The sequence below is a fragment of the Flagellimonas sp. CMM7 genome (assembly GCF_021390195.1).
GTDB lineage: Bacteria > Bacteroidota > Bacteroidia > Flavobacteriales > Flavobacteriaceae > Flagellimonas.
On sequence record NZ_CP090003.1, the window covers coordinates 763,700 to 879,042 of the forward strand.

Below are 115,343 nucleotides of genomic sequence, written 5' to 3' on the forward strand. Positions count from 1 at the left end.
CGCCCACTACTTTGCCCAAACCTTCAGTTAAGCGTTCGTGATAATCCCACCAAGGTTTTTCTGCATAAAAATGCCCTTCCACAGCGAGCTCTCTCCAGTCCTTCATTACATCATCTATAAATTTCTGAGTTCTTTTGGGCTGTAACCCTAAAGAATTCCCTGTAAAATAGATAACATCTTTTCCATTTGCTTGAGGGTAATGAAACTCTTGCCTGTATTTGGAAAGCTTATCTTCAGCATCCAACTGCTGTGCAAACGCAAGGGAATTTTGGAAAGTCATAGTTTTGGTTTGTTTCAAAAATACAATTTGTGGACTTATCTAATCTGTGTAATTCAGTCTAATCGCATTTCTATAAGGTGTTTTTTAAACCCTACTTTTTCATAGGCCTTTATTGCCGGAATATTATCTTCATAAACCGTTAACCTGACTTCCTGATATCCTTTTGATTTTGACCATCTTTTCAATTCTTCTACAATTTTTGCATTGATGCCTTTTCCCCTGTAATCTTCATGGGTGAACATAAAGCCCAAATAGGCATAATATTCATGATCAAGGCAGTGTCTCGCTTTTTTGGGAATGGCGTAGCCAGATGCTATAACTTTTCCTTCCGTTTCAGCCACCAAAACACAAGAATCTTCATCTAGCACTATTTCTTTTAGGTCATAGTAACTGATAGGATCTTCTTTTAAAGTAACATCAAAAGGGCGTTCCGCCTTAATGAGTTCTTGCTCAAAATCCAAAAGAATTGGCAAATCTTCCAAGGTGGCATTTCTTAACTTAAAGCCTGGTGACATCATAATCATCCATTTAATTAAAAAGTGAAATCCTAATGTAGTTCTTTTCTATATTTTTACGAAAATTTAAGCATGCATTTCCTATCACCTTTATTGGAAAATTATATCATGGACAACTCTGAGGCTGAACCTGAAATTCTCACAGAACTGACAAGGGAAACCCATTTAAAAGTGATACAACCCAGAATGATTACAGGACATTTTCAAGGTAGGGTGCTCAGCTTGCTCTCAAAAATTATAGCTCCCAAAAACATTCTTGAAATTGGGACCTACACAGGCTATTCTGCAATCTGTTTAGCTGAAGGACTTCAAAAGACCGGAAAGTTGTATACAATCGAGATAAATGAAGAACTACATGATTTACAGCGTAGGTATTTTGATAAAAGTGGTTATGGAAATCAAATTGTGCAACACACGGGTGACGCTTTGGAGATAATACCAACGCTAGACATTTGTTTTGACCTCATCTTTATTGATGCTCAAAAGGTAAATTATGATGCTTATTTTGAGGCTGTCATAAAAAAAACAAGATCTGGCAGTATCATTCTTTCTGATAACGTTTTATGGTCAGGAAAGGTTATTGAACCGCTCGTTAAATCTGATAAGGCCACTGCTGTTCTGATTGACTACAACCAAAAACTGAAAGATGACCCAAGGGTGGAAACCGTTATTCTTCCCGTGAGGGATGGATTGACCCTGAGTAGGGTAAAATAAAACGATTGTATACTTTATAAAAAAGTATTCCAGAAAAAATACCAACTAAAGCCCCTATAATAATATCTAGAGGATAATGAACGCCAACATATATTCTACTTATTGCAAATAGCAGTGGCCATATAAAAAACAATACCATCCACTTAACCTTTTTTCTAAGGAAAAGAAAAACCAAAACGGTTATGGAAAAAGAACTTGCCGCATGTCCTGAAAAAAAACTGTAATCTGTAGGGCTTTTTAAAACACGAATCAAAGTATTTATTTCTTCTGTATTGTTTGGCCTAAGACGTCCTACCCATGTTTTAGTGAAGTGCGTAACAGTAATGATGAAAAACACCAAGCCAAAAACGGTCATTAGTTTAAAAAATGCCTCTTTCTTCGGAAATTTCAATATAAGAAGCACTATGAACAATAGAAATAAGGGAATCCAGGTGGTAATATTGGTAATGATGGACCAGAAAAAATCAAACTCTTTAGCACCTAACCCGTTGAAGTAAATAAAGGTATCCCTATCCCACTTAAGAAGTTTCTCTAACATGGGTTATTTAGTGCTTCTTTTAACGGCACCAGTAACCTCATCTACATTTTTCTTGACCTCATTAATTTCTTTCCTGATATCTTTTGTGAAATCCGTATCAATACCCTGTTTTTCAGCACTTTTTTGAATTTCGCGCTTTATATCATCTGTGGCATCACGCAATTGTCGCATTCCCTTACCCAGTCCTTTGGCAATTCCCGGGATTTTATCCGCACCAAATACCATCACCACTATAAAGAGGATAAAAAAGATTTCGGCACCGCTTATAAATAGAAAATGCATAGAACAAATATAATGAGAACTTGGTAGTAAAATAAAAAAAAGCCCTGTGAAATCACAGGGCTCTTAACATTCATTTTGAGTTATTACTTGCCTTTGATATTTTCTTTGAACTTATCAAAGTCAGATTTCTCTTCTTTAATTGGCCAAGAATTATTGGCAGTATCAATATCTGCAGTCTCTAATTTTGGGTCAACTATAATACCAACCAATTCTTTTTCTGAAGAAATTACCCTTTTTACTTCGGCATCATTCTTTCTCCAAATTTCGGCGGGGTATGTAACATTTTCCTTGGTTCCATCTGCATAAGTGTATTCAACAATCAATGGCATTGGAATACCTCCTGGTTTGTCAAAAGTAACTTCGTAGAAATATTTAGGCTCTACCACCGCAGCTCTTTCGGCCTCGGTCATGTTGTCCATCATAAATTCTTTCAAGTTTTGAGAAGTTTCTGTTGGTGACTTCCCCTTTAACTCAGGAGAAAAATCTTCACTGTCCTCCTCTGCCAAATATACCAATGGCGGCAAATCAGCTTCCGTTAAATTTCTGTCAGCCATGTATTTTTCCATTTCTTTGGTAGGCTTATCAGAAACATAGTATTTTTTTACACCCTTAACGCCTATATCCACATAATCCGTGGTGTAGAACCAACCTCTCCAATACCAGTCCAAATCTACTGCAGATGCATCTTCCAAGGTTCTGAAGAAATCTTCTGGGGTTGGGTGCTTAAATTTCCAACGTTGTGCATAGGTTTTAAATGCATGGTCGAACAATTCTTTGCCCATAACGGTTTCTCTCAAAATATTTAAAGCTGTAGCCGGTTTTCCATATGCATTTGGCCCAAGTTGATACACATTTTCTGGGTTCGACATAATGGGTGAAATATGGCTTTGATCTCCACTCATATAAGGTACTATTTTAGAAGGCTCCCCTCTACGAGATGGGTAGTTACCATTTGGAGCAATTACATCTGGGTAGTTTTTACCAAACTCTTGCTCTGCTAAATATTGCATAAAAGTATCTAAACCTTCATCCATCCATCCCCACTGACGTTCATCAGAATTTACAATCATAGGGAAGAAGTTGTGACCAACTTCATGAATGATAACGCTGATCATTCCATATTTTGTTCTATCAGAATACGTACCATCTTCATTAGGACGTCCATAGTTCCAGCAAATCATTGGATACTCCATGCCTTGATTTTTTGCATGCACAGAAATCGCTTTGTGATAAGGATAATCAAATGTATGCTTAGAGTACGTTTCTAAAGTTTGTGCAACTGCTTTTGTAGATTGTTCTTCCCAAAGTGGGTTTCCTTCTTTCGGATATAATGAAACAGCCATTACGTCTTTACTGCCAATTTTTACGGCCTGCATGTCCCAAATAAACTTTCGGGAAGTTGCAAAACCATAATCGCGTACATTGGTAGCTTTAAATTTCCAAGTCTTTTTCTTTTCTGAAAAACCTTTTTCAGCTGCTTCTGCCTCTTCTTGCGTTACTATGACCACTGGCTTATCATAAGACTTTTTGGCCATTTCGTATCGTTTCATCATATCTTTTGAGAAGACTTCTTTTCTGTTCTGTAATACTCCTGTGGCATCCAAAACATGATCTGCTGGCACAGTAATGTTCACATTATAGTTGCCAAACGGAAGTGCAAATTCTCCGCTACCCCAAAACTGGTGGTTTTGCCATCCCTCCACATCACTATATACTGCCATACGCGGGAAGAATTGCGCAATTACATAGGCACGATTTCCATCTTTTGGAAAATACTCATAACCTGAACGTCCTCTTCCATTAACATGGTCGTTAATATTGTACCACCACTTAATAGAAAAAGAAATTTGCTCACCGCTCTTTAAAGGTTGAGGAATATTCAGTCGCATCATCGTTTGGTTGATCGTATATGACAATGGTCTGCCATTGGCATCTTTCACATATTCAATATTGAAGCCACCATCAAAAGGCTCACTAACATAAGTATTTGCGAAGTTTCCCGTTGTGTAAGCAAAGTTTACACCATTGCCATTCCTTAATGGGGATTTAGAATCCTTAGCACGAACATTTTGGTCCAATTGCACCCAAAGGAACTCTAGATTATCTGGAGAATTGTTAAAATAGGTAATGGTCTCTTCTCCATATATTTTGGAGTTTTTATCATCCAATTCAATATTCATATCATAATCTGCCCGCTGTTGGTAATAATCAGGGCCAGGAGCTCCTGAAGCAGAACGATATGTGTTTGGAGTAGCAAACTCCTCATACAACTGTTTAAACTTGCTTTGATTGTAATGGCCCGGATCTCGTTCCTCTTTTACTTCACCCTCTTCTTGTGCTATGGCCATAGCACCAAAAAGGAACAACATAGAAGCAAAGTAATACTTGATTTTGTTCATTTTCTTTTTGATTTTAAAACGTTGAAAAATAACTTTTTTTTAACCAACTGTTAAGGATTCGTTATAAGTTTAACATTCCTTTATTATTCTCTTTGATCAGTACAAAACTCTTCTTCTGTCCATTCCATTTTACATGGACAACGTTTTGTTGCTCTTCAAACATATCGGTTAAAATTTCATTTTGGATGGATATTGACTTTAGTTCAGAAAAATTTACATCGGTCAACTCTAAATAACAAAGCACTACATCATTATCATATTTTTTTCCCAAAAAGGAATAATGCGCTATTTCACCATTAAGTTCAATGGCAAATTTTGCCTTAAAGTATTTTTTAATGTATTCATCAGAAACTTTGGCTTCATCCTTAGTAGCCAACTTAGCGTTAATATCGTACCGCTCTTTTAATAGCTCTTCCAAGTCATCAATAAAAATGCGACTGGTAATCTGAAATGAAGCGTTTTTTTCTGAATACACCACATTGGTCACGCTAACATAGAACTTATGCGCTACTGTAAAAGATAAAAACAGAACTGCCATTATTGGCAAAGCCATGTTTCTTATCAATCTTAAATTCATCATATTACAATAGTATTGTTAACCTGTTTTATGTTACACTATTTCTCAAGAAATTCTTTCCACTCTCAACAGTACAAACCACATGCCAATTTATGGATTAATCCAGACTATTGTTTTTTCGATAGTCTCGGCTCTTTAAAACCAAAAAATCCCACAGCTTTAATTTATCCTTTGCATCTACCGTCTTTTGAAACTGTTCATCAACTTCGCAGAAATACATAAAATCCTCAATTTTTTCCGAAGGAATTTTTAAGGTGACCACAAAAAGGGAATCAACATAAAAATCTTGAACTCTTTGTGTTCTTGCATAAGCCTTATCTACTTTGACCCTATTTTTCAGCATTTTTGTCCGTCCAGTAATAGCATTGATGATAGGATCAAGAGGTGGGGTTAAAATCATCCCTACATTAAATTTTCCAAAAGTAGCCTGTTGTAGTTTACGTTGACTTTGTGATGGTATTTTTTGATGGGCATTTGGTAATCCCAACGCCTCCGCACTTACATCTTTTTCCAATTGCAATCCACCCAAATCTTGCCCCAAATCTCCAGAAAGATCATAAGGTTTCACCACTACTTCACTTAGCTCATTTACAAATTCTTCCAGAGGAACTGTTATAAAACTTGTATTGAAAAGCACTTCATTGACCGGTAAAATTTTTCTTTTAAACTGAACAGCGGAAAATACAAGGGTATCATTCAGTTTTATCAAAATGGAAAAGTTTCCATCAATATCGGTAATTACAGCACGTTCGGTGGTAACATTCTGTACAACAACCCCAACAACATCTTTGCCTTTACTATAAACTTTTCCTCTTAATTCCTTTTGTTGGGCGCTAACCGAAAAAGCAACCAAGAACAACAATGAAAAAAGGAGCTTAATCCTCATCCAACTCGGTTAAATATGTTTTACTATGGGTTACCAAAAAATCAATCAACTGAAACTCATTCTCCTTCCGCAGTAAGGTTTGGGATGGTACTTTATCGTCACAGTAAATTAAAAAAGCATCTATTTTATCTTGGGGCAACTTTAAGTCAACCACAAAAAATTCATCTTCATATACTTGGCGTAATACTTCACTAACCTTTAAAGGTGTTTTATCCTCACCATCTTCCTTCTTGGAATTGAACATTGCCTTAAAAATGTTCACAAAATTAATTCCGTCTCGCATTCCACGTACACTGCGCGATTCAGCTACATTTTCCACTTCTGTGCTACGATCAATTTCATATTCAAAACCTTTAAAATTATCATTTTTCACTTCTAGAAATTTCTGCTGATTTTCTGGGGTGATGACCACTTCATCTAATTGCGTCACTTTTTCTGTTACCTCGACCACCAATCTGTTGTTGTTCAAAATTTCTGGTGTAATCGTAACCACCTCCAACTGATAATTCACTGCAGTAAAGACCAGTTGATCCCCTTCTTTCACCAAAATGACGAATTGTCCATCATCATTGGTAATTGTAGCGGTTTCAGAAGTAGAATTAATAACATTTTCATTGGCAACATTACTGCCTCTGTACAGCACCTTGCCTCGCAAAACCTGCCTGTTATCCTGCGCTAGCGCAGCAATTGAGAAAATAAAAGAAAATAAAAGTAGGATAGTGTTTTTCATAAAAAGCCATTTAGCTCAAGTTAAAGAAAACCCTTGAGAAGCATATAAAAAAATAAACGTACTCTAAACTTTTGTTAATTCTATAAAATGGCTTGATTCACAGGCATGTCCGTTCACCATAGAACTACGGTATTTTGACGGTAATAATTAGAATAATCCGATCATAAAGTTAGTTTTGTCAATTACGTTTTGAAAACCCTCAAATATTCAAACACTGTGAAAGCACGTATAACATATTTAGTCATTTGCCTACTAGTGACTGCTTCGCTTAAAGCCCAGATTAAAATTGGTGATAATCCACAGAACTTGGATTCAGCATCAGTTTTGGAGTTGGAAAGTAACTCCCGGGTATTGGTTATTACCAGAATGACAACAATACAAATGGAAAATACATCTCCCTTAAGAGGGGCCGTGGTCTATAATACAGATACACAATGTGTACATTTTTATGATGGAGCTCTTTGGATCAATCTTTGTGATCGACCAGATGAACAAACCTTTAGTACGGATGCCATCGTAAATTTTAGTCCAACCATGATTATTACACCTGACGCCAATGGCACCAACTTTAACTTTGAAGTTGGAGAAATAAGAGGTGAAAATATTGTGGATACCTCTATAAATGGTTCTGTTGACATACAGGAAGGCTCTATTACAGGTCTTCAATTACAGGATGCTACAGTATCCTTTGATAAATTAGCAGATGGAACGGCTACTGGAGAGCTTTTGCAATGGAATGGTGCCGAATGGGTATTAATAGATGAAACTGGCTTAACGGTAACCGAAATTGATGGGGTTGTTGGGAATGAAGTTAGGGACGCTGCAGACGGAACTTTGGTCCGCACAGGTTTAGGAACGGACGCAAATCCTTTTGTATTGGATGTTAGTGTAGGAGGAATAACAAATTTAGAGCTAGGAGCTGATGCGGTTACCACGGATAAAATTTTAAATGGTGAAGTGGATGCAGATGATATTGCGAATGATGCGATAACAAATTTGAAGATGGCGAATGATGCTATCGATACTGATGAAATTGTCGATGATGCCATAACAGCAGATAAAATAGATGTTAGTGTCGCTGGAACGGGGCTCACGCAGAACTTGGCGACCGGGGCCCTAGATGTCGATGTCGCATCCTTGACAGGAGACGGTGACATCATTTCCGCAGACCTGACCGTGACAGGCGGAACAGATGCCGCATTCACCAATGTAAATCTGGAGATAACGGCGGGCGCTGTGGGAAACACAGAGCTAGCTGCGGATGCAGTGACTACGGACAAGATAGCCATTGGAGCGGTGGAATCAACAGACATTGCAGTGGATGCCGTAAATGCAGCTGCAATAAACGTGGATGTAGCGGGAAACGGACTTACACAGAACTTGGCGACCGGGGCCCTAGATGTCGATGTCGCATCCTTGACAGGGGACGGTGACATCACTTCCGCAGACCTGACCGTGACAGGCGGAACAGATGCCGCATTCACCAATGTAAATCTGGAGATAACAGCGGGCGCTGTGGGAAACACAGAGCTAGCTGCGGATGCAGTGACTACGGACAAGATAGCCATTGGAGCGGTGGAATCAACAGACATTGCAGTGGATGCCGTAAATGCAGCTGCAATAAACGTGGATGTAGCGGGAAACGGACTTACACAGAACTTGGCGACCGGGGCCCTAGATGTCGATGTCGCATCCTTGACAGGGGACGGTGACATCACTTCCGCAGACCTGACCGTGACAGGCGGAACAGATGCCGCATTCACCAATGTAAATCTGGAGATAACAGCGGGCGCTGTGGGAAATACAGAGCTAGCTGCGGATGCAGTGACTACGGACAAGATAGCCATTGGAGCGGTGGAATCAACAGACATTGCAGTGGATGCCGTAAATGCAGCTGCAATAAACGTGGATGTAGCGGGAAACGGACTTACACAGAACTTGGCGACCGGGGCCCTAGATGTCGATGTCGCATCCTTGACAGGGGACGGTGACATCACTTCCGCAGACCTGACCGTGACAGGCGGAACAGATGCCGCATTCACCAATGTAAATCTGGAGATAACAGCGGGCGCTGTGGGAAACACAGAGCTAGCTGCGGATGCAGTGACTACGGACAAGATAGCCATTGGAGCGGTGGAATCAACAGACATTGCAGTGGATGCCGTAAATGCAGCTGCAATAAACGTGGATGTAGCGGGAAACGGACTTACACAGAACTTGGCGACCGGGGCCCTAGATGTCGATGTCGCATCCTTGACAGGGGACGGTGACATCACTTCCGCAGACCTGACCGTGACAGGCGGAACAGATGCCGCATTCACCAATGTAAATCTGGAGATAACAGCGGGCGCTGTGGGAAATACAGAGCTAGCTGCGGATGCAGTGACTACGGACAAGATAGCTGATGGTACCATAACCAATGATGATATAAATGCTGCTGCTGCTATTCTGGGAACCAAAATAAACCCCGACTTCGGAGCGCAAGATGTACTTACCAATGGAGATTTTATTGATACTGGGGTTGTAATAGTACCAGACTTCGTATTTGAAAAGTACTATGGAGGCTTTTCAAATCTTAATGTAGATTATAAATTTAGAAGTTTGGAAACTGTAGAAGCTTTTATCAAAGAACATAATCATCTACCGGGAATAAGGTCTGCCTATGAAATCAAAAAATCAAGGGAGTACCGTTTGACAGAATCTTCTTTGAATCACTTGGAGAAAATAGAAGAGTTGTTTCTTCATACAATAGAACAGGAAAAGAAGATTGAAGAACTAAAATCTGACAACGAAAAACTGATAGAAGAAGTTAATTCTCTAAAGGCTGATATAAAACTTATTAAGAATATGCTTTCCGAAAAAGATGAAAATAAGTAGTAACATTCTCTTCTATACAGCACTTTTTCTATTCGCCAGCTTTACCCAGGCTCAAACTGGCCTATATAATAGCGGGAACATTCGTATACACCCAAATGGCAATCTAGGTTTTCACACCAATTTGATTAATGAGGTAACTTTTGATCAAAATCAGGGATTGGCTGGGTTTTATGGAGATAATGTCATTCAAGTTTCCGGGAGCATCTCCCCTACTTTTAATGATATTGAGGTAATGGCTTCCAACAATGTCTTTTTGCAGAATTCAGTCAATGTGCTTAACAATGTAAACTTTGTGGATGGCGATGTTCTTTCTCCGCTCAATGACCAAACAACCTATCTTAATTTTTCCAATAATGGTTTTTTCACGGGTGAAAATGATACCTCCAAAGTAACTGGATTTGCAGCAATTACTAACCGAAGTATTTTTTCTTTTGCTGTAGGTGACCAATTGCAGTTGAGACCTTTACTTTTAGAATCTCAAAATGAAACAGCTCTAGCGGTATGCGCATATTTTTTTGAGAACCCTTCTAACCCATCCTCAATTGTAGAAAGTTATAATGTGGAGGAAAAAGTAAGGGATATTGGTACAGTGACCAATCGGGAATTTTGGATTATACAGAGTGATCAAACAGCGACAGTAACCATTAGTTGGAATGAAAGAAGCGCTTTGAGTCTAATTCCAAATACCACGGCAGACGCAATTATTGTAGTTGGTTGGAGCAAACAAGCAAACCAATGGGTCGTTATTGGTAATTCAGCTTTAAGTGGCGATATTTCTCAGGGGTTTGTTACCTCTCAACCCTTTGTACCCAGTGATTACGAAGCCATCACCTTTGGAACAGTTCCATTACCAACAGATACTTTTGCAGTAAACAACCCTACATTGGGCAACTATTTTTTAAGTCCAAATGGAGACGGTACCAATGAATTTTTAGTACTTGAAGGCATGTCCGAATCTCCAAACAATAGCTTAAGAATATTTAATCGTTTTGGGCAAAAGGTTTTTGAAAAGATAAATTATGTTGATGAATTCACAGGAATTTCAAATACAGGAAGCCTTTTGCTAAGCCAGGATATTGGCCTTCCCGAAGGCGTTTATTATTATCTGGCCACCTTGGATGATTTAGAATTAGAATATCAAGGTTTCCTTTTTCTAAACAGGTGAACTGTAGGAATAATACTTCAAATACATTGTGTTAAATAATTAAAAGCTAGTGTTTTGAGACGTTAACATTCATTTTACAACATTCTTATCTTACTACACAACATTTAGTGGTTCTTCTCTGCTGATGCCCTTATTTTTAGCCAGCTATCAAACAAGTTGCGATGATATTGAGAAGAATTTTACCCTTTTTTGCCCTATTTTTTTCCGTTTTTGTCTTTTCTCAGGTTAAGGTTGGTTCCAATCCAAACGTGATTGACACTTCGTCAATCCTTGAATTGGAAAGCTCCAATAAGGCACTCGTCTTAACAAGATTGACATCAGCACAAATGCAAAGTATTGACCCATTAAATGGTGCTTTGGTATATAATATCGAAACATCATGTGTCCATTATTACAATGGAGTACAATGGGTTAATCTTTGTAATTCTTCTAATACATCAAATCTAACATTTGTCGATAACAACGATGGAACTTTCTCCATTCTTGATGATGGTATAGTAATTTTTACATCCTCAGATTTAACAGGACCTGCAGGACCGCAGGGGTCGTCAGGAACAGACGGAACAGATGGTGCGGACGGCGACTCAGCCTACCAGATAGCGGTGGCCAACGGGTTCACAGGTACCGAGGCGGCATGGCTGACATCACTCGAAGGTGCTGATGGAACTAACGGAACAGATGGTATAGACGGAACGGACGGTGCGGACGGCGACTCAGCTTACCAGATAGCGGTGGCCAACGGGTTCGTAGGTACCGAGGCGGCATGGCTCACATCACTCGAAGGTACAGATGGTGCAGATGGAACCAATGGTATAGACGGTGCGGACGGTGCGGACGGCGACTCAGCCTACCAGATAGCGGTGGCCAATGGGTTCACAGGTACCGAGGCGGCATGGCTGACATCACTCGAAGGTGCTGATGGTGCAGATGGAACTAACGGAACAGATGGAACCAATGGTATAGACGGAACGGACGGTACAGATGGTGCAGATGGTGCGGACGGCGACTCAGCTTACCAGATAGCGGTGGCCAACGGGTTCACAGGTACCGAGGCGGCATGGCTCACATCACTCGAAGGTGCTGATGGTTCAGATGGAACTAACGGAACCAATGGTATAGATGGTATAGACGGAACGGACGGCGACTCCGCCTACCAGATAGCGGTGGCCAACGGGTTCGTAGGTACCGAGGCGGCATGGCTCACATCACTCGAAGGTGCTGATGGAACTAACGGAACCAATGGTATAGACGGAACAAACGGTACAGATGGTGCAGATGGTGCAAACGGGGACTCAGCTTACCAGATAGCGGTGGCCAACGGGTTCGTAGGTACCGAGGCGGCATGGCTCACATCACTCGAAGGTGCCGATGGAACAAACGGAACAGATGGAATCAATGGTATAGACGGAACAAACGGTACAGATGGTGCGGATGGTGCGGACGGCGACTCAGCCTACCAGATAGCGGTGGCCAACGGGTTCACAGGTACCGAGGCGGCATGGCTCACATCACTCGAAGGTGCTGATGGTACCGATGGTGCCGATGGAACAAACGGTACAGATGGTGCAGATGGTGCGGATGGTGCAAACGGGGACTCAGCCTACCAGATAGCGGTGGCCAACGGGTTCGTAGGTACCGAGGCGGCATGGCTGACATCACTCGAAGGTACAGATGGTGCAGATGGTGCGGACGGCGACTCAGCTTACCAGATAGCGGTGGCCAACGGGTTCACAGGTACCGAGGCGGCATGGCTGACATCACTCGAAGGTGCTGATGGTACCGATGGTGCCGATGGAACAAACGGAACAGATGGTATAGACGGAACGGACGGTGCAGACGGTGCGGACGGCGACTCAGCTTACCAGATAGCGGTGGCCAACGGGTTCGTAGGTACCGAGGCGGCATGGCTCACATCACTCGAAGGTGCTGATGGTGCAGATGGTGCGGACGGAACCAACGGAACAGATGGTGCGGATGGTGCGGACGGGGACTCAGCCTACCAGATAGCGGTGGCCAACGGGTTCGTAGGTACCGAGGCGGCATGGCTCACATCACTCGAAGGTGCTGATGGAACTAACGGAACCAATGGTATAGACGGAACAAACGGTACAGATGGTGCAGATGGTGCAAACGGGGACTCAGCTTACCAGATAGCGGTGGCCAACGGGTTCACAGGTACCGAGGCGGCATGGCTCACATCACTCGAAGGTGCTGATGGTACCGATGGTGCCGATGGAACAAACGGAACAGATGGTATAGACGGAACGGACGGTGCGGACGGCGACTCAGCCTACCAGATAGCGGTGGCCAACGGGTTCGTAGGTACCGAGGCGGCATGGCTGACATCACTCGAAGGTGCTGATGGTACCGATGGTGCCGATGGAACAAACGGGACAGATGGTATAGACGGAACAGATGGTATAGACGGAACGGACGGTGCGGACGGTGCGGACGGCGACTCAGCTTACCAGATAGCGGTGGCCAACGGGTTCACAGGTACCGAGGCGGCATGGCTGACATCACTCGAAGGTACCGATGGTACCGATGGTGCTGATGGAACAAACGGAACAGATGGAACAAACGGAACAGATGGTGCAGACGGTGCAGACGGTGCGGACGGCGACTCAGCTTACCAGATAGCGGTGGCCAACGGGTTCACAGGTACCGAGGCGGCATGGCTGACATCACTCGAAGGTACAGATGGTGCAGATGGTGCGGACGGCGACTCAGCTTACCAGATAGCGGTGGCCAACGGGTTCACAGGTACCGAGGCGGCATGGCTGACATCACTCGAAGGTGCTGATGGTACCGATGGTGCCGATGGAACTAACGGAACAGATGGTGCAGACGGTGCGGACGGTGCAGACGGTGCCGATGGAACAAACGGGACAGATGGTATAGACGGAACAGATGGTGCGGATGGTGCGGACGGGGACTCAGCTTACCAGATAGCGGTGGCCAACGGGTTCACAGGTACCGAGGCGGCATGGCTGACATCACTCGAAGGTGCTGATGGTACCGATGGTGCCGATGGAACAAACGGAACAGATGGTATAGACGGAACGGACGGTGCGGACGGTGCGGACGGCGACTCCGCCTACCAGATAGCGGTGGCCAACGGGTTCACAGGTACCGAGGCGGCATGGCTGACATCGCTCGAAGGTGCTGATGGTACCGATGGTGCAGATGGAACAAACGGGACAGATGGTATAGACGGAACAGATGGTATAGACGGAACGGACGGTGCGGACGGTGCGGACGGCGACTCAGCTTACCAGATAGCGGTGGCCAACGGGTTCACAGGTACCGAGGCGGCATGGCTGACATCACTCGAAGGTGCTGATGGTACCGATGGTGCCGATGGAACAAACGGAACAGATGGTATAGACGGAACGGACGGCGACTCAGCTTACCAGATAGCGGTGGCCAACGGGTTCGTAGGTACCGAGGCGGCATGGCTGACATCACTCGAAGGTACAGATGGTGCAGATGGTGCGGACGGCGACTCAGCTTACCAGATAGCGGTGGCCAACGGGTTCACAGGTACCGAGGCGGCATGGCTGACATCACTCGAAGGTGCTGATGGTACCGATGGTGCCGATGGAACAAACGGAACAGATGGTATAGACGGAACGGACGGTGCAGACGGTGCGGACGGCGACTCAGCTTACCAGATAGCGGTGGCCAACGGGTTCACAGGTACCGAGGCGGCATGGCTCACATCACTCGAAGGTGCTGATGGTGCCGATGGAACTAACGGAACAGATGGTGCAGATGGTGCGGACGGAACCAACGGAACAGATGGTGCGGATGGTGCGGACGGGGACTCAGCCTACCAGATAGCGGTGGCCAACGGGTTCGTAGGTACCGAGGCGGCATGGCTCACATCACTCGAAGGTGCTGATGGAACTAACGGAACCAATGGTATAGACGGAACAAACGGTACAGATGGTGCAGATGGTGCAAACGGGGACTCAGCTTACCAGATAGCGGTGGCCAACGGGTTCACAGGTACCGAGGCGGCATGGCTCACATCACTCGAAGGTGCTGATGGTACCGATGGTGCCGATGGAACAAACGGAACAGATGGTATAGACGGAACGGACGGTGCAGACGGTGCGGACGGCGACTCAGCCTACCAGATAGCGGTGGCCAACGGGTTCGTAGGTACCGAGGCGGCATGGCTGACATCACTCGAAGGTGCTGATGGTACCGATGGTGCCGATGGAACAAACGGGACAGATGGTATAGACGGAACAGATGGTGCAGATGGTGCGGACGGCGACTCAGCTTACCAGATAGCGGTGGCCAACGGGTTCACAGGTACCGAGGCGGCATGGCTCACATCACTCGAAGGTACCGATGGTACCGATGGTGCTGATGGAACAAACGGAACAGATGGAACAAACGGAACAGATGGTGCAGACGGTGCAGACGGTGCGGACGGTGCGGACGGCGACTCAGCTTACCAGATAGCGGTGGCCAACGGGTTCGTAGGTACCGAGGCGGCATGGCTGACATCACTCGAAGGTACAGATGGTGCAGATGGTGCGGACGGCGACTCAGCTTACCAGATAGCGGTGGCCAACGGGTTCACAGGTACCGAGGCGGCATGGCTGACATCACTCGAAGGTGCTGATGGTACCGATGGTGCCGATGGAACTAACGGAACAGATGGTGCAGACGGTGCGGACGGTGCAGACGGTGCAGACGGTGCGGACGGCGACTCAGCCTACCAGATAGCGGTGGCCAACGGGTTCACAGGTACCGAGGCGGCATGGCTGACATCACTCGAAGGTGCTGATGGTTCAGATGGAACTAACGGAACCAATGGTATAGATGGTATAGACGGAACGGACGGCGACTCCGCCTACCAGATAGCGGTGGCCAACGGGTTCACAGGTACCGAAGCGGCATGGCTCACATCACTCGAAGGTGCTGATGGTACCGATGGTGCCGATGGAACAGATGGAACCAATGGTGTAGACGGAACGGACGGTGCAGATGGTGCGGACGGTGCGGACGGCGACTCAGCCTACCAGATAGCGGTGGCCAACGGGTTCGTAGGTACCGAAGCGGCATGGCTGACATCACTCGAAGGTGCTGATGGTACCGATGGTGCTGATGGAACTAACGGGACAGATGGTGCGGACGGTGATGGCTTTACGGGAGGGTCATACTCCCCAGCAACCGGAATAGCGACATTCACATCAGATGACGGTCTTGGGTTCTCAACAGGGGACCTTAGGGGTGCCACAGGACCTGCGGGACCAGTAGGGCCTCCACAGACGTTAAGTAAATCTGGGGTTACTATTTCTTTAAGTGACGGAGGTGGGTCCGTAGACGAAACAACAACAACATTAACTCAAAATAATACTACAGGAGTAATTACCTATACTAACGAAGCATCTACTCCTCAAACGGCAAATACAGTCGGGGTTGAAACAAATAATAGCATTACAGTAGCAGCCAATGGAGGTGCTTTTTATGAAAGCCCAATTAAAGCATTTGGTAAAATTGCTTCTAATGGATCAGTGACCAAAGCTACCGCAGGAGTTACGGTCACAAAACTTGGTGGAAATGGCCGTTATCGTGTTAATCTACCGGCTGGATTAGTATCGGATGCAAACTATATCATTCAATTGACTCAACCGGGCAGAGGTGGAGCTGGAAATGATGACCCCGGCATATCTTACAATAACCAGACATCATCAAGCTTTGAGGTCATAGTTGGTGATAACGACAATGGTGGAGGCGATCGATTCCGTTTTAATTCTGAATTCATGTTTACCATTTTAGATTTATAGATAGATATGAGAAAAATAATCGCAATTTTAATTCTAATGGCCAACTTTTCTTATGCTCAAATTGAGGCAGGTTTACTGTTTAGTCTCACTACTGGAAATACTTCCGAAATAAACGCTATTACCGGTATGCAACAAGGACAAATGTTATTCAATACCGATACTCGCGAACTATTTGTTTTCAATGGGAATAATTGGGTAACTACTGCAAATTCTAACTGGCTTTTAACTGGAAATGCGGGAAACGCCGGATCATTCTTAGGTACAACCAATGATATCAGTATGGATATAAGGTCTAATAATATCAGTACTCTTGAGGTTGGAAGACGACAAACTCTAGGGTTAGTTCAAAATTATAATGATTATACGGATGGGAATCAATACCTGACTTATCTTAAAGGAACTAATGGAGTTTCAGCCTTACAATTTCAGGCAGATGCCGCTGCCTTTTATAAGCCTATGTTCTTTACCGATAGCGATGGAAACTTTAGACTTAAAGGGAGTGCAGCAGGCACTGACTTTTTTGAAATTGGATCTAATGGAGTTTCCAATGCTGGGGAATTAGAATTTATCATCGCCGATGATGGTGCTGAACCTTTTCTTTTTAAACGCTTTGATTATAGAGACCAACAACTTAAAGAGCTTTTTAGAATTCAAGGAAGTGCAAATGCACAAAATGCAAAACCCAGAGTAGGCGTAAATACAGGACAGATGGCCAATTCAACCCTTGAGGTTAATGGATCTGTGTCCACTGCAATCGTAAGAATCACGAATAATATTACCCTTACAGAAGATCATCATACTATTATCATGACAGGAGGTTCCCCAAATATAACCTTACCAAATGCAAATAGTTGTCAAGGGAGGGTTTACATTGTTAAGAACTATTCAGGCGGTACCAGGTTCAGTTCAACCTATAGGGCTGATAATGGAGGAACCAGTACTCAAATCCGTAATGGGAGATGCTATACTTTTCAGAGTGACGGTGTAGAGTGGCAACAAATAATGAGAGACTAGGATAGATCTTTAAAAAAGAAAAAATGAGAGTACCCATATTTGTTATTTTATTGTTTTCATTTTTGACCATAGCAGCTCAAACTCCTACAGCGGGTGAATTGATACAGGTACACAACGCCACTTCAATAGAAATGAATTCTATAAATAGCCCTATTGATGGATCTATTATATACAATACAACTACCCGTAGTTTACATTTTTATAGCAACTCCAACTGGGTAGAAGTACCTAATGTGGCCAATACCTACGTTGGTGCCTTTCAAATTACCGGTTTGGGAAATCAAAATATAATCGGACTTCCCTTTGAGCCAAGTAGCATTACATTTTCAGCGCATGCAAATGTTGAAAGTTATAATTTAAACTCTGATAACGCCGTTGGTAACAATAATACTGGAATTGCCAATTCTTTTGGGTCCATGAACGGTTTTGCAAGAAACGATGGCAACACTATTGCGGAACAGGTAATATATGTAGGTGGAAGTGGAAATTCCATCAATGACATTTCAAGATATGCTTCTAACTCGCATTGTATTGGTTTAAGATATGGCAACCAAAACGGAAATAATCTTGGGATTACATCTGCAACAGTTACAAGTTTTAACACAGATGGTTTCACGATTAATACGGACAGTTTTGCCGATGGAATTGTAGTAATATATCAAGCCTTTAGGTAATCTATGAAAAAATCAACCAGATATATACAGTTATTTTTATTGGGAATATTCCTAAATAAGTTCATGGTTTCCAATGCACAAGATGCGATTCATAATTTTGGAAATCTTCAATTTCATACAACTGCCTCTGTTGGATTTCATATTAACTTGATAGATGATGGTGTCTTTGATAAAAATCAAGGACTAACCGGTTTTTATAGCCAAAATCAGTTGAGAGTTTCCGGGACTTCAAGCCCAATTTTTGATGACTTGGAAATTGTTGCAGAAAACGGGTTAATTCTTGAAACTTGGATGGGAGTCACTAACAATCTAAACTTTGTTGTAGGTGATATCATTACTTCAAAAAATGAAAATAACAGTTATCTCAATTTCATAGATACTTCATTTTATGCTGGTTCTGGAAACCTCACTCATATTAACGGATATGCAGGTGCCACAAACAAGGAACTGATTACTTTTCCGGTAGGTGATGGTGACCGGATAAGGCACCTTACATTGACATCTGATGCAATTAACAGTTTGGCCAGATGTGCTTATTTTAATGAAGACCCCAACAATCCCATTTCTTTAACTCAACAATTTAATACCGACAACAAGGAATTTGATGACTTACAAATAAGTGAATTAGAGTTCTGGCGATTAGAAGGTAATCAACCTTCGGTAGTAAACTTAACTTGGGACATTAACAGCAATACAGGATTACTGGCTGAAGATATTGAAAACCTAATGGTTGTTGGTTGGAACAAGACAGAAAATAGGTGGGAAAGATTAGGTAATTCTTCTATTTCTGGAAATATGCAAGTAGGCAGCATTACTTCAGAAACTTTTGTTCCAGACGACTATGAAATAATTACTTTAGGAGGCACCGATGATCTTTTGGAGCCTTTTACCGTTTTAGACTTGGATAATTACTTTTTGACCCCAAATGATGATGGCGTAAATGACTTTTTATTGATAGAAGGTATTGAAAATACTCCCAATAATCTTCTTAACATTTACAACCGCTATGGTGTTCTGGTCTACTCTAAGTTGAACTATTCCAATGAATTCAAGGGTCAATCTAATCGTAATACAGTAATTAGCAGAAGTTCTGGATTATCCGCAGGAATTTATTTTTACACTCTTACAGTAAATGATACTCGAGAAAAATTTCAAGGGTATATGTATATTTCTGATTAAGAATGGTCCGTCCTTAGATTCAGTAAGACTGAAAAATACTTCTTAACTTGTCCCATAAATCAAATCCATTCTATGAAAAGAAGGACTTTCATCAAAAAAACAGCGGTTTCAGGTCTTGCCTGTACTTTTCCACCGGTTTTAACTCTTAATTCCGACCCAGACTATTCTATTCTTGAACTTATGGGCAAAGCTGAAATAGCGCTTTATGGAGAGGGCATTAATTTAAGGGAAGAGGCATATGAGGCTTTTGTGAAAATGAAAAAAGCCGCATATTCAGATGGCTTTGATATTAAAATGGTATCAAGTTTTAGGGATTTTTACAGACAGGAGGGTATTTGGGAACGAAAGTACTTGCGTTACACGGAAGATGATGAAATGCAACCTTTGGAAGCCATTGATAAAATTATAGAATACTCAACAATCCCCGGTACCAGTAGACATCATTGGGGAACCGATATTGATATTATTGATGGATACCCTAAAGTTACGGGAGATGTTCTGGTTCCTGAAAAATTTGAAGAAGGAGGTCCGTTTATGAAGTTTAAGGCATGGCTTGATGAAAACTCGGAAAGTTTTGGATTTTATTTGGTATATACTGACGAACCTAAAAGAAGAGGTTTCAAATACGAGCCTTGGCATTACAGCTATGCCCCCATATCAATCCCTATGTTGACTGCCTTCAGAAAAAAGAATATTCTTAGGCTACTTCAAAATGAAGATTTTGTGGGCTGCGAACATTTTACAACAGGATTTCTAAAGACTTACATTCAAAATAATATTTTAGATATCAATCAAAACCTGTTATAAGCCTTTTTTGTATCTTGAATCTCTAAGAACACTATTACCATGAGAAGAGGAAGTTGGAAAATTCGTATCCTTATCGGCTTAGCTATCGTAGCTTTTGCGTTTATCCAACGCTGCAGCAACAAAGAAGAAAATCCATATACGGGAAGAGTTCAAAATATAAACATGTCGGCCGATCAAGAGATTGCTATTGGTTTGCAAAGCGCTCCAGAAATGGCGCAGCAACATGGTGGGTTGTATCCAGATGAAAGAATGCAGGCTTTGGTAGATGCTGTTGGCAATAAGCTCATTCAAAATAGTATCGCAAGAGAAACACCCTACAAATATGATTTTCATTTATTGGCTGATGATAGGGCCATAAATGCATTTGCATTGCCAGGCGGTCAGTGTTTTATTACCTATGCCCTATTCTCTCAACTTACAGAAGCACAATTGGCCGGAGTACTTGGTCATGAAATTGGCCACGTAATTGGCAGACACTCGGCTGAACGCATTGCCGAAAGTAGTTTTTGGCAAACTTTGGCAACCGGTGCATCAGTTGGTGGTGATATGGGAAGTTTGGTAAGCGGTATTGGCCAGAACACATTATTGAAAAATGGTAGAGGTGATGAACTGGAAAGTGATGAATTGGGTGTGTTGTTCATGATCCAGGCTGGATATGATCCATATGAGATGATTAAGGTCATGGAAATTTTAAAATCTGCTGCTGGCCCCAATAGAGTTCCGGAATTTCAAAGTACCCATCCTGATCCAGAAAACAGGATTGAAAAAATTAAGGAAGCCATTGAAAAATATTCCGGTCGATAGAATCGGTATGTTCATCGATTAAAACTTTCTATTCGCCAGTTTTGACTACCTTTGATTGACCCCAAATCATAAATACCTATCTATAACCTCCTTTGTGCTATCTAACGAGAAGAACACATGGGAACACTATTACATTTCAAAAGTCTTTACACGGAAGCGTTTGATGACTGCAGACCTAGCTTTATTGTCCTTTTGCTAAAAGGATATGCTATATTTTGTGCCATACTGTTATTTATGGCACTATACGCATTTTTATATCGAGCTTTTACAGGGTTTGATTTTTAAAAAACGAGAATCGTTTACTCTTTTACATGAACACTATTAAAGTAGATGAATAAAAAAGCCCATCCTTTGGATGGGCTTTTTGCTGAATGAATAAACTCCTCAATTTATTTCTTCATAGCCAATTTAAGTATTTCCATTGCTTCTACAGCATTTGATAGTTCCGCATATTTTTTCGCAGTATACCCTTTGTCACATCGCTTTTTCACGTTTGCTCCATTAGCAATAAGCAGCTCCAAAATTTCTGTTTGATTATAACGAGCTGCAAAATGGATTGGAGCCATTCCCAGTGATTTTTGATTTACATCCTCTCCCAATTCGATAAGCTTTTTTACTGTTTCAAAATCTCCTTTCACAATTGCTTTGCAAAACGAATTAATCTCAACAGAAACCTCTGTCAAATTTAAATCAACTTCAAAAGTTGATGTTGTTTCATTGGCGCATACGCCTGTAACCGTCAGCATACATGCTGCCGCTACTGTTAGGATTGTTTTTTTCATGATGAATAATTTTTGATTATAGATTTAACTCATATAAAAATAGACTCCGTCAATCCTCAAATGTTACAGCATTAACACTTAAATAACTAAACTTTAACAACACCGTTTTTTTTAACATAAATTATTAACAAATCCGCATGTAGAAAAGCCCAAAAAGACTAGGGCATCCAGCTAAATCATTATATTTTTGAAGCTCAATACAACATCATGAACAAGAAGACAATCCTAATGATATTGGATGGGTGGGGTAAATCTCCCGACCCAAAAATTTCGGCCATAGCTCAAGCAAATACTCCATTTGTAGATTCTTTATATTCCAAATACCCAGATGCAAACCTGCTTACAGACGGAATGAATGTAGGCCTTCCAGAAGGTCAGATGGGTAATAGCGAAGTAGGTCACATGAATTTGGGAGCAGGTAGGATAGTCTATCAAGATCTGGCAAAAATCAATAAAGCCGTAAAAGAGAATACCCTTAAACAAGAGGTGGTTTTAATGGAAGCTTTCAATTATGCCAAGTCTAACAACAAACCTGTACATTTTTTAGGTTTGGTAAGTGATGGTGGGGTACATAGTCATATAGACCACCTAAAGGCTTTAATAAAAGCATGTGATGAAAGTGGGGTGCAAAAATCCTTTGTTCATGCATTTACAGACGGCAGGGATGTAGATCCAAAAAGTGGGAAAGAATTTTTGCAGGATGTGACGGACTATTGCTCAGATAAAAATGCCAAACTTGCAACCGTTATAGGAAGGTATTATGCCATGGACCGAGATAAAAGATGGGAACGAGTTAAATTGGCCTATGATGTATTGGTTAATAATGAAGGAGAAAAGGTTCAGGATGTTTCTAAGGCCATTCAAAAAAGTTATGATGAAGGTATTACCGATGAATTCATTAAGCCATTGGTCTTAACCGATACGTTATCTAAACCTTTAACAAAAATTGAGAATGGAGATGTTATCATTTTCTTCAATTTTAGAACGGATAGAGGAAGGGAACTCACCCAAGCACTAAATCAGCAAGATTTTCATGAACAAAATATGCATAAGTTGGACTTGTACTACGTTACCATGACCAATTATGATGATTCGTTCAAAGATGTTAAAGTTGTATATGATAAAGAAAATCTGAAAGATACGCTAGGAGAAGTTCTAGCCAGAAACGGAAAAAAACAAATACGCATTGCAGAAACAGAGAAGTACCCTCATGTAACCTTCTTCTTCAATGGAGGTAGAGAAGAACCTTTTGATGGAGAAAAGAGAATTCTATGTCCTTCACCTAAAGTGGCTACCTACGATTTGAAGCCAGAAATGAGTGCTTATGAAATTAGGGACGCCATTATACCAGAATTGAAAAAAGGAGAGGCTAGTTTTGTATGCCTCAACTTTGCCAACCCAGATATGGTGGGGCATACGGGGATTATGGAAGCTGCAATTAAAGCCTGTGAAACCGTTGATGAATGCGCCAAAGATGTCATTGCAGCTGGTTTAGAAAATGGTTATTCAACTATTGTGATTGCCGATCATGGAAACTGCGACACTATGGTAAACCCAGATGGAAGTCCCAATACAGCCCATACAACAAATCCTGTTCCGCTTATACTAGTGGACAATGATATTAAAGAAATAAAAGATGGTGTATTAGGTGATATAGCTCCAACTATTTTAAAATTAATTGGAGTTGAAAAACCTTCACTAATGACTCAAGAGTCATTGATATAGGGAAAATTGTCTTGTTTCTTATCAAACCGTAATTAATTGATTTCCTCTTATCTTTGCCCCCATGATAAAGATTAAGACTGCAGAGGAGATTGAACTAATGCGAGAAAGTGCATTGGTGGTTTCCAGAACTTTAGGGATGTTGGCCTCTGAGATTAAACCTGGGGCAAATCCATTACACCTGGACAAGCTGGCTGAAGATTTTATTCGAGAGCAAGGAGCGGAGCCTGGTTTTTTGGGTATGTATGACTTTCCAAATACTTTGAATTGGAGTCCAAATGCACAAGTTGTGCATGGTATTCCAAATAATGAATTGCTCAAAGATGGAGACGTGGTGTCTGTAGACTGCGGAGCATTCAAAAATGGGTTTTATGGTGATCATGCATATACTTTTGAAGTTGGCGAAGTAGCGGAAGACACCAAAAAATTACTCAGAATCACAAAGGAATCCTTATATATGGGAATCCGCGAATTTAAGCTTGGAAATCGTGTTGGAGATGTTGGTTTTGCCATTCAAAATTATTGTGAGAACCATGGTTATGGTATCGTAAGAGAATTGGTAGGTCATGGATTGGGCACTGAACTTCATGAAGACCCCCAAATGCCCAACTATGGCAAACGCGGCCGTGGAAAAAAGTTTGTAGATGGAATGGTGGTAGCCATTGAGCCTATGGTAAATATGGGAACCAGAAGAATAAAACAGCTTAAAGATGGGTGGACCATTTTGACAGCTGATGGGAAACCCAGTGCTCATTTTGAACATGATGTAGCCCTTGTGGGTGGAAAACCCGAACTGCTTTCCACTTTCCAATATATTTATGATGCCCTTGGTATTGTAAACAACGAAGAAGCAGAGTTTAGAAGTAAAAAATTACAACTTTAGACCACACCATCTTGCTTTTGCTAGGATAAAACCAAATGAAACGGCTCTTTAAATTTTTCTTGAACCTTATCCCAAGACCATTACTTATAAAACTAAGTTATTGGGTAAGACCATTAATAGCCTTTTCTCTAAAAGGGAATAATTACACTGATCCTATTGACGGAAAAAGTTTTAGAGCATTTCTACCTTATGGCTATGAAAATCCCAGGGAAAATGTGCTCTCCCCCTCTACCCTATCTTTAGAACGGCACAGATTGCTGTGGCTGTATTTAAAAAATGAAACTGACTTTTTTACCAAAGCAAATAAAGTGCTTCATTTTGCGCCGGAACAAGCTTTTCATAAAAGGTTTAAAAAACTAGGAAACATTGACTATACTACCACTGATTTGAACTCTCCGTTAGCGGAAGTAAAAGCGGATATATGCAATCTTCCTTTTAACGATGATTCTTTTGATGTTATTCTTTGTAATCATGTTTTGGAACACATCCCAGATGATACCAAAGCGATGCAAGAGTTGTTTCGTATTCTGAAACCAGGAGGTTGGGGCATTTTTCAAATTCCGCAGGATTTAAAAAGAGAAGAAACATTTGAAGACGATTCCATAACTGATAGAAAGGAAAGAGCCAAGATTTTTGGTCAATATGACCATGTACGTATCTATGGCAGGGATTACTTTCACAAATTAAGAAGCATTGGCTTTAAAGTTGAAGAAGTGGATTACACTCAAAAATTACCTGAAGAAGAAGTCGAACAATATAGATTGGCAAAAGGCGAAATCATTCCCTTTGTCAGGAAATGATTATTACTTAATCAAGCTTTTAAATCCAGGGGTCATAAACTCAAGCGTTTCTCCACTTTCATCCAAGTAAATGATATAGGCTTCCAGATTGTTTTGATTAGTCAACAAGCTCTTGGAATCCTCCAAATCCATAGCCATAAAGGCTGTTGCGTAGGCATCCGCTTCGGCACAGGAACTTGCTACCACACTAGTTGCCAAAACCTTTGAGTTTTTAGTATATCCAGTTTTGGGATTGATGGTATGGACATACTTTTTTCCTGTTTCTGGGTCTATTCTAAACTTCCTATAATTTCCAGAAGATGCCATGGCCTTATCCTCTAGAACAATTATCTGTTTCAGCTGTCGTCCAACCTCAACTTGGGGGTCGTCTATCCCCACACTCCATTGTTTACCTGAAATCCTATTTTGGCCCTTGGTTATGACCTCACCGCCTAATTCAACCAAATAATTTTCAAGACCCTTAGCATTCAATAAAGCCCCTAAACGGTCAATGGTGTATCCTTTGGCAACAGCATTAAAATCAAAACGTAATTCCGGGTGATTTTTGGTTATGGTACCATCATGATTTAGTTTAACCTTGTCCCAACCAACATACTTCAATAAACTGTCAACTTTAAGGCTGTCCAGTTTTAGCTGTTCTCCTGGACCAAAACCCCAAGCATTTGCCAAGACACCAATAGTTGGGTCAAAATAGCCATTGGAGGCCTCATATACCATACTAGATGTCTTAAAAACCTCTTGGAACATATGATCCACCGTTATAGTTGAATCGCCATTATTAATTTTTGAAATGTCTGAAGTTGGGATATAAGTTGAAAGTGATTGATTGATCACCTGAAAAACAGAATCTATCTCTTGCCGATAGTTCTCTTCTTTGTCTGAAATATAGATAATGGAATAGGTAGTGCCCAATGCATTACCCGCAATTTGATTTTTTATCCATGTATTGGTGTTGCATCCAAAAAGCAATGTAAGTCCAAATGTAAAAAGTATTCGTTGTATCATTTAAATCTCAATTAACCCTTGATAATCAACAATATAATCTTCATTTAAATATACTGGAAGTTCTTGGTCAGATGCGTTGGAAAGCCCAACTCCTGCAAAATAAGTCTTGGCTTCGAACTTATCCGCATGATTTTTAACCTTTCCCATCAATTCATTATCAAAAACTGTTGTGCTTTTCGGGTATTCAACATTCCGTACCACAATAAAATGTAGCATTTTATCTTTGAGGCAAACATACTGGGGGTTCTTTTTTGGTTTGCTGTTGATTCCCATAAATTCAAAACCATCCTCTTCCAATTGTTTTCCAACAATATTCATGGCTAAGTTATGAAGTTCTTGTTCCGTAAGTTGTCTTCGTTCTTCCATAAAAAAACCGACGCTGTCACATCGGTTTGGTTTTATTATTGACCTCTTGACTGCTCTCGAGGTGATATGGTGCCTATTCTACTATCCGCCAAAATCATCGAATCTGATATTCTCATCTGGAATACCAAAATCTTCTCCCATTTTCTGAACTGCTTTGTTCATTAATGGAGGTCCACAGAAATATAGCTCAATATCTTCAGGAGCTTCATGATGATTTAAGTAATTATCTATAACACAGTTATGAATAAAACCTACAAAGCCATCTCCATCAGCATCAATATCTTCTTTCACTTTCCAATTATCCTCTTCCATAGGTTCTGAAAGCGCCATGTAGAATTTAAAGTTTGGAAAATCCTTTTCTAATTGTTTAAAGTGGTCAATGTAGAACAACTCTCGTTTTGAACGACCTCCGTACCAATAGGTAACTTTTCTATTTGTTTTTAAAGTCCTGAACAAGTGATACAAGTGTGAACGCATTGGAGCCATACCGGCACCACCACCTACATACAACATCTCGGCTTCGGATTCATTGATAAAGAACTCCCCAAATGGACCTGAAATGGTAACAGGGTCACCTTCTTTTAATCCAAAAATATAAGAGGAGGCAACACCAGGGTTTACATCCATCCATCCATTTTTGGAGCGATCCCATGGCGGGGTTGCAATACGTACGTTTAACATGATTTCACGACCTTCCGCAGGATATGAGGCCATGGAGTAAGCACGCTCCACCGTTTCTGGATTCTTCATGACAAGTGGCCATAAATTAAATTTATCCCATTCATTCTTGAACTTATCTGGAGTTTCATGTTCTGCAGGGTGCGCTGTAATATCAATATCTGAATACTTTATCTCGCAAGGTGGTATTTCAATCTGAATATATCCACCTGCTTTGTAATTCATATCCTCAGGAATTTCAACAACAAATTCTTTGATAAACGAAGCAACATTATAGTTACGCACCACTTTACCCGCCCATTTTTTAATTCCAAAGACTTCTTCTGGAATCGTAATGTCCATGTCCTGCTTTACCTTAACTTGACAAGCTAAACGCGCGCCATGTTGTAGCTCTTTTCTAGAAAAATGCGGTGTTTCAGTTGGTAATGCCTCACCGCCTCCGGAAAGCACATGGCATTCACACTGAATACAGGTTCCACCACCACCACATGCTGATGGCAAAAACACTTTTTGGTTTCCTAATGTAGAAAGTAAAGTACCACCAGAAGCCACTTCTATTTGCTTCTCTCCGTTAATGGTCAAGGTTACTGGCCCAGAAGGTGAAAGCTTTTCTTTGGTGAAAAGTAACAACGCTACCAAAAGCAATAATAAAACTAGAAATGCAACTACCGTAATTAAAATAGTACCACCTGTACTTGTAGCTAATATCATCTTTATTCGTTTATGACTTCATTATAAGAGACTGCTTTGTCTTCGTCTTCAATCTCTTTTTTAATTTCTTTTTCTTCAATTTTTTCCGCTGTAACTGGTTCTGTTCCCTCAGGTGGTTCATTGTCACCTGTTAGCATTCCACCAAAACTTTGGAACCCAATTCCCATCAAACCAGTAATGATAAATGTAATTCCCAATCCACGAAGTGGAGCTGGTACATTTGAGTATCTTATTTTTTCCCGAATCGCTGCAATGGCCAAAATAGCCAAGAACCATCCAATACCAGAGCTAACCCCATAATTGAACGCCAATCCCAAACTTGGAATCTCTCTTGCCTGCATAAACAGGGAGCCTCCCAAAATAGCACAGTTTACCGCAATCAAAGGCAAGAAAATACCCAAAGAGTTGTATAGTGAGGGAGAGAACTTTTCCACCACAATCTCCACCAATTGTACCATCGTTGCAATGGTAGCGATAAACAGAATAAATGATAGGAAGCTAAGGTTATAATCGGCATACTCCGGGCCTAACCAAACCAATGCCCCATCTCTCAATAAGTATTGATCTAACAACCAGTTTAAAGGTACCGTAACGGCCAAAACAAATATAACGGCAGCTCCTAATCCTACGGCTGTTGCCACTTTCTTTGATACGGCTAAATAGGAACACATTCCCAAAAAGACCGCAAATACCATATTATCTATGAAGATGGACTTAAAAAACAGTTCTAAATGTTCTAACATATTCTCTTATTTATGCTTCTTCTATTAATGCTTTATTTCTTGAACGCTGCACCCAAATGATGATACCCACAACTATCAATGCTGCTGGTGGTATAATCATAAATCCGTTGTTCTCATATCCTGTTGCATATAGCCCAGTCTTCGCTATTGGATCTCCCAATACCGGAATTCCAAATAAGGTCCCTGAACCAAAAAGCTCACGGAAAAATCCAACAATGATCAGTATTACTCCATAGCCAAGTGCATTACCAATGCCATCTAAAAAGGATTTCCATGGACCATTACCTAAAGCAAAGGCCTCAAAACGCCCCATGATAATACAGTTGGTAATAATCAACCCAACAAAAACCGAAAGGGTTTTACTCAACTCATACGCAAATGCCTTTAAAACCTGGTCTACAATAATTACCAAGGTTGCCACAACGATAAGTTGAACGATAATCCTGATTTTTGAAGGAATCACGTTACGCATCAACGAAATGACCACGTTACCTACTCCCAGTACAAAAATTACCGAGATTGCCATTACCAAAGAGGCTTTAAGTTCCGCTGTAATTGCCAATGCTGAACAGATTCCCAAAACCTGAATGGTTATTGGATTGTTATCCGCTAATGGGTCTAAAATTAGATTTGCATCTTTTTTTGAAAGCAATGCCATATTAGTTTGTTCTAATGGTTTCTAAGTAAGGTTTGTAAACCTTTAAGGTTTCTTTTATCATCGCTGAAACTCCATTTCCAGTGATCGTTGCACCTGCAAGTGCATCAACTTCATTATCTTCTTTATCATTGTTCAATGGGTCATTGTTTCCTTTTGCTACACTTACGCCGGCATAACTTTTACCTTCCAACAAAGATTCACCTATAAAATCGTCCATAAAAAAGCGCATTTTAATATTTGCGCCAAGACCGGGGGTTTCCGCTTTATGATCAAAATAAACTCCTTGAACAGTCATATTATCATCAACCGAAATAAAGCCCCAAATGGCATCCCATAATCCTTTACCGTACATTGGCAGGATATATGATTTCTTGCCATCTTTTTCACCAATGAAAATAGGCAACCGTGCTTCACCTCCACTTTTAAAGGCAGCCAACTGCTTCTTCATATCAATCAAAAAGGCTTGGTCATCTTTTTGAACATCACCATCCACAAAAACATATTGTTCTTTAATGTATTTTGAAAACTCACCCTCAACCACATCTGTGGGAATAAAATTTACCCCACTATCTTCGGTATTCTCATTTACACCCATGGCGTAAAGGATATTCTGTTGTTTTTCAAAACGTTCATTTTCCTTGATTCTATCATTTAGGCCAGATGCCAAAAAAGCAAGGACAGAACCTACAATTACAACCATTATGATTGCAAAGATTACGGTATATGAGTTTTTATCTGTGTTAATTCCCATTATTATACTGTTTCCGTTTTTAATGCTTCAGCACCATCTGTAACTTTTGGGTATATGGTAGCCGTCTTTAATCGTTTCATTCTTCTTTTGATATTACCTCTTACCACATAATGGTCAATGGTAGGTGCAAAAACATTCATCAACAAGATTGCCAAGAAAACACCTTCTGGATAACCTGGATTGAAAACTCGAATCATAACGGACATAAATCCAATCAAGAATCCATATATCCATTTACCTCTATTGGTCTGCGACCCTGTAACGGGGTCGGTCGCCATAAAGACGATACCAAAAGCAAGACCTCCCACCAACAAATGTTGCCAGTATTCAAAACTCATTAATCCATAGAACTTACTGTACTCTGGAATCCATTCCGCGGCAACAATACCATTAAAAATCAATCCCATTGCAAGGGATCCAATTACAGCACTTAACATGATTCGCCATGAGGCTATTTTTGAAAAAATCAAAAACAATCCACCCAGTAGAATTAACAAGGTCGATGTTTCCCCTACTGAACCAGGTATAAATCCATAGAACATATCTGAAAGCGAATAAGTAAACTCAGTATTCCCCTGTGCCAAATATCCTAAAACTGTTTCACCAGAAATAGCGTCGGCAGAACCTGCTTGAGTCACTCCTTCTTTGGCCCCATGTACCCAAACTTTATCGCCACTCATCCAAGTAGGATAGGCGAAAAACAAGAACGCACGTATGGTCAAAGCGGGATTCAAGATATTCATTCCTGTTCCCCCAAAAACTTCCTTCCCGATGACAACACCAAAAGCAACAGCAACAGCCAACATCCATAGTGGTGTGTCCACAGGAACAATAAGAGGAACCAACATTCCTGTCACCAGGTATCCTTCTTCTACTTCATGACCTTTTATTACTGCAAACAAGAATTCGATAGCAAGTCCTACTCCATAGGATACAACAACAATTGGTAATATAGTAATTGCACCCAACCAAAAGTTATCCCAGGTAATAAAATGCTCCATCAAAGAAAACTCTGATGGAAAACCATTGATTGCCGAATAATGTTGGTACCCTGCATTAAAGATTCCAAACAAAAGACAAGGAACCAAAGCCATGATTACCGTGTTCATGGTACGCTTTAAATCATCAGCGGAACGAACATGACTACCAGAATGGGTAGTTTCATTGGGCATGTACAAAAATGTATGGATTGCATTAAATGCAGGAGCCATTTTTTTACCCTTGTATTTTTCTTTAATCTGATGTAATTTTTCTTTCATACCCATATTATCCAATTTCTTGATGCAACAAATCCAATCCTTCCCTGATTATTTGTTGGTGCGGTTGTTTAGAAATACAAATGAATTCCGTTAATGAGAAATCTTCCGGCGCAACTTCATACAATCCCAATTGCTCCATCTCGTCCAAGTCTTTCACCATACAAGCTTTGAGTAATTGTAGTGGGTAAATATCCAACGGAAAAACATCTTCGTAACGACCCGTTACCACAAAAGCTCTATGCTCTCCATTGGTGTTCGTGTCCAAATCGTATTTCTTGTTAGGCTGCATCCATGAAAAGGTCAATGCCCTTGTAGATGAGATTTTATTGAAAATTGGCTTATTCCATCCAAAAAACTCATAATCATCACCTTCTGGAATAGCAGTTACTGTATTGTTGTAGAATCCAAGATACCCCTCAGGGTTTGTTTTTGAACCTGTAAGCACATCACCATTAATCAACCTAAATTTATCTTGATTAACTCCACTTCCATATAAAAAGGTAGAAATCTCAGCACCTATTTTAGTAGTGTAGTATTTTGGAGCTTTTACAACAGAACCTGCAAGTGCTATTGTCCTTTCCGCATTAAACTTTCCCGTTAACAATAACTCTCCAATAATCACCAGGTCTTGTGGGGCTAATGTCCAAGCCACTTCTCCTTTATTAATTGGGTCAATTTTATTTATTTGGGTTCCCACCAACCCCGCGGGATGTGGTCCAGATACTTTATGAAGTGTGATTCCGTCCAATTTCTCAAGAGGGGAATTACCTGACCCACCAACCGAAACATGCACTGGACCGGGTGTCAACTTGCCCAAAGCAGAAATTGCAGCTTGCAGCTCCGCTTCTTTACCCTTTAAAACATAATCGGTATCCGCAGCTAAAGGCGCTGTAGTATAACCGGATATGAATATGGCTTTAGGAGTTACCTCAGGATTTGCAATGATATCATAAGGTCGCTGTTTAATAAATGTCCAGCCACCTGATTTTAACAAAAAGTTCTTGACACCCTCTCCATCAGACTTTTCAATATCAAATATTTTATGCGCTATATACTCTTGCTCTTTATCTGCAAGAATTTTCAGCGTTAAAATTTTTCTTCTGGCTCCACGAACAATTTCCACCAATTCTCCGCTTACCGGAGACACAAAGAGCATATCCTCTTTGTTCTTGTTGTAAAAAAGAGGTTCCCCTGCTTTAACTTCGGCCCCCTGTTTTACCAACATTTTTGGTGTTATTCCATGAAAATCATCTAGGTTTAGGGCGTATACGTTACTTAAAACGGCTTTGGAAGTAGTCTGTTCTGCTGCCCCGATAAGGTTGATGTTTAACCCTTTTTTAATCCGGATGTCTTTAGACATATTGTTATAGACCTTTTGTTAAAGAAATATGTCGCAAATTTAACGCATATCGTTGAAAATACATGCTTCAAAAGATGGTGTGTTAATTATTTATATTTATTCTAAATAAAGAAATTGAACCGAGATAATCCACCTTTCATCATGGGCACACTTTTTGTTTACCTTTACCCAAAAAAATAGGCCCTAAATGCGCTTTTTAGTTAAACAAGTATTTTTCTTTTTCATAGTTTCAAATCTTTTTGCACAGGTACAGGAAGAAGTAAATCCTCCGGTCAATATAAAGTCCGTAGTTTTTAAAGGTCCAACAGAGGATCAATTCCCTCTGGTCAAACTTGGGGAATCCATGACTTTGGAGTTTGATGATCTTACCGCAAATGAACAAGACTACTATTATAAAATAATACATTGTGATTACGATTGGACTCCATCACAACTTTTAAAATCCCAATATCTAGTGGGAATAGATAACCAGCGTATTATTGATTATGAAAATAGTTATACCACGCTTCAACCCTACTCCAATTATAAACTGACCATACCCAATGAGAATGTCCGTTTAAAAGTAAGTGGCAACTACGTCATAGAAATCTATAACAGTTATGGTGATTTGCAATTTTCACGTAGATTTTTGGTCTATAGAGATTTGGTGACTGTTGGGGGCACAGTAAAACGCTCCAGGGATTTTAACTTTCTAAATGAAAAACAGGTAGTTCAATTTAATATCAATACTGCCGGGTTTCCCGTGGTCAACCCAAAAAAAGAAGTTAAAGTGGCCATTTTACAAAATCACTTTTGGCCAACGGCGCTGTACAATATAAAGCCCCAATTTACGGTTGGCACCGAACTCGTATATAAATATGACCAAGAAACAAGTTTTTATGGAGGCAATGAGTTCCTAAATTTCGATACAAAAGATTTAAGGTCACCAACCTTTGCCATATCCAAAATTGAGTTCAAGGAATTGTATAATCATTACCTATTTACCAATACCTATAGGTATGACAGACCTTATACCTATTTTCCTGATATAAATGGTGACTTTGTGATACGAACTTTACAAGGTGAAGATGTGTCCAGGGAAGCAGAATATACAGAGGTTCATTTTAGCCTCCCTTATTCAAACGAGATTGGATTGGACAACGTTTACGTTTTTGGAAAATTCAATAACTATGATTTAGGGGAAGAAAACAAAATGATTTTTAATTCGGATACAGGAAAGATGGAACTTACACTTGTAATGAAGCAAGGCTTTTATAATTACAAATACATAGTTGAACGGGAAGATGACACGATTGATCTTAATTATGTAAGCGGAAACTTTCACTTCACCGAAAACAATTATCTCATTCTTGTTTATTACCGTGACTTTGGTGATATGTATGATAGCATTATAGGAATAGGCTCCGTCAATTCTAGAAATATCAGTAATTAATTATCTTTAGCTCCTAATCCTTGAAATGGAATGGAGGATAAAAAACCAACCTTAATAACCAAAGGCCGCTACGAACTTAAGTTTAGGGGAACCAAATGTCTTAATTGTGGTCACCTTCTTGACGTAAGTGATAAATATTGTCCCAATTGCTCCCAAGCCAATAGCACCAAAAAACTAATTCTCAGAGATTTTTGGGATGAGTTTTTCTCAAGTATCATCAATTACGACTCGAAGCTTTTAAAGACGTTATATGCACTCTTGGTTAAGCCCGGAACCATTACCAAAGACTACATTAAAGGAAAACGAATAGCCTACACCAATCCTTTTCGCTTTTTATTGAGCTTGGCATTTCTGTATTTCCTAATGGCCACTTATGATAACAGTCTTTCCAATTTGGACAGTCTTGGCTTAGAAGACAAAATTGAGAAGACAGGCCCCCTTAGTTATGGTTTTAAGACAGCGGATAGCACAGATACCAAAAAACAGACCGATGAAGTACTAGGTCAGTTGGACTCCATAAGAAATTTGGAAAGAATTCCAGGTATTCAAAATTTGGACTCCTTACAAAATTTAATAAATCAAGGTGTAAGAGCAGAAGCAAAAAAAGATTCATTTATGCTTGTAAATCCCCGAAAATACTTTGAAAACCTTCAGAATAAGAATGCTGGAGGACTTGGAGCAAGAATGGAGTTTTTCTTTACTTTTTTACAAAAGGATTCAATAAAAACTTTTGAAGAGGCAAAAGAAAAATATGGAGCCAATGAGTCATGGAGAAACAAAGTTGCCTTTAATGGATCCAAGAGTTCTCTTAAAGCTATTGCACAGCCCGGAACCTACTTAAACAATACGATTGCAAAGCTACCTTTGGTCATTTTCTTCTTTCTTCCGATCTTCACGGTTTTCCTTCGGGTGGCATACATCAGGAAAAAATACACCTACACCGATCATCTTATCTTTAGTTTCCACAACCAGTCATTATTATTTATCTTGCTGATTATTAGCCTTATAATTGATACTATTTTCAATATGGCAAGTGCAGGATTGTTTTTACTGATTTTCGGTTTTTACCTGTACAAGGCCATGAGAAGATTTTACGGGCAAGGAAGGATTAAAACGATTTTAAAATACATCTTTTTAAACACAATGTTCACATTGCTGGCATTATTCGTCATCATTGTGTTGTTTACAGGGAGTGTCTTTACCTATTAATATATGTTTACTCAAATCACAAAAGGAATCAAAGTATCGGTGCAAACCACTTTTGAAGGTACATTTTTCAAAAACTACAAAATGCACTATGCCTTTGGATATACGATTACCATCGAAAACCAAAGTAAGGACGCTGTACAGTTGACTGCTAGACATTGGGATATCTTTGATGCACTTAAAGAAATAGAAACTGTTGACGGTGAAGGCGTAATTGGCAAAAAACCGGTTATCAAACCAGGTAAATCCCATACTTATAGTTCAGGTTGTTTGCTAGCATCCCCTATTGGTGCAATGCGAGGTTATTACCACATGGTCAATTTCGCTTCAACGGAAGAATTTGAAGTAGATATTCCTACTTTCAAATTTGCGGCTCCATTTGCGATAAATTAAAAAAAAGGGTTCTTTATTTTCGTTTATTCAATTACGATATCTTGTAATTATTAATCTGTAAATACTTTTTTCTTTTAGTACCTTTGACGGAATTTTTAACATCTAAAAATCCATCATAATGGGAAAAGGTTTTTTTCAAGTTCCAACGGCTTATAATGAGACTATAAAAAGCTTTGCGCCAGGTACTCCAGAACGCGAAGATGTACTAAAACAATACAACGCATATTACAACGGAAAAGTAGAGGTTCCGCTTTATATTGGAGCAGAGAAAATCAAAACGGGAAATACTAGAACAATGTCTCCCCCACACGAGCATGCTCATGTTGTAGGTGAGTATCATCTTGCAGAAAAAAAACATATTGATCAAGCTATTTCCAATGCATTGGAATCAAGAGAAGCATGGGCCAATTTGACCTGGGAACAACGCGCTGCAATATTCTTAAAAGCTGCAGACCTTATCGCAGGACCTTATCGTGCAAAAATAAATGCCGCTACAATGATGGCGCAGTCCAAGACCATTCACCAAGCAGAAATTGATGCAGCTTGTGAGTTTATAGATTTTCTTCGATTTAATGTGGAATACATGTCGCAAATCTACTCAGAACAACCTGAGTCTGCAGATGGCATTTGGAACCGCGTGGAATATAGACCATTAGAAGGTTTTGTATATGCAATAACTCCTTTCAATTTCACAGCTATTGCTGGAAACCTTCCTGCTAGTGCCGCAATGATGGGTAACGTTGTGGTATGGAAACCAAGTGATAGCCAAGTGTTCTCTGCAAAAGTGATTATCGACGTCTTTAAAGAAGCTGGGCTTCCAGATGGTGTTATCAACGTAGTTTTCGGAGATCCAGTGATGATTACAAATACGATTTTATCCCATGCAGATTTTTCTGGACTGCACTTCACAGGTTCCACTTTTGTATTCAAAGAATTGTGGAAGCAAATTGGAAACAACATCCATACCTATAAAACATATCCTAGAATTGTTGGGGAAACCGGTGGAAAAGATTTTATCGTTGCGCATCCAACCGCAAAACCTGCCCAGGTTGCAACCGCAATTGTCAGGGGAGCTTTTGAATTCCAGGGACAAAAATGTAGCGCTGCTTCCAGGGTATACTTACCAAAGTCTACCGCAAATGAGATACTGGATTTAGTAAAGGCCGATATTGAATCATTCAATAAACCTGGGTCTCCAGCGGATATGAGCAACTTTATTACAGCAGTAATACATGAAGGTTCTTTTGATAAGCTTGCTAAATACATTGACAAAGCCAAAGCTGACAATAATGCTGAAATAATTGCCGGAGGTAACTATGACAAATCTGTAGGTTATTTTATTGAACCTACCGTTATCCTAACCCAGGATCCAAAATACACGACAATGTGTACCGAACTTTTTGGACCAGTTGTTACCATATATGTTTATGACGATGAAGATTGGCAAAAGACATTGGAATTAGTGGATGGAACATCGGAATACGCTTTAACGGGTGCTGTTTTAGCCACTGACCGTTATGCAATTGACGAGGCTACCAAGGCTCTTCAAAATTGTGCGGGCAACTTCTACATTAATGATAAACCAACCGGCGCTGTAGTGGGACAACAACCATTTGGAGGAGCAAGAGCTTCAGGTACCAATGATAAAGCTGGTTCTGCTCAAAACTTATTGCGTTGGGTATCTCCAAGATTAATAAAAGAGACTTTTGTTACACCAGAAGATTATAGATATCCATTTTTGGGGTAAAAAAACCACACACAATGAACGTTTCAGCCTATTTGAATAGAATAAAATACAATAAGGAGGTTGAAATTGACAAACCAACTTTGTTTGGACTTCAAAGGGCACACTTGTTAAGTGTGCCCTTTGAAAATCTAGATATCCATTATAAAAACAAAATTGTTTTGGACATGGATATCATTTTTGAGAAAATTGTTAATCGTAAGAGAGGTGGGTTCTGTTACGAACTTAACAGTCTTTTTTATACGCTTCTAAAGGAGATTGGATTTAATGTAAAAATTATTTCCGCAAGGGTATATTCAGAAAAAGAACAGTACGGTAAAGTGAATGACCACATGGCCATCCTAGCAAACATTGGAACAGAACAATTTCTGGTCGATGTGGGTTTTGGGAAATTCTCATTACAACCTCTTCCATTAAAGTTTAATAAAACCCTCGTTGATGATTACGGAAAGTTTGTTTTTGATAATTATGACAAAGATTATTTGAGGGTGTCCGAACAAAAAAATAATGTTTTAACACCACAGTATATCTTTAGTACAAAACAGCACAAATTATCTGAATTTAAGGATATGTGCGACTATCACCAAACCAGTAGCGAATCACATTTTACCCAAAAAAAGGTGATTTCCATAAGCACTGAAATTGGGCGTGTTACACTGAATAACAGTAAAGTAAAAATTACTAAAGGGTCAAAAACCAAAGAAATTGAATTTAACGAAGACCAATTCGAGACCTATCTTAAAAAATACTTCGATATTATTGTAAAAATTGAAGAACCAAAGTAAACATAGAGCTTTCTTTCTTGTACCACCAGAAGTGCAGCTTCTGGACATGGCAGGTCCGGCCCATCTTTTTTATGAAGCAAATGAGTACGGCGCCCAGATTGAAACTCATTATTTAGGCCTAAACACCTCGAACAAAGAAGTATCAAGTGCTGGGATTTCCCTAGGTAATTTGGAGGGTTTTGAAAACTTTACATTAGGAATTCATGATCTTCTTTTTATTCCAGGTTTGGAATCCCATCTATTTTTTGATGAAAAATTTGTACAACAAAACCAGCAATTTTTTCTGTGGTTACAAAAACAAAATCAAAACAGTGCTAAAATCTGTTCTGTATGTACTGGTGCATACGTCATAGCTTTTGCAGGCCTTTTTGATGGAAAAAATTGCACTACCCATTGGAAATATTTAGAGGAGTTTCAATCAAGGTTTCCGAATACAAAACTGCGTTCAGATAGATTAATCGTTAAAGACGGTAATCTATATTCCAGCGCTGGAGTTTCATCAGGAATAGATTTGGCTTTATTTCTTTTAGAAGAACTCTATGGACCTGTTTTCGCTACAAAAATCGCTAAAGAAGTAGTGATATACCTCCGTAGAACGGAACACGACCCACAACTTAGCGTCTTCCTTCAATACAGGAATCATTTGGACAATCGTATCCATCAAGCTCAGGATACACTAGCACAAAATTTTGATAAAAAACTTAAAATAGAAGAGCTTGCTGAAAATGTTCATATGAGTCCAAGAAACCTAACTCGTCTATTTAAGAAAACCACTGGGATTACCATTGGGCATTATTTGGATAAGCTTCGTGTTGAACGTGCTGTACAATTACTTTCCAGTGGCTCTAAAGTAGAAGCTGTATCTATGGCATGTGGATTTCAAAGCACTAATCAATTAAGAACCCTACTTAAAAAGCACACCTCTTCCCTGCCTTCAGAACTACGTTAGTTATTGTCCCAATGTTGCGCATCGTTGTCCTTCCTAAAACAGACCTGCTACATTAATTTTGAGGAACATCAAAAATCAAAAAAATGAGCAGATTAATAATACCATTGCTATTGCTTTTTGGAATTGCATTTAGTTATCCCCAAAATAGCATCAAAACATCTGAAATATATGTTTGCCCTCCTTGCGGGCTTAAATGTGACAATGATGAACATGACAATCCCGGAATATGTTCATTCTGCAACATGAAACTTATGAAAAAAGAAGATTTAAAGACCATCGCCTTCTATTTGCAGGACAGAGTCGAAGTTCTTGATTTTGCCGGCCCCATGGAGGTATTGTCCTATGCCGGGTTTAACGTTTTCACTGTTTCCGCCACCAAAGAACCAATAAAGTCACAAGGCATTCTTAGTGTTATTCCAGATTATACTATAGAAAATGCTCCCGAAGCGGATATCTTGGCATTTTTTGGAGGTAATGCATCACCAACCTCTAAAAACCCGGAGGTAATGAAATGGATTAAAAAACAAGAAAATGTAGCATATCATTTTTCCGTTTGTACCGGAGCTTTTATTTTGGCCGAAGCAGGCATATTGGATGGAAAAACAGCAACGACATTCCACAGTTCACTGGACAATCTGAAAAACAATTACCCTAAAATAAATGTGCGTAAGAATGTTCGTTTTGTGGACAATGGAAAGGTAATCACAACGGCAGGAATATCCGCCGGAATAGATGGCGCACTGCATTTGGTTGCAAAATTACATGGGTTAAATGCTGCTAAACGTATTGCATACAATATGGAATATGATAATTGGCAACTTGGAGATGGACTAATCCTATCTTCGGACAATCCATATGAAAACAGAATATCCACTGCAGACCTTATTGCTTTTGAAGGGCTTTATGAGTACAAAGATGGCAATCAAATTACATTGAAAATCAATAAAAAAGATGGTGACCTTTACACGGTGATAGATGAACTTGTTTATCCACTTTATCATGAAGAGGATGACATATTCTCAAATATAGGTGACGATCAAATTTTCTTTAAAAGAAATGATGAAAACAAAATTGTAGGGTATTCTTTAGAAAATGATGAAAAGGTCTATAAGAAGCTATAAACAATAACATGGTCTGGTCATCCCATCTTTTAGTTCTTTTTTCCTTTTTGGCATGCTTTGGAATTAAAGCACAAAAAGATACGTTTCGTTGCCCTCCTTGTGCTTCAGATTGTCACCGCACGGATTTTGAAGAATCAGGAAACTGCCCTATTTGTAACATGCCTCTTATAAAAGTAAACCAAACTCTGTTTGAAGGGTATGATAAGAAGGAAGTTATGATTTCAAACGACAGCATTCTATTAAATGCTGCATACTACACCCCTAAAAATAAAAACCGGATTAAAGGTGCAATGATTGTTGTTCATGGGTCAGCTCCCTCTAGGTACGAAGACATGACATACTATACCAAAATAGGGACCAAACTTAACATGGCCGTATTGGCATATGATAAAAGGGGAGTAGGAAAATCAGAAGGGAATTATCAATTCTTCAACGTTGAAGAAAGCGAAAATTGGTTCAATCTACTTGCATCTGATGTTTTGGCTTGTTTGTCATGGATAAAAAAGCAGCCAGAACTTCAAAAAACAAAAATAGGATTGATTGGTGGCAGTCAAGCTGGATGGATAATGCCATTGGCAGCATCAAAAAACAAGAATATTGATTTTATCATCATTGGGGAAGGGGTAGCCGTTTCTGCGGGTGAAGAACATTATTTTAGCCAACTGACAGGTGATGGTGACGAAAGTGTAAACAAACTGTCAATAGCAGAAGCACATTTAAAACTTCAAAAATTTAACGGCACCAAAGGCTTCGACCCTAGGAATATTCTTAAAGGACTAAAAGCAAAAACCTTGTGGATTCTGGGAACTCACGACCCTGTTATTCCTGTAGATGCCACACTTCATGAGCTACAAAGCATGAACAATCCAAATTTCCACGTTCAAATTCTAGAAAACGGAGATCACAACTTTAATAATACACAAACTGGAAAACCTTATAACCTACTTGAATTTATTGAGCCGTGGTTACTTAATAATGATATTCTAAATTAATATTGGCGCTACCTTTTTTCCTTTTCAGGGGAAAATACTTCATCCTTACGTTCAAAAAAGACCTCCATTGGCAAAAATCACATTGACCGTATGTTGGATGGTTTGATGTAAAATATTAAAAATGAACAGCTAACACTTTCAGACGGTATCTTTCAGTCTATCATTCATAAACCGAGAAGCTGTAGTCATAAGATCATCCCTTTATCAGGACAAAGTTTTCAATATATTTCTACACGTAAGACTCATCCCATTGAACACATTTAGTAAAATGTATAAATGAGTTGCTCCAAATATTACTTGATTCTCTTTTATTCTGAATTTCCAAATAAAGGATATATGCAATTATCAAATATTGAAAAACATATAAATGAGCAAGTAAAAAGTGATGTTAAGGAAAATGCTTTGGACTGTTTATATGCAGAGTATCATGAAAATGGCAGAATAAAAATTGAAGGCCAATTTGAAGAGTGTAATACCACGAAAGAGTGTGCCCAGAGCAAAACGCAGCATTATTATAGTGATGAATTAAAAACTGGTTTAGGTAAAAAACATGGTCTGTGGCTAGAATATTATGAAAATGGCATAGTAAAATCCAAACGCAATTACCATTGTGGCTTACAACATGGAAACTCACTTTTATATAGACAAGACAAGAAACTTTTAAGCTCACATTATCATGTATTTGGCAAAGAAATAAGTGTGCACAAGTTTCATAAAGCTGGTAGTCTTGAACTAAGCAAAGCCCATTTTTATAGCTTTAGTGAAGGATTCGCCCATAAATTAAAAATGACTTTGCACTGGGAGTTTTATAAAGATGGATCACTTAAAATCCAAAGAGAAACCCAATTTTTAGGTAACGACAAAGAAAGACAGGCTTTCAAGGAATATTACATCAATGGGGTACTAAAAACAGAGACGAGATTTCTTAACCAAAAAAGAGATGGTGTCCATCGGGAATATCATAAGAATAGTAATCCTAAATACAAAGGAGTTTTTAAAGACGGTAAACCAATTAATCAGCACTATTACCATAACTTAAACGGACAAAGGACATCGACTGAATATTGGTACAATGGCAAACTTCTAGGAATAGAAAAAAACAATGATGTATTTACTTCTCAGTAAGAGAATTTCAAAAAAATTCTTCTTGAAATAGTGTTTACAATAAAAAGTTAAACTCACTTTTCAACATACTGAATAGATGCAATCTGATCATCATCAAACGGCACCAAATTATCCTTTAAACTTCCATAGGAATCACATTGTTTTTCCAAATTACTACAACTGATCGTTGGAAAAACACAATTTTATATGTAAATTTAACGTTAAGCAATAGTAAATTAAATGTAATTAATCAATTCTAACCCATTAATCCATATTGATATGAAACAGCATATATACAAGTGGCGGGAACAATTTGTTGCACTATGGGAGTACACCAAGGACTACTCAAGAAAGTGCAGAATAGTGTACTATAACGTGCGGAATACCTAGGAGAAACTCTTAAACTTTTGTGGTAAATACACTACTTTTTTAGTTTCGAAAAAATCTTCTTTAAAATATTCTTTTAAATCAAAGGTTTCGACTGTTTTATAATCTTTCAATTCCTCTGTCAAATCACCGCCTTTTAAATAGAAAATTCCATTTTTTCTTTCATGAGTCGAGTCTTTTTTAATTTTTCCTTTGGTCCAGTGCACAAAAGTAGGCATGGCCGCAACAGCTCTGCTAACAATAAAATCAAATTGGCCGGTTAAATCCTCCACTCTAGTATGTTTTGCGGTTACGTTTTCCAATTGAAGTCCCTCAACAACTTCCTGTACAACTTTAATTTTCTTTCCAATTGCATCAACTAGAGTAAAATGAGTATTAGGAAATAGAATTGCAAGGGGAATACCAGGAAATCCACCCCCCGTTCCAACATCTAAAACTTTAGAGCCTTCATTAAAACTCTGAATTTTAGCAATTCCAAGGGAATGCAATACATGTCGCAGGTACAGTTCATCGATATCTTTACGAGACACCACATTTATCTTTTGGTTCCAATCTTGATAAAGTGCTTCTAAGCCCTTGAAGTGTTGAATCTGGGTATCAGTGAGTGTCGTAAAATATTTAGAAATTAAATCTGCATTCATACTCAATCTGTTAATTTCGGTAAAATTAATACTTTTAGACACCTTAACATCGTTTTCATATAAAGTTGGGGACTTGAGAAATCAATTTACTTACCTTTGTAAAAATTTAATTTATGGAAAAGGATACCATCCGATTTTCAAGAAAAGATTCAGCACAATTCTTCAGAACACTAAATAAAAGGGTAAACCAATATTTTAGTGAAAATCAAATAAAAAAAACCGGAAATTGGAAACTTCACCTTAAAACCGTTGTGATGTTTGCCGTTTTCTTGACTCCATACTTTTTAATGTTGACATTGAACCTACCATTTTGGGGTTACGTGCTGTTGTCAATCACCATGGGTGTAGGAATGGCTGGTGTGGGAATGAATGTTATGCATGATGGAAACCATGGTGCTTATTCCAATAAGAAATGGGTGAACAAGCTTATGGGTAGCAGTATCTATATTTTAGCTGGTAACGTATACAATTGGCAAGTTCAACATAATGTTTTGCACCATACATACACCAATATACATGAGCATGATGAAGATATGGAAGCAGGACGAATTCTTCGTTTTTCAAAACATGCCGAGTGGCAAAAACACCATAAATTTCAACACTTTTACTCCATTCTTTTATATGGATTATTGACTTTTAATTGGGCAATAACCACAGATTTCCAACAAATGTATCGCTACATGAAAAGAAAATTGTCTTATGGGAAGCTGCCAAATCCAGTAATAAATTGGAGTACATTGGTCATTACAAAGACAATATATATCACTATTTGGATTGTTTTACCGCTACTTCTGGTAGATATTCCATGGTGGCAGATATTGCTTGGTTTCTTTATTATGCATTATGTGGCTGGAGTGATTTTGAGTGTAGTATTTCAGCTGGCCCACATTGTTGATGAGGCAGATACTCCTCTACCTGATGAAAGCGGAACCATGAAAAATACTTGGGCCATTCATCAACTTGCGACAACGGTGAATTTTGGCACCAAAAATAGAATTGTAAATTGGTTTACCGGTGGTCTGAACCATCAGGTTGAACATCATATATTTCCAAATATTAGTCATGTTCATTATACAAAAATCTCCAAAATTGTGAAACAGACGGCCAAGGAGTTTAATTTGCCTTATAACGAGTATAAAACTACTAGAAAAGCTATAATTTCGCACTTCAAACATTTGAAAGAGTTGGGTAAAAATCCAGCACTTCAGTACCAGTAAAATAGCAAAACCAATGAGCAACCAACTTTCTGAAAGAATTAACAATCTAGTTCCTTCAGCAACTCTTGAAATGGCTGCAAAAGCCAGGGAACTTAGAGCATCTGGAAAAGATATTATTGGCCTTAGTTTAGGTGAACCAGATTTTAATACCCCAGACTACATTAAAGAGGCCGCCATACAGGCCGTAAATGATGGGTATAATTCGTACACGCCCGTAGATGGTTATGTAGAATTAAAAGATGCCATAAGCACCAAGTTCAAAAGAGATAATGATATCACTTATGAACGCCCTCAAATTGTTGTTTCTACAGGTGCAAAGCAAGCCCTTTACAATGTAGCTCAAGCTTGTTTAAATAAAGGAGATGAAGTCATCTTGCCTTGCCCATATTGGGTAAGTTACAGTGATATTGTTAAACTTTCTGAGGGAGTTCCCGTGGAAGTTGCCACATCCATAGACAATGACTTTAAAATGACACCGGAACAGTTGGAAGCGGCCATCACACCAAAGACTAAAATGTTGTGGTACAGTTCTCCATGCAACCCAAGTGGCTCAATTTATAGCAAGGAAGAATTAAGAGGTTTGGCCGATGTACTTCAAAAATACCCTGAAATTGTGGTGGTCAGTGATGAAATTTACGAACATATTAATTATGGAGTTACGAATCACGCCTCAATGGCTGCTTTTGATGACATGTATGATCGTACAGTTACAATAAACGGTGTTGCCAAAGCTTTTGCCATGACAGGGTGGCGAATAGGTTATATTGGAGCTCCAACATATATTGCCAGAGCTTGTAACAAATTGCAAGGACAGGTTACAAGCGGTGCCAATTGTATTGCTCAACGTGCCGTGATCACGGCATTGTTAGAATCTCCCAGTCGCGTTCAGTATATGGTGGACGAATTCAAAAACCGAAGGAAACTTATCTTGGAATTATTGAATAATATTGACGGATTTAAATGCAATGAACCAGAAGGAGCTTTTTATGTATATCCTGATGTGACCGCTTTTTTTGGAAAAACATTTAATGGCAAAACCATAAACAACGCATCTGACTTTGCCATGTACCTATTGGAACAAGCCAATGTTGCTACTGTTACCGGAGACGCTTTTGGAAACGGCAATAGCATCCGTATCTCTTATGCTGCAAGTGAAGAAGACATTAGAAAAGCTATTTCTAGGATTGCTGAAGCAGTAAAATAGACTATAAAGTAATTACAAAATAACCGCCCTCAAGGATATGAAATTCTTGAGGGTTTTTTATTTGAAAAGTTTTATCGCACTAGATAAAATCATATAGTATCTTCGAGAGAATAAAACTTTCCAAATGAAGAAACCAATTTTATATTTAACCTCGCTGATCTTTTGCTTAGTTTCTCTTTCTGGTTTTTCTCAAAAGAAACCCAATGTTGTATTGATTTTTCCGGACAATTTGGGCGTTGGTGAAGTTGCCGCTTACGGTGGTGCTCGTGGTGTACCCACCCCAAATATTGACAGAATAGGCGCTGAGGGTATTCGATTGACAAATTTTAATGTAGAATACTCATGCACCCCTTCTCGCATTGCAATACTTACTGGCAGGTATGCCGTTAGGGCAGGCGAAGACTATTACGCAGGCACTACACTATGGGAAGAAACCATTGCCGAGCGTTTAAAGTCTGTTGGATATTCAACTGCACTTTTTGGAAAATGGGATCTTGGAGCCAAAAACTGGCATGGAAAACGCGAACCGACCCACCAAGGTTTTGATGAGTGGTATGGAATTCCTGGTACCACCCATGTTTCCCAATTTCCTTCAATGGAAGGTTTTGACCCTAGTTTACAACCAGCTCCCTACATATGGGAAGGGAACGCAGGAACCGTATCCAAAAAAGTAAAACCTTTTAATCAAAAAACAAGACGTACAATTGACCGCGAAGCGGCAGAACGAAGCATTGCTTTTATAAAGAAGAATGCAGAAAAGGATAAACCGTTCTTTTTGTATTATGCCATGACACAGTTACATTTTCCCGCCTTGCCTCATCCCGATAAGGCTGGCACTACTGGAGCTGGGGATATGGGGGATTCAATGGCCGACGTAGATTATAACGTTGGTTTGATTTTAAATCAATTAAAAGAATTGGGAATCGAAGATAACACCTTGATTATATGGTGCACCGATAATGGGGCAGAAATGAGACGCCCTTGGAGGGGCTCACCCGGTCCGTGGCGTGGATATTATAATTCAGCAATGGAAGGCGGCATTCGAACCCCATGCGTTATTAGATGGCCAGATAGAATTAAGGCAGGGCAGGTTTCCAACGAAATGGTTCATGAAGTTGATTTATTCTCTACCATCATCAATGCCACAGGCAAAGATGAAGCTATACCAAAAGACCGAATCATAGATGGGATAAACCAACTCCCTTTTCTAGAAGGGAAGCAAAGTAAGTCCAACCGTGAAAGCGCCATATTCACACAAAGGTTCGGTCAAATAATGGCCGTCAAATGGCGAGATTGGAAACTATGGTATGTATACAAAACCGAAATGCCCGACCCTGAGCCTGAAAACCAAGTACGATTATTTGACTTAAGAGTGGATCCTAGGGAAGAAATAGATGTCAAAGATTACTATCCTGGAGTTATAGGTATTATGGATAGTATTGTGAAGGAATACGAGGCCTCATTCATTAAACACCCTAGAGTATCTGCGACCGCCAATGCTGTCGACCCCTATTTACCGCCTGAGGCAGGCTCTGGAAGTCCTGTAAAAACATATGAGAGAACAGATAGAACCACACTTGAAGAACGGAGTTCCGCTATGAAAAATCCTGATTTTTCAGGTACTTGGTCAACCACTGTACTTCATAGGGTCTCTGTTATTAATCGGGTAGATGAACCACCGGTACCGTCGCTAGGAAGTGGTTGGGGCGATAAAATATCCATCAAACATGTACCAAATCAATTGGATGTTGAACGTGTGGTCTTTGTTCCAAGGGAAATTCAACAATTAGTTCGTTACCATTTTGCCTTAGATGGTTCAAAGTCTGAAAATAATATACTAATGGGCCGTACCGGAAAACCTATAGTTTCAACCTCTTCTTGGAAAGACGACAGATTGATTATTACCTCTTCTTATCCTTTTCAAGATTCAAAAAGCGGAAAATGGTTAACTAGTAAAGTGACCCAGACCTTATGGCTTCAGCCCGCCAAAGGAACCCCATGGGAATCAACTTTAATTGTTGAAACAACCAGAGAAGGGCTATTGGGTGGTTTATCATCAACCAACCGCACAGTGTACACCAAAGGTTACAGGTAATGAAACAGATTGAACTTTAAGAGGTATTTATAACAACCTTAGGTCTTCTTCCAAAAATAGGGGGTTAATATAATTAACACGGTAAAAAGTTCTAAACGACCTAATAGCATTAAAAATCCGCACCACCATTTACCAGCATCTGGCAGACTATTGTAATTGCTAACAGGATTAAGACTTCCCAATGCAGGACCTACATTACCTAGAGAGGATGCCGAACCGCCAATTGCGGAAACAAAATCAAGGCCTAAAAACCCAAGCACCAAAGAACCTATTATGAAGAATAACATATAAAGCACAAAAAAGGCGATTATGTTGTACACGATATGTTCCGAAACTGTTTTTTCATTATAACGAACGGGAATAATTGCATTGGTGTGCAAGGTACGTTTAAACTCCAGCAGTCCGTTTTTTATAATCAATAAATGCCGCATCACTTTTATTCCACCTGCAGTGGAACCAGCAGACCCTCCCAAGAACATAAGTCCAAAAAAGAAAATAGTTAGAAAAGGAGTCCAACTTGTAAAGTCAGCAGTTACAAAACCTGTTGTTGTAACAATTGCCACAACTTGAAAAAGTGCGTGCCTAAATGCGCTCTCCGCCTTCCCTAAAACCATGGGGTGAAAATCAGATACGGGAACGTTCGCATTAAAATAAACCACTAATGCAGCTACAATTGTAAAGAGGACAATAAAAATTGTGTAGTATTTAAACTCTTCATCTTTTAGTATTCGTTGTACTTTACCCGTAAAAGCGAAATAACTCAATACAAAATTACTTCCTGCCAAAAACATAAATAGAATGGTAATATATTGTATTAGGGGTTGATTGTTCCAATATGCCAAGCTTGCATTTTTGGTTGAAAAACCTCCTGTTGATAGTGTTGCCAAGGAATGGTTCATGGCATCAAAAAAGGACATCCCCGCCAATTTTAATAAAATAGTTTCAGCTACCGTATATCCAAAATAAATTAACCATAAGCGCTTTGCTGTATCTGTTATTCTTGGGTGTAGCTTATCACCTGCTGGTCCGGGTGCTTCCGCTGCAAACAATTGCATCCCCCCTATACCTAAAAGTGGAAGAATAGCTATTGCAAGTACAATGATTCCCATCCCCCCTATCCAATGTGTTAGACTCCGCCAAAAAAGAATTCCTTCTGGCATTGCCTCTATATCATCTATAATGGACGCTCCAGTAGTTGTATAACCGGATATGGTTTCAAAAAAAGCGTTGGTAACTTCTGGTATTGCTCCTGAAAAAAGATAAGGTAGTGTTCCTGAGATAGACATAATTATCCATCCAAAAGTCACTACAATGTATCCTTCCTTTCTTTTTACTTCCTTTTTATGGCCCCTTGTGTAAAACATGGCCATTACACCAAACAACATGGTTACAATGGCTGCAAGCGTAATATCCAACGTAACACCGTCCTTATAAATGCCGCTTACAAATGCAGCTAAAAGCATAAAAGAGCCATTGCAAAGTAGCAATAGTCCCATAATGTGAACAATAATGCGTGTATTAAGTCCCATTACAAGAACAACTTTTCTATTTTAGGAATTGCTTTTGGCAAACAACAGACTACAACACGGTCCCCTTCTAAAATTTTAAAATCTCCTAAAGCAATAATCCCTTTCCCATCTCTAATAACTCCTCCTATACTAGCTTCTCTTGGAAAGTTTAATTCCTTTATTATTTCGCCGTTTACCAACGATGTAGCTTTCACCTCAAACTCTAAAATCTCCGCATTTAAGTTGTTCAAACGTGTTAACGCCAACACTTCTCCCCTTCTTATATACCTAAATATATTATTGGCGGCCAAGAGTTTTTTGTTAATAAGCGTGTCAACCCCTATTGAATGTGATAGCTGAAAATAATCCATGTTCTCCACCAACGCTATGGTCTTTTTAATCTTTTTGGATTTGGCTACCAAACAAGACATAATATTCGTCTCTGAATTTCCAGTAACAGCAATAAATGCATCCATTGACTCTAAACTCTCTTCATCCAATAGCTCAACATTTCTTCCATCGCCATTGATCACCAAGGCATGAGGTAGCTCGTCCGCTATGTCAAATGCTTTTTCTTTGTTCTTTTCAATGAGTTTTACATTGAATTTTTTATTGCACAGATCACGGGCAGTTTTAAAACCAACTTTACTGCCTCCAAGAATCATTACATTTTTTATTTCCTTCTTTTGCATTCCTGTGAGCTTGTAAAGCTCTTCTACTCCTTCAGCAGACGTAATGAAATATACTTGATCTCCTTCTTTGAAAACAGTATCCCCCCTTGGAATAAGGGTATACTGGGTTCCCATACGCTGTAATGCAATGGGCATAAAATGAAGTTCTGGGAAAATTTTAGCGGCCTCCTTGACCATTTTACCAACAAAAGGTGCAGATTTTGGCAAGAAAACCCCAATCATGGTCAGCAATCCCCCTTCAAACTCATAGGTGTCGTTAAAAGCGGATTGGTTCAACAACAATTGTATTTCTGTTGCTGCCAGTTCCTCTGGAGAAATCAATTCATCTACACCAAGCTCATCGAACTTAATAAGCTCCTTATTATCTATGAACTCTGTATTTGATATTCTGGCAATGGTTCTTTTACAACCCAACTGCTTGGCCAAAAGGCAGAGTGTTAAATTGGTTGTTTCTGACGACGTGACTCCAATAACAAGTTTTGAAGTTTCAACCTGTGCATTTCTCAGCACTTCTATTGAAGTGGCATCACCACGAAGGACTCTAATGTCCAAATGATTGTCTGCATACGACAAACTTTCCTTGTCCGTATCAATCAATGTAATTTCTTGTGCTTCATATGACAAAAGTTTTGCCAAATGAAAGCCTACCTCACCTGCTCCCGCAATTATAATCTTCATTGATTAAAATAAGATGTTCTTAATAAATTCAATTTGTAATGGTAAAAAAAGAATATTGACCACAGTCTAAAAGACGAATACCTAACATAATACGGAAAAGTTTTCCTTTGTTGCGAGGCAAAATTACGTAATTATTTTTGTACACCTCTCATATACCTAAGTTGTATATTTGCCAGCAAATTCAGCACATGTCCAAAAAAGTTAAACCTTATAAAGATTCTGACCTTGGAAAAAAGGAACAGGTAAGGCAAATGTTCGATACCATTTCTAAGGATTATGATGGTTTAAACAGGGTTATTTCTTTAGGTATTGATTTAAAATGGCGCAAAAGAGTGGTTAATCTTCTCAAGAAAAAATCTCCAAAAACCATTCTGGATATTGCCACGGGCACTGGAGATTTAGCTATTGCCATGACCAAGACAGGCGCGGAAAAAATTATCGGATTAGATATTTCTCAAGGAATGTTGGAGGTTGGAAAAACCAAGATTACGGATAAAAACCTTCAAGACACCATTCAAATGGTCGTTGGTGATAGTGAAAGTCTTTCTTTTGATGATAACACCTTTGATGCGGTTACCGTAGCTTTTGGAGTACGGAATTTTGAAAACCTGGAAAAAGGGCTTCAAGAAATTCTCAGGGTATTAAAACCAGGAGGAAGTTTGGTCATACTTGAAACATCTGTCCCAACCAAAACACCATTTAAACAGGGCTACAGATTATACACAAAATATATACTCACTGGAATTGGCAAAACCTTCTCCAAGGATCGTTCTGCTTATGATTACTTAAGTGAATCAGCTTCCGTTTTTCCTCATGGTCAAGAATTCAACAATATTTTGGACAAAATTGGGTTTATAGGTATAGAGAACATGCCCCAGACATTTGGGGTGGCATCTATATATGTCGCTACAAAATAATTTGATGAAAAACGTCCTTCTTCTATTTGGCCTGCTGTTAATGGTATGTCCAAATTCATCTGCACAGTTTAGAAAAGACCCTATTCTTAATCTTCAGACCGAAGATTTAAAGTTATTGAACTGGGGATACTATCTAGGATTCAATGTATATGACTTTCAATTTGAATATGAAAACGATATTGGGCAAGACATTTTAGTTGATACCAGCGCAGGTTTCAATGTTGGTCTAATCGGTGAAATGCGAATCAATGAGTTTTTGGATTTACGTTTTGAACCTGGCTTGCTATACACCTCTAGAATTTTAGGCTTTCCTGGTTTTACTTCGGAAAATGACGCTATAAGGGAAGTTAAATCAACATATATTAGATTCCCGTTGTTGGTAAAGGTTAGTGCTAAAAGGTTTGGTAACTGGAAACCCTATATTACCGGCGGAGTATATACCTCAATGAATCTAGGAAGTAAAGAAGATAGTTTAGATGACAACAGTAGTGGTGAATTCCGTATGAAACAGAATGTTTATGGTTATGAACTTGGTTTTGGAATTGATATTTATACTGAATATTTCAAGTTTTCACCATCCATTAGAGGTGTTTTTGCTTTAACGGATGAACTTGTTCCTGATGATGACCCTAATAGTCCCTGGACCGGAAACATTAATGCTATGCGCACACGTGGAATCTTTATCAATTTTACTTTTGAATAGCCTACGCTAGCTAGCCCCTCCTTATTTCATTTAGGAGAATAGCGGTTGCAGTGGCAACATTTAAGCTCTCGGTCGTTTTTGAGCCAAACTGAGGAATAGCTATTTTTTCAGTGACCAAATTCTTGATTTCTTCAGAAATTCCATTGGCCTCATTACCCATAATCATAATTCCCGCTTTAGGTATTTTTTTATGATACACGGTATCACCATTCATAAAAGTTCCAAAAATTGGAAGCGAGGTCTTTTTTAAATAATCCAGTAAATCAGTATAAACAACATTGACCCTTGTTATGGACCCCATCGTGGCCTGTAACACCTTGGCATTGTAACAATCTACGGTATCCATTGAACAAATAAGATGTTTTATCCCAAACCAGTCGCACAATCTAATTATAGTTCCCAAATTACCTGGATCCCGAACCGCGTCCAAAGCAACCGTCCAATCGGCGGTATCAGTTTTTTTGACCTTTGGCATATAAAATACTCCCAACACCCCATTTGGATTGCTAAGACTACTCATTTGCTTTAGTTCCGATTTTGAAACAACCTCAATTTCATTGAAATTTTCAATTTTCTGTGGTTCATCAACAAACAATTTGAAAGGTTCAAGTCCAGCATTTAATATTTCACCTACAGTCTTTACACCCTCAACCACAAATAGCCCATGTTGAGTTCGGTACTTTTTTTGCTGTAAGCTAACAACTAGTTTAATTTGGTTTTTGGTAACCATCTAAATCGTGTATTTTTGGCGTCTATGAAGGGTTTTTTAGGTCTAATGCGTAACAAGGCAAAAATAGGGTTATTGTTGCTTATGGTTACCATGATAGGTTGTAATACCCTTAAAAGGGTGGATGACAATGAATTGCTTCTGACCAAAAACTCCATTTATGCAGACGAAGAAAAGATAAAGGATGATAACATTCAAAGTCTTATCGCTCAAAAACCAAATAGTAGTTTACTTGGTTATCGCCTTCGGTTAAATTTGTATAATCTTGCCAAAGAAAATCCGGACTCTTCTTTTCAGAATTGGCTGCACAGAAAAGAAAAACGAGAAAAAAGATTAAACAGATTACTTTCCCAAAAACAAGTCAACAGATTAAAGGAATCCTTTGTCGTTAAAGGTGCAAGTGATTTTTTCAAAAGAATTGGGGAACCTCCGGTTGTCATAGATACCTCTTTGACCCAAAAAACTGTTGACCGACTAAAGGCATACTACAACAGCAAAGGTTATTTTAACAACTCAGGAACCTATAGTATTGTCAAAGGAAAACGAAAAAAAAGGGCAGAAGTTGATTATAAAATTTCTCTGGAGAAACCTTTTTTAATTGATACCATACTAAAAAACATTTCCTCGCCAGAGCTCGACTCAATTTATAATAGCTCCGTAAATTCCGCATTTGTAAAGGATGGGGAACAGTTTGATTTGGCCAATTTTAACCAAGAGCGCGAACGATTAACAACATTGTTTAGAAATTCTGGGGTCTATAACTTTCAGGAGAGCTCCATTAATTATGATATTCTAAGAGATACATCTCAAGTAGCGAATGATCAATTAATGGATGTACAATTGAATATTCAAAAACCTCGCAGTGTTAGTGACAGTTTAGCAAATAACCCTTACCGTATTCATCATTTAAAGAAAATAAATATATATGCGGATTATTTAATTGGAGGAGGAACGGATTCTTTAAAATCCATAGATTATGAGAACTACACCATATTCTATAATGACAGACTTAAGTACAAGCCTGAAGCTCTAACGGACGCTATTTTTTTTGAAAAAGATAGTGTTTATAGAGATTTGGACAGAATTCGCACCTACAGACAAATCACCAATTTAAACACCTTTAAATATCCTAACATTGAATTTATTCCAGATACCACACAAGCACAGTTAATTACCAATATATACTTAGCTCCCAGACCAAAATACTCCTTGAACTTAGATTTTGATGTGACCCATTCCAACATTCAACAAGTAGGTACAGCCTTCAGTGCAACCGTAATTACCAGAAATGTTTTTGGAGGGGCCGAGACATTAAATATTTCCGCAAGAGGATCTATTGGTCTGTTGAGCGATGCTTCTCTATCTGATGAAACCTTTACATCTGAACTTGGGGGCGATGTAAACATTATTTTCCCAAGAATATGGTTTCCTATAAATACGGAGAAAATAATTCCTTATTACATGCTACCCCAAAGTAGGCTTTTGGTGGGTACCAACTTCCAGAAGAACATTGGATTGGACAAACAATCTTTCAATAGTGTGCTGTCATATAATTGGTCCCCATCAAATAGTTTAAAGCATAATATTGAATTGATGAACGTGGAGTTTGTTCGCAATGTCAATCCAGACAACTTTTACAATGTATATCAAAATACTTTTAACAATTTAGATGCCGTAGCAGATAATTTTCAGGACGATCCGCAGTACTCATCTTTTTTCAGGGCAACCAACAATACTCAAGATCCATTAATATTAAGCATTCCTGACGGGGCCAACGGTTTTGCACAAGCGGTACTTAATAATGAAATCCCGGCAACCCCTGAACAGCAGAGTGAAGTAAATAGTATTGAAGAACGGAGACAGCGCTTAACTGAAAACAACTTGATTTTCGCCAGTAATTACACTTTCACTAAAAACAGTAAGGCGGATATCAACGATAATAATTTTTATCAGCTTAGAGTAAAATTGGAGAGTGCTGGAAACCTGCTTTCCTTATTGGAAGATGTTGTTCCCTATAATAAAAATGATAACGACCAACTTTTGGTATTTGGTGTTCCTTTTTCTCAATATTTTAAATCTGAGGTTGATTTTGTAAAACATTGGGAAGTAGCAGATTCCAAGGTAATAGCTTTTAGAAGCTTCTTTGGTCTTGGTATCCCTTACGGCAACTCTAAAAGTATCCCTTTTGTTCGAAGTTACTTTGCTGGTGGTTCTAATGACAATAGAGCATGGAATGCATATGAACTAGGCCCGGGAAGAACTAGTAATATCAATGATTTTAATGAAGCCAATCTAAAGATTGCTTTAAACATGGAGTATCGTTTTCCAATTGCTGGAGACGTAAAAGGGGCTCTTTTTGCAGATGCAGGTAATATTTGGAATGTATTTGACAATGAAAACAACCCAGATGCCATTTTTAGTGGTTTTGATTCTTTGGCAGATATTGCCTTGGGTACAGGTTTTGGACTTAGGTATGACTTTACCTACTTTGTTTTTAGACTGGATGTAGGCTTTAAAACCTATAATCCTGCTGATGAATGGTCCAAAAGATGGTTTAGGGGATACAACCTTAGAAATGCCGTATTCAATATAGGAATCAATTATCCTTTCTAGAGTAAATATTTTATTACTTTTGTGGCTTAATTCAACCAAAACTAACTAAAGAAATATGTCCCACAATATTAAGCCAGGCGTTGCTGTAGGTGATGAAGTGCAAGCAATTTTTAATCACGCCAAAGAAAACGGTTATGCTTTACCGGCAGTAAACGTAATTGGATCTAATACCATAAATGCCGTTTTGGAAACCGCTGCGGCTCTAAACTCTCCCGTAATAGTTCAATTTTCTAATGGAGGAGCTCAATTTAATGCAGGTAAAGGTCTATCAAACGAAAACCAAAAAGCAGCAATACTTGGAGCTGTTGCAGGAGCTAAACATGTACACCAATTAGCGGAAGCTTATGGAGCAACAGTAATTCTGCATACGGATCATTGTGCCAAAAAATTATTGCCTTGGATCGATGGTTTGTTAGATGCCAGTGAAGAGCATTATGCTGCCACAGGAAAATCCTTGTTCAGTTCACATATGATTGATTTATCCGAAGAGCCTATTGAAGAGAACATTGAAATCTGCAAAGGTTATTTGGAACGCATGAGCAAAATGGATATGACCTTGGAAATCGAATTGGGAGTAACCGGGGGCGAAGAAGATGGTGTGGACAACACAGACGTAGATAGTTCTAAATTATATACACAACCTGAAGAAGTTGCCTTTGCGTACGAAGAGCTATCCAAAGTAAGTCCTAAATTCACCGTTGCAGCCGCTTTTGGTAATGTGCACGGAGTCTACAAACCCGGAAACGTAACATTGACTCCAAAAATCTTGAAAAATTCTCAGGAATTTGTTTCAGAAAAATATGGAGTGGAACATAACCATATTGACTTCGTTTTCCATGGCGGATCAGGCTCTTCTGTAGAAGAAATAAGAGAAGCTATTGGGTATGGGGTTATAAAAATGAATATTGACACAGACCTTCAGTATGCTTTTCTTGCAGGAGTTAGGGACTATGTTCAAGAAAAATCAGGATATCTTCAAGCTCAGATTGGAAACCCAGATGGCAACGATCAGCCAAACAAAAAATTCTATGACCCAAGAGTTTGGCTTCGTGAAGGAGAAAAAGCTTTTGTTGATCGTTTGAAAAAAGCATTTGAAGACTTAAACAATGTGAATACATTGTAATCACTTAAAAGAGAGCCGTTTAATTTAATTTTGATTGTATGTCGTCTTGGTTTAAAAGAAAAGAGAAAGGAATTCAAACAGCTACTGAGGAGAAAAAAGACACCCCAAAGGGGCTATGGTACAAATCCCCTACCGGAAAAATTGTTGAGTCGGAAGATTTGGCAAAAAACTTCTATGTAAGTCCAGAAGATGATTATCATGTTAGAATAGGCAGTAAAGAATACTTTGAAATTCTATTTGATGATAATAAGTTCAAAGAGTTGGATGAAAAATTATCTTCTAAAGACCCTTTACGCTTTGTTGACACCAAAAAATATTCTGAAAGACTTAAAGCTGCACAGCAAAAAACGGGCCTCAAAGATGCCATAAGAACTGCTGTTGGGAAGTCCATGGGGAAAGAAATGGTTATTGCCTGTATGGATTTTAGTTTTATTGGAGGTTCTATGGGGAGCGTTGTTGGTGAAAAGATTGCTAGAGCAATTGATGTTGCCAAAAGAAAAAAGATTCCTTTCCTAATGATTTCCAAGTCTGGAGGAGCACGGATGATGGAAGCTGCTCTTTCACTAATGCAATTGGCAAAAACCTCTGCAAAATTGGCTCAGTTGGCTGAAGCAAAAGTTCCTTATATTTCTTTATGTACTGACCCTACAACTGGCGGAACCACTGCTTCCTATGCTATGTTGGGAGATATTAATATTTCTGAACCAGGAGCGCTGATAGGTTTTGCAGGACCAAGGGTGGTTAAAGACACTGTTGGAAAGGACCTTCCAGAAGGGTTCCAAACATCAGAATTTGTAAAAGAACATGGGTTTTTAGATTTTATCACGCATCGTAGAGACTTAAAACAAAAAGTCAATTTGTATATTGATTTGATTCAAAACCAACCCGTAAGAGCATAAAAAAAGCCTGCAATTGCAGGCTTTTTCTTTTTCCAATATCCGTTCTATTTTAAAAAGCGCCTTAAGAACACTTCTTTTTCAGTTCCATCAGGTTGTGTCAAAATTCCCTTTGCATCACAACTGCCATCTCCAAAATCCAAACTGGCCGTATTATCATTTCTAGTAATTTCTAAAATTCCACTCACAATAAACCTACAGGATAACTCCCGTCTTAATGGTGTGGTTACTTCTTTTATAAAAACATTCCCTTCCCTACCTACATATGTTCTTTTACCGGTAATCAAAAAAACGTTATCTCCCCAGAAACCAGAGCCAAAACCTTCTATCCATTCACGGGTTCGGGTCCCTTCAAAAGAAGCTGTATCTCCATCGGGCCATGCAGCACTAAAAGAAGCATTCATGGTACCTTGCGGATTTCCATTTTCATTGGAACGTTCCCGTAAAATATCCGCAGAACCTTCAACAGCAACATCATTGAAAGTAAAATTCTCAAGATTTAAAGCAATGCTTTTAGAAGCTGCCTCCATGTTCTTGGCATAGCTTAAATTGATAACTCCACTCAAGATATTTCCATTTGGTAGTTGGCAACCTTCACCAAAATCTATGGTTTTCTCGCGTGTAGTCTCCGTAACAACGGTGGTAATCGTTACACAATCTGGAAGGTAATCAGATTCATAATCAGCTTTGGAAATAATAGAAATTTCATCTGTAGCATATACATCTTAGGCTATAGTAGTAACTTCCTCAGAAATCATTTCGGCTTCATCACTAAATTGCAATTCCGTTGACGAAATCACCTCCGTACTGGATAAATCTTCGGTAGTGTTCTCATCTTTACTACAAGAAATTGCAGCTAAAAGCAGAATTCCCGTGAGTATGGAGATAATTTTTGGATAATTAACCTGTTTAAGACTCTTTTTCATAATAATCAAATTTTATGGTTTGTTTCTATGACCGAGAGAAAAACAAAAGGTTTAATCAAGTAATAAAACTTTTAAGTTAAAAAAAGGATTATCTTTGCACGCTGATTGATAGACAATCATATACATAAAAATCATTTAAATAATATTGGAATGTATTTAACAAAAGAAGTAAAGGCCGAGATTTTCAAGAAACACGGTGGTTCCGAAGGGAACACAGGTTCTACGGAAGGACAAATAGCATTGTTTACTCACCGTATTAACCACTTAACAACGCATTTAAAAAGAAACCACAAGGACTACAATACCGAACGTTCTTTGGTAAAATTGGTGGGTAAAAGACGTAGTCTTTTAGATTACCTAAAGAAAAAAGATATTGAAAAATATCGTTCCCTTATTAAGGAACTTAATATTAGAAAATAAACAATATAAGGGAGGCTTTGGCTTCCCTTTTATTTTGTTAAACCTGTTTAGCAAAATAAAAAGTCCCTACCTAGGTTGGGCAAACACAAAAAGCTGCTTACGGTTTTTCATTGGTCAGTGCCACAGGCACACACAACAACAACACAACCCGACCGTCCGGATGACGGTAGACCAAATGTTTAACGACCCGAAGATTTAAGACGGGTCAAGATATTTTTTATGATTCCAAAAACTTTTAGAGAGGTCATTGACCTTGGTGACGGTAGAGAGATTTCTATTGAAACCGGAAAATTGGCAAAACAGGCCCACGGTTCTGTTGTTGTCCAGTCAGGCAAGTGTATGTTATTATGTACAGTTGTTTCAAATTACAAACAAAGCGATGTTGACTTTTTGCCTCTTACGGTAGATTATCGCGAAAAATTTGCGGCCGCTGGGCGTTACCCAGGTGGTTTCTTCAAACGTGAAGCCCGCCCTAGTGATGGTGAGGTTTTAACCATGCGTTTGGTAGATAGGGTTTTACGACCATTGTTCCCAAAAGATTACCACAGTGAGACACAAGTGATGATTCAGTTGATGTCTCATGATGACGATGTTATGCCCGACGCTATGGCAGGATTAGCTGCTTCGGCTGCTATTCAATTATCAGATTTCCCTTTTGAATGTGCTATTTCTGAAGCTAGAGTTGGTCGTGTAAATGGTGAATTCGTCATCAACCCAACTAGAGCACAGTTAGAAGAATCTGACATTGACATGATGATTGGTGCCTCTGCTGATTCTGTAATGATGGTTGAGGGAGAGATGGATGAGATTTCTGAGGAAGAAATGACTGAAGCTATTAAGTTTGCGCACGAGGCTATTAAAGTACAATGTGCTGCTCAGTTGAAATTAGCTGAAGCATTTGGTAAAAAAGAAACTCGTGAGTATGAGCCAGAACGTGAAGATGTTGATTTAGCTCAAAAAATTCACGATATGGCATACGACAAAGTATATGCTGTAGCAAAAGCAGGTTCTGCCAAACATGAAAGAAGTGCTGCATTTGCAGAAATTAAAGAAGAAATAAAAGCGACTTTCTCTGAAGAAGAGTTAGAAGATATTGGAGGTTTAGTCTCTAAATATTACAGTAAAGCTGAAAAAGCCGCTGTTAGAGATTTAACTTTAAACGAAGGTTTACGTTTAGATGGTCGTAAGACAGATGAAATTAGACCTATTTGGTGTGAGGTTGATTATTTGCCATCAACTCATGGTTCTGCAATCTTTACTCGTGGAGAAACTCAGGCATTAGCAACGGTTACTTTAGGAACATCTAGAGAAGCAAATCAAATAGATATGCCTTCTTTTGAAGGTGAAGAACGTTTCTATTTACACTATAACTTCCCTCCTTTCTCAACCGGTGAAGCAAGACCTATTAGAGGAACTTCTCGTCGTGAGGTGGGACATGGTAACTTAGCACAACGTGCTTTAAAAGGTATGGTTCCAGAAGACTGTCCTTATACAGTACGTGTTGTAAGTGAAGTATTGGAATCTAACGGTTCGTCTTCTATGGCAACAGTTTGTTCTGGTACTATGGCACTTATGGATGCTGGTGTTCAATTAAAAAAACCTGTTTCCGGTATTGCTATGGGATTAATTTCTGATGCCGATTCTGGAAAGTACGCAGTTTTATCAGATATTTTAGGTGATGAAGATCACTTAGGAGACATGGACTTTAAAGTTACTGGTACTTCCGATGGTATTACGGCTTGCCAAATGGATATTAAAGTAAAAGGATTGTCTTACGAAATTCTTGTAAATGCTCTAAATCAAGCTCGTGACGGTCGTTTACATATTTTAGGTAAATTAACCGATACGATAGCTGCTCCAGCGGAAGATGTGAAACCACACTCTCCAAAAATGGTTACTAGAAGAATTCCTAACGAATTTATTGGTGCATTAATTGGTCCTGGTGGAAAAGTAATACAGGAAATGCAAAAAGAAACGGAAACTACCATTGTAATTAATGAAGATCCGGTAACAGAAGAAGGTATCGTAGAAATTTTAGGTGTTGGCAATGAAGGTATTGATGCTGTTTTAGCTAAAATAGATTCTATATTGTTTAAACCTGAAGTTGGAAGCGTTTACGAGGTAAAAGTAATCAAGATGCTTGATTTTGGTGCGGTTGTAGAATATATGGACGCACCTGGCAATGAAGTATTATTACACGTAAGTGAACTAGCTTGGGAACGTACAGAAAACGTTTCTGATGTAGTAAACATGGGAGATGTCTTTGATGTAAAATACTTTGGTCTGGACCCTAGGACCAGAAAAGAGAAGGTTTCTAGAAAAGCTTTACTTCCAAAACCTGAAGGATATGTTGAAAGACCACCAAGAAACGATCGTGGTGACCGAAGAGGCGGCAATGACCGTAGAGGTGGCGACCGCAGAGGTGGCGATAGAGATAGAAAACCCCGAAGGGACTAACAATTCGTTAGAATATATATACTAAAAAGCCCAAGGATTTCTCCTTGGGCTTTTTGCTTTTAAGAAAAAATCCAAATAAATTTTTGTCAAATTGTAACTTTTTGCGTTTTCCTACGTATAACTTAATGAGCTTCGGTTCACAAACTTAATTTGAAGGGAAATTAAATGAGACAGTTAAAAATTACAAAACAGGTTACCAACAGGGAAACCGCTTCGTTAGACAAATATTTACAGGAAATCGGTAAAGTTGATTTAATCACAGCCGATGAAGAAGTAGAATTGGCACAGCGAATTAAAGCGGGAGACCAGATAGCCTTAGAGAAATTAACTAAAGCCAACCTTAGATTCGTGGTTTCTGTTGCAAAGCAATATCAAAACCAAGGATTGACCCTTCCTGATTTAATAAATGAAGGAAACCTAGGATTGATCAAAGCAGCACAACGTTTTGATGAAACCCGTGGATTTAAATTTATATCATACGCAGTTTGGTGGATTCGTCAATCCATTCTGCAAGCCTTGGCAGAACAATCGCGTATTGTACGTTTGCCTTTGAACAAAATTGGTTCTATTAACAAAATCAATAAAACCTTTGCTTTCTTAGAACAAGCGCATGAGCGTATTCCATCTGCAGAGGAAATTGCTAAGGAATTGGACATGACCGTTGAAGATGTTAAGCAATCGCTGAAAAACTCAGGTCGTCACGTATCTATGGATGCTCCATTGATTGATGGTGAGGATTCCAACTTATACGATGTATTACGAAGTGGAGAATCTCCAAATCCTGATAAAGATTTGTTACACGAATCTTTACGTACTGAAATTGAGCGCGCATTGGAAACGTTGACACCAAGAGAAGCAGACGTTATCCGCTTATACTTTGGTTTAGCAGGTCAACATTCTATGACTTTGGAAGAAATCGGTGAAACTTTTGATTTAACAAGAGAACGTGTTCGCCAAATAAAAGAAAAAGCAATTAGAAGGTTAAAGCATACTTCTAGAAGTAAGATTTTAAAGACATATTTGGGATAATCCAAAGATTATCTGTACAAATTACAGTTAAACATACCTTAAATTTGTTTTTTGGCAAGAAAGTTGTAATTTGTAATCCTACAACAGTTTATCATGACTGTTCGTTTTTTGATTGATGAATAAACTCCGGCTGATTACCGGAGTTTTTTCATTTATAAAGGTTCTATTTCTGTGAAGAAATGGTATAGTAAGGAGATTTAAAAGACAACGGTTCGACTGACCCAAAAGTGAAAATTTCAAGCCGCAAAAAAGTCAACCCTTTAGGGACTCCATATTAAACAGGTTAGAACGATAGCCTAGCATCTAAATAAATCTTCTCCTTTTTTTTCTTTCTGAATGGTATATGTCCCTTGCAAATTTACCCGCTAATATTGCAAGGCTTCGACGAGTGAACTTCAATCTGTTCTCAGTGCTCAAAAAATGGTGCCGATCGTTACAGTAATAACTGAACAAAGCCCAAAAACCATGATTAAGCTCTTGGGAATGAATCATCACTGTTCCAAGATTACTAAAATAAAAACCTTGTTCATAAACTAAATCGTTATGAACCACTGATGTAATATCTGCATAAGGACTCTTGTGTGGAATGGAAAATTTTGATTTTGTCATAAATTCTTTAGATTAATTCACTGCCAGAATTAATCTGAAGTATGGGGATAGGCAATGTAGGAATTTGAACATTGAAATTCAATTGTTTGCCAACACTCTCTACATTTTTTTGCCCTAACTTTCACTCTTGAAGCTTTTGCTCTAAAGCATATCTGGATTACCGAATCTGATTTCCATAATACTTTGACTTTACTGTTTCAAACTATAGATTGAGTGTTATAGACAATTGGCCGGTAAGTAATTATTGTAGCCTAATTTTTGAAAAACCACTTAAGAACAAGCTGGTTTTAAATTATGATTTGACCAATGATATTGGTTATGAAAAGATTGAAAAGAAATTTTCGATGCTGTTCACAAAACAAATTACAACCAAAATAGAAATTGAAAAATCCAGGTTATAGGAATGCCTGAGAAGAAACTTGGTTATAAATGCTATATAGGACACTTTATTAAATAGTAGTTAAAAAGGGCGGTTAACAATCAACTTTACTCGCTTTTTCTCGTATACTTTTATCAAGACTTGCCATTATTTGTTCTCTCTCAATTTTTAATTTAGCATTGATTTGCTTTCTTAAGTTTTGCTCAATATTATAATCATCAAGTAATTCCAACTTTTTGAAGTTTTTTAGCAAGCCCCCAATATGAACATTATTCAGTTCAACAAAGAAATCAATAATCACGGTTCTTAATTCTCGCACATTGGCTATTTCCTTAGAGAGGAATGAGATAAATCCAATATATAAAACCGTGCTTATTATTGCCATTGTAATACTACCGATGATTTCAACCATCTCCGTAAAATACTTACTATCCAAAAAAGTCCAGCAAACAAAATAGAATCCAGATAGTATCGTAAATGCAGAAATAATCCGAAATACTTTCTTTGAAAGCAAGTTTTTTGAATGATATGTAGCAGAAACCCAAATAATGGCTCCAATCGAAATTGTTGAAAACTCGTTGCCCCATACCCACAAAAGAGAAGACAACGATGTATAGCCGTTAAAATCAATGGTAACATCGTTGTCCTTCAAGAAAAAGATATATGCGAACTTCATGAAAATTCCCATAAAGGCCAACGCACTAATCGTTACTACCTGGCGGTCTGGTTTTTTTGTCAGGTGAAAGAATGTCAATATCTGTAACAATTGATTTCTCTTCTTCATCAATGGATGGGATTTCGCAAGAAACTGCCATAACAGTTATCCCGATTAACAATAAGGTTTGGTTACTACTCTTTTCATAATAAGATAATTTAAGGGTTTAAAACCATTAAACTACCTCATTTTGTGCAGGTTGATACAAGTTGAGGAAGTACTTATCAACAGCGTCTGCTTAAAAAGAGATTGCAATATACATAGGGGTCCTGACATTACATTACAGGAAATACTTAAAAAAATAAGGATTTTATTGTTAATTAAATTATAATGAACTTAAAAGAAAACAGCAGATATAATCTGTAACACTTCTGTAACAAAAGGAACATTCAACTTCAAAAACCTATTGTCTACGGCAGTTTCCCTGAAATTTTGATCCTATTTTGTTTTCATAACCCCATGTCGGACATATTTCTAATTTTTAACGAGAATCATGATACCACTGGCTTAGGCATCAAAAACAGGTCCGTTGTACTTAAGGTTACCTATTGGCTTTAACATTTTATAACACATTTCTTCACCCCCATTAACATCGTGTTTACCAATTTGGAACGTAAATATTGTGTGTTGTATTGGTTCCTGTATCTAATTGAACACAAATTATGCATCATGTTACGTGCAAACTTTAAAATTGGAAAAGATGGCTTTTAATATAGAAATTAGATTTTTAGGTGGATTGACAGAAAGTCAACAAGCAATTTTTGACGATGCAGCTTGTCGGTGGCAAGAAATTATCACGGGAGATTTACCTTCAGTACAACTGGCAAACGGAGATATCATAGATAATGTAAGGATTGATGCCCAGGGCACCAATATTGATGGCGCATCTGGAATTCTTGGTCAAGCTGGGCCTACACAACTTAGAGCTGGAAGTTTTTTGCCAGCAACAGGTATTATGCGCTTTGACAGTGCTGATTTGGCACGTTTAGAGGCCGAGAACAGCCTCGTTGATGTTATTATTCATGAAATGGGCCATGTATTAGGTTTTGGTACGCTTTGGGCTCCTCACTTTTTAAACCTAATTTCTGCCGAAGGTTCAGAAAACCCTGTATTTATGGGTGCAAACGCAATTCGTGAGTATAAAATTCTAACCAACAGTGAAATAACAAGCCCTGTTCCACTAGCCAACACTGGCGGACCAGGAACCCGTGATGGGCATTGGCGTGAGCTTACTTTCGATAATGAATTAATGACCGGATTTATAGATGATGGTAGTAATCCAATAAGCAAGCTATCCATTGCTGCCTTTGAGGATATGGGATACGAAGTTGCTTATAGCGCAGCTAATACATATGCTCTGCCCGACCCTCTACAATTGACCTTAAAGGAATTAAAAGAAAACAATCAATGTAAAATGTGCAGTAGAAAAATTCTTAGATGTGATCCTATCATTCTTCCAGAGTCCGCCTACCTTAATTAAACTTGGTATTTATTGAAAATGCTTCATTTAGATAAGTTTATCTCAAATCTATTCTATATTTGACTTGCATCTGATCTATGAATTTTCTTCATATGAGCTTTAACATTGTTCTAATAGAACCTGAAATACCCACCAATACTGGAAATATTGGCAGATTGGCATTGGCAACAAATTCTCATTTACATTTGGTAAAACCATTTGGCTTTGAAATCGATGACAAACGTCTCAAACGAGCAGGACTGGATTATTGGAAACACATTTCAATTTCCATATATGAAAATGTGGTAGATTTTTTTTCCATTCATAAAGACAAAGATTTTGTTTATTTCTCAAGTCACGGAGAAAAGGATTATTGGTCCATACCCTATAAAGATGAATTGTTTTTAGTATTTGGAAAAGAATCTGTAGGGCTTTCAAAGCAAATTATTGAAGTTCATAAAGAGAATCTTTACAAGATTCCACTTTATAGCAATCACATTCGTAGTCTAAATTTGGCAAACGCAGTGGGTATAGTCACCTATGAAGGGCTAAGGCAACTCCAATAAGGAATAATGCCTTTGTAGAAGAAACAAACCTTTCCTAAAATGTTTATTTTTAAGTTTTTAAGAAACTTTGGGTAATTTATGCAATTGAATCAAACACTTTTATTCTTTTTTAGTGCATTGGGTGCTTTCAACGGTTTGTGTTTGGGAATTTACTTTTTAGCATTTGCTAAACCAAAGCATATTGCAAGCCGGTTTCTTGGGTTGCTTTTGTTGATGATGAGTGTTAGAATAGGAAAATCAGTCTTTTTCTATTTTAAACCAGATTTATCGTTTATCTATCTGCAAATTGGGCTCTCAGCCTGTTTTTTTATTGGTCCATTTCTATATTTCTATATAAAATCCATAGTTCAACCTCAAAGTGATATCCGCAATTATTGGAAGTATCACATTCTTGCCTTACTCACCATAATAGTCATTGTAGGCTATCTATACCCCTTTGAAACCAATGTTGAACTTTGGCGGCCGTATATTATTGATGGAATTTATCTTCAATGGTTTTTCTACATTATAATATCTGGTTGGGTTTTCCGAAAAGGGTTAAAAAAGCTATTTGATCAGCCCAGAAATTTGAATAGCCAAGACATATGGCTTTTAAGCATCTTATTTGGGAACCTTGCCATTTGGGCAGCATATTTCTTTACTAGTTATACGTATTACATTGTAGGTGCACTAACTTTTTCATTTCTTTTTTACACTCTTATGATGCTGGTATTTCTAAATAAGAAAAAGAACATCTACTTGTTTGTTCCAAATCAAAAATATGCTGACAAAAGAATAAGCAATACTGAAGCCAACCTACTCATAGAACGCTTAAATTATTTAATGAAAGAAGATGAACCATTTAGAGATGCCAATATTAAGTCTTCTGATCTAGCCAAAAAACTACAAATTTCAGTGCATCAATTATCACAGTTGTTGAATGATAATATGGGCAAGAGTTTTCCTGTGTACATAAACGAACATCGAATTGAAAAAGCACAGCAAATGATTGCATCCCATACGAACATTACTTTGGAAACCATTGGTTATGAATGTGGTTTCAACTCAAAATCAACATTTTATACCACATTTAAAAAACTAACAGGGACTACACCTGCCAAATTCAAAGAGAAGCTAGAGGGTTCATATTTATAAATCCGAACTTCTATTTTATAACCTAAAATCTTCGTACAGCAAGGAAATCTCATATTGCCGATAAAAGTATCAGTAATGAGAAACGTCCTTTTTTATATTTGGATTTTTGCGCTATCCCTTAGTTGCAAGAATACGGGAGAAGACACAAATTTAGAGTCAACCAATTCCGAAAACAATAGAATACTTTTTATTGTCTCAAATCAGCATACTTATGGAAACACAAAAATTAATGCTTCTAATCACTTTGCAGAAATAGTTCTGGCCTATGATGTCTTAAAGCACAAAGGTTACTCTATTGATTTTGTGAGTCCAAAAGGTGGCGCCATACCTATTGGGTATATAAGCACTTCAGACACTATCCAGAAGAAATACTTATATGATTTTGAGTTTATGAAACTCTTAAAACATACCAGAAAACCAGAAGAAATCATATCCTCCAACTACACAGCAGTCTATTTTGGAGGTGGAGGAGCGGCTATGTTCGGTGTACCAGAAAATGAGGCTATACAAAAGATTGTCATGGATATTTATGAAAAAAATGATGGCATTGTCTCCGCTATATGCCATGGTACTGCTGGATTGGTAAACCTTAAAACCATAGATGGAAAATTTCTATATGACGGTAAAAAAGTAAACGGATTTCCAGATTTATTTGAAAATATGGAAGCTGAATACTATAAGCAATTTCCCTTCTCCATTGAACAGATCATAAAGGCCCGCGGTGGAGATTTCAGCTATTCCAAGGAAGGATGGGACAATTATTCGATAGCCGATGGAAGACTAATTACCGGGCAAGACCCAACTGCAGCTGCCTCAGTAGCTGAAAAAATCATAAAAGCCATAGAAAATAATACAAAATGAAGAAAATATTGACTTTCGTCCTGCTGTTTGTAGGAACTCTTGCAACGCATTCACAAGCTGATATCGAGGAAATCAACAAAACGCTCTATGATTATATAGATGGTACGGCCAATGGCGAACCGGAAAGATTAAAACAAGCTTTTCATGAGGATTTCAATCTATATTTTGTCCAAAACGATTCCTTAAAAATATGGTCTGGAAAACAATATATAGCCAATATTAAACCTGGTAGAAAAAGTAATCGCATCGGCAAAGTTCTTTCTATTGATTTTGAAGGAAACGCTGCCATTGCAAAAATTGAAATTTTAATGCCTGCCAGAAAACGAATATATACGGACTATTTAATGCTTTTAAAGGTAAGAAATCACTGGAAAATCATACACAAATCGTTCACCTATAAAAACTATCCTGAATGAAAATGCAAAAACTAACGAGTAGAGCAAACCCTGTGTTTGCTTTATTATTCCTTACTCAAAAAGAAAGCCTTCCAAAAAAGTTTTTGATCCTATTTTTTCTATCAACAAGTACAATTGGATTATCACAACTATCAAAAATAGAACAACAACCTATTGATAGTATTTTTAGTGAATGGAACGAGCTCAATAAACCAGGAGTTGCAGCTGGACTTATCTACGGAAAGAACATTCAATACTTAAAAGGTTTTGGTACCGCCAACCTTGAAAGCAAAAGAGCCATTGATCCACAGACAAAATTTCAGGTAGGCCACCTATCAAGACAATTTACGGTTCTATCCGTTCTACTTTTGGAGAAAATGGGGAAACTATCCTTTAGCGATTCCGTTCAAAAATACATTCCAGAGCTTCCAAACTATAAACATCAATTAAAGATTGAGCACTTATTAAATCACTCTAGTGGTTTAAACGATTATGAAGTAATAAAAACTTTGCTTGGAAAAGAAGAGGACGATGTCTTTAGTCATGTTGATGCACTACATCTCATAAGTAGTCAAAAGCAGTTGAATTTTGTGCCTGGCACCCAATTCTCCTATATGCTTTCCAAAACAGAAATCACACTTTTGGCCGAGATTATCGAAAAGGTCTCAGGAGAATCTTTGACAGCTTTTACAAAGCAAAACCTTTTTTTGCCTCTAAAAATGAACAATACACTTTTCAATGAAGATCATAATGCCAGCATACCCAATATGGCGTATTCTTACCAAGCCGATGGTGAAGGGTTCAAAAACAAGGCGTTGAATTTAAGTAATGCCGGTCCTACAAACTTATACACTACGGCAGAAGATCTTTTGAATTGGTATAAGAAATTCACCACCTCAACCAAATCCGAGCTTATTGAGTTGATACAACAATTGGATAAACCGGTCACCTTAAAAGATGGCACCACTTTTAAATCTTTCTGGGGTCAAATGACCTTAGGAAGGTCTTTCTTTCACCTAGAACGGGGTCTACCCGCTTATTGGCAATATGGCTTAATTGGTGGTTATGCTACCAATGTATTCAGATTTCCAGAGCAACGCCTCACGTCTTTTGTACTGGGAAACAATGATAGTTATAATGGCATGCCTGCAATGTTAATGGCCAATCATTTTATAGAAAACGAATACCCTGAACCTAGTACTATTGATGTGAGTAAAATAAAATCGCAAAGGTTAACTGTTGCCAAACTAAAAGAATATGAAGGGTATTATTGGAATGCCGATCGCGCACTTGCAAGAAGGTTCTATGTTGAAGGGGATACTTTGCGTTACGCTAGACTAGGACAAGAGCAAGGGCTTTCAACAATTCCTTTGTTAAAAGAAGGGGCTTTTCAATTAAAGGTAGAAAGTGATGATATCATTACTTTTTCCTTCACTAAAGAAAATGGACAAACGGTATATGATATCGCATCTGGTATTGGCACCCCGTATAGGTATAAAAAATATCAGCCCATTAGCTATGATCAGAGAACATTGGGACAATTTACAGGCAGTTTCTATAACAAAGAATTACACAGCATATACACCTTTAGTATCCAAAATGACACGCTTGTAGTAAAAGGTCCAGAAAACCAGAGAATTGAATTCTTTCCAGTTATAAAAGATGTATTTAGAAGTAATACACTTCAATTTGGAAGCATTGTGTTTACAAGGAATGAAGAGGGTTTCATAAACAAGTTTTACATTACTACGGATGGCATCCGGAGACTATTTTTTACCAAAATAATAGATTAGGCTTAATGCGTCAACTTTTCACGCGGTAGGTAATCGCAAGCGAACCGTTTCATTTCGCTACTTTTGTAAAATATTTCACAAAAGAGCACTATGAACACAAAAATAGTAGCCCCTTCCCTATTAGCTGCTGATTTCGGAAACTTACAACGAGATGTTGAAATGGTCAACAAAAGCGATGCCGGTTGGCACCATATAGATGTTATGGATGGAGTTTTTGTTCCAAACATTTCATATGGAATGCCTGTGATAAAAGCAATTGCTCAACATGCAACCAAACCACTGGATGTACATTTAATGATCATTGATCCAGATAGGTATATTAAGGTATTTGCGGATTTGGGTGCCAGTTATTTAACTGTGCATTATGAAGCATGCAACCATCTTCATAGAACACTACAAGCCATAAAAGATGAAGGGATGAAAGCCGGCGTGGCCCTAAACCCCCATACTTCTGTAAGTTTATTGGAAGATACCATCCAAGATATAGACTTGGTCTGCTTGATGAGTGTAAATCCAGGTTTTGGAGGTCAATCTTTTATTGAAAACACCTATCAAAAAGTAAGTGACCTAAAAAATCTAATTGAAAAGAAAAAATCCAATGCACTTATTGAAATTGATGGCGGGGTAAATGCGACCAATGCAAAAAAATTGGTGGATACCGGCGCAGATGTTTTAGTAGCAGGCAGTTTTGTATTTAAAAGTGAAAATCCGACGGAGACCATCAAAAACCTTAAAGAACAGATTGCTTAATGCAGGAATTTGATGTTGTCATTATTGGAGGAGGCCCCATTGGCATTGCATGTGGTTTGGAAGCTAAAAAACAAGGGCTTTCATTTTTAATTATAGAGAAAGGACCTATTGTCAATTCGCTTTTCAACTACCCCATCAATATGCAGTTTTTTTCTTCTTCGGAAAAATTGGAAATTGATGATATTCCTTTTATCAGTAAAGAAGCCAAGCCCAAACGAAATGAAGCTTTGGAATATTATAGGAGAATTGTTACTTCAAACCAACTGAATATTCATTTATTTGAAAAAGTGACGGAGGTTAAAAAAAGTAATAGCTCTTTTTCAATAACTACTGATAAAAATCAATATAGTGCAAAGAATGTTGTAGTTGCCACAGGTTTCTACGATTTGCCAAACAATCTAAATGTTCCAGGTGAAGATTTGCCAAAAATCTCACATTACTACAAGGACCCTCATTTTTATGCAAGTCAGAAATTGGCAGTGGTAGGGGCAAGTAATTCTGCCATTGATGCCGCTTTGGAGTGTTACCGAAAAGGTGCCGATGTCACCTTGATTATTCGCGGACCAGAGGTAGGACAACGCGTAAAATATTGGGTGCGCCCTGACATTATTAATCGGATAGAAGAGGGAAGTATCAAAGCTTATTACAATGCCACTGTAAAGGAAATTAAACCCACTCAACTGCTCATTGACACACCAGATGGAACAGTAACATTAGAAAACGACTTCGTTCTAGCGCTCACAGGCTATATGCCCAATTTTGCATTTCTAGAAAAACTGGGAATCGAGCTATCTCAAGATGAAAAGCGATTGCCAAATTATAATCCAGATACCATGGAATCCAATATTGTAGGACTTTATCTTGCAGGGGTTATCTGTGGAGGTATGGAAACCCATAAATGGTTTATTGAAAACTCCAGAATCCATGCGCCTATCATCATGAAATCCATCTTGGACAAAAGGAACTAGGAAAAGAAGGCTTACATTTTACTTAAAACCACCTTAATAGTAAGGAACATGCCAAAATCCCTACTTTTAATTGGTAAAGACACCAAAAACCATTAAAATGACTCAACAATTGCATTTGGCAGCCCAATATTTGGCTACAGCAGCAAAAAGCTTTTTAGACCCAAAAGCAGATGATAGCCATACTAATCTAGAGTTCTCTATTGAAGGAAAAAGTCTTCAGACTTGGCCTTTGGATTATATGGGAACAAAGCTTTGCTTAAACTATGAAGAATTTTCACTAGAGTGGAAATCTCATGAAAGTAACTCCTTTTTATTAGATGGAAAAAGCCATGAAGAAATAGTGATTTGGTTAAGCCAGACCTCCAAAATTCTTGGGTTTGAAAAGCCATATCAGTTTGACTTGCATTATGATATGCCCTATAGTATGAGTCCAACAGATAAATTTGAAAAGTTGGATGTACAAGAATTAGTTGGATTAAGAACACTCGCCCAAAATGCACTGAAGTCATTTTTGGAAAAAGAACAATTGACTTCAGACATTCGAATTTGGCCTCATCATTTTGATACAGGAGCATTTTGTGTACTGGATGATGGTTCTGGAAAATCTGTTGGCATGGGGCTCTCTATTCCAGATGCTATGATTGATGAACACTATTTTTACATTAGTGGGTACAAAGGACATGATAGCTTGGACACCTCTACTTTTGAAAACCCGTCGCATGGAAAATGGCTTAATGAAGGCTTTAAAGGTGCTGTTTTACCTGCTTCAGAAACAAATCAAGAAATTGTAGTTCAGTTTTTTAGAGAAGCGCTTAAGGCTTACCAATCTTAAATTATGGAAAGCTGGTATGTCCCCATCACAATTGTTCCGGGCATTGGCCTTTTACTTATGTCCACATCTACTCTTCTAGGTGCTTTAAGTACCGAAATCAAGAATTTAATTGAAGACCATATCGATTATGAAGCTTTATTACAACGTAAGTTAGCACAACTAAAATTAGTTAATTACGCAATGGTCTTTCTATATGTTTCTGTTGCTTGTTTTGTACTTTCAGGACTTATTGCAGGTCTTTATGAGAGTACGCACACCATGAATGATGATGTTCCCATCTATTTTTCAGTTATAGGCATCTTAAGTTGTCTAACAGCTTTGTTATTGCTAATACTATTTTCCCTTAGAGCTGTTAAAATAAAGCAGGACCAGTTTAAAAAGCATTTTTAAAAAGGTTACATTAAAGCGAGAATTGATATTGTAGCAAGATACTTGCAATAAACCCTTGTTCAACTTCTTCGCCACTGGTAATCGCATTAATTTCTCGGCCAAATCCAAGTGTAAGACCAATTTGCGACTTCGTATTTTTAATGGGCAAGAAATATCCACCTTCCAACCAAGGTTGTACCACCAAAGTATATGTGCTACCTGATAAAGTACCTCCAATAGGGCCAATAGTATCAGTCCAATCAATATTCAGGCTCCAGATATCGACATTGAAGCCTCCTATAAACTTACCCTTCCCAGAAGAAAAGTGTTTTCTAAATCCAACAGACCCTCCAAAACCTTCGCCTTCTTCTGTAATATTAACATCACTAAAATCTTGACGGTCAACAAAATTACCTCCCAAGCGAAAAACCAATGATGATTTTTCATTAAGATAATGCTCCACATTTACGGTTGGGATAATCCCTGCAGGGTACACCTGAACAGAAAGGCCTAATTCAGTTTGTTTCTTTGGTAAAGTTGAGTCTTGCGCATAGGAAAGTGACAAAATGGAAATACAAAAAAGAAAGCTTAAAAGTGTACTTTTCATTTTCATGCTATATCACCTTTAGTTGTGCTTCCAATTCCCCATTGGCTCTGAGCATGGCTCTGCCATCTTTAAAGCTTAGATAAGAATGTCCCTTTTTATGGTTTATTATGCTAATAGTATTTAGCATACTCCAATGTCTTGTAATCTCTTTCCATGCAAAAAACAAAGAGTGTTTGGGGTCATAAATGTGTGTGGCCTCTCCCCCAGCTCCATTTATCTCAATGATACTGAAATTCTTCCCTTCGGAAAGCTCTTCAATGGAATTGTGCAGTACGTCTAAACGTCCGTAATGAAATCCTTCAATTTTTGAGCAAATGTCATCAATGGTCTGCAAAAGCCCTTCATTCAACCTATGGGAATCATCAACAAATTTAGCTCCTCTTGTATGGCTACCATATGGAACCAAAATGAACTCTTTGCCTTTATCCAATACCATATTCAATTTAAAGCCAAACTTCTTTTTTAAAGCTTCTAATTGTAAATGACTTCTTGGGTCTTTTTTTATAAGTTCCAAAATTGAACTTTTGCCATCCCCAAAAACAGATAAAAACAGTTTGGATACTATCCCAGTAATCTTCCCTTTTTCCTCTCCAGGCTTTCTAACATAGAAAATTCCCACTTCATTGGTATAGGGTATTAGTTCTTGAATTAAAAAATGTTCCGGGGTTCTTAAAAAATAGTTTTTAAACTCATCCTTGTTATGAATCTTATCTACACCAAATGCTTTCATACCAATATCGGGTTTGGCAATAAAAGGAAAGCTAATCCCTTCAACCAACACCTTTTCCAAAGCTAACTCTGGAGCTTCGTGTTTAGAAATAAAAACCGTTTTGGGAATATACTGTTTGGGAATCATGTTATAAATCTCCATTTTCGATTCCATGGCCATGCCCCCATTTTTCATAGAAGGATTGGCTGCATTGAAGAAGAAGAAAGAACGTGCTTTAATGGAGAAATACAACCAAACAGGAAACAAAGGGTAATAAATTGCCCATAAAGGCCAATATTCCCAATGCGTTAATCTATGAAGTTTTAATCTCCAAGGCTTCATTTTGTTACAAGTTGATTTTGTGGAAAAGGAACTACGTATTTCTTATCATTCAATAGATCAAAATGTTTTAATACTGCTTCTTCTTTGGTTAAAACTGCTTGTGTAACGCTAAAAGTCTTTAGTCCCGTATTTCTATCGATAATGAATCCGTTCTCATAATCCTCATTGTTATTGGAATGAAAATCAACAACGTCCGTAGCCTCTATATCCGAGCTCATACTCATAAATTCGGTAAAAAGAGAAGTTCTGTTAGCTATAGCCTCTTCATCATATAATGTAGTTGATGACCAAATATGACTTTGGTCTTTGTCCAGTGGTTTAGCATGCTTCCGTTTCCCATCCCATCGAAACTCCATCAACGTAATGGCATCAAATAACACCAATGTAAAGGGCTCTATATTGTTCAAATCCATCTCATCAACAAAAGATTTAGGGTTGGAAGCACTGATTATATCTAACAAAATCAATCCTCTGCTTTTAGCATAATTTCCTTTGGATTGATGCTTTTTAAAAGCACCATTCAGCAATACTGCAACAACACCATTTTCATTTAAAGCGAACCATGTACCCCCAGCTTTGGGGTCCTTTGGAAAAAGGACTTTAACCGAGTTGACAATTTCTTCCTTTGGTTCAAAGGCCAAGGGACGTGAAATATGTTCATCACGATTTGAAGTAATGAAATAATCGTTATTTCTAGAAATAAAGCTTACTGTACACATGCCTGTCTATGTTGCATAGTGGATGGAGCAACTCCAAATGATTCAGGTAGTTCCATGGTAGAAAAATGTCTAATACCTACTTTAATAAGCGCATGATGATGTATTGTGTGCTCCAAATTATACATCACCTCTCTATAATAGTTAGATTCCAAACAAGTTTCCGAATCACCTAATTCATAAGTCACTTTTACTGATTTATTGGGTCTTTCGAGGTTTGATTGAATCAATTCCAATTGTTCTATGGCAAAAGGTAATTCCTGCTCAATTCTATGATTCCGCTCTCGCTTATCATAAGATACGTCTGCTCGTTCATATCCATTGATCAGACATAAGTATAGTTCAATAACGTGTCTGGTATGTTGCCCAATAGTTGCATTTGAAAGCACTTCACATGATTGAGCATAGCACTCTTCTGGAAGTTGTAAAAGTATTTCTTTAAACTGCTCAATAGTATCTACGGAAGATTTGAACATAATAATTATTGTATTTTGAGGTTAAGGCGTTTTTTAACGAACAAGAACATAAGGTAGAAAGAAAATCCAAGGTACAATAGCCCCATTAACAGATTGGTAATCATACTATAGTTCTCATAATTTGTAAAAATGTATTTGCCCGCTGAAATGAAAATACCAAGCCCTATAAGAGACCCAGCACCTATTCCAAATAAATAAAAGGCGTATGACCTTTTTGACGTTTCCAATATTTTTTTTGAGGCAAGAACTTTGTTCCAAGTCATCCAGAAAGGAATGTGCAATGGATTTAGAGCGCTTAATAAAAGACCAAGCAAAAAAGCAGAATTGATCTCTGGTAACATACTGATCTTAGAACCTACTTCTGAATAATTTGCAGATGCCAAAAAACTGGAAATCGCAAGGTATAACAGTAGGATTATTCCAAAAGGAATAAGATAATATGACAACTTTTCTCCCAAGTGCAGTCGTTCATTTCCATATAGGGTTAACCTTACTACAATAAGCTCTACCAAAACCACTGCAATGGCAAACCATATGGCCGAGTTCAAACTCTGGGAAGCAGCAATATCAAAAGCTGTCAAGTTCAAGGTCCCTAAAGGCAAAGCCCCTAAAAAACTGACCAACAATCCTGAAAAACAAACTTTTGAATATTTATCCATATTAAAAACTGAAGCTTTCTTAAAGCCAATATTTATCTCTTAGGTAAACATTGCCTTAATAGTCTCTAAAATAGGCATACCTAACAACCATAAGCAAATCTAATGCAGATTTCAGGATGCCTAAACCACTAAATGTTATTTGTTTCTTATTTTTTTCCAGTTCTCATCTGCTTTGGTTTGCAGTGTTTCAGGAGATTCTTTTGTCCAAAGATCTAAAGTGTTGGTTTTTCCCGAATTGTAGAACAGATAAAGTTTGCCATCCCTAATTTCAAAGGTTTCAGGGTTGATGCTCACCTTTTTTCCAGATACAGCTACGGCATAGGCGCAATAACCACCATATTGGGGAATAAATTTAGTAGGATTGGATTTGAAGGAATCCAAATTTTCTTGGGTTGAGAATTTATAATTTACCCCATCATGCGCAGTACTTAATTCCTTTTTACCCGCTATAGCTTTTCCATTAAAATAGACAACCACATCGTACCCATTGGCCGCATATCCTTTTTTTGTATTGTAATCAACAGACTGTGCAACTGTTATAGTGCTCGTAATTAAAAAAAGAGCGATTATGATTTTTTTCATTCTAATAAATTGAAGATTTTTTATCTAGCTTTTCTATTTCTGAAACATCAATACGCATTGTGTACCAATCTTCCATTTTTTCAACCTTTCCCTTTAATTTTGAAGGTAGGCCTATATAGGGTATTATGTCTTTATGAATAGGGTTTCCTTTCAAATCGGTCAATAAAAAATAATCTGAAACAGCATTAACATCAGAAGAAACTAAAACAGGAGGAATTCCGCCAGAAATACACAGTGCTGCACAACTACGATGTATTTTTCCGTAACCCGGTTTCATTACTCCAAAATAGCATTTGGGGTCAACAATTTCCCCAACCACCTCTTGACTTCCGATAGCCGTAGGCATTACAAAGGTTTTCTTTTTTGATTTGTCCAAACTTATTTTCTGGCTATCATCAATCTGAAGTAGGGTCTTCCCATTGTAATAAATAAGGTTTCCTTCAATGGTCAAATGTTTACCATTAATGTTTCCATCACTCTTTTTTATTTCATCCAAATAGGAATTTGCCCCAAACTTTCCAAAGCCCAACAGAAGAACATCTTTAAAGGTATTTTTCGCAAGCTCTACTCTTAACATGGGGTAAGGAGCTTCATAATAGGTTCCTGATATTTTAGTGGAGGTATCAAAATCAAAAGCGCTATTTGTAGCTTCTCTCTGAAAAAAACCAAATAATACCGCACCAACTAAAAGTGACCCCATGGCAATTAGAACAAAACGCTTAATGGAACGCTGTGTCTCTTTACCCACAGTATCTACGTAACCAATATAAAATTCATCCTTTTTCTTCATGTTCTAGCACAATATCGGTTCAACTTCGGTTCCTTCTTCAAAAGCATTTGGATTAACATAAATGATGTCATTATCCAACCGTAACTCATACGTGGCCACCTTTTCTGTAAAAGGCGGTGGAGATTGTCCATTATGGGGTAAATATTGATAGCCATGCCAAGGACAGGTAACACATCCGTCTACAATCTTGCCTTCTCCCAATGGACCTCCTTGATGTTTGCAAACATTATTGATTGCAGATAGTTTTCCCTCGTATTTAAAAATTGCTACACGTTTCTTTCCTACGGAAAATATTTTGGCCCTGTCCTCTGGAATTTCATGCACATCACATACTTTCAACCATCCTCCAGTATCCTTTTCTCCTCTAAACCCATCAATCCTTGATTCTTTGAAAGCAGCAACTAAATGAATACCTGTAACCAGTATAAACCCTATAAGTAGAACACCTATTGTAAATATTGAGGTTTCTTGTTGAAATGCCCCTAAAAAAACATGCATCAGAATAAGGGCATAAGCGACATAAACAAGCATATGAAGGCCTTTCCATACTTTTGGGGAAAGATTCTTTAGGAAAAAATCATGACTAGTGGAAGCCATAAAGAACAATATCAGCAAGGCTAAAAAACCCAGAACTTGAAACGGAAAATTGGTCAAGGAGCCATAATCCATATTGGAAGTAAATACAGCATAAATTGGGTTCACATTTCCCAATGTGTGAAAATGAATTATTGCAAACGCTCCATGAATTAAAGCTGCTAAAAACATACTTACCCCTAAATGTCTACGATTATACAAAATGGGCAAAAATTGAGGGTTTAATCTGCTTAAAGGTCCAATGACCAAAATGATGTGTAGCATTATGACCGCTAACGAGCCAAAAGCCCGAATAATCATGGTTTCCGCTATGGTCTCAGGATTAAACACCAATGTGAGCACTATAAATAATACCAAGTACAAAACCATCCCCAAGGCAATGATTTTATCATAGGTTTTTTTGTGCTTGTTCCAAAGCACTAGCTTGTAATCCAATCCCATTAGAATTCCAGTTTTAGTATTTCTTGATTCTTAAGTACGTCCTGTATTACAATTCCTTTGATTTCTTTTTTAGAAGGAAACGAATAAGAACCAACACCATTTATTAATCCCAATTTTGAATCTTTTTCCCCTTTCATGTTCAAAGCATAGACCACTGATGAAGCGCTTTTAAGTGGAGACTTTACATTTAGTTCCAGAATATAGGCTCCTTTGCTCCTTGTTAAATTGGTGTCAACAATATCACTGCTTGAACTTGCATTCGTTTCTTGAGAAACATTTTCATGTTGATTAAAATCCAAATCTTTGATAATAAAAACCAACAAAATGGGTAATACGATTGCAACTGATAACCAACTGTATTTATGTCTTTTTCTTAAATCGGCATCCATTAGTTCGCAGTTTTGGATTTAAACAATTTTCCCAATAGAAAGGGCCATGTGGCAACGACTCCAGGGAAAAGCAGTAATCGCACTTTCTTTTTACTATCCGTCATTATGGAATCAATTTTTGTTGCGCCAAGGAACATAAAGTACAGTCCAAACAAGAGCCCCATACCAAAGTAAAGGGCTAAAACTGTCAAAAAAGCTTTTATTACAGTTTCCATCTTAAATTAGGTTTACATCAGTTAATACTTCTAAAACTGCCGGTCCCTTTTCATTATACAATGCCTTCATTGATGATTCTAAATCATCTTGATTTTCAACTCGCTTACCCCAAGCGCCACAAGATTGCGCAAATTCAGCAAAGTTTGGGTTAGAAAGGGAGGTTTTCCATACATCAAATTCTCCCGCACGTTGTTCTTTGGAAATTTTACCAAGTTCATGATTGTTCAAAACAATAAGCTTTACAGGCATATTATACTTTACCAACGTGGTGATTTCTGCCAAATACTGACATAGCCCTCCATCACCAGCAACGGCAACTACTGGCCTAGAATCTCCAACCGCTGTCCAAGCACCAATGGCCGCAGGTAATGCAAATCCAATAGAGCCTAAATAACCAGACATTAAAAAATCTTGATTGGTAGGTTCAAAATAGCGTCCAAAGGAATATGCATTATTACCCACATCTACACACATCACTGCATTTTCAGGGGTCAACTTATTCATCGTTTCAAAAACGGCAATGGAACTAATACCATTGTTTGAAGTTTCCAAAAGCCGTTTTGCCTTTTCTTCCTTCCAAATTTTCCAACGCTCGGCTATTTCAGGAGTTTGATCTAAGGTGTTTATATTTCCATTCAATTCCTCTTCAAAAATTTCAAGGGTTCTTGATATTTCACCCCAAACGGCAACTTCAACTTTATGGAACTTGCTTAACGCCATAGGATCAAAATCCACTTGAATAATGGGTTTTTTGGGAGTTATTCCAGTGTGATTGGAAAACGAAGCTCCAAAAACCAGCAATAAATCGGACTCGTTCATAAACCAAGAGGCAATTGGAGTACCACTACGCCCCAAAACTCCTCCTCCAAGACGATGGTTATCCGCAATTAATCCTTTGCCCTTAAAGGTGGTTACTACGGTAGCATTTAATCGTTCTGCAAACTCTACAATAGCCTTTTTATGTGCTCTAGCACCATGACCCATTACAATTACAGGGCGTTTTGACTTTTTAATCAATTCAACTGCATCATTTACAGCCTCTTTTGGAGGTGCAATTTCCATTGCAGTAATGCGTTTGTCTGGTGTTTGTGCTTTTTCATTGGGTTTTGCCAATCTTTCTTGAACTTCATCCGGGAAAGTCAAGTGGGAGACATCCCGCTTTAAAATGGCACTTTTGACAGCCAAAGACATCAACTCTGCATGTTTACTATCACTTTGTACTCGTTGATTAAATTCAGCGACAGTACTAAACCCTCTAACTAAATCTACTTCTTGAAAATTTCCTGTTCCCACCACCTGCGTGGCTACTTGACCCGTTAACGCCAAAAGCGGCGCTCGATCTACCTTAGCATCCCACATCCCCGTATACATATTGGTAGCTCCGGGACCAGCGATTGAAAAACATGCTGCAGGCTTGCCAGTTAATTTTCCATAGGCTGAAGCAGCAAATGCCGCTGCACCTTCATGCCGTATTCCGTAAAAGTTTAGATTTCCCTTCTCTTCTTGACGCTTCATAGCATCTGCAAAGCCTAGATTGGAATGTCCTACCATTCCAAAAACCTTAGTTACACCCCAATTCACCATAGTTTCCGCCATAATATCGGAAACAGTGGCCTCATGAGCATCCTCTTCTTCTACTCCAACATAAATGGCATTATCTTCTTCTTTAACTTCAAAAGTCTCGATGCCGTCATCATATCCCCCGGAGGTAATCCTGTACAAGGGTGAAAATCCCATCCGTGCCAAGGGCAACGGAGCATTCCATTTTCAATAGACCCTTCGCCAAGTGGTCCTCCCTGGTGCGGACATCTATTATCTAATGCGGAAAATTTGCCTTCAAAATGGGTCAAGCAAATGCCTTTATGATCAGCTGTAACTGTTTTGACCCTCCCTTCTGGAAGTTCTTTTTTATTATCCAATACTTTATGCCAAACCGTTTTCTTTGAAGAAGTCATAGTTAGTTTTTTTCAAGTTAATCAGTTAGTTTTTAAGTAGCCGCGACACTACTTTATCAATTGTAAGTCCTTGCACTAAAATTGAGAATACCACAACACAATAGGTAACAAAAATCAATGCTTCTCTAAACTCCCCATCTGGTAATGTTAAAGCCAATGCTATTGAAATTCCTCCTCGTAAACCTGCCCAGGTCAATATGGTTATTTTACTCTTATTACTTCTATGTTCTTTTTTTAAAAAAATGTTTGAAATAAAAACAGAAATATATCTTGAAAAAAGAACGATTGGAATTGCAACTAATCCAGCAATTAAATAATCAATTTGGAAATCTAAGCTAACAATCTCCAGTCCTATTAAAACGAATAGGATAGCATTCAGAATTTCATCCAAAACCTTCCAAAAGGTATTCATATTCTGTTTTAGTGGCTCACTTTTACAATATTTATGTAAGAAATCACCAATCATTAACCCCATAACCACCATGGCCAATGCCCCAGAAACGTGAATTAGGGAGGCTAACCAATATCCACCCATAACAATGGCTATAGAAATATGCACTGCCACTATGGGTGATTCGTAAATTCTTTTCAAAAAAAGTTTTCCAACATATCCCAAGGCAAATCCCAAAGCAATTCCCCCAAAAGCTTCTTGGGCAAATTCCATAAAGATATGAGATGGCTCTACTCCATGGCCGCCGGTCATCGTTGCTATGGATAATAGAGATATAAAAACCACAATGCCCACTCCATCGTTGAATAAGGATTCTCCCACTATTTTGATTTCCATATCTTTTGGTGCTCCTGCCTTTTTAAGTAGTGCCAAGACAGCAATAGGGTCTGTTGGTGAGATTAAGGCACCAAAAACAAGACAGTAGATATAGTTGATGTTCATCCCAAAAATTCCACTCACATAATAAAACAAAGTTCCAATTAGAAAGGTTGAAATCAACACTCCAACAGAGGCATATATAAGGACAGGGCCCTTTTCTTCTAGTAGTCTATGAAGGTTTACATGTATTGAACCTGCAAAAAGTAAAAAACTCAGTAGGAAATCGAATAGGATTGTTCTAAAATCAATTTCGTCAATAACAGAACAGACACTTACAAAAACTTCATGATCAATAAAATCCAAAGCTCCAATCAAAAATGAAGCAATAATTGCCAATAGCATCACTCCAATGGTATCAGGGAGTTTCAATACTTTTTTATTGATAAAACTAAGTATGGAAGATAGGGCCACTATGCCTGTAAAAATCTGAAACATATGGTTTAGAATTTATTGAACTCCAGCATAGTTGATTCCCGTTAGGTCATGCATGTCCTTATTAAAAGTTGATAGGTCATCATGATTAAATTTTGAAACATCATTATAACCGCAGGAACGGGCCACCACTTTTATTAAATCATTGGTAGCGCTAAAAAAGTTACGCAACTGTTTGGCCGAAACATCAATAATCAATCTACTTCTTAGGTTTTCTTTTTGCGTGGCAATACCTACTGGGCAATTATTACTGCCGCAAGCTCGCATACCTAAGCAACCTATGGCTTGAATAGCTGAATTGGAAACGGCTATAGCATCTGCTCCTAGCATCAAAGCTTTAGAAAAATCTTCTGCAATTCGTAATCCACCAGTAATAACAAGTGTAACATCTGTAGCTCCAACTTTATCTAAATACTTTCTGGCCCTTGCCAATGCTGGAATTGTGGGAACATTGATGTTATCTCTCAAAATTGTTGGCGCAGAGCCAGTTCCGCCACCGCGTCCATCTAAAATGATATAGTCCACACCAACATCCAATGCAAATTGAATGTCTTTTTCAATGTGACTTGCCGCAATTTTAAATCCTACAGGTATTCCACCCGTGTGCGCTCTAACTTTTTCTGCAAAGGATTTAAAATCCTTCACCCCATGAAAGTCTGGAAAAGTAGCGGGACTAATTGCTGTCTCACCTTGTTTTAATCCCCTTACCTCGGCAATTTCCTTACTTACTTTATTCCCAGGTAGGTGTCCTCCGGTACCTGTTTTGGCTCCTTGTCCACCTTTAAAATGAAAGGCCTGTACATTCTCTAATTTATCCCAAGAAAAACCGAACTGCGCAGAGGCCAACTCATAAAAATATTTGGAATTGTTTTTTTGCTCATCTGGCAACATTCCTCCTTCTCCTGAACAAATTCCTGTTCCGGCCATCTCCGCTCCTTTGGATAGCGCAATCTTTGCTTCTCTGGATAATGCACCAAAGCTCATATCACTCACAAATAAAGGAATATCCAGAACCAACGGTTTTTTAGCCTTTGGACCAATTACCACCTTCGTGGCCACTTCTTCATGATCTAAAAGAGGTCTGCTGGCCAATTGCGCCGGTAAAAATTGGATGTCATTCCATTTAGGCAAGGTATTTCTATCCACACCCATGGATGAGGAAAACCCGTGATGCCCTAGATTTTTAAGGCCGTTTTGAGCCAATTCCTTGATGTAGCCTGTATAGGGTTCGGTATCTTCAGGATGTGTATCTGCATAAGCGCCCAAATAGGCACCTCTGTCAAAAGGTTGTGGGTGTTCGCCTTCAAAAGCTGCTATTTCATTTTCATCAACTTGCAATGAGTCACCTTCTACATATTCCTTAAACTTATGAAGCCGTTCGTCATTATTGTATTCACTTATTCCTGTATCATACCGATAGTCCCATCCATGGACTCCGCAAATAAGGTTTTGGCCTTCAACATGACCATCGGACAAAAGAGCACCTCTGTGATGGCAACGACCATATAAAACAGATATACCTGTTTCATGTTTTATAATAACTAAATCTGTGTTTTTAACTAAGGCGTATGCTGGTTTTTTTTCTTCAAGAGTTGAAATTTTGGTAATCTCGATAAGCTTTTTTGACATAGTTGGTTGACTATTTGTGATTGGTTAAACTTGAATATTGGGTCGAACAATTTTAACATTCATTACAACAGCAAGTTAGGGTTAATACCAATGCCATGGGTTAAAAGCCTTTAGAATATGTTAGCAGTGGTAAGTCTTGCTCATTTTTATGCAAAAGAAAACCCAAGTAACAATGCACTTGGGTTTCCTATCAACCAAAAATTTAATCATCAATCAAAAAGTATCTTGACTACCTTATATTATATTTAGATGCGTCTTTTCTAAAAAACTTGCGCTAGAACAAAAAAGCCTGGAATTTTTCCAGGCTCTAGATATTATAAAATAACATTGCAGTTTATCCATTAAGGTCTCCTACCTTTTCCATGATGGTGCAGCGCTTCGGATATTATACTATTGAGTTTGGCTCTTTGCTCAGGAGTACAAATTTTGCCTACTGCCTCAAAGTGGTTAAATACATTTAACTCCTTCTCTTTGCTTAACTGTGCAATTAAGGTGGTAATTGAGTCTGCATGCTGTGTAGTAAATTGCTCATCCCCTATCCCATTAAAAAGTTCATCTTTTAGTCTTCTTATACGTTCATCAATCCTTCTTATCGCATGCATATGCCCTTGACTTAGTTCTTTAAATTGTTCCATTTGATTTATATCAAAGCTCAATTCTTTGACAATAAAATTTCCAGGAGGTCCCGGAGGCCTTCTATTTGGTCCTTGCTGAAATAACATTAAAAGCAGTATTCCATTCATCACTACCAAAAAAAGCAACAGCAGACCTAAGAGTAGATTTTTCTTCATACTGTTCTTTAGTTTAGAATGGAATTGTCTTCGTCTGCAGCAAGACCGTATGCTTGCGCAAAGGTTTTTATTTCATCCTTTTGATTGCTATTGTTATACACATATAGCGCACCAAAGTTTAAAAAAGCAAAAACAACCAATGCAGCTATTTGATACTTGGGTAAAAACCACCCCAGTAGATTCGAAGTTTCAATTACTTGATTGTTATTCACCAATCTTTGAAGTACCTTATCTTTAAAAAACGGAGGGGCGTTCACCGCTTCAATATGAGATACTGAATCTAGTGCCTCCTCAATTTTTTGCTGTGTAATTTTTTTACCATCCATGATTTTTATTGTTATAATAGTTTAGATGTATTTTTTTATCCAACCTTGCGGCCTAAGGTTCATTTTTATAATATTCTGTTAAAATCTTCTGTAGATTCTTTTTTGCGCGAAACAATAATGACTCTATCGAGGATATACTTTTTTGTGTAACCTCACCTACTTCCTTATAGCTCATTCCATCTACTTTATGCAAGGTAAACACCACTTTTTGTGCTTCAGGAAGTTTAGCTATGGCATTAAATAACAGTTCGCTTTTTTCTTTATTCTCCAATTGGATTCCCGGATGATTAAATTCAGTAAAATAGGTCGATTTATCCATAGGTAAACCGCCTCCAGTAATAGATTGCATAAAACCAAAGCGCTTTTTGGCGCTTTTCTTCCTTATAAACTCCAAGCTCTTGTTCACAGAAATCCTATAAATCCATGTAGACAGTTTAGCATTGCCTTTAAATTTTCCTACGGAATTGTAAACCTCCACAAAAACTTCTTGTGCAATATCTTCTGCATCTTCTTTATTGGGAACAAACGACAAACATGTATTAAAAACCTTGCCTTGATACTCCTCTAACAATCTGCTATAGGCGCACTGTTTCTGCGCTCTAAGATCCTCTAAAAACTGCTTGTCCTCCAATACATTATATGGTTAATCCTAATGCAATTTAGAAGGATTTTTAAAATCAGGGTAGAAAAAAATTATCAATGACCACAAGTTTTTAATAAAAGACGCATCTAAACTTAAAAGCATAACAATCATATTATGAAGAACAGCACTTTAAAATTAGCACTCTCTATGGGAGTAGTTGGAATTTTGACTTCCTGTAATTTAAAAGCTCAGCAGCGAGACAGAAATTCTGATGAAAGAGAGCCTCCCACATTTGAGAAACTTTTGAAAAAAATGGACAAGGATGAAGATGGTAAACTTTCCAAAGCAGAGGTTAAAGGGCCTCTAAAAAATGATTTCGATAAAGTTGATTTGAATGAAGATGGCTACATCAACAAAGAGGAGTTTAAAAAAGCCCCTAAACCCAAAAGACAGGGACGTCCTAATAGAAAGTAATAATCAAAAAATATAGTAGTATGAAAACGAATCCTATTTTAAACTTAACTATGCTATTTTCAATAGCAATACTCTCCTGCTCAAGTGACACTGATGATACATTTACGGATGATGACACAGGTATTGATGAAAATGATACGGCATTAGCTGAGCTACCCGCTGCATTTGCAGCTTTTAACTCTGAAGCAACTGACATCTATTTATCCGATGGTGGCACTACTGTAACCATAGAAACAACAGGTCTACCAAATCATGAAACTGTTTATTGGGGTGAAGGTAATGATCTTTATCTGGATGAACCGAATGTAGCATTAACACCTTCAATTATGTCAAGCAACAATAATGCTACGACCATTACGGTGGATGCTGTTCCTGATTTAAATGGCAGCACCGTACAGACAGAGCTAGGCACCATAGGAATAGCCGTTAGTGGTTCTTCCTTGTTCAATGATCAGGAAGGAGGTGGTGCACTAGATCAGGCAGCTGCAAGTTTAGATTGGACCGGAGCACATATAGGCCCAGGTGTATACCACTATCACCTAGAACCTGTCGCTTTTTCAAATGATGATGAAAATTTAGTTGGAGTTTTATTGGATGGTGTATTTATTTATGGAAGAAAATGTAACTCAACAGGCACTTATCCCACAGATTTAGATTCATCTGGCGGGCATACTTCCACTACTCAATATACGGATGGTGTTGAAGAATACCACTATCACATTATTAACGAGGTTTATTCAACAACCGGTTCCTACATTGTATTTGCAGGCCCTTATCAAGGATATTAAATGAAGGTAATCCCCAAATTACTTTTACTGTGGTTTGCCAGCAATATTCTGAGTTGCGAAAATAGCCCCGTACCAAAAACGAATAACGCTAGTAAAGAAATAGTTATTCCAAATGTTGTCGTTGTTAAGGACAGTCTTGTTCTAAACGGTAATGAAGGTAATTGGTATTTTAAAGGTCTACTTTTCACGGGTTATGCAGTAAAATATCACATGAATGATTCGCTCCAGCAAAAAATTGGTTTTTACAAAGGCAAAAAAATGGGGGTTGCAAAAGTGTGGTTTCCAAACGGGGTTTTAAAAATTGAATCCCATTACAATCAAAATAAACTTGTGGGCAGCTATAAAGCATGGTGGGATAATGGAGTTTTGGCATCAAAAGCTAACTATGAAAATGGGAGAATCCAAGGAAACGAGAAAAAGTGGTACAAAACTGGGGAGTTGGCTAAATCAAGAAATTTAGTGGACGGAAAAGAAATAGGTTTACAACGGGCTTGGTTAAAAAACGGAAAAATGTATGTAAACTATGAGGCTAAAAATGGAAGAATTTTTGGAATGAGACGTGCCAATTCATGTTATAAATTAGAAGATGAAGAAGTTGTACTTTCTAAAAACCAGTAGCATATCTGTTTTCCTATTGGTTTGCCTTATAAGCTGTAAAAGGGAAATCAAAAAAGAAAACATCAAAGTTGAAGAAACCAGCAGGGTGGAGCATCTGCCATATTTTGGCGACAAATCTTTTACGCCGCACTGGATAACCCCTGGGAGCGATGAAGAAAAGAGGTTTCACAAAATACCTGATTTTAAATTAACCAATCAGTTGGGTGATACCATCACACAAAAAACATTTGATGAAAAAATATACATTGTAGACTTCTTTTTTACAAGTTGCCCCGGTATTTGCCTAAAAATGACGAATAATATGTCCAAAGTACAGGACGCTTTTAAAGATGATTCTGAGGTATTAATACTCTCACACTCCGTAACGCCATCAATAGATTCTGTATCCGTTTTAAAAACATATGCCGATAAATATGATGTAATAGACAACAAATGGCATTTGGTAACAGGGGATAAGGTGGAAATCTACAATCTTGGTAGAGACCACTATTTTGTAGAGAATGATTTGGGAGAACTAAAAAGTATTGATGATTTTCTACATACAGAAAACTTCTTATTAATTGATAAAAACAAGCACATAAGAGGTATCTATAATGGTTTAAATAGATCGTCCATAGCGCAATTAATAACAGATGTCAAGGCTTTGAAAAAAGAGATTTAAATTCTAATTAAAAGAAAAGCCTTAGCGCAGCATTAGGTGTAAAACCAAGGGATAATTGCTCTATTTGATTACGGAAGCACATGTTTTCCATTTTCCATTCTTAAAATACTCAAAGGGTTTTCAGTTTTCAATTCATCAGGGAGCAGTGATTCCGGAAAGTTTTGATAGCATATTGGTCTTGTAAATCTTGTTATTGCAGCAGTTCCCACAGAAGTCATCCTTGCATCGGTAGTAGCCGGAAATGGACCTCCATGTACCATGGAGTGACATACTTCCACTCCGGTTGGGAAGCCATTAATGAGGACTCTACCCACTTTACGCTCCAATATTTTCAATAGACCTGCATATTCCTGCAGGTCTTCTTGAGTTCCGTGGACAGTGGCCGTAAGGTGACCATTGAGGCTTTTAGCTATCTCCATGATTTCATTTTTATTCGTTGTTTGAACCAAAAGTGTTGATGGTCCAAAAACCTCTTCTTCTAGCTCTTTGTCAGCTAAAAAATTACTTGCGGATACGGACAGCACCTCAGCAACTCCTTGAGCCTGACCTTCCGCCTTGTTTCCTGTTGCAATGGATGCTACTTCTTTCTTTGTCTTTAACTTTTCAAGACCATGGGAATAAGCGCCTTGAATTGCTTCCGTGAGCATGGTAGTAGACGTTGACGTTGCAATGCTATTCTTTAGTGTGTCCTCAAAAAGACTGCTCTCCTCTAATTTAGGCAAGACGGTGATTCCAGGGTTGGTACAAAACTGTCCAGCACCCAGCTGAACGGAGTTTGACAAACCTTCTGCCAAAGTTTGATGATTTTCCTTTAAAATACCCGGAAGAACAAAAACAGGATTTACACTTCCCATTTCAGCATAAACTGGTATGGGTTCCTCCCGCTTTGCAGCTTCATCAAACAAGGCCTTACCTCCCCTAAATGAACCTGTAAAACCGATAGCTTTTATTAAAGGGTTTCGAACAATCGCTTGTCCAACAGCAATAGATGGCCCCTGAACCAATGAAAACACTCCGTCTGGCATATTACAACGTTTAGCCGCTGAAACAATGGCTGTACCAACCAATTCTGAAGTACCGGGATGCGCTGGATGTGCTTTTACAACAACGGTACAACCTGCCGCTAAAGCCGATGCCGTGTCCCCACCAGCTACTGAAAAAGCCAATGGGAAGTTGCTTGCTCCAAAAACTCCAACAGGGCCTAAGGCTATTTGCATTTGTCTAATATCTGGTTTGGGAAAGGGAGTTCTGTTGGGGTCGGCTTCATCAACTCTTGCATCCACCCATGAACCATCTCGTAAAACGGTCGCAAACAATTTCAATTGACCTGTAGTTCTACCCAATTCCCCTTTTAACCTACCATCAGGTAATCCAGTTTCCTGAGCGCATAGGCCAACTAGTTCTTCTTCTATTTGAAGTAATTCTTTAGCTATTGTTTCCAAAAACAAAGCTTTTTCTTCTCCAGTCTTCTCTCGGTATAGGGTAAAAGCATTTTCAGCAAGCGTTATTGCTTGATTTATCTCTTCAAGAGTAGCTTCATGGTAAGGAGTTTCGAGTTGATTTCCTGTTGCTGGGTTTTTTGCAAAAAAAACAGCTTTCCCAATGGATGAAAGATTGTATCCTAAAATATTTTCCCCACTTGTCTTCATAATATTTAAAGCAATAAGTTTAATTTTTTAAAAGTAATACTTTAAATAAAATCTGTACTAAAAGTAATTTAATAATGCTGATATACCGTTGTAGGAGATAAGACAGGCGAACATCAAAGAAAGTATCAAAATCATGTTTACCCATTTGCTGGTATGATGTTCCTTCATTATTTTTTTGTTATTGATAAGAAGAAGAATTCCAATAATCACAAGAGGTAAGACAAACACATTAAACACCTGAGATACGATTTGCATCTCAATGGGATTGGCGCCAAAGATGGGTACAATTAGAGCAAACAGACAAGCAATGGCCGTAATTATCCTAAATTGTTTGGAATTGGTATCTAATTTTCCAGATTGATAATCTGCCAACAATATAGGCGCAATCAATAAACATGGAAAAATGGAAGAAAGTCCGGCACTAAGCGTTCCAAAGAAAAATAAGGTCAACGCAAATTTACCCGCTACAGGTTCCAATGTTGAAACCATATCCAATACGTGGGTTACAGGTTTTCCTTGATGGAACAACGCCCCACTTGCCACTGCCATGATAGACGCACTTATAACAAAAACCAAAATAGCTGCTAAAATCGCATCTTTTTTCTGTTGTCCTCCATTAGTCATGTTCCAACCTTTTCCTTTCACGAAGAGTGGTCTTGACAAGAACGTAGCTGCAGCCATGGTAGTCCCAACAAAGGCAGCAACAAGCATTTTACCTCCTTTTACATCGGGAATTGATGGAATCAATCCTTTAACGACTTCTATTGGCAATGGATATACCATAAAAAGCGAGATTAGAAAGGATAATCCCATAATGGAAACAAAAATCACTAATATCTTTTCAAAGAAAGTATACTTTCCTATCAACAGCAAACCATACATTATCGCTATTACAACAATAGCAATCAACAGTACAATCTCATATTCTGATGCTCGAAGGTTTGGAAGATATATTGCAAGGATTTCAAAAATAATATTGGCTGAAATACCGAGTATCCCCATAAGAGAATTCCACTGTCCAAAGGATATTCCAATTATTATTAGAATTGCGATAAGTTTTCCCCCTTTGATGTGTCTTTTAAAACTATACAACGCTGTTTCTCCAGAGGTCAGGGCATAATTACCATATGCATACATCAATACTCCAGAAAAAAAACAGCTAAGTAATAACACCCATAACAGTTGCATGCCATAAGTACTTCCCGCAACAATCATGGACGTTACACTTCCTGTGCCTATTGTATAGCCAATAGCGAAAATGCCTGGCCCAAAACCTAGTATCAGACCAAGTATTTTCTTTGATAGTGATTTTTTCACCTCCATGCTACACTATTAGGTAAAAACGGTGATGAAAAACCCATGAACATATTTAAGCTCTTAACTTTTGTATTGTTGTCAAAGTACTTTTAACCAACTGTTCAAGACCATTAAAATCGTTTTTCGCCAATATCTCTTTTGATATCAGTTTGGAACCCATTCCAACACAAGTTACACCAGCATCAAACCATGCTTTTAGATTACTCTCTTCCGTACTTACTCCTCCAGTGGGCATAACGCTTGTCCATGGCTGTGGCCCTTTTATTGCTTTTACAAAACCGGGGCCATAGGTAGAACCGGGGAACAGTTTAACAATTTCACAGCCCAACTCTTCTGCCCTATTGATCTCCGTCAACGAGCCACAACCTGGAGACCATAGTACTTTTCTTCTATTGCACACCATAGCAATATCTTCTCTTAGCGAAGGGGTGACTATAAAGTTCGCTCCCATCTGCATGTACATTGAAGCGGCGGCCGCATCCGTAATCGAGCCCACCCCCATGATCATTCCCGGGAGTTCTTTTATCGCAAACTTGTTAAGCTCCGAGAACACCTCAAAGGCGAAATCCCCTCTTGCAGTAAATTCCATCAATCTGGCCCCACCATCATAGCAGGCTTTCAAAACCTTCTTGCCTAATTCTACATCTGCATGATAAAACAAAGGGACCATGCCCGTTTCTTGCATTACCTGTACTACTTCTATTCTTGAATATTGTGCCATTGTCCTTTCTATCTTGCTACCCTTCCCGAGGCATCTCCACTCATCAACTTTTCTACTTCCGCCACTGTTGCCAAATTAGCATCTCCTTTAATAGTGTGTTTTAAACAGGAGGCCGCTACAGCAAAATTTAAAGCATTTTGATCGTCCTCTGGGTATTTCAACAATCCATATATCAATCCGCCCATAAACGAGTCTCCCCCTCCTACCCTGTCCACGATATGTGTGATCTGGTATTCCGGGGACTTGAACATCGTCTCTCCATCATAGAGTACTCCTGCCCATGTATTGTGCGAAGCTGATATGGAGCCTCTTAAGGTAGTTATTACTTTTTTGGCCCTAGGGAACTTTTCCATCATCTGTGTGCAAACCGAAAGGAATGCTTCAGCCTTTACATGTTCTCCCTGAGTTGTGATGTCCAATCCTTCTGGCTTTATGCCAAAATGCTTTTCTGCATCTTCCTCATTACCCAGAACGATATCACAATAGGAAGTAAGTTCGGTCATTATCGCTTCACGGTCTCCTCCATAGTTCCATAATTTGGCCCGGTAGTTCAGATCCGTGGAAATGGTCACACCTAGCTCACTGGCTGCTTGCACTGCCTCCAAACAAGCATCGGCAGCTCCCTGGGAGATTGCGGGCGTGATCCCAGTCCAATGGAACCATTCAACGCCTTCAAAGACACTGTCCCAATCTATCATCCCTTTTTCAATCTCCGCGATTGCTGAATGCGCTCTATCATAGACCACTTTGCTACCTCGCGAAACGGCTCCGGTCTCAAGGAAATAAATTCCAAGCCTATCGCCACCGTAGACGATTTTATCTGTGCCCACTCCCCGCTTACGCATTTCCATCAATGCACATGCCCCAATGTCGTTTTTTGGCAAACGGGTAACAAAGTCAACCGGAACACCATAATTGGCCAGCGATACCGCCACATTGGACTCGCCTCCACCATAGACAACATCAAAACTATTGGCTTGTGAAAACCTTAAAAATCCAGGAGGTGCTAAACGCAGCATTATCTCTCCGAAGGTCACTACTTTCTTCATCTATCTAATATATTTATTTGATTGATATTATTGTTATAAAACTTAACTAAAGGCTAGCCCGCCGTTAATATCAATATTATTCCCGGTTACAAATGATGCTTCATCGGAAGCCAAGTATGCCACCAAATCGGCAATTTCGTCCGCATTCCCTTCTCTTCTTAAGGGTGTACTGCCAGCTACTTTAGTTCGTACTTCATTTTTGGTGAAATCATCATGGAACTTGGTTGCAATTAGACCAGGACAAAGCGCATTTACCCTTATCCCTTTTGGCCCAAGCTCTTTAGCCATGGCTCTGGTAAATGTACTAACGGCTCCTTTTGAAGAAGCATACAAAGAAGAACCTCCACCTCCACCGTCTCTAGCGGCTTGTGAAGAAAGATTAATAATTGAAGCTCCTTTGCTCATTAAAGGTTCAAATTCTTGCATGACAAAAACGGTAGATTTAAAATTAACGTTCATCACTAAATCATAAAATGATTCATCTAGCTCTTGAAGAGTTTTACGTGCAAAAAGACCGCCAGCATTGTTAACCAAAATATCAATGTTATTACCAAAGGTTTGAATGGTTTTTGCTTTTAAATTCTTGATATCTTCAATATTTGAGACATCTGCTTTAACTGCAATCGCTTGTCCACCAAAAGACTGAATCTTCTCTACTGTTTCCAATGCACCAGCCTCAGAATTAAAATAATTGACCACAACTTTAGCCCCTTTTTTGGCCAGTTTAATAGATATTGCTCTGCCAATGTCTCTAGAGCCACCAGTAACTACCGCTATCTTCCCTTTAAGTTTATCCATTGTCATACTTTCTAAAATATTAAATTCCTAAAGCCTGTCCACCACCAATTTGGATTGTTTCTGCTGTTATGAAAGAGGCATCCTCACTTGCTAAGAAAGAAATAACACCCGCTACATCTTCTGGTTGCCCTAATCTTCCAAGCATAATATTGTTTGCCCATGATGCAAAAACTTCCGGTTTTGTTGCTTTAATTTGAGCATGGAATGGGGTATCAATAGTTCCTGGTGATACGGCGTTTGCCCTAATCCCATATTCGGCCAAATCTTTTGCCAATGCTCTGGTTATTGCATGAACACCAGCTTTAGATGTTCCATAAATTCCGGCTCCAGGACCACCGGCAGTCCATCCTGCATTTGACGTATAGTTAATTATTGAAGGGTGCTCCCCTTTTTTTAGGAAGGGGATTGCAGCTCTTGAGGCAAAAAACACTGAATCAAGATTAAGTGCCATTACAAATCTGTAGAAATCCGTTGTCATTTCTTCAAATCTAGACCTTCCGCCTAATCCGCCAGCATTGTTAACCAACACATCTATTTTACCATATTTTTCACCAATTTTTGTGATGTTGGCCGTTACAGCTTCTTCGCTGGTGACATCAAAACCACAGTACTCTGCTTTTATTCCTTCTGCTGTAAGTTCTTTCACCCTTTCTGCTCCTGCGTCATCTTCGATACCGTTTAAAACTACGGTATATCCATCTTTACCTAATCTTTTTGCAACTTCGAAACCTATACCTCCTGTAGCCCCTGTAACAACGGCTATTTTCCCTTCGATTTTACTCATTATTTTATTTTTAATTCTAAAATTATTCTTGTTTTCTTTATTACAACTCTATTGTTTTCCTTACTGGTTCTATATGCTTGATCAAACCGAAAATTGCAACCACTCCAAGTACAACCGAAACGCAAATAGCAATAAATGCTGGCGTATACGATTGGGTTGTTATTTGGCCAACAAACCAATTCATGATCATAGGTGAAACGGCTGCGATAGTGCCTGCAAGTCCTGCCAAGGTTCCAACTGAAGGCCCTCTAAACAAATCGCTTGAAATGGTTTGGATATTTCCAATTGCAAATTGAAACCCAAAAAGGGCCAATCCAGCAAAATAAATGAAGGTCATAAAATTGTTTTCCTTTACCAGTGTTATAATACAGACAAAGGCCATTAATATGAGTGCTCCCCCTAGTGTTATTGTTATTTTTCTTGCAGCATCTACCGAAAGTTTTTTCATTAACTCTTTGGTAAACATACCGCCAAGAATACTACCTACAGCAGCCATCAGATAAGATATCCACATGGTTGCCGCGATTTCTTCAATACTTAATCCGAATTTATCATTTAAGTAAATTGGCATCCACCCGGCAAAAAACCACCAGATGGGCTCAATAAAAAATCTACATAATAACACTCCCCAGGATTGCTTATAGCTTAATATTTTAACGACACTAAGACTTTTTACTTTGGCAACATCCTCTTTACCCTTATCTATTCTACTATCAAGAATTAAGTTTCTTTCTTTTTCTGTTACCCAAGGATGTTTTTCAGGGGTTGACTTATTTAAAAACAACCATGGTATTACCCACAAGATACCCACCGCTCCTAAAATGATATAGGTAGTTTGCCAACCAAACTTGGTGTATAAGAATACTATAATAAAAGGTGCAATAACGTTTCCTATTGACGCTCCTGAATTAAAAATACCTTGTGCTATTGCTCGTTCTTTAACCGGAAACCATTCTCCATTGCTTTTAACAGCACCTGGCCAATTTCCCGCTTCTCCAAGTCCTAATAGTCCTCTAAAAATGGAAAGTGTAACAATACCCCTTGCAAAAGCATGAAACGCTGAAGCAATTGACCAAACAATAATGGAAACCGTAAATCCCAAACGTGTTCCAATGGTGTCATATAACTTTCCGGATGCAAATTTTCCAATGGCATAACACGCCATAAAAACATTTAACATTACGGCATAGTCAGACTTATCCATTCCTAAGTCTTCACCCATTTGAGGCCAGAGTAAGGCGAACGCCGTTCTATCAATATAATTGATAACAGTAGCTATAAATATTAAGCCTATTATCCACCATCTTAAGCCTTTAACTTTCATATTAGCTGGTTTTATAGTCAACGGGATGGTATAACCATGCAATCAGGAAAACACAGGTGATTTCCATATTAAATAGTCTCACAACATAAAACTTATAAAAACTAAAACCTGATGGATATGGTAAGCCGCATATTGGCAGGATCCATGATGTTCTTGTTAAGTTTTACTTCCCTCCTTTTTTAATGATTGAAGACAAAAGCGTGCAATTTCGTCCTCCATCTTATTTCTTAATCTTTTGTATTATAACAGTATTGGTATAAAATTTTGAAGTGAACCTTCATTTTTTCTTTTGCCACCTTAGGATCTTGATTTTTTATTGCTTGATAAATATCCTCATGCTCCTGAATGCCTAAAAAAGATTGGTTATTATCACACACATGATACTTTTCAAAATTGGTGATAATCTCTGGAGTAATAATCAACATAAAAGTATTCATAGTGCTGTTCTTACTGGCGTTGGCAATGGCCAAATGAAACAACAAATCTTCCTCCACCGCATCTTTCCCATCCAATACTTTTTGTCTGTAAGCATCTAACGCCTGGCGCATTTTTTCCAAGTCTTCCTCTGTTCTTCTTAGGGCAGCCAATCTTACCGTTTTTAACTCCAGTAAAATTCGTGTCTCGACAAGTGATTTAAAATCTGGATCCTCTAGCCTTAATATATCATCCAACATTCCACTCATGGCCACTCTTCCAATATTGGCGATAAAAGTACCGCTCTGTGGTCTTGATTTTAGAATGCCAAAAAACTCCAATTTTTGAATAGCTTCTCTAACATTACTTCTGCTAACCTCGAACTTTTCGGACAACATCCTTTCGGATGGTAATTTGTCCCCCGGTTCTAAGTTTTTATAATTTATTAAATCCCTCAGTTTAGAAATAATACGTTTCTGTACTTCTTGATTTTCATTCTTTGTAAGTATCTCAACTCTCATACTATTTTATACAATCTAAAATTGGTTAACCAGATTGGTTTGTTAAATTTAAGCAAATTACTTTAACCTGTAACGCATTATTTTCATTCTTACTCACTTTAATTTCAAAGTCTGGATAAAAAACTATTGGCCAAAAATTTTAGCCAATAGTTTTTGGTATTCAACTAAACTAACTCAAAAAAATACTCTCAATGTTCAACCTCTAAATCATAATATTTTACTCTGGCGTATGAACCTTCATCAGACGTTTGCAAATAATTCCCTGCCTTAAAATAGTTCTCAAAAACACCCCATTTTTTTATATCATCACTGTCATATACAACAGACTCCGTATCATTTAAAATCACCTCCATTCTTCCGTCAGAAACCAAGACCTCTAATGAAAACTTATTGAACCCAACCTCCTCAGTAAAATTAAAGCCTTCATCATCCGTCCATGCATCCGTATGCAAAATTTCAGTATCTGAAACATCTGGGTTTTTTAAAACTTTAGTCTTTACTCTTACTACACCATTTTGCCAATAAATCTTAAGCATTGGTGGCGCATTATTGTCTTTTTGGCCAATTAAATCTCTTTGTTCATTTGTTAAACGGCCATGAATCTGCATGATGATGGTTCTATGGTATTTGTTGTCCGAATCTTTAGAAATATCATCCATTGCTAATGTGCCTTTAAGCCTCCCTCCTTGGGAAAACGTCCAATTAACCGAATTACTGCCAGGTTCCATTTGTTCCCTAAGTTCTGTTCTTGATCTAGAGGAATTTGCAGTAGTGGCTCCGGGATAAGTGTAAAAAACCAAAGCACCTTCGATAGAGTCATTATACATGAACGGTTTTAGCTTTTCATCGGTAGCGTATTCCAATATTTCCGGAGGCTCCACTTCATCAGGGCGTCCTATTGGCAACGTTACTTTCCAATTGCTCAAATCAATTTCCGGTAGGATAAAAGAAGTTTCTTCTGGCTCTGGCTCTGGCATATCTACTACATCGGTTATAGGCTCCTCAATAGATACTTCATCCTCTTTTTCTTCAGCAACTGAATTGTTATCCTCACATGAGCCAAGAATTAGCAAAAGACAAATAAGACTGGGTAGATTTTTAAACATTGGGTAATTGGATTAAAACAATTATTTTTTTATTTGTGGTTTTGAAACGGTTAATGTTCAACGGATAACTCGTAGACTTTCACGTTCGCAAATGCTCCTTCATCTCTGGTTTGAAAGTAATTTCCAATCTTAAAATAGTTTTCAAATACTCCCCATCGTTTTATACTGGCATTATCGTAAACAAAAAACTCATTTTTATTTAAGGAAACTACCATTTTACCATCACTGACCTTAACTTCAATTGTAAATTTTCGAAAACCGACTTCTTGTTCAAAATTTTTGCCTTTATCATCGGTCCACGCTTCTTTGTACAAAATTGCTTTTTGGTCCACCCCTGCATATTTTAAAACCTTGGTTTTCACTCGGATTTTACCATTTTGCCAATAAATCTTTAAAATAGGTGGAGCATTATTATCTTTCTGTCCAATCAATTCTCGTTGTTCATTTGTCAAACGACCATGTATTTGAGCAATGATTACATTGTGATACTTTCCATCATCCGTTCTTGAAACATCGCCCATAGCCATTTTAGCTTTCAATGTACCGCCTTGTGCAAATGTCCAATTGACATTATTATTCCCGGGTTCCATCTGTTCCCTAAGTTCTGATCGCGAATATTTTGTATTGGCCGTAGTGGCATTAGTTGGATACGCATGAAAAACCAATGCGCCAGACACTGAATCATTGTACATAAAAGGTGCTAAAACCTCATTATTTGCGTAGTCCAATATCTCAGGTGGTGAAACACTAATTGCACCTCCTTTTCCTTCACCCTCGGGTATAGTAACCTTCCAATGGCTTAAATCTATATTTGGTAGTTTTACCTTTTTCTTCTTTTTATTTCGTTTTTCAATTTTGCTATCCGATTCTGTACCACTACTTTTCTTGTTTTGAGAAGTAGCACCAACAGCTAGAAATATCATTAAAAAAATTGTTAGAGATTTCTTTCGGAAAATGTTCATTTTATCAATTCTTATTAGGTGTAATCGTTACTATATCTATTTTTATTTATTCAGCTCTTGCGTTATAATACCACCCAGACCCAATTTATAATCTGGGTGGTATTTAATCTAAAACAATGGATTCTAATTAATCAGTGATTTCTATGTTATCGTAGAAAGCTTCAGCTGTATTGTCAACAACATCAACATTCCTCACATAAATGACTATTTGGTTTGTAGATGGTGTAAAAGTAAAGCTACTGGTCACGAACACACCTGAATCTGCATTGAAATCATTTGTGATTTCAAAGTATGCATCAACAGCAGGGTCAGAAGTAGATGTATTGATTCCTGTTTCATCTGCAATTTCAGTGTTCAATATGAAAACATCAGAATTAGTTTGATAGCCTGATGTACGAGAATCAATTGAGAAGGTATACGAAACTCCTTGCTGTACTTGAACTACTTGATACAAGCGGCGGCTAGGCTCTTCAAGTTTTCCTCCTCTAGTGTCGTTGTTTCCATCACTGGTGGAACCAGGTTGTTCACTATCATCGCTAAACTCTATTTCTAACCAATCCTGCAAGTCTTCATTAAACCAAAGCGGTCTGTAAGGACTATCAATTGTGTTTCCGTCATTGTCTACTAGAGTACTGTTGGGAGTCATATCCCAGGCATCTGCGTTATCACCCGTATTAAAGGTATATTCATCAAAAGTACCGTTGAGCACTTGTACCACAAATCCTTGAGATACTACAAGATCTTCCGTAGCTACATGAGAATTACCTGTTATGCTAGTCGCAGTTAGCGTTACCGTGAAAATCCCATCTTCTGCGTACGTATGCGAAGGGTTCATTCCTGTAAACTGGAATCCGTCTCCAAATTCCCATAAAAGCATTTCCGCACCTTCAGAAGCATCCATGAAAGTATACGTTCTATAATCGCCAGCATCTACCTGAGAAGTAAAGTCTGCTGTAACTGGTGCTAGTATATTTATTGTTTTACTTAATTCAGTAGACAAATTAGATTCGTTTGTGGCTGTAAGTGTTACTACATATTCAGCTGCATCTACATAGACGTGAGTTGGAGATTCTTCTGTTGAAGAATTACCATCACCAAAATCCCATTCATAAGTCACGGCACCTGTTGATGAGTTAGTGAAAGTATACTCTAGAAAGTTGGCCTCACTTTGCTCTACATCAAATCCTGCTGAAGGAGGCACTGCACCGGCAGCTCCTACATCAATGGTGAAATCGTCCAATCTAGCTTCAACACCTCCATTGGTGAAATAAATTGCAACGGTATTATTGATTCCAGAATTAAAGGACAACTTCTGTTGCACATAAACATCGGGCTCTGAGTCATCGGTAACAGTTACAGAAGCAATAATACCATCTAAAGCTTCTTCTTTGGTTTCAAATGGACCAAACTCTGTAACACCTAACACGGCAACAGTTAGCGAAGGATCGGACGAACCGCTTAACATGGTGTACCAAAATCTTAAGTCATAATTTGTATCAGGCTCTACAGTAATCTCTTGGTAACCAATACGATCCCCAGCAGGAACGGGTAACTTAGCACCTTGATCACCAAAAGTTACCGGATCGCCTGTAATCTGAATAACACCGCCTAAATCATTATTTCTCCATGAGTCTCGGCCATCACCACCACCTTCTGGTAAGGTGTCATCCTCAAAACCTGCCTCAAGAATAATGGGCTGAAATGGTCCTTCGACGACCATCACATCTATAGTTATAGCACCCGTAATACCATTTGCATCACTAGCTGTTAATGTTACGGGATAGGTGCCTTCACCACCTTCAAATGTAAATGTTGGATCTAAATCAGTTGACGTATTTCCTCCTCCAAAATCCCATGTGAATGATGTTGCCTCGGAAGAAAGGTTACTGAAATTAATCATTCTAAAATCATCAGAAGATGATGCATAAGCAAAGTTAGCTTCTGGAAATACAGTGTCCGCTTTAGAATTTGCGTCAGGCAACTCATCTCGAAACAGTTCATCACCTACACAGCTAACAACAAAACCAGCTACAACCAAACTCAAGAGCAGCCATTTTGTATTACTAAATATTTTTACTTTATATTTCATAGTGTTTTATATAAATATTAATACCCTGGGTTTTGTGTCAAAAGGCCTTTGCTTATGTTTATTTCTCTAGCCGGAATTGGCAACAATAGGGCTCTTGAATTATAGATATATCCCATTTCAGCTGCATGTGCTGTCAATATATCATCTGCAACACCAAATCTTAACAAATCAAACCAGCGCTGATTCTCAAATGCCAACTCCACGCGCCTTTCAAGTAAAAGTTCATCTTTGGATATACTTGATATTGGGTTTGGAGCAGTATCTGGAAATGCCCTATCTCTGACCCTTTGAAAGGAAGTTACAGCACCTGGGACACTAGTTGACGCACCTCCAGCCATTATCGCTTCAACATGCATCAATAGCACATCGGCAAAACGTATTGCGATGTAATCATTCCCAGCATTTCGGGCATTTGGACCATAAGGGTCAGGATCTGCATTTACATCAAATCCATCCGGGAAAAACTTTGCGACTTCATTTTCATCAGGTGCAAGTGTCCCATCAAAATCGGTAATGGATGTTGCTGTCCTAATTCCTCCATTGGAGACAAAAGCTATTCTAAGATTATCATTGACTATGTTTTGTCCATCTTCTCTACCTGCACGAACTGAAGAAGTAAACTCAGATGAAAAACTTTGACTTTCTTGAGCATTTCCTGATTCAAATTGAATTGCAAAAATTATTTCATCATTCAATTCTGAATAAAATACATCATTATAGTTGGGCTCTAAATCAAATTCTGAGCTATTGATAATCGCTTCGCATAATTGTTGTGCACCTGTATAATTGGGACTTGCTTGTGTTAAATATACTTTTGCCAACAAGGCTTGTGCGGCTGCCCTGGAAGCTCTAGATTTATAGGTGTTATCCAATACAGCCACCGCTTCTTGCAAATCGGCTACTATTTGGGTATAAATTTGAGCTTCAGGTATTCTTGTAAAAAGGGCTTCTTCATCTGTAGGCCCTACCACTTCTGTTACCAAGGGTACATCGCTGAACAACCTAACCAATTTAAAGTACGCATAGGCCCTTAAGAATTTGGCTTCTGCCGCATAACGTGCTTGATTGCTTGCGTCCGCAACATCAATAAAATTCAAGATATTATTAACTCTAAAAATCACCTCATACATGGAAGCATAATAATCTTCAGATTCTACGTTGTTAGCATTTACCACGTATCTATGAAAATCAGATTTAGAACCTTCAAGTGTGGCATTTCTCGTATTATCGGTACGATGCTCCGTTAAAAGGTGTTCAAATTGTATCCCTCTGTTCGCATTACCAATATTTGTTACGGTATTTTCATTGACCCCTTGAAGGGCATCATAGATTCCGATAACTCCAGCTAATACATCCGCATCGGACTGAAAAAACGCATCTACCGCAACCGAGGTATCTGGTAATGGATTTAAAAACTCATCACTACAGGAAGTGAGAACAAATCCTGTTATGGCAAAGATTAAATATTTTATATGTTTCATACTTTATTTTTTAGTAATTAAAAATCAATGTTCAACCCTAACGTCATGGTTCTGAATATCGGTGTTCCTGCTCTTTGGGAGCCATAGGCTCTTGGATTACCATTATCATCATGTTCTGGATTGAAACCATGATAATCATCAGCAGTGATGTAAATCAGATTCTGACCGGTGACATAAATTCTTAAAGCGCTTAAACCGAATTTGGATAGTACATCATCTGAAAAATTATAACCAAGATTTACATTACGTAGCGAAAAGTAATCTGCGCTTGCAATGACTTCACTTGTCAGTACTTTTTCTTGAATGAAAGATGGGTGTGGAACAAGGCCATCGGCTACTGCTTGTAATTCACCACCACTTCTGGTTCTATTTCCAAACCAATTATAGAAGTATTGATCTCCAATGTTATTTACTTGGGCCCCAAGGCTTCCTTGGACCTGAAATGATAAATCGAAGGCGCCTAACTGAAAGTCATTGGTAAAACTGTACAACAAATCTGGATAAGGGTCTCCTAAAATAGTTTTGTCCTCTTCGGTAATAATTCCGTCACCATTGAGGTCTTTAACAATGGTGTCATCAGCTTGTCCGTTAATTCGATTCCATGGATTGTCGACATAGGTTGTTCTAAACTGGGTATCATCATACACATCAGTATCTACAACATAACCCCAATAAGATGATATTGGCTCCCCTATTCGATTGATCCATTGAGAATTTCTACCGTATGTATCCTCTATAAGTGCATTGTTCGAGTCGCCAAAACTCAACAATTCATTTTGGTTGGTAGAGGCAATTAAAGTAGAACTCCATCGGAACTTCTCGTTAACAATATTTCTCGTTCTAAGTTCAAGTTCCAACCCTCGGTTTTGAACTTCTCCCAAATTCACAATACCATTATTAAAACCTGTGACATATGAAACTGGATTATTTAACAGTAATTCGTCACTATTTCTTTGGTAATAATCTATGGAACCGGAAATTCTATTGTTTAAAAAACCGTAATCCAATCCAACTGTGAATTCTTCGGAAGCTTCCCATTGTAACAATGCATTTGCAATATTAAGTGGCGAAACACCCGGAGCTACACTACCATCAACAATGGCGTTGGAATTTTGCAACAAGGCCAAGTAGGGCCAAGTGTTTACAGTTTGGTCTCCTACATTAAAATTCTCTGAACCAGTAAGACCATAACTGGCCCTAAGCTTTAAATTAGTTACAAGGTCACTGTTAATTAAGAAGTCTTCTTTGGCTACATTCCAACCTGCAGATACCGCGGGGAAATTACCATATTTAGAATTTACGCCAAAGACAGAACTACCATCTCGCCTGAAAGAAGCATTGAATAAATACTTGTCTTTGTAGGCGTAATTAACCCTGGCAAAGTAGCCTACCTTTCTAAGTTCGGTATTGACCTCTGAAAAACTTGCGATTGCCGTTGCACTTTGTAAATTTTTAAGTAAATTATTGGAATATCCGTTTCCAGTAGTAATACTTTCTTCAGATTTCCTCTGCTGCACTGTCATCCCTGCAAGAAAACCAAGATCATGATCACCGAATGTTTTGCTGTAGTTCAACGTATTATCGGAAATCAGTCTTGTACGGAATCTGTTCTGCAAGTTATATTGAGCCCGGCTATTACCAGCTGCATGGTGCTTTGTACCGTCCCATCTTCTTCGTGTTCTTTGTTCTAAAGTGACTCCTAAAGATGTTTTAGCTGTAAGCCCGTCCAAAATTTCGTAACTAAAATATGTAGAGCCGAACAACTTGGTATTATCCTCATAATGCTCACGCTCAACATATTGTGCAAATGGATTTGAATCACCAGAAGTTCGGGGTCTTTCCGTATTGCCATCATTGTCATAATCCCTGTTTTCCAAATGGTTTTCAAAGAAATAATCTCCAACACCTACATCTGGATAATTGCTTCTATTTATAAACTCAAGCGTTTCCTCAGTATGATAGATAGGCAACCATGGTGACTGACGTGTTGGGTTATGTATTGATGTAGGCAACCTTCTTTGCTCTGTGAAAGATGGTGAAGCTCTAAGCCCAAATCTTAATTTGTCAGTCAATTTTGTATCCAATTTCAAATTTACGATGTATGATGTATAGTCATCTGTGATAACAACACCCTCATCATGCAGCGACCTTAAAGATGCACTGAACTTGGTATTCTCAGAACCTCCTCTTGCAGAAAAAGAATGACTTATAACGTTTCCTCCATCAAAGAAAACATCTTGCCAATCCCTGTCGATTCCGGTAATCCTAACAAGATCCTGTGCGTATAAAGTTTCGCCTGAAAGTGTTCCGGTAGCGGCTTGTTCTATTCTAGCCCAATCTGCAACGCTCTTCCTATAATCATCACTTCCATGAGCCTCCTTAAAACCTAAGTAGGTTTGATAACTAAATTGTGTTTTACCAGCCTTACCAGTTTTTGTGGTAATAAGGATAACACCATTAGAGCCTTCACTACCGTAAATAGCCGCCGATGCTGCATCCTTCAATACTTCGAACGATTCCACATCGTTCATATCAATATTTGCCAAAAAATCAGAGCTTACCACTATACCATCGACCACTAATGCAGGGCCAGAGTCTGCGGTTATTGATCCAAAACCACGAATGGTAATGGTCGGAGCACCACCTGCTTCTGCATTGGTAGCCTGAATATTGACCCCAGATACTTGACCAATAAGGGCTTCATCTACCCTTGACACCGCAATTTGGTCCAAATCATCATTAACCACTTTGGAAATAGATCCCGTTAAAGTAGATTTTCTCTGTGTACCATAACCAATAACAACAACCTCATCAAGTTGGCTGGTATCTTCTTGTAGCGTTATATTTATTGATGCTTGCCCACTAATAATAATAGTTTGCGTAGCATAACCAATATATGAAAACTGTAATACATCTCCACCGGAAACTTGGATGGAGTAGTTACCGTCAAAATCGGTTTGAGTTCCTTTTGTTGTATTCAAAACAACAACATTCGCTCCAGGGATTGGAACGCTGTTTGTGTCCGTCACTGTGCCCGCAAGACTGTAGTTGTCCTGGGCAAATAATTGAATATTAGAAAGCAATATTGCAATTAATAATAGTTTAGTTTTTAAATTCATTTGTTTTAGTTAGTTTCAATAATTTGTGTCAATTAACATTACAATTCCATTCACATAGTGCAGTTGTGATGGTATTTCACTTTCACTAATAAAACACGATAAGCCAATAAATTAAATTTCCTTAATTTTGACAGGTGCATTTTTTAAGTAAAGTGTATCAGATTAAGTATTACTTCCCTCCAAAGAAGTGATATCATCTAAAGGATAGGCGTGCACCTATCCTTTTTTTTATTGGGTTATATTTTCATAATAGTGTTGCTTTTATTGGTATTCCAAACTGGTTAACCAAATTGGTTCACCAAATATATGTTATATAAAGGTTAAAAAAAAACCTATCTTAAATTAAAATGTTAAAATTTTATGGTATTATGCTATTAAAGCACAGCAAAACATCAAGAATTGATTTTTGTGTATCTTTTTTTAACGGCTTTGCATAAAGTCTTCACGAATTGGGCTAAAAACATCTATTAACACACCGGCTTCTGTACAAATGGCTCCATGCATTGCATGCGGTGGAATATAAAATGAATCTCCACCTTTAAGTGTTTGGGTTTTGCCATCTATGGTCACATCAAAACTTCCACTTTCTACATAGGTAACCTGTGAGTGATAATGTTCGTGCATTTGACCAATAGCTCCAACCTCAAAATGAACTTTTACGAGCATGATTTTGTCATCATAGCCCATAATCTTTCTTTTTAGGCCCTCACCTACAACTTCCCAATCGAGATCTTCACCTTTAATGAATTCTCTACTTGCTCCAAATGTTTTCATTTAATATTGCTCTTTAATTGTTATTTAATATGGTCCTGAATTGCTTTAGTTCTAATTATTTCGGCGGTTTGCCAGGGCCCACTGTTCCTTCTCTGAACCACACTTCTGTATAACAGCCATTTTCATATTGCTTGGCTATATTGCCACCATATGTTTCTGCACCGGCACACCAAACCATATTTGTTTCAGGACTTTTCCCATTGGTTTGATTATACGCACCTTGCTTAAAATAATTCAACTCACCGCTATAGGCCAAAGGACGTTCGGTCCCATCTTGTCCTATCGGGACAAATAATGCTTTGGTTTGAACCGGCAGGTCTGATTTGTTTGCATATTCAGATTCAATGAGATTTTTAGTAAATGTTTTTGTTTCATGGCCTTCACTTTTGAAGGTGAGATACATAATACCCTTATAAACATTTACTTCATAACTGAATTCTTCACCCAATTCGATACCATCAGCAGGCTCATTTGGAAAGGCATCTTTGCTTATGCCCACAACAGACATATCATTGCCCCAAACGGCAGTTGAATAATCCCATCTTCGTGAATTATCATCGCCAGCAGTATTGATTTCATAATTCCAGAACACCGATCCTTTGGTATGCCCAGGGAATTTCTTGTAGAATATTTTTAGGGGTTCATTCTCATGCCCTTCGCCACCATGAATTTGCCCAACAACTACCGAATATGAGGCTGCAACCCTGGCATCACCAGAAACAGAAACCTGCATGACCTTACACGTGCCCGTTAGTTTGCCTCCTTCTTCAGGCGTCCATTCTCTTTTTTCGTGCAACTCTGTTCTCGTATTGCTTGAGTTTTTTGAAGTGACACCAGAATTTGGCGTTTTATAAACTACCCAACGTCTTGTCCCATCAATTACGGTATAGAAAAAATCTTTATGCTCGAATTCGGTGAGATCTTCCGCAGTCGTTCCGTCTCCCAATAATATTTTGAATTTATCCATAAAGGGAATGACCTCATTTGGATAAACTGTTTTTGCGCTTAAGCCATCATTTGCTTCGAAATACCCAGCATTGGAAATGGCATCATTGCTGATGGTTATGTTGGCCGATTTAAACCAAACTTCGGCATAGTTTCCATCTGCATATTGTTTCTGAATATCACCTCCATGGGTTACAGCACCAGAACACCATACTTTATTTACTTTGGGGTCTTTTCCGTTCGTTTGGTTGTAAGCACCCAACTTAAAAAATAACCCCTCATCGGTATAAGCATTTTCTTGCTCCATTCCATCTTGACCTATGGGCACAAATAGGTTTTTGACTTGTTCCGGAATCAATGCAGGTTCTGTATATTCAGAGACAATAAGGTTTTTGGTAAATGTTTTGGTTTCATGCCCTTCACTTGTAAATTTCAAATACATGGTTCCTTCCTTGATTTCCACTTCATAACTGAACTCTTCACCTAATGCAATACCATTTTCTGGTTCTGGTGGATAGGTGTTTTCGTCGGTCCCAATAACAGAAAAGTCATAGCCCCAGATAGGATAGGAATAATCCCATCTTCTGGAATTATCATCACCTGCGGTATTGATTTCATAATTCCAAAAGACAGACCCTTTAGTATGACCAGGAAATTTTTTGTAAAATATTTTAAGTGGTTCATTCTCATGTCCATCTGCGCTATGAATCTGACCTACGACTACCGAGTAAGTTGCAGCGACGCTAGCATCACCAGTAGTTGCCACATTCATTACTTTAAGAGTAGCGTTCATTTTAGCTTCAGTCATCGGTGACCACTTTTTTAATTGAGCTAGTTCAGTCCTTGTATTGTTAGAAGTACCATGAGTATTCCCAGCATTGGGTGTTTTAAATACTACCCAATCATCTTTGTCATCCCTTGTAGTATAAAAGAAATTCTTATGCTCATACTCAGTAGCCTGACCTATGTTAGAACCATCACCTAAGATTAAATTCCAATGTTGGAAAAATGGTATAATGTCGTTTGCCTTAACGCCCATGCCTACCTTTCCAACATTATCAATAGGGTTTTGCTTTTTGTTTTCAGTACGACAATTAAGCAGTAAAATGGCGCTTATCACTAATGGAAAATGAATAAAAATTGATTTTGATATTTTGAAGCTCATATTCGTTTTTATATGGTGCAATTAAAGTAGTAACAATATCTAGTTTAGTATTTCAACATCCAATTACTTCTTCAAAGTGGAAATGAAGCCTACTAAAAATTAAAATAAGGCTCATTATAATTGAAAAACACTGGCAACTTACAATTGGTTAACCAGATTGGTTTACCAAAAATACATATATTTGTAAGACTTACAAATTTTTAACACAAATTCTGCGGACAAAACACAAATCAGCACTTGATTATGAAAAAGGATAAAAAAGGTATCTCAAGAAGAAACTTTACAAAATTATCGACCACTGCATTAGGAAGTATTCCAATTATGAGCTTTGACAATGTCCTATTAAATACGTTTCCAAATAAGAAAGACGATATCAAGGTAAACTTGTTTTCTAAACATTTGCAATTTCTTGACTATAATGAGATGTCCGAGGCTGCAACAGATATGGGTTTTGATGGTCTAGATTTAACTGTAAGGCCTAAAGGGCATGTGCTACCTGAAAAAGCAGTTGATGATTTGCCCAAGGCAGTGGAGGCAATGAAAAAATTTGGACTTAATCCAAGTATGATGACCACAAATATCTGGGATCCCAACGATTTAGAACAGCGTACCGTTTTAGAAACAGCAAGTAAGTTTGGTTTCACCCATTATCGAACAGCTTGGTTAAAGTATCCCGAAGACCAAAGCATTGCTGAAAGTCAGGGATTATATGGGCAACAGGCCAAGGAATTAGAAGCACAAAATAAGGACCTGGGACTGATCGGTTGCTATCAAAATCACGCGGGTAATCATGTAGGAGCCCCTGTTTGGGACCTTCCTCCTATCTTAAAGGTAACCAACAACGAACATTTTGGTATCCAATATGATATTCGACATGCAGTCGTTGAAGGTGGAAATAGTTGGGAGCTTGGTCTAAGGCGTATCAACACATTTATAAAATCCATAGTCATCAAAGATTTTAAGTGGGGGAAAGTTGATGGAAAATGGAAACCCATCAACACTCCATTGGGAGAAGGGATGGTTGATTTTAAAAGATACTTTTCACTCCTAAAGAATTACAACATTAATGTTCCCATATCTCTTCATTTTGAATATGATCTAGGTGGAGCCCAACACGGAAAGCGTAATCTTACTATAAACAAGAAGGAAGTATTCGCCAGTATGAAAAAAGATCTTCAATTTTTAAAGAGTACTTGGAACGAAGTTCAGTAATTATCAAACAATTTTGAAAGAAAACATGGCGAATCCATCACATCAAATTATAGAAAAACTAAAAAAAGTAAGCACCGCCACTATAGCCACCAGTCTTTTCAAAAGAGGATTGAAAAATCAGTTTATCCAAGATATAAGTCCTCTCAAAAAAGGAAAACAAACCATGGTAGGAGCAGCCTTTACCTTAAGATATATTCCGGCTCGGGAAGACCTAAACCCCATAACAGTATTCAAAGATCCAAAACATTTACAACGAGTAGCAGTTGAAAAATGCCCCAAGGGGGCTGTACTTGTCATTGATAGCAGAAAAGACGCTCGAGCCGCTTCAGCAGGTTCAATATTAGCAACTCGATTGATGAAACGCGGTGTCTCTGGATTGGTTACCGATGGTGGATTGCGGGATTCCGCTGAAATAGCGGATTTGGACTTTCCAGCATATCATAGCAGACCTTCAGCACCTACCAACCTAACCCTGCATCAGGCCATTGCCATTAACGAACCTATTGGTTGTGGAGATGTGGCCGTTTTTCCAGGAGATTTTATCGTTGGTGATAATGATGGGGTCATGGTCATACCACAACATCTAGCTGCTGATGTAGCAGATGAATGTTTAGAAATGACCTTGTATGAGGAATTTGTACTTGAAAAAGTTGGAAATGGTGCATCTGTGATTGGGCTTTACCCTTTAACCAACAATACGCTCAAAACTGAATTTGAAACTTGGAAAGACTCAAACAAAAAAATCCAAAAATCATAGATCTTCGGATTTTTTGGAATCAAATAAAAGCTTTTTGTGACCACGGTAGGATTCAAACCTACGACCGCTGGAGCCGAAATCCAGTGCTCTATTCAGCTGAGCTACGTGGCCTTATTTATTAACTTAATCTTGCTTTTACAATACTGGAAATGGTTTTTCCATCAGCTTGCCCAGCCAGTTCTTTGGAAACAATCCCCATGACCTTACCCATATCTTGCATTCCTGAAGCGCCAATGGAATCAATGGTCATAACCACCACTTTTTCAATTTCTTCTTCGGTTAATTGTTCTGGTAAAAACTTCTCAATTATCGCTACTTGGGCCAACTCAGGGGCAGCTAAATCTTCCCTTCCCTGTTCCGTGAAAATTGCAGCGCTATCCTTACGTTGCTTTACCAATTTTTGAACCAGCTTTATTTCATCTTCCTCAGAAAGTTCTCCACCAGCGCCTTTATCCGTCTTTGCCAATAAAATGCCCGATTTAATAGCTCGCAATGATTCTAATGCAACGGTATCCTTTGCTTTCATTGCCGTTTTCATCTCTATCATTATCTGATCTTGCAAACTCATTTTATCTCTGTTTTGGGCAGCGAAGATAAAAAAATAAACCCGAAAGTCTCTTAACCAACGGGTTTATGCTCTCCATCTAAATGGATTTCAATTTAAACACTACTAATCAACATTATCATGCAAAAAAGAGTTGTTGGAACGTAATTGCAAATCATCATTGCTGTCCTCGCTCAGTGTTGTCCTAGAGACCTTTTGCTCTTGGGGAGTATCATCTAAATCCACACCCTGTCTTTTATAGGCAGGTTGCTTTTCTATTTCATCAATACTATTTCTGTTGTTCTGAAATTTGTAGTTGAAATTCTTTAGTTTTTTTCTACGTTCGTCTGCACGATCTTTTAACAGGTCATTGATGGAACTATTAAAAGGATCCACGTTTCCAGCTGCATTTTCTCCTCCAGTGGAAGCCTCAGTCTTTATGGTTTTCTTCTCAAACACCAATTCATCTTCAACCAATTTGGGCTCATGGGTTTCCGCTACGGACCTAGCTCCCGTTAATTGGGTTTCCAACTCCATGTACTCCTCTAAATTGTAACGGGTCTCCCCTTCTTTTTTATATTCCAAAACTGGCTTTACCTCTACATACTCATTTACATCAATATCCTTTAAACCATCATCTAAATTGAACGTAATGGTATGTTCCTTTTCCTCTTCTTCAGTTTCTTCTGTTCTATTCAAGGGCATATCAAAAGTTAATGCAAATTGATCTTCCGCTGCTTTTGGCGAAATTACCTCTGGATCAACCACTTCAATATCGTTCAATATGCTTTTTGCTTCTATGATAACAAAGTCCTCTTCAACGCTTTCAGGAACTACTTCCTCATAAAAAACATTAAAGTTTCTGATATAATTTGTAGTTGGGATAAGGTTGACCTCCTCAGCTTTTGAATGTGCTTCCTCAGCTTTTGAATGTGCTTCCTCAGCTTTTTCCTCCTCTTCCATTTCCAGTGTATGCTTCACTATCGTTGGTTCTGGTTCATTTGCTGTTTCAACCTTAACTTCTTGAATCGTTGTAGTATCTGGAGTTAGTTCTTGCTCAGCAATCTGCTCATCTTCAAGGGTATAAAAAACTTTTTTGGTTTCTGTATTTACGATATCATCTTGCTGATCAATATTAAATCCCGTAGCTATAACGGTTACCGCAATGGCATCTCCCAAGTTTTCATCTTCGCCAACACCCATAATTATGTTTGCGCCGTGTCCTGCTTCAATCTGTATATAGTCATTGATTTCCCCTATTTCGTCAATGGTGATTTCTTGTGAACCTGAAACAATGAGTAACAGTACATTTTTAGCCCCAGTTATTTTATTATCATTCAATAAGGGCGAATCCAACGCCTTCATAATAGCTTCTCCAGCCCGAGCAGAACCAGAAGCTGTAGATGAGCCCATTATAGCAGTGCCGCTATTGGAAAGAACTGTTTTGGCATCCCTAAGGTCAATATTCTGTGTATAGTGATGTGTAATAACTTCTGCAATTCCCTTTGCTGCAGTTGCCAAGACTTCATCCGCTTTTGAAAAGCCAGCTTTGAAGCCCAAGTTTCCATAAACCTCGCGTAGTTTGTTATTGTTGATTACTATTAACGAATCCACATTGGCGCGCAGCTTCTCAATACCAGCCTGCGCCTGTTTATTACGCATAGCGCCTTCAAACTGAAAAGGAATGGTAACAATACCTACGGTAAGAACATCCATCTCCCTTGCTACTTTGGCAATGATTGGAGCAGCCCCTGTTCCTGTACCACCACCCATACCGGCCGTAATGAAAACCATTTTAGTAGTATGTCCTAGCAATGTTTTTAGATCTTCCATGCTTTCCAAAGCTGCTTGCTCACCAACATCTGGATTGGCTCCAGCGCCAAGTCCTTCTGTTAGGGATACACCCAATTGAATTTTATTGGGAACCGTACTATTTTGTAAAGCTTGGGCATCTGTATTGCAGATTACAAAATCCACTCCATTGATACCTGCCTGGAACATGTGATTGATGGCATTACTACCTCCACCACCAACGCCAATTACCTTTATTACGTTGCTTTTGTTCTTGGGAAGATCAAAACCTATGTTATCAAATTCGGTGCTTTTACTCATGATCGTTTTTTGTTACTTATTAGGGTATGCTCTCTAGGGTTATTACTCCGCGTTGTCCAAAAAGTCCTTTAGTTTTTCAGACCACTTGTCAAAAATGGATTTTCTTTCTTTCATCGACATATTTGCCGTTTTGTTGCTTGGTACATGCTCCTGGCCTACCAAAACCTGTTCATCTTCTTGCATTTCTTCTTCCATGATCGTATTCATGGATGTCGTTTCCAAAGCATTCATCAAAAGACCCACTGCAGTTGCATACAGTGGACTTGCAATCTCTTCTTCAGAATCTCCTGCCAAATGCTCATTGGGATAGCCAATACGTGTATCCATCCCGGTAATGTATTCAACTAGCTGTTTCAAATGTTTTAACTGGCTTCCTCCACCGGTCAACACTATACCTGCTATCAGTTTTTTCTTTTGTTCCTCGTGGCCGTAATTCTTTATTTCCACATATACCTGCTCTACAATCTCCACGACTCTAGCGTGAATAATTTTAGATAGGTTTTTCAAAGTGATTTCTTTAGGTTCCCTACCCCTTAGTCCAGGAATGGATACAATCTCGTTATCCTTATTTTCACCTGGCCAGGCAGAACCAAATTTTATCTTTAATAATTCCGCTTGCTTCTCTATAATTGAGCAACCTTCTTTTATATCTTCAGTAATGACATTTCCTCCAAAGGGTATTACGGAAGTATGTCTAATAATTCCATCTTTGAAAATTGCAAGGTCAGTAGTTCCACCTCCTATATCAATCAATGCTACCCCTGCCTCTTTTTCTTCTTGACTTAATACCGCTTCTGCTGATGCCAGTGGCTCCAATGTGATGTTTGCTAAGTCCAGACCTGCGCTCTTAATACATCTACCAATATTTTTGATGGATGAAACTTGCCCGACCACCACATGAAAATTGGCTTCTAGGCGACCGCCATACATCCCTTTGGGTTCTTTAATTTCTGGCTGCCCATCCACTCGGTACTCTTGTGGCAAAACATGTATGATCTCTTCACCCGGAAGCATGACCAACTTGTAGACTTGATTACAGAGTTTCTCTAAATCATCATCATTAATCACCTCTTCCGAATTTGGTCTTGTGATGTAATCGCTATGCTGAAGGCTTCTAATATGCTGCCCTGCAATACCC

109 protein-coding genes and 1 tRNA gene (2 of these 110 running past the window's edge) are annotated in these 115,343 nt (G+C 38.5%); 49 read left to right on the plus strand and 61 right to left on the minus strand.

Going from position 1 to position 115,343, the window contains the following annotated elements:
• Both kynU and LV704_RS03520 read right to left on the minus strand, forming a co-directional pair.
• A protein-coding gene (gene kynU / locus LV704_RS03515; RefSeq protein ID WP_163421716.1) for a kynureninase crosses the window boundary here: on the minus strand, positions 1-280 show its start. It extends 998 nt beyond the left edge of the window; the window shows 280 of its 1,278 coding nt (coding positions 1-280); the start codon lies at positions 278-280; the stop codon falls past the left edge of the window.
• Between the two features lie 53 nt (positions 281-333).
• Positions 334-798, minus strand: a complete 465-nt coding sequence (locus LV704_RS03520) for a GNAT family N-acetyltransferase (RefSeq protein ID WP_233782135.1) — start codon at positions 796-798, stop codon at positions 334-336.
• A gap of 69 nt (positions 799-867) precedes the next feature.
• On the opposite strand from LV704_RS03520, the gene LV704_RS03525 reads away from it, so the two are divergent.
• Positions 868-1,509 (plus strand): O-methyltransferase, encoded by a 642-nt coding sequence (locus tag LV704_RS03525; RefSeq protein WP_163421715.1) that lies wholly within the window; start codon positions 868-870, stop codon positions 1,507-1,509.
• On the opposite strand, the gene LV704_RS03530 is transcribed toward LV704_RS03525, so the two are convergent.
• The 6 genes from LV704_RS03530 to LV704_RS03555 all read right to left on the minus strand — a co-directional run bounded on the left by LV704_RS03530 (position 1,463) and on the right by LV704_RS03555 (position 6,921).
• Positions 1,463-2,047 carry a phosphatase PAP2 family protein gene (locus LV704_RS03530; protein ID WP_163421714.1) on the minus strand — a complete coding sequence of 195 codons (585 nt, stop codon included), beginning with the start codon at positions 2,045-2,047 and terminating at the stop codon, positions 1,463-1,465. The two genes, LV704_RS03525 and LV704_RS03530, sit on opposite strands and share 47 nt — an antisense overlap.
• Before the next feature lie 3 nt (positions 2,048-2,050).
• Entirely contained in the window at positions 2,051-2,329 is a 279-nt protein-coding gene (locus LV704_RS03535) for a twin-arginine translocase TatA/TatE family subunit (RefSeq protein WP_163421713.1), read from the minus strand.
• A gap of 83 nt (positions 2,330-2,412) precedes the next feature.
• Positions 2,413-4,728, minus strand: coding sequence for a M1 family metallopeptidase (locus LV704_RS03540; RefSeq protein ID WP_163421712.1), 2,316 nt, complete (start codon positions 4,726-4,728; stop codon positions 2,413-2,415).
• Positions 4,729-4,789: 61 nt separating this feature from the next.
• Positions 4,790-5,308 (minus strand): DUF6702 family protein, encoded by a 519-nt coding sequence (locus LV704_RS03545; protein ID WP_163421711.1) that lies wholly within the window; start codon positions 5,306-5,308, stop codon positions 4,790-4,792.
• Between the two features lie 94 nt (positions 5,309-5,402).
• Positions 5,403-6,191, minus strand: coding sequence for a hypothetical protein (locus LV704_RS03550; protein WP_163421710.1), 789 nt, complete (start codon positions 6,189-6,191; stop codon positions 5,403-5,405).
• Entirely contained in the window at positions 6,181-6,921 is a 741-nt protein-coding gene (locus tag LV704_RS03555) for a hypothetical protein (protein ID WP_163421709.1), read from the minus strand. The genes LV704_RS03550 and LV704_RS03555 overlap by 11 nt, the downstream gene beginning before the upstream one ends.
• A 216-nt stretch (positions 6,922-7,137) precedes the next feature.
• On the opposite strand from LV704_RS03555, the gene LV704_RS03560 reads away from it, so the two are divergent.
• The 9 genes from LV704_RS03560 to LV704_RS20015 all read left to right on the plus strand — a co-directional run bounded on the left by LV704_RS03560 (position 7,138) and on the right by LV704_RS20015 (position 21,533).
• A complete protein-coding gene (locus LV704_RS03560) occupies positions 7,138-9,798 on the plus strand; it encodes a bZIP transcription factor (RefSeq protein ID WP_233782136.1) in 2,661 nt (886 codons plus the stop codon).
• Positions 9,785-10,963, plus strand: a complete 1,179-nt coding sequence (locus LV704_RS03565; protein WP_163421707.1) for a gliding motility-associated C-terminal domain-containing protein — start codon at positions 9,785-9,787, stop codon at positions 10,961-10,963. The genes LV704_RS03560 and LV704_RS03565 overlap by 14 nt, the downstream gene beginning before the upstream one ends.
• Before the next feature lie 161 nt (positions 10,964-11,124).
• Positions 11,125-16,770 (plus strand): hypothetical protein, encoded by a 5,646-nt coding sequence (locus tag LV704_RS03570; RefSeq protein WP_233782137.1) that lies wholly within the window; start codon positions 11,125-11,127, stop codon positions 16,768-16,770.
• Between the two features lie 6 nt (positions 16,771-16,776).
• Positions 16,777-17,784 carry a hypothetical protein gene (locus LV704_RS03575; protein ID WP_163421706.1) on the plus strand — a complete coding sequence of 336 codons (1,008 nt, stop codon included), beginning with the start codon at positions 16,777-16,779 and terminating at the stop codon, positions 17,782-17,784.
• A gap of 23 nt (positions 17,785-17,807) precedes the next feature.
• Positions 17,808-18,458 (plus strand): hypothetical protein, encoded by a 651-nt coding sequence (locus LV704_RS03580; RefSeq protein WP_163421705.1) that lies wholly within the window; start codon positions 17,808-17,810, stop codon positions 18,456-18,458.
• Positions 18,459-18,461: 3 nt separating this feature from the next.
• Positions 18,462-19,637 (plus strand): gliding motility-associated C-terminal domain-containing protein, encoded by a 1,176-nt coding sequence (locus LV704_RS03585; RefSeq protein WP_163421704.1) that lies wholly within the window; start codon positions 18,462-18,464, stop codon positions 19,635-19,637.
• A gap of 72 nt (positions 19,638-19,709) precedes the next feature.
• The gene (locus LV704_RS03590; protein ID WP_163421703.1) at positions 19,710-20,444 is read left to right on the plus strand and encodes a M15 family metallopeptidase; all 735 of its coding nucleotides are present in this window, start codon (positions 19,710-19,712) and stop codon (positions 20,442-20,444) included.
• Positions 20,445-20,483: 39 nt separating this feature from the next.
• Entirely contained in the window at positions 20,484-21,248 is a 765-nt protein-coding gene (locus LV704_RS03595; RefSeq protein ID WP_163421702.1) for a M48 family metalloprotease, read from the plus strand.
• Between the two features lie 117 nt (positions 21,249-21,365).
• Positions 21,366-21,533: a DUF6747 family protein gene (locus LV704_RS20015; RefSeq protein ID WP_317164632.1), complete on the plus strand. Its 168-nt coding sequence runs from the start codon at positions 21,366-21,368 to the stop codon at positions 21,531-21,533.
• A 104-nt stretch (positions 21,534-21,637) separates the two neighbouring features.
• Here the strand turns inward: LV704_RS20015 and LV704_RS03600 are convergent, their stop codons facing one another.
• Positions 21,638-22,030: an ankyrin repeat domain-containing protein gene (locus LV704_RS03600; protein WP_163421701.1), complete on the minus strand. Its 393-nt coding sequence runs from the start codon at positions 22,028-22,030 to the stop codon at positions 21,638-21,640.
• Positions 22,031-22,237: 207 nt separating this feature from the next.
• On the opposite strand from LV704_RS03600, the gene gpmI reads away from it, so the two are divergent.
• The 3 genes from gpmI to LV704_RS03615 all read left to right on the plus strand — a co-directional run bounded on the left by gpmI (position 22,238) and on the right by LV704_RS03615 (position 25,435).
• Positions 22,238-23,755: a 2,3-bisphosphoglycerate-independent phosphoglycerate mutase gene (gpmI, locus tag LV704_RS03605; protein ID WP_163421700.1), complete on the plus strand. Its 1,518-nt coding sequence runs from the start codon at positions 22,238-22,240 to the stop codon at positions 23,753-23,755.
• Positions 23,756-23,816: 61 nt separating this feature from the next.
• Complete coding sequence (map, locus tag LV704_RS03610; protein WP_163421699.1) at positions 23,817-24,635, plus strand: type I methionyl aminopeptidase; 819 nt, start codon at positions 23,817-23,819, stop codon at positions 24,633-24,635.
• A 35-nt stretch (positions 24,636-24,670) separates the two neighbouring features.
• Complete coding sequence (locus LV704_RS03615; RefSeq protein WP_163421698.1) at positions 24,671-25,435, plus strand: class I SAM-dependent methyltransferase; 765 nt, start codon at positions 24,671-24,673, stop codon at positions 25,433-25,435.
• Positions 25,436-25,438: 3 nt separating this feature from the next.
• On the opposite strand, the gene LV704_RS03620 is transcribed toward LV704_RS03615, so the two are convergent.
• From LV704_RS03620 to LV704_RS03655, 8 genes are all read right to left on the minus strand, one after another.
• A complete protein-coding gene (locus tag LV704_RS03620) occupies positions 25,439-26,440 on the minus strand; it encodes an FAD:protein FMN transferase (RefSeq protein WP_163421697.1) in 1,002 nt (333 codons plus the stop codon).
• Entirely contained in the window at positions 26,441-26,806 is a 366-nt protein-coding gene (locus LV704_RS03625) for a Na(+)-translocating NADH-quinone reductase subunit F (RefSeq protein WP_163421696.1), read from the minus strand. It abuts the gene before it with no gap.
• A gap of 81 nt (positions 26,807-26,887) precedes the next feature.
• A complete protein-coding gene (gene nqrF / locus LV704_RS03630) occupies positions 26,888-28,195 on the minus strand; it encodes an NADH:ubiquinone reductase (Na(+)-transporting) subunit F (RefSeq protein ID WP_163421695.1) in 1,308 nt (435 codons plus the stop codon).
• Between the two features lie 2 nt (positions 28,196-28,197).
• Positions 28,198-28,938 (minus strand): NADH:ubiquinone reductase (Na(+)-transporting) subunit E, encoded by a 741-nt coding sequence (gene nqrE, locus LV704_RS03635; RefSeq protein WP_163421694.1) that lies wholly within the window; start codon positions 28,936-28,938, stop codon positions 28,198-28,200.
• A gap of 10 nt (positions 28,939-28,948) precedes the next feature.
• Entirely contained in the window at positions 28,949-29,596 is a 648-nt protein-coding gene (locus LV704_RS03640) for an NADH:ubiquinone reductase (Na(+)-transporting) subunit D (protein ID WP_055393825.1), read from the minus strand.
• Position 29,597: 1 nt separating this feature from the next.
• Complete coding sequence (locus LV704_RS03645) at positions 29,598-30,347, minus strand: Na(+)-translocating NADH-quinone reductase subunit C (protein WP_163421693.1); 750 nt, start codon at positions 30,345-30,347, stop codon at positions 29,598-29,600.
• Positions 30,348-30,349: 2 nt separating this feature from the next.
• Entirely contained in the window at positions 30,350-31,612 is a 1,263-nt protein-coding gene (locus LV704_RS03650; protein ID WP_163421692.1) for an NADH:ubiquinone reductase (Na(+)-transporting) subunit B, read from the minus strand.
• 1 nt (position 31,613) lies between these two features.
• The gene (locus LV704_RS03655; protein WP_163421691.1) at positions 31,614-32,966 is read right to left on the minus strand and encodes a Na(+)-translocating NADH-quinone reductase subunit A; all 1,353 of its coding nucleotides are present in this window, start codon (positions 32,964-32,966) and stop codon (positions 31,614-31,616) included.
• A 187-nt stretch (positions 32,967-33,153) separates the two neighbouring features.
• Here LV704_RS03655 and LV704_RS03660 point away from each other — a divergent pair, with 187 nt between their 5' ends.
• The 9 genes from LV704_RS03660 (at position 33,154) to LV704_RS03700 (ending at position 42,713) form a co-directional block, all read left to right on the plus strand.
• Positions 33,154-34,398 (plus strand): DUF5103 domain-containing protein, encoded by a 1,245-nt coding sequence (locus tag LV704_RS03660; RefSeq protein ID WP_163421690.1) that lies wholly within the window; start codon positions 33,154-33,156, stop codon positions 34,396-34,398.
• A gap of 30 nt (positions 34,399-34,428) precedes the next feature.
• Positions 34,429-35,607: a DUF3667 domain-containing protein gene (locus LV704_RS03665; protein ID WP_163421689.1), complete on the plus strand. Its 1,179-nt coding sequence runs from the start codon at positions 34,429-34,431 to the stop codon at positions 35,605-35,607.
• Between the two features lie 3 nt (positions 35,608-35,610).
• A complete protein-coding gene (gene apaG, locus LV704_RS03670) occupies positions 35,611-35,997 on the plus strand; it encodes a Co2+/Mg2+ efflux protein ApaG (protein WP_163421688.1) in 387 nt (128 codons plus the stop codon).
• A 118-nt stretch (positions 35,998-36,115) separates the two neighbouring features.
• Positions 36,116-37,744 carry an L-glutamate gamma-semialdehyde dehydrogenase gene (gene pruA, locus LV704_RS03675; RefSeq protein WP_163421687.1) on the plus strand — a complete coding sequence of 543 codons (1,629 nt, stop codon included), beginning with the start codon at positions 36,116-36,118 and terminating at the stop codon, positions 37,742-37,744.
• Between the two features lie 14 nt (positions 37,745-37,758).
• On the plus strand, positions 37,759-38,526 hold the full coding sequence (locus LV704_RS03680) for an arylamine N-acetyltransferase (RefSeq protein WP_163421686.1): 768 nt from the start codon (positions 37,759-37,761) through the stop codon (positions 38,524-38,526).
• Positions 38,510-39,475 carry a GlxA family transcriptional regulator gene (locus LV704_RS03685; protein ID WP_163421685.1) on the plus strand — a complete coding sequence of 322 codons (966 nt, stop codon included), beginning with the start codon at positions 38,510-38,512 and terminating at the stop codon, positions 39,473-39,475. The genes LV704_RS03680 and LV704_RS03685 overlap by 17 nt, the downstream gene beginning before the upstream one ends.
• Positions 39,476-39,558: 83 nt before the next feature.
• Complete coding sequence (locus LV704_RS03690; protein WP_205597871.1) at positions 39,559-40,596, plus strand: DJ-1/PfpI family protein; 1,038 nt, start codon at positions 39,559-39,561, stop codon at positions 40,594-40,596.
• A gap of 8 nt (positions 40,597-40,604) precedes the next feature.
• The gene (locus tag LV704_RS03695; protein ID WP_163421684.1) at positions 40,605-41,588 is read left to right on the plus strand and encodes a S9 family peptidase; all 984 of its coding nucleotides are present in this window, start codon (positions 40,605-40,607) and stop codon (positions 41,586-41,588) included.
• Between the two features lie 336 nt (positions 41,589-41,924).
• The gene (locus LV704_RS03700) at positions 41,925-42,713 is read left to right on the plus strand and encodes a toxin-antitoxin system YwqK family antitoxin (protein WP_163421683.1); all 789 of its coding nucleotides are present in this window, start codon (positions 41,925-41,927) and stop codon (positions 42,711-42,713) included.
• Positions 42,714-43,078: 365 nt separating this feature from the next.
• On the opposite strand, the gene rsmG is transcribed toward LV704_RS03700, so the two are convergent.
• On the minus strand, positions 43,079-43,720 hold the full coding sequence (gene rsmG / locus LV704_RS03705) for a 16S rRNA (guanine(527)-N(7))-methyltransferase RsmG (RefSeq protein WP_163421682.1): 642 nt from the start codon (positions 43,718-43,720) through the stop codon (positions 43,079-43,081).
• A 113-nt stretch (positions 43,721-43,833) separates the two neighbouring features.
• On the opposite strand from rsmG, the gene LV704_RS03710 reads away from it, so the two are divergent.
• From LV704_RS03710 to LV704_RS03720, 3 genes are all read left to right on the plus strand, one after another.
• A complete protein-coding gene (locus tag LV704_RS03710) occupies positions 43,834-44,937 on the plus strand; it encodes an acyl-CoA desaturase (RefSeq protein WP_163421681.1) in 1,104 nt (367 codons plus the stop codon).
• Between the two features lie 13 nt (positions 44,938-44,950).
• Positions 44,951-46,141: a pyridoxal phosphate-dependent aminotransferase gene (locus tag LV704_RS03715; protein ID WP_163421680.1), complete on the plus strand. Its 1,191-nt coding sequence runs from the start codon at positions 44,951-44,953 to the stop codon at positions 46,139-46,141.
• A gap of 124 nt (positions 46,142-46,265) precedes the next feature.
• Positions 46,266-48,236, plus strand: coding sequence for a sulfatase-like hydrolase/transferase (locus LV704_RS03720; protein ID WP_163421679.1), 1,971 nt, complete (start codon positions 46,266-46,268; stop codon positions 48,234-48,236).
• A 38-nt stretch (positions 48,237-48,274) separates the two neighbouring features.
• Here the strand turns inward: LV704_RS03720 and LV704_RS03725 are convergent, their stop codons facing one another.
• Complete coding sequence (locus tag LV704_RS03725) at positions 48,275-49,765, minus strand: TrkH family potassium uptake protein (RefSeq protein ID WP_163421678.1); 1,491 nt, start codon at positions 49,763-49,765, stop codon at positions 48,275-48,277.
• Entirely contained in the window at positions 49,765-51,114 is a 1,350-nt protein-coding gene (trkA, locus tag LV704_RS03730; protein WP_163421677.1) for a Trk system potassium transporter TrkA, read from the minus strand. Before trkA ends, LV704_RS03725 begins: the two co-directional genes overlap by 1 nt.
• 188 nt (positions 51,115-51,302) lie before the next feature.
• Between trkA and ubiE the strand changes: the two genes are divergently transcribed.
• Both ubiE and LV704_RS03740 read left to right on the plus strand, forming a co-directional pair.
• Positions 51,303-52,031: a bifunctional demethylmenaquinone methyltransferase/2-methoxy-6-polyprenyl-1,4-benzoquinol methylase UbiE gene (gene ubiE, locus LV704_RS03735; RefSeq protein WP_163421676.1), complete on the plus strand. Its 729-nt coding sequence runs from the start codon at positions 51,303-51,305 to the stop codon at positions 52,029-52,031.
• A gap of 4 nt (positions 52,032-52,035) precedes the next feature.
• Positions 52,036-52,734, plus strand: a complete 699-nt coding sequence (locus LV704_RS03740; protein WP_163421675.1) for a porin family protein — start codon at positions 52,036-52,038, stop codon at positions 52,732-52,734.
• A 10-nt stretch (positions 52,735-52,744) separates the two neighbouring features.
• Here the strand turns inward: LV704_RS03740 and LV704_RS03745 are convergent, their stop codons facing one another.
• Positions 52,745-53,464, minus strand: a complete 720-nt coding sequence (locus tag LV704_RS03745) for an RNA methyltransferase (RefSeq protein WP_163421674.1) — start codon at positions 53,462-53,464, stop codon at positions 52,745-52,747.
• A gap of 24 nt (positions 53,465-53,488) precedes the next feature.
• On the opposite strand from LV704_RS03745, the gene LV704_RS03750 reads away from it, so the two are divergent.
• Genes LV704_RS03750 through accD form a run of 3 tightly spaced genes read left to right on the plus strand, consistent with a single transcriptional unit; the run spans position 53,489 to position 58,096 of the window.
• Positions 53,489-56,074, plus strand: coding sequence for a BamA/TamA family outer membrane protein (locus LV704_RS03750; RefSeq protein ID WP_163421883.1), 2,586 nt, complete (start codon positions 53,489-53,491; stop codon positions 56,072-56,074).
• 55 nt (positions 56,075-56,129) lie between these two features.
• Positions 56,130-57,197, plus strand: coding sequence for a class II fructose-bisphosphate aldolase (gene fbaA / locus LV704_RS03755; RefSeq protein WP_163421673.1), 1,068 nt, complete (start codon positions 56,130-56,132; stop codon positions 57,195-57,197).
• Positions 57,198-57,235: 38 nt separating this feature from the next.
• Positions 57,236-58,096: an acetyl-CoA carboxylase, carboxyltransferase subunit beta gene (gene accD / locus LV704_RS03760; protein ID WP_163421672.1), complete on the plus strand. Its 861-nt coding sequence runs from the start codon at positions 57,236-57,238 to the stop codon at positions 58,094-58,096.
• Between the two features lie 44 nt (positions 58,097-58,140).
• Here the strand turns inward: accD and LV704_RS03765 are convergent, their stop codons facing one another.
• Both LV704_RS03765 and LV704_RS03770 read right to left on the minus strand, forming a co-directional pair.
• Entirely contained in the window at positions 58,141-58,659 is a 519-nt protein-coding gene (locus LV704_RS03765) for a hypothetical protein (protein ID WP_233782138.1), read from the minus strand.
• A gap of 159 nt (positions 58,660-58,818) precedes the next feature.
• Positions 58,819-59,019, minus strand: coding sequence for a hypothetical protein (locus LV704_RS03770; protein WP_233782139.1), 201 nt, complete (start codon positions 59,017-59,019; stop codon positions 58,819-58,821).
• A gap of 150 nt (positions 59,020-59,169) precedes the next feature.
• On the opposite strand from LV704_RS03770, the gene rpsO reads away from it, so the two are divergent.
• From rpsO to LV704_RS03785, 3 genes are all read left to right on the plus strand, one after another.
• Positions 59,170-59,439: a 30S ribosomal protein S15 gene (rpsO, locus tag LV704_RS03775; protein ID WP_163421671.1), complete on the plus strand. Its 270-nt coding sequence runs from the start codon at positions 59,170-59,172 to the stop codon at positions 59,437-59,439.
• Positions 59,440-59,658: 219 nt separating this feature from the next.
• Positions 59,659-61,896, plus strand: coding sequence for a polyribonucleotide nucleotidyltransferase (locus LV704_RS03780; protein ID WP_163421670.1), 2,238 nt, complete (start codon positions 59,659-59,661; stop codon positions 61,894-61,896).
• Between the two features lie 165 nt (positions 61,897-62,061).
• Complete coding sequence (locus LV704_RS03785; RefSeq protein WP_055393867.1) at positions 62,062-62,925, plus strand: RNA polymerase sigma factor RpoD/SigA; 864 nt, start codon at positions 62,062-62,064, stop codon at positions 62,923-62,925.
• 303 nt (positions 62,926-63,228) lie between these two features.
• Here LV704_RS03785 and LV704_RS03790 read toward each other — a convergent pair whose 3' ends face one another.
• Together LV704_RS03790 and LV704_RS03795 are read right to left on the minus strand one after the other, a co-directional pair.
• The gene (locus LV704_RS03790; RefSeq protein WP_163421669.1) at positions 63,229-63,534 is read right to left on the minus strand and encodes a hypothetical protein; all 306 of its coding nucleotides are present in this window, start codon (positions 63,532-63,534) and stop codon (positions 63,229-63,231) included.
• 473 nt (positions 63,535-64,007) lie between these two features.
• On the minus strand, positions 64,008-64,697 hold the full coding sequence (locus tag LV704_RS03795; protein WP_163421668.1) for a hypothetical protein: 690 nt from the start codon (positions 64,695-64,697) through the stop codon (positions 64,008-64,010).
• A gap of 631 nt (positions 64,698-65,328) precedes the next feature.
• Between LV704_RS03795 and LV704_RS03800 the strand changes: the two genes are divergently transcribed.
• The 10 genes from LV704_RS03800 (at position 65,329) to LV704_RS03845 (ending at position 73,776) form a co-directional block, all read left to right on the plus strand.
• Positions 65,329-66,108 carry a leishmanolysin-related zinc metalloendopeptidase gene (locus LV704_RS03800; RefSeq protein ID WP_163421667.1) on the plus strand — a complete coding sequence of 260 codons (780 nt, stop codon included), beginning with the start codon at positions 65,329-65,331 and terminating at the stop codon, positions 66,106-66,108.
• Positions 66,109-66,200: 92 nt separating this feature from the next.
• Positions 66,201-66,653: a tRNA (cytidine(34)-2'-O)-methyltransferase gene (locus LV704_RS03805; RefSeq protein WP_163421666.1), complete on the plus strand. Its 453-nt coding sequence runs from the start codon at positions 66,201-66,203 to the stop codon at positions 66,651-66,653.
• A 78-nt stretch (positions 66,654-66,731) separates the two neighbouring features.
• On the plus strand, positions 66,732-67,787 hold the full coding sequence (locus LV704_RS03810; RefSeq protein ID WP_163421665.1) for a helix-turn-helix domain-containing protein: 1,056 nt from the start codon (positions 66,732-66,734) through the stop codon (positions 67,785-67,787).
• A 75-nt stretch (positions 67,788-67,862) separates the two neighbouring features.
• A complete protein-coding gene (locus LV704_RS03815) occupies positions 67,863-68,648 on the plus strand; it encodes a type 1 glutamine amidotransferase domain-containing protein (RefSeq protein ID WP_163421664.1) in 786 nt (261 codons plus the stop codon).
• Positions 68,645-69,064 (plus strand): nuclear transport factor 2 family protein, encoded by a 420-nt coding sequence (locus LV704_RS03820; protein ID WP_163421663.1) that lies wholly within the window; start codon positions 68,645-68,647, stop codon positions 69,062-69,064. The genes LV704_RS03815 and LV704_RS03820 overlap by 4 nt, the downstream gene beginning before the upstream one ends.
• A complete protein-coding gene (locus LV704_RS03825; RefSeq protein WP_163421662.1) occupies positions 69,061-70,836 on the plus strand; it encodes a serine hydrolase in 1,776 nt (591 codons plus the stop codon). Before LV704_RS03820 ends, LV704_RS03825 begins: the two co-directional genes overlap by 4 nt.
• A 90-nt stretch (positions 70,837-70,926) precedes the next feature.
• Positions 70,927-71,586 carry a ribulose-phosphate 3-epimerase gene (gene rpe / locus LV704_RS03830; RefSeq protein WP_163421661.1) on the plus strand — a complete coding sequence of 220 codons (660 nt, stop codon included), beginning with the start codon at positions 70,927-70,929 and terminating at the stop codon, positions 71,584-71,586.
• The gene (locus LV704_RS03835; RefSeq protein ID WP_163421660.1) at positions 71,586-72,554 is read left to right on the plus strand and encodes a YpdA family putative bacillithiol disulfide reductase; all 969 of its coding nucleotides are present in this window, start codon (positions 71,586-71,588) and stop codon (positions 72,552-72,554) included. The genes rpe and LV704_RS03835 overlap by 1 nt, the downstream gene beginning before the upstream one ends.
• 97 nt (positions 72,555-72,651) lie before the next feature.
• Complete coding sequence (locus LV704_RS03840; RefSeq protein ID WP_163421659.1) at positions 72,652-73,386, plus strand: hypothetical protein; 735 nt, start codon at positions 72,652-72,654, stop codon at positions 73,384-73,386.
• Between the two features lie 3 nt (positions 73,387-73,389).
• On the plus strand, positions 73,390-73,776 hold the full coding sequence (locus tag LV704_RS03845; protein WP_163421658.1) for a DUF2721 domain-containing protein: 387 nt from the start codon (positions 73,390-73,392) through the stop codon (positions 73,774-73,776).
• 10 nt (positions 73,777-73,786) lie between these two features.
• On the opposite strand, the gene LV704_RS03850 is transcribed toward LV704_RS03845, so the two are convergent.
• The 17 genes from LV704_RS03850 to LV704_RS03930 form a co-directional block, all read right to left on the minus strand.
• Positions 73,787-74,362 (minus strand): hypothetical protein, encoded by a 576-nt coding sequence (locus LV704_RS03850; protein WP_163421657.1) that lies wholly within the window; start codon positions 74,360-74,362, stop codon positions 73,787-73,789.
• 7 nt (positions 74,363-74,369) lie between these two features.
• Complete coding sequence (locus LV704_RS03855) at positions 74,370-75,413, minus strand: D-alanine--D-alanine ligase (protein ID WP_163421656.1); 1,044 nt, start codon at positions 75,411-75,413, stop codon at positions 74,370-74,372.
• Positions 75,410-76,132, minus strand: a complete 723-nt coding sequence (locus LV704_RS03860) for an NRDE family protein (RefSeq protein ID WP_163421655.1) — start codon at positions 76,130-76,132, stop codon at positions 75,410-75,412. The genes LV704_RS03855 and LV704_RS03860 overlap by 4 nt, the downstream gene beginning before the upstream one ends.
• On the minus strand, positions 76,120-76,605 hold the full coding sequence (locus LV704_RS03865) for a DinB family protein (protein WP_163421654.1): 486 nt from the start codon (positions 76,603-76,605) through the stop codon (positions 76,120-76,122). Before LV704_RS03865 ends, LV704_RS03860 begins: the two co-directional genes overlap by 13 nt.
• Positions 76,606-76,610: 5 nt before the next feature.
• On the minus strand, positions 76,611-77,264 hold the full coding sequence (locus tag LV704_RS03870; RefSeq protein ID WP_163421653.1) for a LysE family transporter: 654 nt from the start codon (positions 77,262-77,264) through the stop codon (positions 76,611-76,613).
• 135 nt (positions 77,265-77,399) lie between these two features.
• Positions 77,400-77,846, minus strand: coding sequence for a YHS domain-containing (seleno)protein (locus tag LV704_RS03875; RefSeq protein WP_163421652.1), 447 nt, complete (start codon positions 77,844-77,846; stop codon positions 77,400-77,402).
• 1 nt (position 77,847) lies between these two features.
• On the minus strand, positions 77,848-78,636 hold the full coding sequence (locus tag LV704_RS03880) for a hypothetical protein (protein ID WP_163421651.1): 789 nt from the start codon (positions 78,634-78,636) through the stop codon (positions 77,848-77,850).
• Between the two features lie 3 nt (positions 78,637-78,639).
• Positions 78,640-79,671 (minus strand): Rieske 2Fe-2S domain-containing protein, encoded by a 1,032-nt coding sequence (locus LV704_RS03885; RefSeq protein WP_163421650.1) that lies wholly within the window; start codon positions 79,669-79,671, stop codon positions 78,640-78,642.
• Positions 79,671-80,060 (minus strand): hypothetical protein, encoded by a 390-nt coding sequence (locus tag LV704_RS03890; RefSeq protein ID WP_163421649.1) that lies wholly within the window; start codon positions 80,058-80,060, stop codon positions 79,671-79,673. Before LV704_RS03890 ends, LV704_RS03885 begins: the two co-directional genes overlap by 1 nt.
• Positions 80,060-80,275, minus strand: a complete 216-nt coding sequence (locus LV704_RS03895) for a hypothetical protein (RefSeq protein ID WP_163421648.1) — start codon at positions 80,273-80,275, stop codon at positions 80,060-80,062. The genes LV704_RS03890 and LV704_RS03895 overlap by 1 nt, the downstream gene beginning before the upstream one ends.
• Position 80,276: 1 nt before the next feature.
• A complete protein-coding gene (locus LV704_RS03900) occupies positions 80,277-82,013 on the minus strand; it encodes a thiamine pyrophosphate-binding protein (RefSeq protein WP_233782140.1) in 1,737 nt (578 codons plus the stop codon).
• Positions 81,911-82,231, minus strand: coding sequence for a Rieske (2Fe-2S) protein (locus tag LV704_RS03905; RefSeq protein WP_233782141.1), 321 nt, complete (start codon positions 82,229-82,231; stop codon positions 81,911-81,913). The genes LV704_RS03900 and LV704_RS03905 overlap by 103 nt, the downstream gene beginning before the upstream one ends.
• A gap of 25 nt (positions 82,232-82,256) precedes the next feature.
• Entirely contained in the window at positions 82,257-83,495 is a 1,239-nt protein-coding gene (locus LV704_RS03910; RefSeq protein ID WP_163421646.1) for a sodium:proton antiporter, read from the minus strand.
• Between the two features lie 12 nt (positions 83,496-83,507).
• Positions 83,508-85,121, minus strand: coding sequence for a glutamate synthase-related protein (locus LV704_RS03915; RefSeq protein ID WP_163421645.1), 1,614 nt, complete (start codon positions 85,119-85,121; stop codon positions 83,508-83,510).
• Between the two features lie 341 nt (positions 85,122-85,462).
• Positions 85,463-85,912 (minus strand): hypothetical protein, encoded by a 450-nt coding sequence (locus LV704_RS03920; RefSeq protein ID WP_163421644.1) that lies wholly within the window; start codon positions 85,910-85,912, stop codon positions 85,463-85,465.
• An 8-nt stretch (positions 85,913-85,920) separates the two neighbouring features.
• Positions 85,921-86,238, minus strand: coding sequence for a hypothetical protein (locus LV704_RS03925; protein WP_163421643.1), 318 nt, complete (start codon positions 86,236-86,238; stop codon positions 85,921-85,923).
• Between the two features lie 52 nt (positions 86,239-86,290).
• Complete coding sequence (locus tag LV704_RS03930; RefSeq protein WP_163421642.1) at positions 86,291-86,869, minus strand: RNA polymerase sigma factor; 579 nt, start codon at positions 86,867-86,869, stop codon at positions 86,291-86,293.
• A gap of 126 nt (positions 86,870-86,995) precedes the next feature.
• Here LV704_RS03930 and LV704_RS03935 point away from each other — a divergent pair, with 126 nt between their 5' ends.
• From LV704_RS03935 to LV704_RS03950, 4 genes are read left to right on the plus strand one after another with little or no spacing between them, the layout of a single operon-like run.
• Positions 86,996-87,295 carry an EF-hand domain-containing protein gene (locus LV704_RS03935; RefSeq protein WP_163421641.1) on the plus strand — a complete coding sequence of 100 codons (300 nt, stop codon included), beginning with the start codon at positions 86,996-86,998 and terminating at the stop codon, positions 87,293-87,295.
• A gap of 20 nt (positions 87,296-87,315) precedes the next feature.
• Positions 87,316-88,083, plus strand: coding sequence for a YHYH protein (locus tag LV704_RS03940; protein ID WP_163421640.1), 768 nt, complete (start codon positions 87,316-87,318; stop codon positions 88,081-88,083).
• Positions 88,084-88,701: a toxin-antitoxin system YwqK family antitoxin gene (locus tag LV704_RS03945; protein WP_163421639.1), complete on the plus strand. Its 618-nt coding sequence runs from the start codon at positions 88,084-88,086 to the stop codon at positions 88,699-88,701. It abuts the gene before it with no gap.
• A complete protein-coding gene (locus tag LV704_RS03950; RefSeq protein WP_163421638.1) occupies positions 88,670-89,362 on the plus strand; it encodes an SCO family protein in 693 nt (230 codons plus the stop codon). The genes LV704_RS03945 and LV704_RS03950 overlap by 32 nt, the downstream gene beginning before the upstream one ends.
• 68 nt (positions 89,363-89,430) lie before the next feature.
• Here the strand turns inward: LV704_RS03950 and LV704_RS03955 are convergent, their stop codons facing one another.
• From LV704_RS03955 to LV704_RS20020, 15 genes are all read right to left on the minus strand, one after another.
• Positions 89,431-91,011, minus strand: coding sequence for an aldehyde dehydrogenase (NADP(+)) (locus LV704_RS03955; RefSeq protein WP_163421637.1), 1,581 nt, complete (start codon positions 91,009-91,011; stop codon positions 89,431-89,433).
• A gap of 57 nt (positions 91,012-91,068) precedes the next feature.
• On the minus strand, positions 91,069-92,334 hold the full coding sequence (locus LV704_RS03960; protein WP_163421636.1) for an Nramp family divalent metal transporter: 1,266 nt from the start codon (positions 92,332-92,334) through the stop codon (positions 91,069-91,071).
• A 46-nt stretch (positions 92,335-92,380) separates the two neighbouring features.
• Entirely contained in the window at positions 92,381-93,049 is a 669-nt protein-coding gene (locus tag LV704_RS03965) for a bifunctional 4-hydroxy-2-oxoglutarate aldolase/2-dehydro-3-deoxy-phosphogluconate aldolase (protein WP_163421635.1), read from the minus strand.
• An 8-nt stretch (positions 93,050-93,057) separates the two neighbouring features.
• A complete protein-coding gene (locus LV704_RS03970; RefSeq protein WP_163421634.1) occupies positions 93,058-94,098 on the minus strand; it encodes a sugar kinase in 1,041 nt (346 codons plus the stop codon).
• Positions 94,099-94,140: 42 nt separating this feature from the next.
• A complete protein-coding gene (locus tag LV704_RS03975; RefSeq protein WP_163421633.1) occupies positions 94,141-94,896 on the minus strand; it encodes an SDR family NAD(P)-dependent oxidoreductase in 756 nt (251 codons plus the stop codon).
• A gap of 19 nt (positions 94,897-94,915) precedes the next feature.
• The gene (locus LV704_RS03980; RefSeq protein ID WP_163421632.1) at positions 94,916-95,680 is read right to left on the minus strand and encodes an SDR family NAD(P)-dependent oxidoreductase; all 765 of its coding nucleotides are present in this window, start codon (positions 95,678-95,680) and stop codon (positions 94,916-94,918) included.
• A 40-nt stretch (positions 95,681-95,720) separates the two neighbouring features.
• Positions 95,721-97,004, minus strand: coding sequence for an MFS transporter (locus LV704_RS03985; RefSeq protein ID WP_163421631.1), 1,284 nt, complete (start codon positions 97,002-97,004; stop codon positions 95,721-95,723).
• Positions 97,005-97,231: 227 nt separating this feature from the next.
• Complete coding sequence (locus LV704_RS03990) at positions 97,232-97,939, minus strand: FadR/GntR family transcriptional regulator (protein WP_163421630.1); 708 nt, start codon at positions 97,937-97,939, stop codon at positions 97,232-97,234.
• Positions 97,940-98,127: 188 nt separating this feature from the next.
• A complete protein-coding gene (locus tag LV704_RS03995; RefSeq protein ID WP_163421629.1) occupies positions 98,128-99,045 on the minus strand; it encodes a polysaccharide lyase family 7 protein in 918 nt (305 codons plus the stop codon).
• Between the two features lie 50 nt (positions 99,046-99,095).
• A complete protein-coding gene (locus LV704_RS04000; RefSeq protein ID WP_233782142.1) occupies positions 99,096-99,968 on the minus strand; it encodes a polysaccharide lyase family 7 protein in 873 nt (290 codons plus the stop codon).
• Positions 99,969-100,134: 166 nt separating this feature from the next.
• Positions 100,135-102,096 (minus strand): PKD domain-containing protein, encoded by a 1,962-nt coding sequence (locus LV704_RS04005; RefSeq protein ID WP_163421627.1) that lies wholly within the window; start codon positions 102,094-102,096, stop codon positions 100,135-100,137.
• Positions 102,097-102,113: 17 nt separating this feature from the next.
• Positions 102,114-103,577, minus strand: a complete 1,464-nt coding sequence (locus LV704_RS04010) for a RagB/SusD family nutrient uptake outer membrane protein (RefSeq protein WP_163421626.1) — start codon at positions 103,575-103,577, stop codon at positions 102,114-102,116.
• A gap of 17 nt (positions 103,578-103,594) precedes the next feature.
• A complete protein-coding gene (locus LV704_RS04015; protein ID WP_163421625.1) occupies positions 103,595-106,696 on the minus strand; it encodes a TonB-dependent receptor in 3,102 nt (1,033 codons plus the stop codon).
• Positions 106,697-107,116: 420 nt separating this feature from the next.
• A complete protein-coding gene (locus tag LV704_RS04020; RefSeq protein WP_163421624.1) occupies positions 107,117-107,470 on the minus strand; it encodes a cupin domain-containing protein in 354 nt (117 codons plus the stop codon).
• A 55-nt stretch (positions 107,471-107,525) separates the two neighbouring features.
• Positions 107,526-109,580, minus strand: a complete 2,055-nt coding sequence (locus LV704_RS20020; RefSeq protein WP_163421623.1) for a polysaccharide lyase family 7 protein — start codon at positions 109,578-109,580, stop codon at positions 107,526-107,528.
• Positions 109,581-109,823: 243 nt separating this feature from the next.
• Between LV704_RS20020 and LV704_RS04035 the strand changes: the two genes are divergently transcribed.
• A complete protein-coding gene (locus LV704_RS04035) occupies positions 109,824-110,792 on the plus strand; it encodes a sugar phosphate isomerase/epimerase (RefSeq protein WP_163421622.1) in 969 nt (322 codons plus the stop codon).
• A 25-nt stretch (positions 110,793-110,817) separates the two neighbouring features.
• Positions 110,818-111,549 (plus strand): ribonuclease activity regulator RraA, encoded by a 732-nt coding sequence (locus tag LV704_RS04040; protein ID WP_163421621.1) that lies wholly within the window; start codon positions 110,818-110,820, stop codon positions 111,547-111,549.
• Positions 111,550-111,586: 37 nt separating this feature from the next.
• Here the strand turns inward: LV704_RS04040 and LV704_RS04045 are convergent.
• From LV704_RS04045 to ftsA, 4 genes are all read right to left on the minus strand, one after another.
• Positions 111,587-111,660, minus strand: a tRNA-Arg gene (locus tag LV704_RS04045).
• 7 nt (positions 111,661-111,667) lie between these two features.
• Complete coding sequence (locus tag LV704_RS04050; RefSeq protein ID WP_163421620.1) at positions 111,668-112,117, minus strand: GatB/YqeY domain-containing protein; 450 nt, start codon at positions 112,115-112,117, stop codon at positions 111,668-111,670.
• A gap of 102 nt (positions 112,118-112,219) precedes the next feature.
• Positions 112,220-114,205, minus strand: a complete 1,986-nt coding sequence (ftsZ, locus tag LV704_RS04055; RefSeq protein ID WP_163421619.1) for a cell division protein FtsZ — start codon at positions 114,203-114,205, stop codon at positions 112,220-112,222.
• Positions 114,206-114,247: 42 nt separating this feature from the next.
• On the minus strand, positions 114,248-115,343 hold the 3' portion of the coding sequence (gene ftsA, locus LV704_RS04060) for a cell division protein FtsA (protein ID WP_163421618.1). The gene runs 233 nt beyond the window's last position; 1,096 of the gene's 1,329 nt are visible here — the last part of the coding sequence; its start codon lies beyond the right edge, outside the window; its stop codon occupies positions 114,248-114,250.

Bases quoted from the DNA above. Each gene is read 5' to 3' on its own strand.
- LV704_RS03825 (WP_163421662.1), top strand. From the start codon at position 69,061: ATGAAAATGCAAAAACTAACGAGTAGAGCAAACCCTGTGTTTGCTTTA.
- nqrF (WP_163421695.1), bottom strand. From the start codon at position 28,195: ATGATATTAGCTACAAGTACAGGTGGTACTATTTTAATTACGGTAGTT.
- LV704_RS03915 (WP_163421645.1), bottom strand. From the start codon at position 85,121: ATGTCAAAAAAGCTTATCGAGATTACCAAAATTTCAACTCTTGAAGAA.
- LV704_RS03965 (WP_163421635.1), bottom strand. From the start codon at position 93,049: ATGGCACAATATTCAAGAATAGAAGTAGTACAGGTAATGCAAGAAACG.
- LV704_RS03750 (WP_163421883.1), top strand. From the start codon at position 53,489: ATGAAGGGTTTTTTAGGTCTAATGCGTAACAAGGCAAAAATAGGGTTA.
- LV704_RS03985 (WP_163421631.1), bottom strand. From the start codon at position 97,004: ATGAAAGTTAAAGGCTTAAGATGGTGGATAATAGGCTTAATATTTATA.
- LV704_RS03800 (WP_163421667.1), top strand. From the start codon at position 65,329: ATGGCTTTTAATATAGAAATTAGATTTTTAGGTGGATTGACAGAAAGT.
- LV704_RS03955 (WP_163421637.1), bottom strand. From the start codon at position 91,011: ATGAAGACAAGTGGGGAAAATATTTTAGGATACAATCTTTCATCCATT.
- LV704_RS03525 (WP_163421715.1), top strand. From the start codon at position 868: ATGCATTTCCTATCACCTTTATTGGAAAATTATATCATGGACAACTCT.
- LV704_RS03640 (WP_055393825.1), bottom strand. From the start codon at position 29,596: ATGGCATTGCTTTCAAAAAAAGATGCAAATCTAATTTTAGACCCATTA.
- LV704_RS03665 (WP_163421689.1), top strand. From the start codon at position 34,429: ATGGAGGATAAAAAACCAACCTTAATAACCAAAGGCCGCTACGAACTT.
- LV704_RS03580 (WP_163421705.1), top strand. From the start codon at position 17,808: ATGAGAGTACCCATATTTGTTATTTTATTGTTTTCATTTTTGACCATA.
- fbaA (WP_163421673.1), top strand. From the start codon at position 56,130: ATGTCCCACAATATTAAGCCAGGCGTTGCTGTAGGTGATGAAGTGCAA.
- LV704_RS03910 (WP_163421646.1), bottom strand. From the start codon at position 83,495: ATGTTTCAGATTTTTACAGGCATAGTGGCCCTATCTTCCATACTTAGT.
- LV704_RS03590 (WP_163421703.1), top strand. From the start codon at position 19,710: ATGAAAAGAAGGACTTTCATCAAAAAAACAGCGGTTTCAGGTCTTGCC.
- LV704_RS03535 (WP_163421713.1), bottom strand. From the start codon at position 2,329: ATGCATTTTCTATTTATAAGCGGTGCCGAAATCTTTTTTATCCTCTTT.
- LV704_RS03845 (WP_163421658.1), top strand. From the start codon at position 73,390: ATGGAAAGCTGGTATGTCCCCATCACAATTGTTCCGGGCATTGGCCTT.
- map (WP_163421699.1), top strand. From the start codon at position 23,817: ATGATAAAGATTAAGACTGCAGAGGAGATTGAACTAATGCGAGAAAGT.
- LV704_RS03725 (WP_163421678.1), bottom strand. From the start codon at position 49,765: ATGGGACTTAATACACGCATTATTGTTCACATTATGGGACTATTGCTA.
- LV704_RS03975 (WP_163421633.1), bottom strand. From the start codon at position 94,896: ATGGATAAACTTAAAGGGAAGATAGCGGTAGTTACTGGTGGCTCTAGA.
- LV704_RS03740 (WP_163421675.1), top strand. From the start codon at position 52,036: ATGAAAAACGTCCTTCTTCTATTTGGCCTGCTGTTAATGGTATGTCCA.
- LV704_RS03795 (WP_163421668.1), bottom strand. From the start codon at position 64,697: ATGAAGAAGAGAAATCAATTGTTACAGATATTGACATTCTTTCACCTG.
- LV704_RS03585 (WP_163421704.1), top strand. From the start codon at position 18,462: ATGAAAAAATCAACCAGATATATACAGTTATTTTTATTGGGAATATTC.
- LV704_RS03920 (WP_163421644.1), bottom strand. From the start codon at position 85,912: ATGAAGAAAAATCTACTCTTAGGTCTGCTGTTGCTTTTTTTGGTAGTG.
- LV704_RS03790 (WP_163421669.1), bottom strand. From the start codon at position 63,534: ATGACAAAATCAAAATTTTCCATTCCACACAAGAGTCCTTATGCAGAT.
- LV704_RS03680 (WP_163421686.1), top strand. From the start codon at position 37,759: ATGAACGTTTCAGCCTATTTGAATAGAATAAAATACAATAAGGAGGTT.
- LV704_RS03710 (WP_163421681.1), top strand. From the start codon at position 43,834: ATGGAAAAGGATACCATCCGATTTTCAAGAAAAGATTCAGCACAATTC.
- LV704_RS04050 (WP_163421620.1), bottom strand. From the start codon at position 112,117: ATGAGTTTGCAAGATCAGATAATGATAGAGATGAAAACGGCAATGAAA.
- LV704_RS03880 (WP_163421651.1), bottom strand. From the start codon at position 78,636: ATGAAGAAAAAGGATGAATTTTATATTGGTTACGTAGATACTGTGGGT.
- LV704_RS03715 (WP_163421680.1), top strand. From the start codon at position 44,951: ATGAGCAACCAACTTTCTGAAAGAATTAACAATCTAGTTCCTTCAGCA.
- LV704_RS03835 (WP_163421660.1), top strand. From the start codon at position 71,586: ATGCAGGAATTTGATGTTGTCATTATTGGAGGAGGCCCCATTGGCATT.
- LV704_RS03520 (WP_233782135.1), bottom strand. From the start codon at position 798: ATGATGTCACCAGGCTTTAAGTTAAGAAATGCCACCTTGGAAGATTTG.
- LV704_RS03945 (WP_163421639.1), top strand. From the start codon at position 88,084: ATGAAGGTAATCCCCAAATTACTTTTACTGTGGTTTGCCAGCAATATT.
- LV704_RS03850 (WP_163421657.1), bottom strand. From the start codon at position 74,362: ATGAAAAGTACACTTTTAAGCTTTCTTTTTTGTATTTCCATTTTGTCA.
- LV704_RS03980 (WP_163421632.1), bottom strand. From the start codon at position 95,680: ATGAGTAAAATCGAAGGGAAAATAGCCGTTGTTACAGGGGCTACAGGA.
- LV704_RS03625 (WP_163421696.1), bottom strand. From the start codon at position 26,806: ATGGAAGAACGAAGACAACTTACGGAACAAGAACTTCATAACTTAGCC.
- LV704_RS03785 (WP_055393867.1), top strand. From the start codon at position 62,062: ATGAGACAGTTAAAAATTACAAAACAGGTTACCAACAGGGAAACCGCT.
- LV704_RS20015 (WP_317164632.1), top strand. From the start codon at position 21,366: ATGGGAACACTATTACATTTCAAAAGTCTTTACACGGAAGCGTTTGAT.
- LV704_RS03895 (WP_163421648.1), bottom strand. From the start codon at position 80,275: ATGGAAACTGTAATAAAAGCTTTTTTGACAGTTTTAGCCCTTTACTTT.
- LV704_RS03575 (WP_163421706.1), top strand. From the start codon at position 16,777: ATGAGAAAAATAATCGCAATTTTAATTCTAATGGCCAACTTTTCTTAT.
- LV704_RS03940 (WP_163421640.1), top strand. From the start codon at position 87,316: ATGAAAACGAATCCTATTTTAAACTTAACTATGCTATTTTCAATAGCA.
- LV704_RS03950 (WP_163421638.1), top strand. From the start codon at position 88,670: ATGAAGAAGTTGTACTTTCTAAAAACCAGTAGCATATCTGTTTTCCTA.
- LV704_RS03820 (WP_163421663.1), top strand. From the start codon at position 68,645: ATGAAGAAAATATTGACTTTCGTCCTGCTGTTTGTAGGAACTCTTGCA.
- LV704_RS03875 (WP_163421652.1), bottom strand. From the start codon at position 77,846: ATGAAAAAAATCATAATCGCTCTTTTTTTAATTACGAGCACTATAACA.
- LV704_RS04015 (WP_163421625.1), bottom strand. From the start codon at position 106,696: ATGAATTTAAAAACTAAACTATTATTAATTGCAATATTGCTTTCTAAT.
- LV704_RS03660 (WP_163421690.1), top strand. From the start codon at position 33,154: ATGCGCTTTTTAGTTAAACAAGTATTTTTCTTTTTCATAGTTTCAAAT.
- gpmI (WP_163421700.1), top strand. From the start codon at position 22,238: ATGAACAAGAAGACAATCCTAATGATATTGGATGGGTGGGGTAAATCT.
- nqrE (WP_163421694.1), bottom strand. From the start codon at position 28,938: ATGTTAGAACATTTAGAACTGTTTTTTAAGTCCATCTTCATAGATAAT.
- LV704_RS03700 (WP_163421683.1), top strand. From the start codon at position 41,925: ATGCAATTATCAAATATTGAAAAACATATAAATGAGCAAGTAAAAAGT.
- pruA (WP_163421687.1), top strand. From the start codon at position 36,116: ATGGGAAAAGGTTTTTTTCAAGTTCCAACGGCTTATAATGAGACTATA.
- LV704_RS03650 (WP_163421692.1), bottom strand. From the start codon at position 31,612: ATGGGTATGAAAGAAAAATTACATCAGATTAAAGAAAAATACAAGGGT.
- LV704_RS03595 (WP_163421702.1), top strand. From the start codon at position 20,484: ATGAGAAGAGGAAGTTGGAAAATTCGTATCCTTATCGGCTTAGCTATC.
- LV704_RS03815 (WP_163421664.1), top strand. From the start codon at position 67,863: ATGAGAAACGTCCTTTTTTATATTTGGATTTTTGCGCTATCCCTTAGT.
- LV704_RS04020 (WP_163421624.1), bottom strand. From the start codon at position 107,470: ATGAAAACATTTGGAGCAAGTAGAGAATTCATTAAAGGTGAAGATCTC.
- rsmG (WP_163421682.1), bottom strand. From the start codon at position 43,720: ATGAATGCAGATTTAATTTCTAAATATTTTACGACACTCACTGATACC.
- LV704_RS03545 (WP_163421711.1), bottom strand. From the start codon at position 5,308: ATGATGAATTTAAGATTGATAAGAAACATGGCTTTGCCAATAATGGCA.
- LV704_RS03865 (WP_163421654.1), bottom strand. From the start codon at position 76,605: ATGTTCAAATCTTCCGTAGATACTATTGAGCAGTTTAAAGAAATACTT.
- LV704_RS03550 (WP_163421710.1), bottom strand. From the start codon at position 6,191: ATGAGGATTAAGCTCCTTTTTTCATTGTTGTTCTTGGTTGCTTTTTCG.
- LV704_RS03745 (WP_163421674.1), bottom strand. From the start codon at position 53,464: ATGGTTACCAAAAACCAAATTAAACTAGTTGTTAGCTTACAGCAAAAA.
- ftsZ (WP_163421619.1), bottom strand. From the start codon at position 114,205: ATGAGTAAAAGCACCGAATTTGATAACATAGGTTTTGATCTTCCCAAG.
- LV704_RS03900 (WP_233782140.1), bottom strand. From the start codon at position 82,013: ATGGGATTTTCACCCTTGTACAGGATTACCTCCGGGGGATATGATGAC.
- LV704_RS03960 (WP_163421636.1), bottom strand. From the start codon at position 92,334: ATGGAGGTGAAAAAATCACTATCAAAGAAAATACTTGGTCTGATACTA.
- LV704_RS03555 (WP_163421709.1), bottom strand. From the start codon at position 6,921: ATGAAAAACACTATCCTACTTTTATTTTCTTTTATTTTCTCAATTGCT.
- LV704_RS03615 (WP_163421698.1), top strand. From the start codon at position 24,671: ATGAAACGGCTCTTTAAATTTTTCTTGAACCTTATCCCAAGACCATTA.
- LV704_RS04040 (WP_163421621.1), top strand. From the start codon at position 110,818: ATGGCGAATCCATCACATCAAATTATAGAAAAACTAAAAAAAGTAAGC.
- LV704_RS03770 (WP_233782139.1), bottom strand. From the start codon at position 59,019: ATGAAAAAGAGTCTTAAACAGGTTAATTATCCAAAAATTATCTCCATA.
- apaG (WP_163421688.1), top strand. From the start codon at position 35,611: ATGTTTACTCAAATCACAAAAGGAATCAAAGTATCGGTGCAAACCACT.
- LV704_RS03805 (WP_163421666.1), top strand. From the start codon at position 66,201: ATGAGCTTTAACATTGTTCTAATAGAACCTGAAATACCCACCAATACT.
- LV704_RS04005 (WP_163421627.1), bottom strand. From the start codon at position 102,096: ATGAAATATAAAGTAAAAATATTTAGTAATACAAAATGGCTGCTCTTG.
- trkA (WP_163421677.1), bottom strand. From the start codon at position 51,114: ATGAAGATTATAATTGCGGGAGCAGGTGAGGTAGGCTTTCATTTGGCA.
- LV704_RS03995 (WP_163421629.1), bottom strand. From the start codon at position 99,045: ATGTTTAAAAATCTACCCAGTCTTATTTGTCTTTTGCTAATTCTTGGC.
- LV704_RS03855 (WP_163421656.1), bottom strand. From the start codon at position 75,413: ATGAAGCCTTGGAGATTAAAACTTCATAGATTAACGCATTGGGAATAT.
- LV704_RS03780 (WP_163421670.1), top strand. From the start codon at position 59,659: ATGATTCCAAAAACTTTTAGAGAGGTCATTGACCTTGGTGACGGTAGA.
- LV704_RS03935 (WP_163421641.1), top strand. From the start codon at position 86,996: ATGAAGAACAGCACTTTAAAATTAGCACTCTCTATGGGAGTAGTTGGA.
- LV704_RS03565 (WP_163421707.1), top strand. From the start codon at position 9,785: ATGAAAATAAGTAGTAACATTCTCTTCTATACAGCACTTTTTCTATTC.
- LV704_RS03620 (WP_163421697.1), bottom strand. From the start codon at position 26,440: ATGATACAACGAATACTTTTTACATTTGGACTTACATTGCTTTTTGGA.
- accD (WP_163421672.1), top strand. From the start codon at position 57,236: ATGTCGTCTTGGTTTAAAAGAAAAGAGAAAGGAATTCAAACAGCTACT.
- LV704_RS03990 (WP_163421630.1), bottom strand. From the start codon at position 97,939: ATGAGAGTTGAGATACTTACAAAGAATGAAAATCAAGAAGTACAGAAA.
- LV704_RS03870 (WP_163421653.1), bottom strand. From the start codon at position 77,264: ATGGATAAATATTCAAAAGTTTGTTTTTCAGGATTGTTGGTCAGTTTT.
- LV704_RS03890 (WP_163421649.1), bottom strand. From the start codon at position 80,060: ATGGATGCCGATTTAAGAAAAAGACATAAATACAGTTGGTTATCAGTT.
- LV704_RS03695 (WP_163421684.1), top strand. From the start codon at position 40,605: ATGGTCTGGTCATCCCATCTTTTAGTTCTTTTTTCCTTTTTGGCATGC.
- LV704_RS03600 (WP_163421701.1), bottom strand. From the start codon at position 22,030: ATGAAAAAAACAATCCTAACAGTAGCGGCAGCATGTATGCTGACGGTT.
- LV704_RS03970 (WP_163421634.1), bottom strand. From the start codon at position 94,098: ATGAAGAAAGTAGTGACCTTCGGAGAGATAATGCTGCGTTTAGCACCT.
- LV704_RS03860 (WP_163421655.1), bottom strand. From the start codon at position 76,132: ATGTGTACAGTAAGCTTTATTTCTAGAAATAACGATTATTTCATTACT.
- LV704_RS20020 (WP_163421623.1), bottom strand. From the start codon at position 109,580: ATGAGCTTCAAAATATCAAAATCAATTTTTATTCATTTTCCATTAGTG.
- rpe (WP_163421661.1), top strand. From the start codon at position 70,927: ATGAACACAAAAATAGTAGCCCCTTCCCTATTAGCTGCTGATTTCGGA.
- LV704_RS03645 (WP_163421693.1), bottom strand. From the start codon at position 30,347: ATGGGAATTAACACAGATAAAAACTCATATACCGTAATCTTTGCAATC.
- LV704_RS03885 (WP_163421650.1), bottom strand. From the start codon at position 79,671: ATGGGATTGGATTACAAGCTAGTGCTTTGGAACAAGCACAAAAAAACC.
- LV704_RS03690 (WP_205597871.1), top strand. From the start codon at position 39,559: ATGAGCAGATTAATAATACCATTGCTATTGCTTTTTGGAATTGCATTT.
- LV704_RS03720 (WP_163421679.1), top strand. From the start codon at position 46,266: ATGAAGAAACCAATTTTATATTTAACCTCGCTGATCTTTTGCTTAGTT.
- ubiE (WP_163421676.1), top strand. From the start codon at position 51,303: ATGTCCAAAAAAGTTAAACCTTATAAAGATTCTGACCTTGGAAAAAAG.
- LV704_RS03540 (WP_163421712.1), bottom strand. From the start codon at position 4,728: ATGAACAAAATCAAGTATTACTTTGCTTCTATGTTGTTCCTTTTTGGT.
- LV704_RS04000 (WP_233782142.1), bottom strand. From the start codon at position 99,968: ATGATATTTCTAGCTGTTGGTGCTACTTCTCAAAACAAGAAAAGTAGT.
- LV704_RS03840 (WP_163421659.1), top strand. From the start codon at position 72,652: ATGACTCAACAATTGCATTTGGCAGCCCAATATTTGGCTACAGCAGCA.
- rpsO (WP_163421671.1), top strand. From the start codon at position 59,170: ATGTATTTAACAAAAGAAGTAAAGGCCGAGATTTTCAAGAAACACGGT.
- LV704_RS03925 (WP_163421643.1), bottom strand. From the start codon at position 86,238: ATGGATGGTAAAAAAATTACACAGCAAAAAATTGAGGAGGCACTAGAT.
- LV704_RS03905 (WP_233782141.1), bottom strand. From the start codon at position 82,231: ATGACTTCTTCAAAGAAAACGGTTTGGCATAAAGTATTGGATAATAAA.
- LV704_RS04010 (WP_163421626.1), bottom strand. From the start codon at position 103,577: ATGAAACATATAAAATATTTAATCTTTGCCATAACAGGATTTGTTCTC.
- LV704_RS03570 (WP_233782137.1), top strand. From the start codon at position 11,125: ATGATATTGAGAAGAATTTTACCCTTTTTTGCCCTATTTTTTTCCGTT.
- LV704_RS03810 (WP_163421665.1), top strand. From the start codon at position 66,732: ATGCAATTGAATCAAACACTTTTATTCTTTTTTAGTGCATTGGGTGCT.
- LV704_RS03530 (WP_163421714.1), bottom strand. From the start codon at position 2,047: ATGTTAGAGAAACTTCTTAAGTGGGATAGGGATACCTTTATTTACTTC.
- LV704_RS04035 (WP_163421622.1), top strand. From the start codon at position 109,824: ATGAAAAAGGATAAAAAAGGTATCTCAAGAAGAAACTTTACAAAATTA.
- LV704_RS03655 (WP_163421691.1), bottom strand. From the start codon at position 32,966: ATGTCTAAAGACATCCGGATTAAAAAAGGGTTAAACATCAACCTTATC.